At 74.6% G+C, this 112,645-nt stretch carries 95 protein-coding genes, 1 other RNA gene and 1 pseudogene (2 of these 97 only partly in view); 44 read left to right on the plus strand and 53 right to left on the minus strand.

Features of this window, described 5'->3' with window-relative positions:
* Positions 1-900: the 3' portion of a GlxA family transcriptional regulator gene (locus tag ACW14Y_RS13810; RefSeq protein WP_456986890.1), read on the plus strand. Its footprint begins 108 nt before the window's first position; only the last 900 of its 1,008 coding nucleotides appear in the window; the start codon falls outside the window, past its left edge; it ends in the stop codon at positions 898-900.
* A gap of 6 nt (positions 901-906) precedes the next feature.
* Here ACW14Y_RS13810 and ACW14Y_RS13815 read toward each other — a convergent pair whose 3' ends face one another.
* Positions 907-1,383 (minus strand): iron chaperone, encoded by a 477-nt coding sequence (locus tag ACW14Y_RS13815; RefSeq protein ID WP_380387774.1) that lies wholly within the window; start codon positions 1,381-1,383, stop codon positions 907-909.
* Positions 1,384-1,454: 71 nt separating this feature from the next.
* Positions 1,455-1,925, minus strand: coding sequence for a pyridoxamine 5'-phosphate oxidase family protein (locus ACW14Y_RS13820; RefSeq protein ID WP_380436607.1), 471 nt, complete (start codon positions 1,923-1,925; stop codon positions 1,455-1,457).
* A gap of 117 nt (positions 1,926-2,042) precedes the next feature.
* Here ACW14Y_RS13820 and ACW14Y_RS13825 point away from each other — a divergent pair, with 117 nt between their 5' ends.
* Positions 2,043-4,862 carry an ATP-binding protein gene (locus tag ACW14Y_RS13825; RefSeq protein ID WP_456986893.1) on the plus strand — a complete coding sequence of 940 codons (2,820 nt, stop codon included), beginning with the start codon at positions 2,043-2,045 and terminating at the stop codon, positions 4,860-4,862.
* Positions 4,863-4,884: 22 nt separating this feature from the next.
* On the opposite strand, the gene ACW14Y_RS13830 is transcribed toward ACW14Y_RS13825, so the two are convergent.
* Complete coding sequence (locus tag ACW14Y_RS13830) at positions 4,885-6,102, minus strand: cytochrome P450 (RefSeq protein ID WP_380302163.1); 1,218 nt, start codon at positions 6,100-6,102, stop codon at positions 4,885-4,887.
* Between the two features lie 225 nt (positions 6,103-6,327).
* On the opposite strand from ACW14Y_RS13830, the gene ACW14Y_RS13835 reads away from it, so the two are divergent.
* Entirely contained in the window at positions 6,328-6,684 is a 357-nt protein-coding gene (locus ACW14Y_RS13835; RefSeq protein ID WP_380302161.1) for an arsenate reductase family protein, read from the plus strand.
* Between the two features lie 64 nt (positions 6,685-6,748).
* Here ACW14Y_RS13835 and ACW14Y_RS13840 read toward each other — a convergent pair whose 3' ends face one another.
* A complete protein-coding gene (locus ACW14Y_RS13840) occupies positions 6,749-7,219 on the minus strand; it encodes a pyridoxamine 5'-phosphate oxidase family protein (RefSeq protein WP_456986896.1) in 471 nt (156 codons plus the stop codon).
* A 154-nt stretch (positions 7,220-7,373) separates the two neighbouring features.
* Here ACW14Y_RS13840 and ACW14Y_RS13845 point away from each other — a divergent pair, with 154 nt between their 5' ends.
* Both ACW14Y_RS13845 and ACW14Y_RS13850 read left to right on the plus strand, forming a co-directional pair.
* Positions 7,374-7,934 carry a DUF1697 domain-containing protein gene (locus tag ACW14Y_RS13845; protein WP_380302157.1) on the plus strand — a complete coding sequence of 187 codons (561 nt, stop codon included), beginning with the start codon at positions 7,374-7,376 and terminating at the stop codon, positions 7,932-7,934.
* A gap of 106 nt (positions 7,935-8,040) precedes the next feature.
* Complete coding sequence (locus tag ACW14Y_RS13850; RefSeq protein ID WP_380302155.1) at positions 8,041-8,586, plus strand: FHA domain-containing protein; 546 nt, start codon at positions 8,041-8,043, stop codon at positions 8,584-8,586.
* A gap of 104 nt (positions 8,587-8,690) precedes the next feature.
* Here the strand turns inward: ACW14Y_RS13850 and ACW14Y_RS13855 are convergent, their stop codons facing one another.
* Positions 8,691-9,653 (minus strand): DUF1152 domain-containing protein, encoded by a 963-nt coding sequence (locus tag ACW14Y_RS13855; protein WP_380302153.1) that lies wholly within the window; start codon positions 9,651-9,653, stop codon positions 8,691-8,693.
* 65 nt (positions 9,654-9,718) lie between these two features.
* Between ACW14Y_RS13855 and ACW14Y_RS13860 the strand changes: the two genes are divergently transcribed.
* Complete coding sequence (locus tag ACW14Y_RS13860; protein ID WP_380302151.1) at positions 9,719-10,321, plus strand: DUF6891 domain-containing protein; 603 nt, start codon at positions 9,719-9,721, stop codon at positions 10,319-10,321.
* Positions 10,322-10,382: 61 nt separating this feature from the next.
* Here ACW14Y_RS13860 and ACW14Y_RS13865 read toward each other — a convergent pair whose 3' ends face one another.
* The 3 genes from ACW14Y_RS13865 to ACW14Y_RS13875 all read right to left on the minus strand — a co-directional run bounded on the left by ACW14Y_RS13865 (position 10,383) and on the right by ACW14Y_RS13875 (position 12,650).
* Positions 10,383-10,835: a hypothetical protein gene (locus ACW14Y_RS13865; RefSeq protein ID WP_456986899.1), complete on the minus strand. Its 453-nt coding sequence runs from the start codon at positions 10,833-10,835 to the stop codon at positions 10,383-10,385.
* 137 nt (positions 10,836-10,972) lie between these two features.
* Positions 10,973-11,903, minus strand: a protein-coding gene (locus ACW14Y_RS13870) for an IS5 family transposase (protein WP_456986901.1) whose coding sequence is annotated in 2 segments (ribosomal slippage) — positions 10,973-11,509 and positions 11,511-11,903 — 930 coding nt in all. Because the reading frame shifts where the segments join, the coding sequence is not laid out codon by codon here.
* Positions 11,904-12,002: 99 nt separating this feature from the next.
* Entirely contained in the window at positions 12,003-12,650 is a 648-nt protein-coding gene (locus ACW14Y_RS13875) for a TetR/AcrR family transcriptional regulator C-terminal domain-containing protein (protein WP_456986903.1), read from the minus strand.
* Between the two features lie 154 nt (positions 12,651-12,804).
* On the opposite strand from ACW14Y_RS13875, the gene ACW14Y_RS13880 reads away from it, so the two are divergent.
* Complete coding sequence (locus tag ACW14Y_RS13880; protein WP_456986905.1) at positions 12,805-14,397, plus strand: FAD-dependent monooxygenase; 1,593 nt, start codon at positions 12,805-12,807, stop codon at positions 14,395-14,397.
* Positions 14,398-14,517: 120 nt separating this feature from the next.
* Here ACW14Y_RS13880 and ACW14Y_RS13885 read toward each other — a convergent pair whose 3' ends face one another.
* On the minus strand, positions 14,518-15,282 hold the full coding sequence (locus ACW14Y_RS13885; protein ID WP_380302143.1) for a hemerythrin domain-containing protein: 765 nt from the start codon (positions 15,280-15,282) through the stop codon (positions 14,518-14,520).
* A 250-nt stretch (positions 15,283-15,532) separates the two neighbouring features.
* Between ACW14Y_RS13885 and ACW14Y_RS13890 the strand changes: the two genes are divergently transcribed.
* Positions 15,533-16,066 carry a sigma-70 family RNA polymerase sigma factor gene (locus tag ACW14Y_RS13890; protein ID WP_380387797.1) on the plus strand — a complete coding sequence of 178 codons (534 nt, stop codon included), beginning with the start codon at positions 15,533-15,535 and terminating at the stop codon, positions 16,064-16,066.
* A gap of 36 nt (positions 16,067-16,102) precedes the next feature.
* Entirely contained in the window at positions 16,103-16,987 is an 885-nt protein-coding gene (locus tag ACW14Y_RS13895; RefSeq protein WP_456986908.1) for a hypothetical protein, read from the plus strand.
* A 31-nt stretch (positions 16,988-17,018) separates the two neighbouring features.
* Here ACW14Y_RS13895 and ACW14Y_RS13900 read toward each other — a convergent pair whose 3' ends face one another.
* On the minus strand, positions 17,019-18,131 hold the full coding sequence (locus ACW14Y_RS13900; protein WP_380387802.1) for an alpha/beta hydrolase: 1,113 nt from the start codon (positions 18,129-18,131) through the stop codon (positions 17,019-17,021).
* Positions 18,132-18,605: 474 nt separating this feature from the next.
* Between ACW14Y_RS13900 and ACW14Y_RS13905 the strand changes: the two genes are divergently transcribed.
* Positions 18,606-19,349 carry an SDR family oxidoreductase gene (locus ACW14Y_RS13905; RefSeq protein ID WP_380302135.1) on the plus strand — a complete coding sequence of 248 codons (744 nt, stop codon included), beginning with the start codon at positions 18,606-18,608 and terminating at the stop codon, positions 19,347-19,349.
* Positions 19,350-19,409: 60 nt separating this feature from the next.
* Here the strand turns inward: ACW14Y_RS13905 and ACW14Y_RS13910 are convergent, their stop codons facing one another.
* From ACW14Y_RS13910 to pulA, 6 genes are all read right to left on the minus strand, one after another.
* On the minus strand, positions 19,410-19,631 hold the full coding sequence (locus ACW14Y_RS13910; RefSeq protein ID WP_380387805.1) for a hypothetical protein: 222 nt from the start codon (positions 19,629-19,631) through the stop codon (positions 19,410-19,412).
* Positions 19,632-19,759: 128 nt separating this feature from the next.
* Complete coding sequence (locus tag ACW14Y_RS13915; RefSeq protein ID WP_380302131.1) at positions 19,760-21,553, minus strand: carbohydrate-binding module family 20 domain-containing protein; 1,794 nt, start codon at positions 21,551-21,553, stop codon at positions 19,760-19,762.
* A 228-nt stretch (positions 21,554-21,781) separates the two neighbouring features.
* Positions 21,782-22,120, minus strand: a complete 339-nt coding sequence (locus ACW14Y_RS13920; protein ID WP_030391571.1) for a P-II family nitrogen regulator — start codon at positions 22,118-22,120, stop codon at positions 21,782-21,784.
* On the minus strand, positions 22,117-23,511 hold the full coding sequence (locus ACW14Y_RS13925) for an ammonium transporter (protein ID WP_456986912.1): 1,395 nt from the start codon (positions 23,509-23,511) through the stop codon (positions 22,117-22,119). Before ACW14Y_RS13925 ends, ACW14Y_RS13920 begins: the two co-directional genes overlap by 4 nt.
* 318 nt (positions 23,512-23,829) lie before the next feature.
* On the minus strand, positions 23,830-26,166 hold the full coding sequence (locus tag ACW14Y_RS13930) for a M4 family metallopeptidase (RefSeq protein WP_456986914.1): 2,337 nt from the start codon (positions 26,164-26,166) through the stop codon (positions 23,830-23,832).
* Positions 26,167-26,736: 570 nt separating this feature from the next.
* The gene (pulA, locus tag ACW14Y_RS13935) at positions 26,737-32,241 is read right to left on the minus strand and encodes a pullulanase-type alpha-1,6-glucosidase (protein WP_456986916.1); all 5,505 of its coding nucleotides are present in this window, start codon (positions 32,239-32,241) and stop codon (positions 26,737-26,739) included.
* Between the two features lie 327 nt (positions 32,242-32,568).
* Between pulA and ACW14Y_RS13940 the strand changes: the two genes are divergently transcribed.
* Positions 32,569-33,477: a phosphatase PAP2 family protein gene (locus ACW14Y_RS13940; RefSeq protein WP_380302122.1), complete on the plus strand. Its 909-nt coding sequence runs from the start codon at positions 32,569-32,571 to the stop codon at positions 33,475-33,477.
* A 72-nt stretch (positions 33,478-33,549) separates the two neighbouring features.
* Here ACW14Y_RS13940 and ACW14Y_RS13945 read toward each other — a convergent pair whose 3' ends face one another.
* Positions 33,550-36,567 carry a bifunctional [glutamine synthetase] adenylyltransferase/[glutamine synthetase]-adenylyl-L-tyrosine phosphorylase gene (locus ACW14Y_RS13945; RefSeq protein ID WP_456986919.1) on the minus strand — a complete coding sequence of 1,006 codons (3,018 nt, stop codon included), beginning with the start codon at positions 36,565-36,567 and terminating at the stop codon, positions 33,550-33,552.
* Positions 36,568-36,749: 182 nt separating this feature from the next.
* Between ACW14Y_RS13945 and ACW14Y_RS13950 the strand changes: the two genes are divergently transcribed.
* Positions 36,750-37,910, plus strand: coding sequence for an acyltransferase family protein (locus tag ACW14Y_RS13950; protein ID WP_456986921.1), 1,161 nt, complete (start codon positions 36,750-36,752; stop codon positions 37,908-37,910).
* Here the strand turns inward: ACW14Y_RS13950 and ACW14Y_RS13955 are convergent.
* The gene (locus ACW14Y_RS13955; RefSeq protein WP_380302118.1) at positions 37,877-39,088 is read right to left on the minus strand and encodes a hypothetical protein; all 1,212 of its coding nucleotides are present in this window, start codon (positions 39,086-39,088) and stop codon (positions 37,877-37,879) included. The two genes, ACW14Y_RS13950 and ACW14Y_RS13955, sit on opposite strands and share 34 nt — an antisense overlap.
* 193 nt (positions 39,089-39,281) lie before the next feature.
* Complete coding sequence (locus ACW14Y_RS13960; protein ID WP_030391579.1) at positions 39,282-40,643, minus strand: glutamine synthetase family protein; 1,362 nt, start codon at positions 40,641-40,643, stop codon at positions 39,282-39,284.
* 152 nt (positions 40,644-40,795) lie between these two features.
* Between ACW14Y_RS13960 and ACW14Y_RS13965 the strand changes: the two genes are divergently transcribed.
* Entirely contained in the window at positions 40,796-42,550 is a 1,755-nt protein-coding gene (locus ACW14Y_RS13965) for an NAD+ synthase (RefSeq protein ID WP_380302115.1), read from the plus strand.
* Positions 42,551-42,706: 156 nt separating this feature from the next.
* On the opposite strand, the gene ACW14Y_RS13970 is transcribed toward ACW14Y_RS13965, so the two are convergent.
* The 3 genes from ACW14Y_RS13970 to ACW14Y_RS13980 form a co-directional block, all read right to left on the minus strand.
* A complete protein-coding gene (locus tag ACW14Y_RS13970) occupies positions 42,707-43,753 on the minus strand; it encodes an endonuclease/exonuclease/phosphatase family protein (RefSeq protein WP_456986924.1) in 1,047 nt (348 codons plus the stop codon).
* A 273-nt stretch (positions 43,754-44,026) separates the two neighbouring features.
* Positions 44,027-44,668, minus strand: a complete 642-nt coding sequence (locus ACW14Y_RS13975; protein WP_380302111.1) for a TetR/AcrR family transcriptional regulator — start codon at positions 44,666-44,668, stop codon at positions 44,027-44,029.
* 122 nt (positions 44,669-44,790) lie between these two features.
* Positions 44,791-46,437: an MFS transporter gene (locus ACW14Y_RS13980; RefSeq protein WP_456986926.1), complete on the minus strand. Its 1,647-nt coding sequence runs from the start codon at positions 46,435-46,437 to the stop codon at positions 44,791-44,793.
* A gap of 265 nt (positions 46,438-46,702) precedes the next feature.
* On the opposite strand from ACW14Y_RS13980, the gene panB reads away from it, so the two are divergent.
* The 3 genes from panB (at position 46,703) to ACW14Y_RS13995 (ending at position 49,562) form a co-directional block, all read left to right on the plus strand.
* A complete protein-coding gene (panB, locus tag ACW14Y_RS13985; protein ID WP_380436629.1) occupies positions 46,703-47,572 on the plus strand; it encodes a 3-methyl-2-oxobutanoate hydroxymethyltransferase in 870 nt (289 codons plus the stop codon).
* A gap of 149 nt (positions 47,573-47,721) precedes the next feature.
* A complete protein-coding gene (locus ACW14Y_RS13990; protein WP_266269022.1) occupies positions 47,722-48,753 on the plus strand; it encodes an ATP-binding cassette domain-containing protein in 1,032 nt (343 codons plus the stop codon).
* Positions 48,750-49,562 (plus strand): ABC transporter permease, encoded by an 813-nt coding sequence (locus tag ACW14Y_RS13995; RefSeq protein ID WP_266269023.1) that lies wholly within the window; start codon positions 48,750-48,752, stop codon positions 49,560-49,562. The genes ACW14Y_RS13990 and ACW14Y_RS13995 overlap by 4 nt, the downstream gene beginning before the upstream one ends.
* Positions 49,563-49,662: 100 nt before the next feature.
* On the opposite strand, the gene ACW14Y_RS14000 is transcribed toward ACW14Y_RS13995, so the two are convergent.
* Entirely contained in the window at positions 49,663-53,055 is a 3,393-nt protein-coding gene (locus ACW14Y_RS14000) for an AfsR/SARP family transcriptional regulator (protein ID WP_456986930.1), read from the minus strand.
* Positions 53,056-53,261: 206 nt separating this feature from the next.
* Here ACW14Y_RS14000 and ACW14Y_RS14005 point away from each other — a divergent pair, with 206 nt between their 5' ends.
* Positions 53,262-54,077 carry a site-2 protease family protein gene (locus tag ACW14Y_RS14005; protein ID WP_456986932.1) on the plus strand — a complete coding sequence of 272 codons (816 nt, stop codon included), beginning with the start codon at positions 53,262-53,264 and terminating at the stop codon, positions 54,075-54,077.
* A gap of 60 nt (positions 54,078-54,137) precedes the next feature.
* Here the strand turns inward: ACW14Y_RS14005 and ACW14Y_RS14010 are convergent, their stop codons facing one another.
* Complete coding sequence (locus ACW14Y_RS14010) at positions 54,138-54,323, minus strand: hypothetical protein (protein ID WP_266269026.1); 186 nt, start codon at positions 54,321-54,323, stop codon at positions 54,138-54,140.
* Positions 54,324-54,467: 144 nt separating this feature from the next.
* The gene (gene npdG / locus ACW14Y_RS14015) at positions 54,468-55,160 is read right to left on the minus strand and encodes an NADPH-dependent F420 reductase (RefSeq protein WP_045940430.1); all 693 of its coding nucleotides are present in this window, start codon (positions 55,158-55,160) and stop codon (positions 54,468-54,470) included.
* A 47-nt stretch (positions 55,161-55,207) separates the two neighbouring features.
* Between npdG and ACW14Y_RS14020 the strand changes: the two genes are divergently transcribed.
* Positions 55,208-55,831, plus strand: coding sequence for a hypothetical protein (locus ACW14Y_RS14020; RefSeq protein WP_380308962.1), 624 nt, complete (start codon positions 55,208-55,210; stop codon positions 55,829-55,831).
* Positions 55,832-55,972: 141 nt separating this feature from the next.
* Complete coding sequence (locus ACW14Y_RS14025) at positions 55,973-57,349, plus strand: MFS transporter (RefSeq protein ID WP_456986935.1); 1,377 nt, start codon at positions 55,973-55,975, stop codon at positions 57,347-57,349.
* Between the two features lie 16 nt (positions 57,350-57,365).
* Here the strand turns inward: ACW14Y_RS14025 and ACW14Y_RS14030 are convergent, their stop codons facing one another.
* Positions 57,366-57,599, minus strand: a complete 234-nt coding sequence (locus ACW14Y_RS14030) for a hypothetical protein (protein ID WP_456986937.1) — start codon at positions 57,597-57,599, stop codon at positions 57,366-57,368.
* 133 nt (positions 57,600-57,732) lie between these two features.
* On the opposite strand from ACW14Y_RS14030, the gene map reads away from it, so the two are divergent.
* Positions 57,733-58,578 (plus strand): type I methionyl aminopeptidase, encoded by an 846-nt coding sequence (gene map, locus ACW14Y_RS14035; protein WP_266310956.1) that lies wholly within the window; start codon positions 57,733-57,735, stop codon positions 58,576-58,578.
* A gap of 54 nt (positions 58,579-58,632) precedes the next feature.
* Here the strand turns inward: map and ACW14Y_RS14040 are convergent, their stop codons facing one another.
* The gene (locus tag ACW14Y_RS14040; protein WP_030391595.1) at positions 58,633-59,334 is read right to left on the minus strand and encodes a bifunctional DNA primase/polymerase; all 702 of its coding nucleotides are present in this window, start codon (positions 59,332-59,334) and stop codon (positions 58,633-58,635) included.
* A 468-nt stretch (positions 59,335-59,802) separates the two neighbouring features.
* Between ACW14Y_RS14040 and ACW14Y_RS14045 the strand changes: the two genes are divergently transcribed.
* Together ACW14Y_RS14045 and ACW14Y_RS14050 are read left to right on the plus strand one after the other, a co-directional pair.
* Positions 59,803-60,033, plus strand: coding sequence for a hypothetical protein (locus ACW14Y_RS14045; RefSeq protein ID WP_107452606.1), 231 nt, complete (start codon positions 59,803-59,805; stop codon positions 60,031-60,033).
* A gap of 29 nt (positions 60,034-60,062) precedes the next feature.
* Complete coding sequence (locus tag ACW14Y_RS14050) at positions 60,063-60,260, plus strand: hypothetical protein (RefSeq protein WP_159425007.1); 198 nt, start codon at positions 60,063-60,065, stop codon at positions 60,258-60,260.
* Between the two features lie 34 nt (positions 60,261-60,294).
* Here the strand turns inward: ACW14Y_RS14050 and ACW14Y_RS14055 are convergent, their stop codons facing one another.
* Positions 60,295-60,954: a PadR family transcriptional regulator gene (locus tag ACW14Y_RS14055; RefSeq protein WP_266269034.1), complete on the minus strand. Its 660-nt coding sequence runs from the start codon at positions 60,952-60,954 to the stop codon at positions 60,295-60,297.
* Between the two features lie 344 nt (positions 60,955-61,298).
* On the opposite strand from ACW14Y_RS14055, the gene ACW14Y_RS14060 reads away from it, so the two are divergent.
* Together ACW14Y_RS14060 and ACW14Y_RS14065 are read left to right on the plus strand one after the other, a co-directional pair.
* Positions 61,299-61,697: an ACT domain-containing protein gene (locus tag ACW14Y_RS14060; RefSeq protein WP_380308958.1), complete on the plus strand. Its 399-nt coding sequence runs from the start codon at positions 61,299-61,301 to the stop codon at positions 61,695-61,697.
* A gap of 112 nt (positions 61,698-61,809) precedes the next feature.
* Complete coding sequence (locus tag ACW14Y_RS14065; RefSeq protein WP_030391599.1) at positions 61,810-62,067, plus strand: hypothetical protein; 258 nt, start codon at positions 61,810-61,812, stop codon at positions 62,065-62,067.
* 75 nt (positions 62,068-62,142) lie between these two features.
* On the opposite strand, the gene rnpB is transcribed toward ACW14Y_RS14065, so the two are convergent.
* The 3 genes from rnpB to ACW14Y_RS14080 form a co-directional block, all read right to left on the minus strand.
* Positions 62,143-62,540, minus strand: an RNA gene (rnpB, locus tag ACW14Y_RS14070) — RNase P RNA component class A.
* A gap of 13 nt (positions 62,541-62,553) precedes the next feature.
* A complete protein-coding gene (locus ACW14Y_RS14075; RefSeq protein WP_380308968.1) occupies positions 62,554-64,038 on the minus strand; it encodes a DHA2 family efflux MFS transporter permease subunit in 1,485 nt (494 codons plus the stop codon).
* Between the two features lie 45 nt (positions 64,039-64,083).
* Positions 64,084-65,574 (minus strand): RNB domain-containing ribonuclease, encoded by a 1,491-nt coding sequence (locus tag ACW14Y_RS14080; protein ID WP_380391357.1) that lies wholly within the window; start codon positions 65,572-65,574, stop codon positions 64,084-64,086.
* 200 nt (positions 65,575-65,774) lie between these two features.
* Between ACW14Y_RS14080 and ACW14Y_RS14085 the strand changes: the two genes are divergently transcribed.
* Positions 65,775-66,239, plus strand: coding sequence for a DUF3995 domain-containing protein (locus ACW14Y_RS14085; protein WP_380308954.1), 465 nt, complete (start codon positions 65,775-65,777; stop codon positions 66,237-66,239).
* A gap of 41 nt (positions 66,240-66,280) precedes the next feature.
* A complete protein-coding gene (gene yaaA, locus ACW14Y_RS14090; protein ID WP_456986943.1) occupies positions 66,281-67,066 on the plus strand; it encodes a peroxide stress protein YaaA in 786 nt (261 codons plus the stop codon).
* Positions 67,067-67,178: 112 nt separating this feature from the next.
* Here yaaA and ACW14Y_RS14095 read toward each other — a convergent pair whose 3' ends face one another.
* From ACW14Y_RS14095 to ACW14Y_RS14105, 3 genes are read right to left on the minus strand one after another with little or no spacing between them, the layout of a single operon-like run.
* The gene (locus ACW14Y_RS14095) at positions 67,179-68,339 is read right to left on the minus strand and encodes a bifunctional RNase H/acid phosphatase (RefSeq protein ID WP_456986945.1); all 1,161 of its coding nucleotides are present in this window, start codon (positions 68,337-68,339) and stop codon (positions 67,179-67,181) included.
* A gap of 4 nt (positions 68,340-68,343) precedes the next feature.
* Positions 68,344-69,087, minus strand: a complete 744-nt coding sequence (locus ACW14Y_RS14100; protein ID WP_340631596.1) for a zinc ribbon domain-containing protein — start codon at positions 69,085-69,087, stop codon at positions 68,344-68,346.
* Positions 69,088-69,110: 23 nt separating this feature from the next.
* Complete coding sequence (locus ACW14Y_RS14105; protein ID WP_380308947.1) at positions 69,111-69,947, minus strand: Nif3-like dinuclear metal center hexameric protein; 837 nt, start codon at positions 69,945-69,947, stop codon at positions 69,111-69,113.
* A gap of 758 nt (positions 69,948-70,705) precedes the next feature.
* Between ACW14Y_RS14105 and lanL the strand changes: the two genes are divergently transcribed.
* Positions 70,706-74,038 (plus strand): class IV lanthionine synthetase LanL, encoded by a 3,333-nt coding sequence (gene lanL / locus ACW14Y_RS14110; RefSeq protein WP_456986948.1) that lies wholly within the window; start codon positions 70,706-70,708, stop codon positions 74,036-74,038.
* Positions 74,029-76,035 (plus strand): alpha/beta fold hydrolase, encoded by a 2,007-nt coding sequence (locus tag ACW14Y_RS14115; RefSeq protein ID WP_456986950.1) that lies wholly within the window; start codon positions 74,029-74,031, stop codon positions 76,033-76,035. Before lanL ends, ACW14Y_RS14115 begins: the two co-directional genes overlap by 10 nt.
* A gap of 150 nt (positions 76,036-76,185) precedes the next feature.
* On the opposite strand, the pseudogene ACW14Y_RS14120 reads toward ACW14Y_RS14115, so the two are convergent.
* From ACW14Y_RS14120 to ACW14Y_RS14135, 4 genes and pseudogenes are all read right to left on the minus strand, one after another.
* Positions 76,186-76,908: pseudogene (locus ACW14Y_RS14120) on the minus strand (serine/threonine-protein kinase); the annotation flags it as partial.
* A 94-nt stretch (positions 76,909-77,002) separates the two neighbouring features.
* Entirely contained in the window at positions 77,003-78,115 is a 1,113-nt protein-coding gene (locus ACW14Y_RS14125; RefSeq protein ID WP_456986952.1) for an alcohol dehydrogenase catalytic domain-containing protein, read from the minus strand.
* Between the two features lie 180 nt (positions 78,116-78,295).
* Positions 78,296-78,646 carry a winged helix-turn-helix domain-containing protein gene (locus tag ACW14Y_RS14130; RefSeq protein ID WP_380390172.1) on the minus strand — a complete coding sequence of 117 codons (351 nt, stop codon included), beginning with the start codon at positions 78,644-78,646 and terminating at the stop codon, positions 78,296-78,298.
* Complete coding sequence (locus ACW14Y_RS14135) at positions 78,643-79,401, minus strand: hypothetical protein (RefSeq protein WP_456986955.1); 759 nt, start codon at positions 79,399-79,401, stop codon at positions 78,643-78,645. The genes ACW14Y_RS14130 and ACW14Y_RS14135 overlap by 4 nt, the downstream gene beginning before the upstream one ends.
* 225 nt (positions 79,402-79,626) lie before the next feature.
* Here ACW14Y_RS14135 and ACW14Y_RS14140 point away from each other — a divergent pair, with 225 nt between their 5' ends.
* The 4 genes from ACW14Y_RS14140 (at position 79,627) to ACW14Y_RS14155 (ending at position 84,204) form a co-directional block, all read left to right on the plus strand.
* Entirely contained in the window at positions 79,627-80,283 is a 657-nt protein-coding gene (locus tag ACW14Y_RS14140) for a class I SAM-dependent methyltransferase (protein WP_380310727.1), read from the plus strand.
* Between the two features lie 305 nt (positions 80,284-80,588).
* Positions 80,589-81,887 carry a hypothetical protein gene (locus ACW14Y_RS14145; RefSeq protein ID WP_380390177.1) on the plus strand — a complete coding sequence of 433 codons (1,299 nt, stop codon included), beginning with the start codon at positions 80,589-80,591 and terminating at the stop codon, positions 81,885-81,887.
* A 7-nt stretch (positions 81,888-81,894) separates the two neighbouring features.
* Complete coding sequence (locus tag ACW14Y_RS14150) at positions 81,895-82,959, plus strand: N-acetylmuramoyl-L-alanine amidase (RefSeq protein WP_456986958.1); 1,065 nt, start codon at positions 81,895-81,897, stop codon at positions 82,957-82,959.
* A gap of 285 nt (positions 82,960-83,244) precedes the next feature.
* Positions 83,245-84,204, plus strand: a complete 960-nt coding sequence (locus ACW14Y_RS14155) for a hypothetical protein (protein ID WP_380310721.1) — start codon at positions 83,245-83,247, stop codon at positions 84,202-84,204.
* A gap of 112 nt (positions 84,205-84,316) precedes the next feature.
* Here the strand turns inward: ACW14Y_RS14155 and ACW14Y_RS14160 are convergent, their stop codons facing one another.
* The 3 genes from ACW14Y_RS14160 to ACW14Y_RS14170 all read right to left on the minus strand — a co-directional run bounded on the left by ACW14Y_RS14160 (position 84,317) and on the right by ACW14Y_RS14170 (position 87,613).
* On the minus strand, positions 84,317-85,399 hold the full coding sequence (locus tag ACW14Y_RS14160; RefSeq protein ID WP_380308716.1) for a prenyltransferase/squalene oxidase repeat-containing protein: 1,083 nt from the start codon (positions 85,397-85,399) through the stop codon (positions 84,317-84,319).
* Positions 85,396-86,157, minus strand: coding sequence for a class I SAM-dependent methyltransferase (locus ACW14Y_RS14165; protein WP_045944337.1), 762 nt, complete (start codon positions 86,155-86,157; stop codon positions 85,396-85,398). The genes ACW14Y_RS14160 and ACW14Y_RS14165 overlap by 4 nt, the downstream gene beginning before the upstream one ends.
* 145 nt (positions 86,158-86,302) lie before the next feature.
* Entirely contained in the window at positions 86,303-87,613 is a 1,311-nt protein-coding gene (locus ACW14Y_RS14170) for a glycosyltransferase family 4 protein (RefSeq protein WP_380308714.1), read from the minus strand.
* A 233-nt stretch (positions 87,614-87,846) separates the two neighbouring features.
* On the opposite strand from ACW14Y_RS14170, the gene ACW14Y_RS14175 reads away from it, so the two are divergent.
* The 6 genes from ACW14Y_RS14175 to ACW14Y_RS14200 all read left to right on the plus strand — a co-directional run bounded on the left by ACW14Y_RS14175 (position 87,847) and on the right by ACW14Y_RS14200 (position 94,749).
* The gene (locus ACW14Y_RS14175) at positions 87,847-88,542 is read left to right on the plus strand and encodes a TetR family transcriptional regulator (RefSeq protein WP_456986962.1); all 696 of its coding nucleotides are present in this window, start codon (positions 87,847-87,849) and stop codon (positions 88,540-88,542) included.
* Positions 88,543-88,882: 340 nt separating this feature from the next.
* A complete protein-coding gene (locus ACW14Y_RS14180; RefSeq protein ID WP_456986964.1) occupies positions 88,883-90,187 on the plus strand; it encodes a prenyltransferase/squalene oxidase repeat-containing protein in 1,305 nt (434 codons plus the stop codon).
* 113 nt (positions 90,188-90,300) lie between these two features.
* Positions 90,301-90,999, plus strand: coding sequence for an SCO2322 family protein (locus ACW14Y_RS14185; RefSeq protein ID WP_456988159.1), 699 nt, complete (start codon positions 90,301-90,303; stop codon positions 90,997-90,999).
* A gap of 65 nt (positions 91,000-91,064) precedes the next feature.
* Complete coding sequence (locus tag ACW14Y_RS14190) at positions 91,065-92,282, plus strand: CbiQ family ECF transporter T component (protein WP_456986966.1); 1,218 nt, start codon at positions 91,065-91,067, stop codon at positions 92,280-92,282.
* On the plus strand, positions 92,279-93,901 hold the full coding sequence (locus ACW14Y_RS14195) for an ABC transporter ATP-binding protein (protein ID WP_380308706.1): 1,623 nt from the start codon (positions 92,279-92,281) through the stop codon (positions 93,899-93,901). The genes ACW14Y_RS14190 and ACW14Y_RS14195 overlap by 4 nt, the downstream gene beginning before the upstream one ends.
* Positions 93,898-94,749 carry an ECF transporter S component gene (locus ACW14Y_RS14200; protein WP_456986968.1) on the plus strand — a complete coding sequence of 284 codons (852 nt, stop codon included), beginning with the start codon at positions 93,898-93,900 and terminating at the stop codon, positions 94,747-94,749. The genes ACW14Y_RS14195 and ACW14Y_RS14200 overlap by 4 nt, the downstream gene beginning before the upstream one ends.
* 66 nt (positions 94,750-94,815) lie before the next feature.
* Here ACW14Y_RS14200 and ACW14Y_RS14205 read toward each other — a convergent pair whose 3' ends face one another.
* Entirely contained in the window at positions 94,816-95,142 is a 327-nt protein-coding gene (locus ACW14Y_RS14205; protein WP_030391634.1) for an antibiotic biosynthesis monooxygenase family protein, read from the minus strand.
* A 44-nt stretch (positions 95,143-95,186) separates the two neighbouring features.
* Positions 95,187-95,558 (minus strand): cupin domain-containing protein, encoded by a 372-nt coding sequence (locus ACW14Y_RS14210; protein WP_456986971.1) that lies wholly within the window; start codon positions 95,556-95,558, stop codon positions 95,187-95,189.
* A gap of 63 nt (positions 95,559-95,621) precedes the next feature.
* Here ACW14Y_RS14210 and ACW14Y_RS14215 point away from each other — a divergent pair, with 63 nt between their 5' ends.
* The gene (locus tag ACW14Y_RS14215) at positions 95,622-96,110 is read left to right on the plus strand and encodes a MarR family winged helix-turn-helix transcriptional regulator (RefSeq protein ID WP_456986973.1); all 489 of its coding nucleotides are present in this window, start codon (positions 95,622-95,624) and stop codon (positions 96,108-96,110) included.
* Positions 96,111-96,150: 40 nt separating this feature from the next.
* On the opposite strand, the gene ACW14Y_RS14220 is transcribed toward ACW14Y_RS14215, so the two are convergent.
* Positions 96,151-98,247 (minus strand): DHA2 family efflux MFS transporter permease subunit, encoded by a 2,097-nt coding sequence (locus tag ACW14Y_RS14220; protein ID WP_456986975.1) that lies wholly within the window; start codon positions 98,245-98,247, stop codon positions 96,151-96,153.
* Between the two features lie 323 nt (positions 98,248-98,570).
* On the opposite strand from ACW14Y_RS14220, the gene ACW14Y_RS14225 reads away from it, so the two are divergent.
* A complete protein-coding gene (locus ACW14Y_RS14225; protein WP_380443862.1) occupies positions 98,571-99,746 on the plus strand; it encodes a peptidoglycan-binding domain-containing protein in 1,176 nt (391 codons plus the stop codon).
* A gap of 18 nt (positions 99,747-99,764) precedes the next feature.
* On the opposite strand, the gene ACW14Y_RS14230 is transcribed toward ACW14Y_RS14225, so the two are convergent.
* From ACW14Y_RS14230 to ACW14Y_RS14245, 4 genes are all read right to left on the minus strand, one after another.
* Positions 99,765-100,352 (minus strand): TMEM165/GDT1 family protein, encoded by a 588-nt coding sequence (locus ACW14Y_RS14230; protein ID WP_380308696.1) that lies wholly within the window; start codon positions 100,350-100,352, stop codon positions 99,765-99,767.
* A gap of 255 nt (positions 100,353-100,607) precedes the next feature.
* Positions 100,608-101,417 (minus strand): ABC transporter permease, encoded by an 810-nt coding sequence (locus ACW14Y_RS14235; RefSeq protein ID WP_456986978.1) that lies wholly within the window; start codon positions 101,415-101,417, stop codon positions 100,608-100,610.
* Between the two features lie 3 nt (positions 101,418-101,420).
* Positions 101,421-103,049 (minus strand): dolichyl-phosphate-mannose--protein mannosyltransferase, encoded by a 1,629-nt coding sequence (locus ACW14Y_RS14240; RefSeq protein ID WP_380443858.1) that lies wholly within the window; start codon positions 103,047-103,049, stop codon positions 101,421-101,423.
* Positions 103,050-103,222: 173 nt separating this feature from the next.
* Positions 103,223-104,560, minus strand: coding sequence for an MFS transporter (locus tag ACW14Y_RS14245; RefSeq protein ID WP_380308690.1), 1,338 nt, complete (start codon positions 104,558-104,560; stop codon positions 103,223-103,225).
* Between the two features lie 170 nt (positions 104,561-104,730).
* On the opposite strand from ACW14Y_RS14245, the gene ACW14Y_RS14250 reads away from it, so the two are divergent.
* A complete protein-coding gene (locus ACW14Y_RS14250; protein ID WP_380308688.1) occupies positions 104,731-105,291 on the plus strand; it encodes a MarR family winged helix-turn-helix transcriptional regulator in 561 nt (186 codons plus the stop codon).
* A 117-nt stretch (positions 105,292-105,408) separates the two neighbouring features.
* On the opposite strand, the gene ACW14Y_RS14255 is transcribed toward ACW14Y_RS14250, so the two are convergent.
* The 3 genes from ACW14Y_RS14255 to ACW14Y_RS14265 all read right to left on the minus strand — a co-directional run bounded on the left by ACW14Y_RS14255 (position 105,409) and on the right by ACW14Y_RS14265 (position 109,021).
* Positions 105,409-107,208 (minus strand): glycosyl hydrolase family 18 protein, encoded by a 1,800-nt coding sequence (locus ACW14Y_RS14255; RefSeq protein WP_456986981.1) that lies wholly within the window; start codon positions 107,206-107,208, stop codon positions 105,409-105,411.
* A 348-nt stretch (positions 107,209-107,556) separates the two neighbouring features.
* Positions 107,557-108,243: a hypothetical protein gene (locus tag ACW14Y_RS14260; RefSeq protein ID WP_380312056.1), complete on the minus strand. Its 687-nt coding sequence runs from the start codon at positions 108,241-108,243 to the stop codon at positions 107,557-107,559.
* A 217-nt stretch (positions 108,244-108,460) separates the two neighbouring features.
* Entirely contained in the window at positions 108,461-109,021 is a 561-nt protein-coding gene (locus tag ACW14Y_RS14265) for a DoxX family protein (RefSeq protein WP_053651565.1), read from the minus strand.
* A 181-nt stretch (positions 109,022-109,202) separates the two neighbouring features.
* Here ACW14Y_RS14265 and ACW14Y_RS14270 point away from each other — a divergent pair, with 181 nt between their 5' ends.
* Positions 109,203-109,838 carry a MarC family protein gene (locus ACW14Y_RS14270; RefSeq protein ID WP_380312054.1) on the plus strand — a complete coding sequence of 212 codons (636 nt, stop codon included), beginning with the start codon at positions 109,203-109,205 and terminating at the stop codon, positions 109,836-109,838.
* Positions 109,839-109,899: 61 nt separating this feature from the next.
* Here the strand turns inward: ACW14Y_RS14270 and ACW14Y_RS14275 are convergent, their stop codons facing one another.
* Together ACW14Y_RS14275 and ACW14Y_RS14280 are read right to left on the minus strand one after the other, a co-directional pair.
* Positions 109,900-110,442: an NADPH-dependent FMN reductase gene (locus ACW14Y_RS14275; RefSeq protein ID WP_266310999.1), complete on the minus strand. Its 543-nt coding sequence runs from the start codon at positions 110,440-110,442 to the stop codon at positions 109,900-109,902.
* A 141-nt stretch (positions 110,443-110,583) separates the two neighbouring features.
* Positions 110,584-111,018, minus strand: coding sequence for an Lrp/AsnC family transcriptional regulator (locus ACW14Y_RS14280; protein ID WP_045938564.1), 435 nt, complete (start codon positions 111,016-111,018; stop codon positions 110,584-110,586).
* Positions 111,019-111,265: 247 nt separating this feature from the next.
* Between ACW14Y_RS14280 and ACW14Y_RS14285 the strand changes: the two genes are divergently transcribed.
* Both ACW14Y_RS14285 and kynU read left to right on the plus strand, forming a co-directional pair.
* Entirely contained in the window at positions 111,266-112,096 is an 831-nt protein-coding gene (locus tag ACW14Y_RS14285; protein WP_456986985.1) for a tryptophan 2,3-dioxygenase, read from the plus strand.
* Between the two features lie 124 nt (positions 112,097-112,220).
* On the plus strand, positions 112,221-112,645 hold the start of the coding sequence (gene kynU / locus ACW14Y_RS14290; protein WP_340631565.1) for a kynureninase. Its footprint extends 802 nt past the window's final position; the window shows 425 of its 1,227 coding nt (coding positions 1-425); the start codon lies at positions 112,221-112,223; its stop codon lies off the right edge, out of view.

The following is a 112,645-nucleotide window of genomic DNA, read 5'->3' on the forward strand; positions in this document are numbered from 1 at the left end:
GACCACGGCCCGGCCGTGCCCGCCCGCTACGCCTTCGGGGTCTGCACCGAGCGCCCCGGTCCGGTCCGCGCCCGGGCCGGCTACGACCTCCTGGTCACGGCCGGACTGGAGGCGCTGGAGGACGCGGACACCGTGCTCGTGCCCGGCTGGCAGCACCCGGCCGGAACGGAGGTGCCGTCGGCGGTGGTCGACGCGGTCGCCCGGGCGCACCGGCGCGGCGCACGGGTCGTCGGCCTCTGCTCGGGCGCCTTCGTGCTCGCCGCCGCCGGGCTGCTGGACGACCGCCGGGCCGCGACGCACTGGGCCCGGGCCGGCGAGCTGGCCGCCCGGTTCCCGCAGGTCCTGGTCGACCCCGGGGTGCTCTACGTGGACCACGGCGACGTCGCCACCAGCGCCGGCGCCGCGGCCGCGGCGGACCTCTGCCTGCACCTGGTGCGCGAGGACCACGGCGCCGCGCACGCGCTGCGGATCGCCCGGCAGATGGTGATGCCGCCGCACCGCGAGGGCTGCCAGTTGCAGTACGCCGAACTGCCCGCCCCCGCGCCGGCCACCGACTCGCTGGCCCCGCTGCTGGAGTGGCTGGCCGAACGGCTGGACCGGCCGGTGAGCGTCGCCGAGATGGCCGTCCGCTCCCAGGTGTCGGCCCGGACGCTGACCCGGCGCTTCACCGAACAGGTGGGCATCAGCCCCGGACGCTGGCTGCTGGACCGGCGGATCGCCGCCACCCGGGCCCTGCTGGAGGAGACCGACCTGCCGGTGGAGAGCATCGCGCGCCGGGTCGGCCTCTCCTCCGCCGTCAACCTGCGCCGCCGCTTCCACGAGGCGCTGCGCACCACGCCCGCCGCCTACCGGCGCGCCTTCCGGGCACAGCGGACAGGGGGAGCCGGCAGCGGGAGTTGAGGGCGGTCAGGCCGTGGCCGCGGTGAGGAGGGCGGTGATGCGGGCCTCGATGGCGGGGGTGAGGGCGGTGAGGGCGAAGGTGGTGGGCCACATGGCGCCGTCGTCGAGGGTGGCCACGTCGCTGAAGCCGAGCGTCGCGTAGCGGGACTTGAACTTCTGGGCGCACTGGAAGAAGCAGAGGACCTTGCCGTCCTTGGCGTAGGCGGGCATGCCGTACCAGAGCTTGGGGGTGAGGGCCGGGGCGGCGGCCCGGACGAGGGCGTGGACGCCTTCGGCGAGGGCCCGGTCGGCCGGCTCCATCTCGGCGATCTTGGCGAGCACCTCCTGCTCGGCGTCGGCCTTGGCGGTGCGCGGGTTGCGGCGGGCCGCGGCCTTCAGCTCCTTGGCGTGCTCCTTCATGGCCGCGCGCTCGTCCTCGGTGAAGCCGTCGAAGGACTGGGCGGGGGTCTTGGACGTGGCGGTCTTCGCAGCAGTGGCGGTCATGGTGGGCTCCTCGGTGGGGCTGGTGGGGCGGGACTGTTTCATGGTGGCGCGACCGCGCCGGGGACGGCTTCTCAAGAACTGACCGTTTCGTCGAGCCAGCGGCCGTCGCGCATCAGCTCGCGGCCGGCCAGCTCGTTCTCCTCCCGCCAGGCCTGGACGCGGCGGGGCGTGACCAGGAACCAGCCGTACCGGACGGCCGAGGCCCTCGGGTCGAAGCCGGTGCGGGCGGCGAAGCGGTCCGCCCGCTCGCGCGGCAGGGCCTCGATGCCCAGGGCCTCGACCTCGCCCTCGATCAGGCCGACGTCCCGGGTGTGGCCGAGGGCCAGCCGGACGGTGCCGGCGGCGGCGAGGTTGCGGCCGGTCGGGCTGCCGACCGGGGTGGCGAGCAGCAGCGCTCCGCCGTCCCGGTCCAGGTCGAAGGAGAGCGGGACGAGGTGGGGCACGCCGTCCGACGAGGCCGTGGCCACCCAGACGTCGACGTCCTCGGCGAGGCGCCGTTCGATGTCCTGGCGGCGCTCGGCGAGGGTGCGCGGTCCGGTCATGGTCTCTCACTCCTGTGCTCGTCGGCGGCGTTGGTCACAGCCTCCCCCGGGCGGGACGGGGGCCGCATCCGTGGTGACCACGGAACGGACCACGGAGTCGCCCCGCATAATGACGCGGTGCCGACTCCTGTGATCTCGCCCCGCGAAGCCGATGTGCTCGCGCTGCTCGGCGAACACCTCAGCAATGCCGAGATCGCCGCTCGGCTGTTCATCTCCGTCCGCACGGTCGAGTCCCACACCTCGTCGCTGCTGCGCAAGTTGGCGCTGCCGGACCGGCGGGCACTGTCCCGGCGGGCGGTCGAACTCGCCCGCGCCGAGCGGCCCCGACCGGCCCCCGCGCTGCCGGCGCCGCTGACGGCGTTCGTGGGACGGGAGCGCGAACGTGCCGCGCTGGCGGCGCTGTTGGCGGACCATCGGCAGGTGACGGCGGTCGGGCCCGGCGGAGTGGGCAAGACCAGGCTGGCGCTGGCGGTGGCGGCCGGGGCGGCCGACGGGTTCACCGACGGGGTGTGGTTCGTCGACCTGGCCCCGGTCGCCGGGCCGGACCGGGTGGCGGCGGCCGTCGCGGCCGTCCTGGGAGTCGGCGAGCAGCCCGGGCAGGGACTCGACGAGGCGGTGTGCGCCGCACTGGCCGAACGCCGGGCACTGCTGGTGCTGGACAACTGCGAGCAGGTCAGGGACGGTGTCGCGCCGTTCCTGGAACGGATGTTGGCGGCCTGCCCGCAGGTGCGGGTGCTGGCGACGAGCCGGGCCCGGCTGCTGGTGCCCTTCGAACGGGCCTTCCCCGTACCGCCGTTGTCCCGGGACGGCGGCGCGACGTCGGAGGCGGTGGCGCTGTTCGTCGAACGGGCCACCGCGGCGGCCGGGGTGGCCCCCGACCCGGCGCTCCGGGACGGGATCGCGGCCGTCTGCGAGCGGCTCGACGGGATGGCGCTGGCGATCGAGCTGGCGGCCGCCCGCTGGCCGACGCTCGGACTGGACGGACTCCGGGACGGGCTGTCGGACCAGTTGCGGATCCTGGCGGGCGGCCCGCGCGCGGACGAGCGGCACCGCTCGGTGCGGGCGGTCCTGGACTGGAGCCACGAACTGCTGGATCCCGCCGACCGGGCGCTGCTGCGGCGGGTGTCGGCGTTCGTGCTGCCGTTCACGGCCGGGGCGGCGGTCTCGGTGGCGGGCTTCGCCCCGCTCGACCCGGGCTCCGTCGCCGACGGTCTCGGACGGCTCGCCGAGCAGAGCCTGCTCACCGTCGTCCCGTCCGCGCACGGCACCCGCTACCGGGCACAGGAGACGATCCGGCAGTACGGCGCCGAACTGCTCGACGGGGCCGGGGAGTCGGCGCGGACACGGGGGCGCCACCTCGACTGGTGCCTGGGCGGCGCGGACGGACTCGCGCGGGCGGCGGACGAGGAACGGCAGCTGCCGGAGGGCGGCTGGCAGGCCGGGTTCGACGCGCTGGCCGAGGAGTTGCGGGCCGCGCTGGCCTGGGCCGCCGAACGCCCCGAGCGGCGGCCCGGGGCCCGCCGTCTCGCACTCGGGCTCGCCGGGCTGGCCTTCGACCGCCATCTGCTCGGCGAGGCCCAGCAGCGGCTCGAACAGGCCGCCGCCCTTGCCACCGCCCTCACCGAGGACTCCCCCACCGACGCCGCCGACGCCACCGACGCCGTCAACGCCGTCAACGCCACCGACGCGCTGCGGGAGGCGGCCCGGGTGGCCGGGTGCCGGCGCCTCGGCGACGACATGTACCGGCTCCACCGCGCCGCCGCGGCCGCCGCGCTCGACGCCGGGGACCCGGCCGGGGCCGCCCGCGACCTGGCCGCCGCCGCCACCGTCGCCCACCGCTTCTCCAGCACGTTCACGCGCCTTCCCGCCGCCGCGGAGGTGACCGCCCTGCTGGCGCGGGCCCGGGAACTGTCCGACGGCTCCCCAGCCGCCTCGGCCGCCCTCGCCCTCGCCGAGGCGGCCGTGCTCGCGGACGCCTACGGCTCCGTCCAGGGCAGCCCGGACAACACGGCCCGGGAGACGGTCGGGTACGCCGAGCGGGCCGTCGACCTGGCCCGGCGCGCGGGCGACCCGGTCGCCGAGTCCGCCGCTCTGGACGCCCTCTCCGGTGCGCACAGCTGGGCCGGGGAGCCGTTCGCGGCCGCCGGGGCCGCCCGCCGGCGGGTCGAGCTGCTCGCCCTGGCGCCGCGCACCCCGGCCACCGCGCACGAGCAGGTGGACGCGCTCGCGATGGCCGCCGCGACGGCGATCGGCGTCGGCGAACTGGACCGGGCCAGGCAGTGGGGGCGGCAGCTCTCCGGGCATCCGCTGACGGCCGAGGTGGGGCACCACGCCACGTCCTGGCTGCTGGTCGCGGACGCGTTCGCCGGGCAGGAGGAGGACGTGCTCGCGGGTGGGGCACGGTTCCTCGACGCCTGGGAGGAGGGCGGGCGGCCGCGTTCGTTCTCGCTCGGCCCGGCGGCCGCGGCGGTCGCCATGGTCCACGGACTGCGCGGCGACGACGGCGCCCGGGCCTCCTGGCTGGCCGTCGCCGGGCGGGCGGGCACCGAGGAGGAGTACCGCCACGGCTACGGCGCGGTGTTCGACGCCACGGTGCTGCTCGACCGGGGGGAGGCGGAGGCCGCGCTGGAGCGGCTCTCGCCCGCCCCGGAGGAGGTGTGGAAGTGGGTGTCCTGGGTCTGGCTGCACTGGTACGCGGCGGTGCGGGTCGAGGCCTCGGTGCTGAGCGGCCACCCGGAGGCGCGCGAGCGGCTCGCCGGGGCCCGCGCCACGGTCGCGGGCAACCCCGTCGCCGAGGCCCAACTCGACCGGGCGCGGGCGCTCCTGGACGGCGACCCGGCCCGGGTGCGGGCCTCGGCCGCCGCCTTCGCCTCGGCCGGGAGCCGCTACCAGTCCGCCCGCAGCCTCCGGCTCGCCGACCCGGCAGGGATCAGCTGAGCCGGAGCAGCGGCCACGGGCGTCAGCGGGTGGTGACCGGAAGGGACTCGTAGCCGCGGAGGACGAGGCGGTCACGGCGGACCGGGATGCCCGCGGGAGCCAGCCGGGGGAAGCGGTCCAGCAGCGCCGGGACGGCGATGTCCGCCTCCAGCCGGGCGAGTTGGCTGCCCAGGCAGAAGTGCGACCCGCCGCCGAAGCTGAGCGGCTGGCTGTCGGTGCGGGTCGGGTCGAAGCGGTCCGGGTCGGCGTAGCGGGCCGGGTCGCGATTGGCCGCGCCCAGCATCACCAGCACCACGGTGCCGGTGGGCGTGGGCAGGCCGGCCACCGTGAGGTCGGGGGCGGTGGAGATCCGGGAGGTGAGCTGGACCGGGGAGTCGTAGCGCAGCACCTCGTCCGTGAACAGCGAGGGGTCGAGCCCGCCGGTGCGCAGGCCCTCGGCGGCGCCGGGGTGGCGGAAGAGCAGGGTGAGGCCGTTGCCGAGGAGGTTGGTGGTGGTCTCGAAGCCGGCGACCAGGAGGAGGACGAGGTTGCCCAGCAGCTCCTCGCCGGAGATCCGGTCCGGGGAGTCGGCCGCGATCCGGGCCAGGTCGCTGACCAGGTCGCCGGTCGGCCTGGCCAGTCGTTCGGCCACCAACTCCGTGAAGTAGGACTCCAGTTCCTCCGCGGCGGTGTCGGCGGCGGCCAGTTCGCCGAGGTCCTGGACGAGCTCCAGCGCGATGGTGAGGTCCGAGGCGAGGCCCCGGAAGCGGTGGCGGTCGGCGGCGGGGACGCCGAGCAGTTCGCAGATCACCTCGACCGGGAGGCGGAAGGCGAAGGCGTCCATGAAGTCGACGGGCGAGCCGTCGGCGCCGCCGTCGTCCAGTTCGCCGAGCAGCCGGGCGACCGTCTTCTCGATCGCCGGGCGCAGGGCCGCGACCCGGCGGGCGTTGAAGGCCGAGGCGACGAGCGAGCGGACCCGGCCGTGGTCGGGGGCGTTGCGCTGGAGGACCGAGTGGCCGAGCAGCACGACGGAGGGGTGGACGAGCAGGTCCGCGTTGTCGGCGGTGAGGGTCCTGGTGTCCTCCACGGCGAAGGCGGGGTTGCGCAGCACCTGGTTGGCGGCGGTGTGACCGGCCACGAGGACCGCCGCGGGGCCGGCCGGGGCGGCGGCCCCGAGCTCGTGCGCCCGCGCGTAGAGCGGGTAGGGGTCGAAGCGCCCCTCGGTGGTCATGAGACGCTCGATGATCGACGCACCGTCCATGCGGGATTCCCCTCCCGTAGATCCAACGACGGTACGGACAACTGTCGGTGGACGGACGGGAGTTCCCGCGACGGGCGGTGGGCGCCGCCGTGGGGTCCGGCGGCACGGGTCCGGGGGCGGCGAACGGCGGGCGGCGCGGGGGCGGGGCACGGTCGGACGGTGGGCGGCGAACGGCGGGCGGCGCGGGGGCGGGGCGGGGTCGGCGCCGGTCGGTAGGGTAGTGGGATGGAGATCTGGATCAACCCGCGCTGCGGGAAGTGCCGCAGCGCACTGAACGAGCTGACCGGCGCGGGCGCCGAGTTCACTGTGCGGCGCTACCTGGAGGACCCGCCGAGCGTCGCCGAGCTGGAGCAGGTGCTGGTGCGGCTGGGCCTGGAGCCGTGGGACATCGTCCGGATCGAGGAGCCCGTGGCCAAGGAACTGGGCATGAAGCAGTGGGGCCGGGAGGCCGACGACCGGGCCGGCTGGCTCGCGGCGATGGCCGAGCACCCGATCCTGATCCAGCGCCCGATCATCACCGCGGACGACGGGCACGCCGTGGTGGCGCGCACCCCGGAGGCGGTCAGGTCCGTCCTGCCGTAGGGGCGGCCGCCGGTACCGCTCGGCGTTACCGGCCCGGGGTACCGGCGGTGCCTCCGGCCGAATGTCAGCGACGCTCGAAGCTCCGCACCGGCTCGCCCGGCCGCCAGGAGCTGATCCGCACCGCGTCGCCCACGACGGTGGTGTGCACGACCTGCTCCAGCTCCAGCCGGAAGGCGTCGTACGGGCCGGGCGGCGGCTCCGGGAGCTCGGCCTCGTAGGCGGCGCGCTCCGCCTCGTCGGTGAGCTCCACGGCCCGGCCGGACAGCTTGGAGTCGCCGTCCGCCAGCGTCTCGTCGCTCGGGTTGCTGTGCAGCGCGAAGCGGGCGTCGCGGCGGAGGTCCCGCACCTTCATCGCGTCGTGCATCGAGCCGAGCACGACGTCCGCCCCGAAGAAGCCCACCTCGATCCCGCTCACCCGGGGTGAACCGTCGCTGCGCAGCGTCGCCAGGACGTGGTGCTTGTTCGCCTCGAAACGGGCCCGCATGGCAGGCGCCAGGTCCGGCGCCTCCTGCTCGAAGTCCTGCCAGGTAGCCATGCCGTCAGTGTGGCACCGGCCCCGGACGACCGCCGGGCACCGACACCGTACGGACGTCGTGCGGACGTCGCACGGAGATCGCGCGGACGTCCGCGGCCACCGCACGAGCGTCGCGCCGCCGCGCGGTGTCGGTGCCCGGTGCCACACTGGCGGGGTGACCACGACGACCACCTACATCGCCTTCCTGCGCGCCGTGAACGTGGGCGGCCGGACGGTGCGGATGGAGCGGCTGCGCGCGCTCTTCGCCGAGCTGGGCCTGGAGCGCGTCGGCTCCTACATCCAGAGCGGCAACGTGTTCTTCACCGCCGAGCCCACCGACGCGGCGGCCCGCGCCGCGCTGACCGGGCGGATCGAGCAGCACCTGGCCGAGCAGCTGGGCTTCCCGGTGCCGGTGCTGCTGCGCACGGTGGACGAGGTCCAGGCGGTGCTGGACGCCGAGCCGTTCGCGGAGGTCGAGGTGACGCCGGAGGTCCGGCTCACGCTGAACTTCCTCTCCGAGCCGCTGCCCGCGGACTTCCCGCTCCCCTACACCTCGCCGAAGGGCGACTACGAGGTGCTCGGCGCCGATCCCGGCACCGCGTTCGTCGTGGTGCACCTGAGGAACGGGAAGTGGGTCACCACCGGCGATCTCTTCGGGAAGTCCTACCCGGGGGTGGTGACCTCGCGGTTCCTGCACACCACGGTCAAGATCGTGGCGGCCGCGCGGAAGACCTGATCCGCGCCGGCGGACCGCCGGACCGGGGACCGTCGCACCCGGGGAGCGTCGGACCGGCAGTCCGGGGAATCTGGACAGGTCGGCGGGGGCAGCCGAGAATCGGTCCATGATGTCGCGTGAGAACCGGACACAGGTGGTCCGGCCGTCCGAGGCCGAGCGGGAACAGGCCCTCGACGCGTTGCGGGAGGGCGCCGGGAACGGCCGGCTGTCGCACGACACCTTTCTGGGCCGGCTGGACCTCGTCCTCCGGGCGAGCAGCCGCGCCGAACTGAAGGCCGTGATGGCCGACCTGCCGGCCGGGAACCCGGTCGGACGGTTCCTGCTGCGCGCGGTGGGCCGGGTGTCCGCCTTCGGCGTGCGTCTGGGCGGGGCCTGGCGGGCCGAGCGGCTGCCCGGGCTCAGCCTCCCCCACTCCGGGGGCGGGCAGTTGACGATCGGCCGGTTCCCCGGGTCGGGGCTGCGGCTGAACGACGCGTCGGTCTCACGGCACCACGCCGAGCTGCGCCGGGAGGGCGACGACTGGGTGCTGTACGACCTGGGCTCGACCAACGGCACCCATGTGAACGGGTACCGGATCGTCGGCGGCATCCGGGTCCGCCCCGGCGACCAGGTGCGCTTCGGCAACCTGGAGTTCCGCCTCGCCACCGGCTGACCTCCTGCCGCCCTCGGCCCGGGGCGGTCGCGAGGGCGGCCGCGCTGGGCGCTCACGAGCGGAGGCCGCGCGGGGCCGGGGTCCGGCGACCGGACCCCGGAGCGTCAGTGGGGGAACTGCCGCGGTGGCCGCTGGGCGGGCAGCGAGTCCTGGAACTCGCCGATGGCGGTGGCGACCTGGCGCATCAGGACCGTCCGTTCGAGCCGGTCCAGGTAGCGGTGCTCGGCGACCAGCGCCTCCACCGTGACCCCGAAGTAGAGCGTCATCAGCGGATTGACGAAGAGCTTGCCGCCCCTGGTGCGGTCGGTGAACCGGACGTCGCCGAACAGACCGCGCAGCGCGGCCGCCACCGAGCCCTGGACGATGCTCGGGTGTTCGGGGAACGCCGCCCGGGCGTGCTCCACCGCGTCCAGGTAGAGCATCCCCTCCCGGCTGTCGCGCGGGACGGAGAAGGCGCCGAGGTAGCCGCCGGCCCGGTCGATCGCGGCGAGGTTCTCCAGGACCAGGGAGTGGTTGACGCCGTGGTAGGCGTCGATGCCGAACCCGAGGCAGGCGACCAGCCGTTCGGGGACCTCGCCGAGCCCGGCGACGGCGGCGAGGCTGGTCATGTCCTCCTCCGGTGTGCCGAGGCCCGCCTCGTCGCCGCGCATCAGGATGTCGGTGCCGCCGTCGACCAGCAGGACGGCGTCGATGCCGAGGCGGGCGACGAGGGCCCGGTAGGCGGCGCGCAGCGGCCGCACCCCGGTCCGGGGGAACGCCCAGACCTGGTCGGGCATGCCGTGCAGCCGGAGCCAGCGGGCGAGCGTCCGCTCGGGGAAGTAGCCCTCCGGGGCCGGGGTGTCGGGCCCGATCAGGGCCAGGTCGGGCTCCTGCCAGACCTCGGCGGGCAGGGCGTGGAGCTCGCTGAAGGAGAGGTTGGCGAGGTGCACCTCCTTGCCCTCGGCCCGCAGGGCGAGGGCGAGCGGCAGGCCCGCGTAGACGTCGAAGCCGCCGCCGGCGCCGGCGATCAGGATGCGCTCGGCGGCGAGCAGACGGGTGATCAGCGGGGGCTGCAGGAGCGAGGTCACCGGGGGACGGTAGCACCGGACCGCACGCCCCGTCCGTTGTCGGAGGGGGGTGCTTGGATGCGGGTATGGACCAGGAGACCGTACAGAGCACCCTTGCCGACGAGGTACTGCGGGACGCCGAGCAGCGGGCCCGCGAGCTGATCCGGTGCGGCTTCCAGGAGCCGGACGAGATAGCCGAGTCCCTGGTCGAGGTCCTCGACGACCAGGGACTGACGATGGAGGAGGCGGAGCGGATCGTCGCTCCGCTGTGGCGGGCGCGGTTGGAGGAGCAGGCCTCCTGGCCGGGGACGACCGACGTCGACCGGCTGGAGGCCGCCTTCGACGCCCTGGAGGAGCTGGGCATCGTCGCCGCGATGGACTTCACCTGCTGTGCGAGTTGCGGTTACGCCGAGATCGGGGGCGAGGCCGAGGAGGACTCGCGCGGCTTCGTGTTCTTCCACCAGCAGGACACCGAACGGGCCGCCGACGGCGGCGCGTTGATGCTGCGGTACGGCGGGTTCCAGGTGGACGGCGAGCCGACGGAGGCCGTCGTGCGGCGGACGGCCGAGGTCGGTCGCGCGGTGGTGGCGGCGCTGACGGCGGCCGGGCTGCCCTCGGAGTGGGACGGTGCGCCGGAGACGGCGATCGCGGTCACGCCGATCACCTGGCAGAACCGCCTGCCGGAGTAGCGGCACTCCGCGGGGCTCCGCGGCGGGACTCCGCGGCGGGGCCCGCCGGGCCGGCGGGCGGTCAGCGGACGACGTGGAGTTCGGCGGTGTGCCCCTGCGCATTGGCATGGCGCAGGGTGATCTTCGCGGAGCCGACGCCGGTCTCCACGTCCTCGGTGAGGGTCTTGGTGTCCTCGCCGAGCTTGACCTCGGCCGTGGTGTCGGTGATCCGGCCCACGGTGAGGGTGAGGGTCTTGTCGCCGCCGAAGACCTCGACGGTGTGGGTGCTGTCGGCCTTCTCGGTGCGGACGGCGACATCGCAGCTGTTGTCGTCGAGGCAGAGCGAGACACCGCCCTTGCAGGCGGCGAGGCCGGTGCCGAGCAGCAGCACGGCGCCCGCCGCGAGGGCGGCCGAGCGGACGGCCGGCCTCCGGCGACGGCCGGTGGCGGGGCCGGCGGGCCGGCGGGCGGGCAGGTCGGTGGAGCGGAGTCCGGGGCGGTGCTCCGGGGGCGGGTTCGCGGGTGCACTCGTCATGGCTCCGACGGTAGGCGGGCGCCGCCGGTCGGCCATCGACCGTCGGCGGTACCCGGCCCCTGGCCCTCCCCCGACCCTCCGGACCGCCGTCACCCGGACGTCGTGCGGGGTGAATCCCCTAGGTTCCGTCCGGGCGATCATGTGCGGAGCCAGATGACGAGGGCTGCTGCGGTGACGGTGCCGAGGTAGACGTATCCGCGTTTGTCGTATCGGGTGGCGACGGCTCTGGCGTGCTTGAGCTTGTTGATGGCCCGTTCGACGGTGTTGCGTTTCCTGTACCGCTCCTCGTCGAAGCCCGGCGGTCGCCCGCCGCGTGAGCCTTTGCGCAGGCGGACGGCCCAGCTGTCGGTCTTCTCCGGGATGGTGTGCCGGATGCCGCGCCTGCGCAGGTAGTCGCGGCATGGCCCGTTGCTGTAGCCCTTGTCGGCGGCAAGGCTGTCGGGCCTCTTGCGAGGCCTGCCCGGACCGCTCCGCGGGACACGGATCTTCTCCAGCACGGGTTCGAACTGCGTGCAGTCCGCCCGCTGTCCCGCGGTGATGACCAGGGACAGCGGGCGGCAGCGGCCGTCCGCGCTCAGGTGGACCTTGGTGGTGAACCCGCCCCGCGAGCGGCCCAGGCCCTCGCCTCCGCCACCACCTCCGCCAGGCGGGCGACGAGGCTCTGCCACGGCGTCTCGACCTGGTGTTCCCCCGGCCCAGCCCCTTTGAATCAAGGGCTGGTGGCAGATCGGTACGGGCACCGGCCGCGTGCTGGTGGGCCCGGACGATGGTGGAGTCGACCGAGATGTCCCAGTCGATGTCGCCGGCCTCGTCCGCTTCCGCCTGGACCCGCTGGAGCAGACGCTCCCAGGTCCCGTCTGCCGACCACAGCCGATGGCGCTCGTAGACCGTCTTCCACGGCCCGAACCGCTCGGGCAGGTCACGCCAGTGCACACCGGTCCGTACCCGGTGCAGAATCCCGTCGATCACCTGCCGATGGTCCCGCCACCGACCGCAACGCCTGTTGCTGACCGGCAGGAACGGCCGCAGCCGTTCCCACTCGGCATCTGTGAGATCTCCCCGCCCCATGCCCGGACCAACGAGCAAGGCAGGCGATAGTCACATGATCGACCGGACAAGTCCTAGGGGACAGCGGGAGTTGCCGGTCAGAAACGGTTGGCGACAGGTTCAGGACGGGGGCTCCGGACGGAGCGAGGTCTCGATGCCGGCCACGACGATCGCCAGACCGCGCTCGAAACGCCGCTCGAAGTCCCCGAAGAGCTCCCGGCTCGCGGCCGCGGCGAGCGGGTGCCCGGGGTCGATGGCGGCGGCCCGCAGGTCCGGGTCGTAGTCGGGGGCCCGCTCCCCCGGCACCGGGTGGACGGCCTGCTCCTCGATCACGAACCCGGTGGTGAACGCGTACGCGGTGGTGAAGGCCAGGACGGCGTCGGGGAGTTCGAACCCGGCCCGGCGGAACGCGGCGAGCAGGACCTCCTGCCCCTCGGCGTGCCCGTAGTCGGTGAGCCGGGTGCCGCTGAAGACCTTGGCGCCGTCCCGGTAGCCGAGCAGCGCGGTGCGCAGGGTGCGGCAGGTGCCGGTGATCGCCTCCTGCCAGTCCCCCGGGACGTCGACCGGCCCGGCGTACATCCGGCGGAGCATCTCGGTGGCCATCTCGTCCAGCAGCGCCTGCTTGTTGGCGAAGTGCCAGTACAGCGCGGGTGCCTTGACGTCCAGCTCGGTGGCGATCCGGCGCAGGGTGAGCCCCTCCAGACCGGTCTCGTCCAGCAGGCGCAGGGCGGCGTCGACCACCTGGGCGCGGTCCAGTTTCGGCGGCATGTCGCGCCCTTCCTTCGGTGGTGGCCGGCCGCCTTCGCGGCGACGGGGCCGTCCGGTGCGGCCCTGCGGCGCGGCGTGCGGCATTGACAACTTAACACCGTTAAGCCCATGCTTCCGGACGTCAGCCACTTAACAACGTTAAGGAGAGTGTGCGATGACGCACGCCCCGACCCGGACCGAGGTCATCGTCGTCGGCGCCGGCCCGACCGGACTGACCCTCGCCTGCGACCTGGCCCGGCGCGGAGTCCCCGCGCTGCTGGTCGAGCAGGCCGGGGCGCTGTTCCCCGGCTCGCGCGGCAAGGGGCTCCAGCCCCGGACCCAGGAGGTCTTCGAGGACCTCGGCCTGCTCGCCGCCGTCCGGGCCGCCGGTCGGCCCTACCCCCGGATGCTGAACTGGGAGGACGGCGAGCGGCAGGGCGAGTGGGACCTCGTCGGGGGCCCCGGGCCGGTCGCCCCGGACCCGACGGTGCCGTTCCCCTCGGTCTGGATGCTCCCGCAGTGGCGCACCCAGGAGCTGCTGCACGAGCGGCTGCGCGAACTCGGCGGCGAGGTCGTCCTCGGTACCGCGCTGAGCGGCCTCGACCAGTACCCGGACCGGGTCGAGGCCCGGCTGACCGGCCCCGACGGCGCCGAGCGGACCGTCTCCGCCCGCTACCTGGTCGCCGCCGACGGCGGCCGCTCCACCGTCCGCCGGGCGGTGGGCATCCCGATGGCGGGCGAGCAGGTCGACCCGCGCCCGGCCCTGGTCGCCGATCTGGAGATCGACGGCCTGGACCGCGGGAACTGGCACGTCTGGCCGAAGGCTCCCGGCGGCCCGCTGCTGCTCTGCCCGCTGCCGAGCACCACCGCGTTCCAACTGTTCGCCCAGTTCGGCGCGGAGGGCGGCGCGGAGGGTGGAACGGCGGGCGGCGCGGAGCCCGACACCTCGCCGGAGGGCGTGCGACGGACCGTCGCGGCCCGCACCCACCTGCCGGAGTCGGCGCTCGGCCGGGTGCACTGGGCCTCCGGCTTCCGGCCGCGCACGGCGCTCGCCGAGCGGTTCCGGGAGGGACGGGTGTTCCTGGCGGGCGACGCCGCGCACCTGCACTCCCCGGCCGGCGGCCAGGGCCTCAACACCGGCATCCAGGACGCCTACAACCTGGGCTGGAAGCTGGGCCAGGTACTGCGGCACGGCGCCGACGAGGCCCTGCTGGACAGCTACGAGGAGGAACGGCTGCCGATCGCCGCCGAGGTGCTGGAGATCTCCACCCGGCTGCACCGCGCGGGCGGGGTCCGGGCGGGTGGACTGCGGCGCGGCCCGCGCACCGAACAGCTCGGACTCGGTTACGAGGACGGTCCGTTGACCGTCGAGGCACGCCCCGGCCTGGCCGAGGACGCGCTGCGGGCCGGGGAGCGGGCCCCGGACGCACCGCTGGACGGTACGGCGAGCGGTCCGACCGACAACACCGCGAACAGCACCGCGGACAACGGATCGGCCGGCGAATCGGACAGCGGATCGGCCGGCGGCACCGGGTCGGCGCGGCGGCTCTTCGAGCTGTTCCGCGGCCCGCACGTCACCGTGCTCGCGGTCGGCCGCGCTCTGCCCGAGCTGCCCGCCGGGGTGCACGGCCACCGGATCGACGGCGGCGTCACGGAGCGGGTCTACGGACCGGGCCTGTTCGTCGTCCGGCCGGACGGCTACCTGGGCCTGGCCACCCACGACCCGGCCGACCTCCCGGGCTACCTGGGCCGGCTCGGTCTGCGCTGAACCCACCGGGCACGACGGCCGGACGGCGACCGGACGACAGCCGCGCGGCGACCGGACGGTGGCATAGGCCCCCGGCACCTGCCACGCGCGTAGACCGAAGCGCCGCAAAAGCCCCGGGGCTCACTCGCCGGCCGCCTCCCAGGCCTCGGGCGGGCCCCACAGCGGCGCCGTGCACCGCTGGTAGGTGGCCTGCCAGTGCGGCCAGTGCCGGGCCACGAGGTCGTCGCAGTCGGCGAGCAGCCGCTCGACCAGCGCCGGCTCGACGCCGTCCAGCAGCCAGGCGAGCGCGTCCGGCGTGCCCGGGCCGTCGGCGGAGTGCATCACGTCGAGCAGCTCGGGCAGGCTGCCCACCCGCGAGTTCTCCGTGAACACCAGCTCCATCCGCGGCAGCAACTGGCGCTCCTCGACCCGCAGATGGGTCTCCAGCCGGGCGGCGAGGTCCTCGATCGCGTAGGCCACCGGCCACACCGAACCGGTGTCCCGGCTGGCGATCCGGACCAGGGTGGTGACCCGGGTGAACGAGTGGTCGAGGTTGTGGTGGTCCGACTCCAGCCAGTTCAGCAGCAGCCGCAGCTCGGGCGCGAACCGGCGGACGATCGGCCAGATCCGGGTGTCCTGCTGCTCGTGGTGGCAGGACAGCACGGCGGTGACGAAGGTCCAGTGGCGCAGCAGCGCGGCGCCCTTCTCGTCCTCGCCGGGCTGGAGCAGCCGGAGGGCGTTGGGCAGCCTGGCGAGGTCGCGGCGGAGTGCCGAGTGCACCAGCCGCAGGCCGGCGAAGCGGAAGGCCTGCGGTTCCTCGTCGGCGGTGCGGTCGTGCACGGGGCCGCCCTGGGTGGGCACGGCCGGGGACACCGGGGACGCTACGGGCAGCAGGTGGCTGGGCATGGCACTCTCTTCACGTCTCGGGCAGGGCTGGCACGACCTGGCGGAAGTGGTGGGCTGGCACTCCCACCAGGGTGATGAGAGGACATCAGAGGCGAATCAATGTCCGATTGACGTGCAGCTCAGCGGCCGTTCGACCTGTTCCGGGGGCGCGGCGGCGAACGCGGCGCAACATTCCGTCGCGCCCACCGCGTGTATCAGGACAAGGGCGCGCCGCGGCGTGCCGGGGAGCCGACGAGGGGTGCGCGACCGGATGTCACCGGAACACGAGCGGTTGTTCGACGAGTTCGTCGCGGGCCGGTACTCCGCGCTTCGCCGGACCGGATACCTGCTCTGCGGCGACTGGCACCTCGCGGAGGACCTCGTCCAGACCACGCTGGTGAAGCTGTACGCCCGCTGGTCCCGGCTGCACGCGCCGGAGGCCGCGTACGGGTACGCCCGGACGACCCTCGTCCGCACGTACCTCGACGTCAGACGGCGGCGCGGCTCGCACGAGGTGGCCGCGGCGGACCCGACCGACCTGCTGGCGGACGGCGGGGAGGACGGGCGGCGGGGCACGGCAGCGGCCGACCCGGAACGCCGACTGGCCCTGCTGGCCGCGTTGGCGCAGGTCAGTCCCGCGTACCGGGCGGTGCTGGTGCTGCGGTTCTGGGAGGACCAGTCGATCGAGTCGACGGCCGCCGCACTGCGGCAGAGCACCGGCGCGGTGAAGTCCGCGACCAATCGGGGACTGACCCAGCTGCGGGGGATCCTCGGCGACTCGGTGCACGAGATCGCCGCCGGCTGACCGGCCACCACACGGGCCACGAGGAGAGGGAGGACCATGAGCCAGGAGAACCGGGACCTCGACGCCGAGGAGGTGGGCGCGCTGTTCCGCACGCTGCTGGACCAGCCCGAGCCCGCGGTGCCGCCGGTGGGACCACAGGTGAAGCGGGCCGGCGCCCGGCTGCGGTCGCGGCGCCGGTCGACGGCGGTGCTGGCGGCGACGGTCGCGGTGGTGGCGGTCGCCACCGCCGGGATCGCGGTGACCGGGCGCTCCGGGCCCGGTGTCCCGGTCGCCGCGGCCGCCGGGGCGGCCGCCGGGTCGAGCAGCAGCACCGCGGGCGGCACCCCGACGGCACCCCCGAACGCACCGGACACCCCGGGCACCCCGAACGCACCGGGCACCCCGGACACCCCGGCCACCGGGAGCCCCGAGGACCCCGCGAGCGCCGACCGACGGCTCAACGCCGCCGGACACGCCGGCCTCCTGCGCTTCCTGCGCGACCACCCGCTGCCGGGGGTCACCCGGATCGACGAGGGCGGGTCCGCCTCCGAGTTCCTGATGCAGCGCCCCACCGGCGGGCGGGTCAGGTTCCTGCGGCAGTTCGAGGGGCCGGTCCGCGACCCCTCGCAGCGGGAATCGCCCTGCGCCCCGAAGCTGCCGACCGGCGAGCCCGCGGACCCCTTCGGCACCGACTGCCTCGCGGTGCCGCTCCCCGGCGGGGCGCTGGCCTGGGTGATGCACCCGGTGCACCGCGGGCAGCCGGACTCGGTGCGGCTGTGGCTCGTCACCGCCGAGGGCCGGCTGTTCGTCCTGGGCTTCGACTCGGCCCTGGTCGACGGCGGCTACAGCACGGTTCCGCTGGAGGCCGTACGGGAACTCGCCGCGGCGCCGGGGTTCGTCGAGGCGGTGGACCAGGGCTGGCGGGACTCGGCGATCCGCTGAGCCCCGCCGGGAGGAGGCGGCCCCGGGTGCCTCAGTCGCTCTGCGGCCCCGCGAGGTTCTTGGTGAGCCACTGCAGGGTGTCCGGGATCATCTTCTTGAAGTCGGTGGTCAGGTGCTTCCCGCCGGGCTGCTCGTAGTACTCGACGGTGAGCGGCGCCGCGGCCTTCGCGACCCACGCCTTGACCAGCTTCATCTCGTACGCGTTGGCGCCGCCGGCGGTGGCCAGCATCCTGACGTCGGCCTTGCCCTGGGCGACCAGCAGGTCGGGGCTGTTGGCCTGGCGGTCGTTCTCGTAGCCCTTCCAGAGCGGCGAGTCGGGGTTGAAGTAGCCGTCGATCGGGACGGCCGCCTTGAACTTGTCCGGGTGCTGCAGGGCCAGCTTCGCGCTGCAGAACGCGCCGGTGGAGGCGCCCATCAGGCCCCAGCCGTCGCGGCCCTTCACGGTGCGGAAGTTGGCGCGCACGAAGTCGGGGATGTCCTCGGCCATCCAGGTGCCGATCTTGGGCTGGCCCGGGATGTCGGCGCACTCCAGGGCCTTGGCCTCGTTGGAGTCGAGGTTCTGCACCGGCATGATCATGATGAAGGGGTGGGCCTTGCCCTGCTTGGCGAGGTCGGCGTCGACCTCCTGGATCGGCAGTTGGTTGTCGGTCCAGGTGTTGTAGCCGGCGCTCTGGCCGCCCGCGTAGAGGGTGAGCACCGGGAAACCGGTCTTCGCGTACTTCGGGTCGTTGTACTCCGGGGGGAGCCAGACCCAGACCTTGCCGGACACCCCGGACTTGGGGCCGGCCAGGGTGGTCATCATGATCTGGCCCGCGGCGGTGTCCCTGGCCTTGCCGAACGCGGCCTGCGGGCCGGTGGGCATCAGCACCTTGCCGGACCCGGCGGCCGGGACGGGCGTCGCGGCGGCCGAGGCCGAGGTCGAACCGGCCGCCGGGGAGCCCGGGGCGGAGGAACCCGGCGCGGACGAGGGGGCCGACGCGGAGGTGGAGCCGGCGGCCGTCGCCGCGCCCTTGCCGGCGCCCGCCTTCGCCGAGTCCCCCGTGTTCCCGCCGTCCGTACTGCCACAGGCCGCGAGCGCGGCGGCCAGGGTGAAGGCGGTGGCACCGGTCAGCACGGCGCGGAAACGGAAGGACTGCGGCTGCACGGTGAGAACTCTCCGACCGGTGTCGCGCCCGCTCCGCGGAGCCGGGCGATGGCCCCCGGGTGGGGCCGGACAGGCCCGGGGCGCGACTGTCTGCGGGACCCCCGGGAGGCTGATCGCCGCCCTGCGCGGCGGCGTGCCGTCCTGCGATCTTATGACGTGGCCCGCCCCGGGCCGGTTGCGCGGCGGCCCGCCCCGATCCAATGTTTGTTCCCGATCGAGTAAAGCCTCTGCCGGGCCCTGCCGACCGGCGGGGTGGCACCCCCGCCGGTCGGCGGGGATCCGCCGGACCACGGCCGGAGCCCTCCCCCGGGCCGCCCGCGGGACCGTCGCGGGCGCGTCCACCGACCACCGCCGGAACCGCCCGAACGAGCGAGCCGCCACCGCGCCGGCCGGGCCTTGGACACTCGTACCAGTGACGCCGGGGGCGGAGATCGGGAACTATCGGGCCAGCCGCCGTGAGCCGAGGAGTCCGCCATGCTGGAACAGATCGCCGTTGTGACCGGAGCCGGGAGCGGCGTCGGCCGGGCCGTCGCGCGGGAGCTGGCCGCCGGGGGCTGGCAACTGGTGCTCGCCGGACGGCGCGCGCAGCCGCTGCGCGAGACCGCCCGGCCGATCGCCACGGAGACCCTGGTGGCACCGACCGACGTCACCGATCCGGAGGCCGTGGACGCGCTGTTCGCGGCGGCGGTCGAGCGCTTCGGGCGGGTGGACCTGCTGTTCAACAACGCCGGGACCTTCGGCGCCCCGGCCGCGGTGGACGAGCTGGACATCGCCGAGTGGCGGGCCGTGGTGGACCTCAACCTGACCGGCGCGTTCCTGTGCGCCCGGGCGGCATTCCGGCAGATGCGGGCGCAGCGTCCGCAGGGCGGCCGGATCATCAACAACGGTTCGATCTCCGCGCACGTGCCGCGCCCGCAGTCGGTCGCCTACACCGCGACCAAGCACGCCGTGACCGGGCTGACCAAGTCGCTGTCGCTGGACGGCCGTCCGTACCGGATCGCCTGCGGGCAGATCGACATCGGCAACGCCGCCACCGACATGACGGCCGCGATGAGCCTGGGCGTCCGGCAGGCGGACGGGCGGATCGCGGTGGAGCCGACCATGGACGTCGCCGATGTGGCCCGCACCGTACGGCACATGGCGGAACTGCCGCTGGAGGCCAATGTGCAGTTCGCCACCGTGATGGCGACCACCATGCCGTACGTCGGCCGCGGCTGAACCGACGCCCGGGGCCGACGACCGGGCCCGACGACCGGGGCCGACGCCCGGGCCCGGCGGCTACTCGTCGTGGGAGTGCCGGTAGCGGCGCCCGCCGTCCTCGTCGACCAGCAGGTAGACGCTGGTGGTGGGCCAGTACTCGCCCCTCCCGGCGGCGGGCAGTTCGGTCCGCAGCGCCATCCGCAGCGAGGGCGGCGGGGCGGCGGCGTGGACGCGCTTGCGGTGGCCGTCCCAGCGGCCGCCCCAGAGTTCGAGGTCGAGGACGACGGGGGTGGTGCTCATTCCGCGATGCTGCCAGCGTTCACCCGCCGAAGCGGGTTTGCGGCCGTCGGTCCACTCGTAGGGGGGATGCCCGTCGCACCGGGCTGACGGGCGTCCCCCCTCGCGCCGACACTCCCGAAAGAGAGGGCCTACGGGCGCCAGGTGTCGTTCAGCACCACCTTGCCCGAGGCGGGCACCGTCGCGGTCCGGTTGGCCCCGGACTCCCAGGTGACCGCGCCCGAGGCATCCTTGCGCACGTACTTGTACGCGAAGGACGTCCCGGCGGGCAGCGTCACGTCGAGCTTCCACAGCGGGTAGGCGGCCGAGGAGAGCGGCAGCGCGGCGGCCGGGTTCCAGGCGCCGAGGGCGGCGTTGTCGCCGACCAGGTAGACGTTCTGCCCCCAACTGGTGGTCGCGTCGACCGTGAAGGACGCCCCGCCGGTCACCGCGGTGCCGCCGCCGGGCGCTCCGACGTACAGCGCGACCGCGTCGCCGGCGCCGACGGTGGCGGTGAACCGGCCGTCCGTGCCGACGGTGTAGGACGGGCCGGTGCACCCGCCGGCCGCCGGGTCGCCGTGCTGCACGTCGCAGTACGAGCCGGCCGGCAGCGAGGTCTGGAAGGTCCGGGTGAGCGCGCCGCTCTCCCGGTTGATCGCCACGAAGCCCTTGCCGCCGCGGCCGAAGGCGATCGCGTTGCTGCCGTCGGACCACCAGTCGGTGAGCCCGGTGCCGGCCACCGCGTTGCGGAAGCCGACCATGTTGGCCACCTGCCGCCAGGCGTGGGTGCAGTTCCAGCCGTCCTGGTAGCAGGCGTTGACGGTGCCGCCGTTCGGCGGGCCGTCGTCGTGGCCGCTGAAGGCGTAGCCGGAGTAGACGTTGGGCGAGCCGTACGGGTGGGCCAGCAGGAAGACGTTGGCCAGGGTGTAGGCGGAGCCGTCCCGGTAGGTCAGCGTGGAGCCGTTGCGCTCGGTGTCCCAGTTGTCGACGAAGGTGCGGGCCTTGTCGGTGGGCAGCAGCCCGCCGCCCCAGCCGGACAGGTCGGCGAGCCGGCCGCCCTGGAAGGCGCTCTTCAGCCAGGTGCCGGAGCGGAACTCGTCGACGTCGCCGGTGCCGGTGTACTCGGAGGGCTGGATCGGCTCGCCGGCGCCGTAGATGACCTCCTGCACCCAGTAGGCCCGCGGGTCGGCCGTCCTCGCCTTGATGGCGGCGAGGTCGGCGGCGGCGATGTGCTTGGCGGCGTCGATCCGGTAGCCGTCGACGCCCAGCGAGCCCAGGTCGTTCAGGTAGGCCGCGATCGTCCGCTGCACGTAGGCGCTGCCGGTGTCCAGGTCGGAGAGGTTCACCAGCTCGCAGTTCTGCACGTTGGAGCGGTCGCCGTAGTTGGAGATCGCGCTCCGGCAGGAGTGGAAGTCCTGGTCCTGGTAGTACCCGGGGTAGGTGTACTTGCTGTAGGCGGTGCCGCCGGTGCCGGTGCCGGAACCCGCCGACATGTGGTTGATCACCGAGTCGGCGATCACCTTGACGCCGGCGGCGTGGCAGGTGTCGACCATGTTCTTGAAGGCCGTCCGGTCGCCGAGGCGCCCGGCTATCCGGTAGCTGACGGGCTGGTAGGAGGTCCACCACTGGCTGCCCTGGATGTGCTCCTGGGGCGGCGAGACCTCGACGAAGCCGTAGCCCTTCGGGCCGAGGGTGTCGGTGCAGGCCCTGGCGACCGAGTCGAAGCGCCACTCGAAGAGGGTCGCCGTGACGTCCTTGCCGCCGCCGGGCGGGGCGGCCTGTGCGGCGGGGGCGGCGCCGAGGGCGGCGGTGAGCGAGAGGGCGAGGGCCGCCGAGGCGCCGAGCGCGCCGGCCGCGCGGGCGGGTCCGGCACGGCGGACCGGCCTGGCGCTGCGGACGGGCCCGGTTCCGCGGGCAGGCCGACGGGCGGGAACGGTGGTGACCACGTTGTCTCCTGTGGGGGTGGCTGGGGTGGGGCAGCCGGGGTACCGCTGATGAAAGCTTGCTGAAACTTTCAGGAAATGTGCTGCGCCGAATTTAGGGTCGCCACCAGGACCCGTCAAGGGGATGGGAGAAAGGTTTCCGCAGGCCCGCAGAGGTCGTGAACGAACCCACAGCGAAGGCGCCACCCCGAGGAGGGATGGCGCCTGTCCGGCCGGACGGCCGGCGGTCCGTCAGACCGCGTCCGGCCCGCGCTCGCCGGTGCGCACCCGGACGACGGTCTCCACCGGGACCGCCCACACCTTGCCGTCGCCGATCTTCCCGGTCCGGGCCGCCCGGACCACCGCCTCGATCACCAGGTCCGCGTCCTCGTCCTCGACGACGACCTCGATCCGCACCTTGGGTACCAGGTCGATCCGGTACTCGGCCCCCCGGTACACCTCGGTGTGCCCGTGCTGACGGCCGTACCCGCTGGCCTCGCTGACGGTCAGTCCGTGCACCCCGGCGGCCTGCAGCGCGCGCTTGACCTCGTCCAGCTTGAACGGCTTCACGATCGCGGTGATCAGCTTCATGCGGAGGGCGCCTTGTCGGACGGGTGCGCGAGCACGCTGGCGGTGGGGCGGGGCGGGACGCTCCCCTGCCCCAGCACGCCGTGGCCCAGGACGCCGTGATCGTACGCGGTCTCGGCGTGCACGGCGAGGTCCAGGCCGGTGAGTTCGTCCTCCTCGCCGGCCCGGAAGCCCATCAGCCGCTCGATCGCCCACCCGATGCCGTAGGTGACCGCGAAGGCGTAGACCGCGACGGCGGCGACGGCCACCAGTTGACGCCCCAGCTGCCCGAGGCCGCCGCCGTGCAGCAGGCCCGCCGCGCCGCCGGTCATGGTGGCGGTGGCGAAGAGCCCGATCAGTACGGTGCCGATCGCCCCGGCCACGAAGTGCACGCCCACCACGTCCAGCGAGTCGTCGAAGCCGAAGCGGAACTTCCAGCTCACCGCGTACGAGCAGACCACGCCCGCCGCCAGCCCGATCACCAGCGCGCCGAGCAGGTCGACGCTGCCGCAGGACGGCGTGATCGCGACCAGGCCCGCCACCGCGCCGGAGGCCGCGCCGAGGGTGGTGGCGTGGCCGTCCCGGCGCTTCTCGACCAGCAGCCAGCCGAGCAGCCCGGTGCAGCCGGCCGCCTGGGTGTTGAGCAGGGCGGAGGCGGCCAGACCGTTGGCGCCCAGCGCCGAACCGGCGTTGAAGCCGAACCAGCCGAACCAGAGCAGGCCCGCGCCGAGCAGCACCAGCGGCAGGCTGTGCGGGCGCATCGCCTCCTTGCGGAAGCCGATCCGGGGCCCGAGCAGCAGCGCCAGGGCCAGACCGCTCGCCCCGCAGTTGACCTCGACCACGGTGCCGCCGGCGAAGTCCAGCGCGCCGAGCCGGGCCAGGATCCAGCCGCCGGGCGCGAACACCCAGTGCGCGACCGGCACATAGACCAGCAGCGTCCAGACGGCGGTGAAGGCCACCCAGGCGCCGAACCTGGCCCGGTCCGCGATGGCGCCGCTGATCAGGGCGGCGGTGATGATCGCGAAGGTCAGCTGGAAGGTCGCGAACAGCACGGTGGGGACGGTGCCGGTGACCGAGGCGGGCGTGATCCCGGCCATCCCCAGGTGGTCGAGGCCGCCGATCAGCCCCCAGCCGCCGGCGTCCGGGCCGAAGGCGAGCGAGTAGCCGGCCAGCAGCCAGACCACCGTGACCACAGCGATCGAGACGAAGCTCATCATGATCATGTTGAGCACGCTCTTGGCGCGGACCATACCGCCGTAGAACAGCGCCAGCCCCGGGGTCATCAGCAGCACCAGCGCGGTGGCGGCGAGCAGCCAGGCGGTGTCGCCGGTGTCGATCCGCGACGGCGCGTCGGCGGCCAGGGAGGCGGCGCCGGGTGCGGCCGCGGACACGGCCAGGGAGGCGGCCAGGAGCATGGGAGGTCCTCCGGGAGCTGCGAAGAGGGCAGGTGCCGGAAGTGTGGCGAGAACGGATTACCGGTCGCGGACGGACACGTTTCGCCCGTGTTTCGTGTTGCCCGCCGGTTGCCCCGGGGTGACCGCACGGTTTCCGGAAGCTCACGAGCCCGGACCGCACGCCCCCGGCCACGGCACCGTACCCCTGCCGACGGCCCGCACCCGGGCACGACACAGGGCCCGGCGGTCGCACCCGGGCACGACACAGGGCCCGGCGGTCGCACCCGCCGGGCCCTGCCCTGTCTTTACCTGGTTTCCGCCGGCTTCACCGGCGCCGGGTCAGCTCGTGGCGATCGAGGTGTCGTCGATCACGAAGCTGGTCTGCAGCGAGGAGTCCTCGGTGCCGTTGAACTTCAGGGTCACCGTCTGGCCCGCGTAGGTCGACAGGTCGAAGGTCCGCAGCTGGTAGCCCGCGGCCGCGTCCACGTTGGAGTAGGTCTTCAGCGTGGTGCCGTTGACCTGGACCGTCAGCTTGTCGTACTGGGTGGTGCCGGACTCGCCGGTGTCGATGTGCAGGTAGAAGCTCAGGGTCGCCTTGCAGCCGGCCGGGATGGTGACCGTCTGCGAGAGGCTGTCGGTGTGGGTGGAGCCGTAGCCGTTCAGCCACGACTTCCAGGTGCCACCGTGCGGGGCCTGCGAGGACGAGTTGTCGACGACGCCGCTGGAGGCGGTCCACGGCGCGGCCGTGCCCGTCTCGAAGCCCGCGTTGCCGAGCAGCTGCGCCGGGGTGCAGGTGCTGCTGCCGTCGGTGACCGCCCAGGTGAAGCTGGCCGTACCGGTCTTGTTCGCCGAGTCCTTCGCCGTCACGGTGACGTTGGAGGTGCCGATGGTGGTCGGGGTGCCGGTGACCGCACCGGTGGAGGCGTTGATCGACAGGCCGGCCGGCAGGCCGGTGGCCGAGTAGGTGAGCGGGGCGGTGCCGCCGGTGGCCTTGATGGCCAGGTTGACGGCGGTGCCGACCTTGGTGCTCTGGTTGCCCGGGCTGGTGACGGTGACGCCACCCGGGTTCGGGGGCACGGTGCCGACGTTGACGCCCGCCCAGGCGGTGCCGACCGCGATCAGCTCGGCGCTGCCGTCGCCGTAGAGGGCCTTGGCGGCGTTCTCCGTGGCGGTGCGGGCCTGGGCGAAGTTGGTGGTGGAGGTCATGTACGAGGTCAGCGCCTTGTACCAGATCTGCAGCGCCTTGTCCCGGCCGATGCCGGCGACGGTGATGTTGTTGGTGGTCGGGCTGTTGTAGCTGACGCCGTTGATCACCTTGGCGCCGCTGCCCTCGGCCAGCAGGTAGAAGAAGTGGTTGGCGACACCGGACGAGTAGTGCACGTCCAGGTTGCCGACGCCCGAGTACCAGGAGTCGGCCGAGCCGCCGTCCTTGGAGGGCTTGTCCATGTAGCGCAGCGGCGTGCCGTTGCCGTTGATGTCGATGAGCTCGCCGACCAGGTAGTCCGGGTTGTCCTTCGGCAGGTTCGCGTAGAACTCGACCGCGTTGCCGAAGATGTCCGAGGTGGCCTCGTTGAGGCCGCCGGACTCGCCGGAGTAGTTGAGGTTGGCGGTGGCGGAGGTGACGCCGTGGCTCATCTCGTGGCCGGCCACGTCCAGCTCGGTCAGCGGGTGGGTGTCGCCGGACCCGTCGCCGTAGGTCATGCAGAAGCAGCCGTCGTCCCAGAAGGCGTTGACGTAGCCGGTGTCGTAGTGGACCCGGCTGAAGGCGCCGACGCCGTCGTTGCGGATGCCGTTGCGGCCGAAGGTGTTCTTGTAGAAGTCCCAGGTGGCGGCGGCACCGTACTGGGCGTCGACGGCGGCGGACTCGCGGTTGCTGGCCGAGCCGTTGCCCCAGGTGTCGCTGGACTTGCTGAACAGGGTGCCGTTGCCGGTGGTCCGGTTGCCCATGTCGGTGGTGTACTGCCCGCCGCGGGTGCCGTCCTTGAGCTGGTACGAGGACCCGCTCTGGGTGGTGGTCAGCGGCACGTTGCCGACGAAGACGCCGGTGCCGGTGCCGGTCTTGATGCCCTCGTTCTGGCTCAGCACGGCGCCGGTGGCGGCGTCGGTGACGACGTGCAGGCGGCTCGGGGTGCCGTCCGACTCCTTGCCGGAGACGACGGTCTCCCAGGCGAGCTTCGGGGTCCCGTCGGCGGCCCAGACGACCAGGCGCGGGGCGGTGTCGAGCGCGGAGCCGGCCTGGGCGGCGAGCGCCGCCTCCTGGGCCTTCGGCGCGGCGAGCTTCGGCGTGGTGTTCACGCCGCTCAGCACGGCCTCGCTGGCCTTGGTCACGCCCGTGGTGGCACCGGTGGCGTCCTGGTGGACGATCAGGTCGCCGCCGAGCACCGGCAGGCCGGCGTAGGTGCGCTCGTAGCGCAGGTGGCGGGCGCCGTTGGTGTCCTGGACGACATCCTTGGTGACCAGCTTCTCGTTCGCGGTCAGGCCCAGGGTCTGGGCGAGGCCGGCGGTCTGCTGGGTCGCGGAGGCGATCAGCTCGGCGCGGCTCGCCTGCTGCGCGGCGACGGCGGCCGGCGCGTCGGGGGTGACCGCCTGTGCGAGGGCCGGGAAACCGGTCACCAGCAGCGCGGTGGTGGCGGCCATGACAACCGCTGCCTTCCGGGCGTGGGCGTAACGGGACATGCGGACTCCTTTTCCGACCGCCGCGGGGTTCGCGGGCGGTGGACAGAACCTGGTCGCAGGGTTGCGACTCAGTGGGGGCCCCCGCCGCCGGTGCGCGGCGCGGGTGCGGTTGCGGAGCAAGGTGGTAAAGCGTTTCGGCAGGGGGATCGCGCCGTTCCTGACCTCGGACAGCTGCACCGGGGGGTGGGGCCCCCTCGTCTGCAGCCGGAGGAATCGTGGCAGCAAACGAGCCGTTAATGACAGATGCATGCCAGTGATTGGCCGATTAGCTACCGGGCCGTACATCTGTCGGAAGGTCAGGAGTGTTACGACCGTAAGAACATCCGACGATCGTTTTCATGTCCGCCAAAAGGTTTGGTCACCCCCCGCTGGCACTGACCAGCGCTCAGGGCGCGGAGCCGGCCCGCGGTACCCGCCCCGGGGTCCGGCGGGGGCGGCACCTCCCCTTTCCGGCCGTGCCAGGGGCGGTTTCCGGCCAACTCCATACATTGAATGGAACCGGAAACCCTGTGGATCAGTCCCGGGCCCCGCTCCGCGGTGACGGAACGGGGCCCGGTCGACGACGGACCGTCAGCGCTGCACGAACACCGCCACCGTGCGGCCCGGCACGGTGAAGGTTCCGGTCGCCGCGGCGAAGCCGGACCGCTTCACCACCGGGTCCGCGCCGGCGGCCTGGACCGGGTGGAGCGCCTGGGCCGTCCCGGCGAGCGCGCCGACGGTCTGGCTCCGCTCGGTGGGCGTCGCGTTGAACACCACCGTGATCCCCTTCTCCGCGCCCGGCAGCCCGGTGCCGTCCAGGTGCAGGGTGAGCACACCCGGCTCCTCGCCGGGCGTGCCCGACAGCGGATAACCGAGCCGCTGCTGCACGGCCGCCAGGGTCGGCAGCGCGAACAGCGGCGAGGAGCGCTTGATCCGCAGGAAGTCCTGGTACTGCGCGCCCGCCGCCGCGATGTCGGCGGGGCCCACGGTCAGCCGGGGATCCGCCAGCAGGGCCTTGGCGGTGGGCCACAGCTCCTTGTTGTCCGCGGCCGGCGGCAGCCCCCGGCCCCAGCCGTTGCCGTCCCGCGGGTCCCAGTGGATCGCGTTGAACCAGTCGCCGGAGTCGTAGGAGTTGGCGTCCAGCGACTTGGAACGCAGCAGGTCGCTGCCCGCCTGGACGAAGCCGGGGCCCTGCGACAGCGTGGTCAGCGCGAGCGCCAGCGCCTGTGTCCGGGCCCGGTCGGCGGGCGCGGTGCCGGCCGGCAGCTTGTACGCCAGCGCGTCGAACAGATCGGCGTTGTCGTGCGCGTCCACGTAGGCGAGCGCCTCGCCGGGCCGGGCCGCGTAGCCGGTCGGGGCGCCGTTGTAGTCGACGTCCTTGCCGGTGACGGTCCGCCCGGAGCTGTCGGTGAAGGAGTAGTCGGCCAGGTTGCCGGTCAGTCCCACCTTGAGCCGGTCCGTCTGCTGGAGCAGCCGGGCCCTCTGCTGCTCCGGGGTGCCGTTCGCGGCCGAGCCGTTCGGGTCGGTGAACAGGCCCGAGGCGAAGCCCTGCTGGGGTGCCGAGGAGAGCTGGAAGTTGCCGCCGCGCGCGGAGTCCCGGAACCGGTCGTCGAAGGTGGCGATGCCGGTGCCGGCCATGTTCCGCTGGGTGGCCTGCTCGAACCGGGCGTCGTCCGCCACCGCGCCGAAGTTCCAGCCCTCGCCGTAGAGCAGGACGTTCTTCCCGTCCACGCCGTCCGAGTCCGGCGTCATCCGGCGCAGCGCCGCCTGCACGTCCAGCATGGTGGACTTCGGGTCCAGGCCCATGAGGTCGAAGCGGAAGCCGTCCACCTTGTACTCGCGCGCCCAGGTGGTGACGGAGTCGACCACCAGGCGGTTCATCATGGCGTGCTCGGGCGCGGTGTCGGCGCAGCAACTGTCCGTGGTCACCTTGCCGTTGGCGTCCAGCCGCTGGTAGTAGCCGGGGACGACCCGGTCCAGCACCGAGTGCTCGGCCTGGCCGCTCGCGGCGGTGTGGTTGTAGACCACGTCGAGCACCACCCGCAGACCGGCCGCGTGGATCGCCTGCACCATCCGCCGGAACTGCACGGTGCGCGCGGTCCCTTCGGGGTCGGTGGCGTACGAGCCCTCCGGCACGTTGTAGTGGAGCGGGTCGTAGCCCCAGTTGTAGGCGTCCTGGGCGGCGACGGCCGCCACGCACTCCTGCTGCTTGTCGCTGTCGGCGGCCAGGGCGGCGAGGTCGCAGGCGGGCAGCTTCTGCTCGGCCCGGTTCTCCCTGATGGTGGCGATGTCGAAGGTCGGCAGCAGGTGGATCGTGGTGACCCCGGCCGCGGCGAGCTCGCGCAGGTGCTTCGCACCGGCCGCCGCGGACTCGGTGAAGGCCAGGTAGGTGCCGCGCTCGGCGGCCGGGACGGTCCCGTCGGCGACGGAGAAGTCCCGGACGTGCAGCTCCTGGATCTGCTCCCGTCCGAGCGGGACGGCCGGCGGCACGGCGTGGTTCTCCCAGCCCGGCGGCTTGAGCGCCTTCGCGGCGAGGTCGGCGACCAGGCTGCGCCGGGAGTCGGTGGAGAGGGCGACGGAGTACGGGTCGGTGACGGTGTTGACGACCAGTTGCTGGACCGTCGGCGCCCAGACCTTCACCTGGTACAGGTAGTACGTGCCGTCGAGTTCGGCCCGGTCCCGGACCAGCTCCCAGACGCCGGTCTCGTCGTCGCGCTTCAGCGGCAGGGTCCTCGGGGTGCCGCCGGTGGCGGTGTCGAAGACCTGGACGGAGACCTCCTGCGCGGTCGGCGCCCAGAGCGAGAGCGCGACCTTGCCGTTGTAGTACGCCGGTCCGAAGTCGACCCGGCCGGTGCGGCGGGCGTACAGGTCGTCGAGCACGCCGGGGATCTGCACCCCGGTGGCGGCCAGGACGGCGCCGCTCGGCAGGTGCTCGGTGAACAGCAGCTGGCCGCGCAGGGCTTCGGGCACCCGGGCGGTGTCGCGGCTGTCGACGGTGAAGGCGCGGTAGCCGGCCAGGTGCGGGAAGGCCGCCTTCTGGGCGGCGGTCAGCCCGCCGGGCGCGGGCTCCAGCCGGATCCAGCGGCCGGGCGCGCTCAGGGTGCCCTTGTCGGCCCGGATGCCGCCCGCCGGGTCGTACACCAGCTGGGCGCTGGTACCGGCGGCGAGGGCGGCGTCCCCGGCGCCGTACCCGGGCGGGACGACGACGGTGCGGGCGTCGATCCACTGGGCCTTGGCGGAGGCGGGGTCCAGCTGGGAGGAGGCGCCGCCGGACTGCGGCAGCAGGTAGCCCTCCCGGCCGCCGAGGATCCAGACCTCGCGGCCGGTGCCGGCCAGGTCGAGCGACTGGTCGGCGGGCAGGTCCTTGTCGTTGCCCTTGTGCAGGATGTAGCTGAGGCTGGTCGCGCCGGGGGCGAGCGGCACCTCGAAGACGGCGCCGAAGGCGTCCCGGCGGACGGGCCGCAGCGGGTTGCCCCAGTCGGTGGGATTCGCGGCGCCGGTCCAGTCGTGCAGGCCCCAGCCGTCGTAGTCGCCGTCGGCCCGGTGGTAGTGGATGACGGCGGTACCCGCGGGCGGGGTGCTGACCGGGCCCGGGTTCTCGGTGCGGACGGCCGGGTCGCCCTCCTTCAGCCAGACCTCGCCGGTCGCGCCGAGGTCGAGGTGCCGGTCGGCGTCGACGTCCTTGACGCCGTCCTTCTCGACGACGAAACCGAGGTCCGAGGCGCCCGGCCTGAGCTTCACATAGGCGAAGGCGCCGTAGGCGTCCCGGCCGGTGAAGCCGTGCCCGGCGGGCCACTGGGTGGCCTCCCCGTCGGCGAGGTCGCCCCAGGCGTAGAGGTTCCAGCCGTCGTAGTCGCCGTTCTTGCGCTGGTAGTGGACGACGGCGTACGGGCGGGCGGCGGCGCTGGGGACGGGCTTCGGGGCCGGGGTGCCGGTGCTGAAGCCGCCGGTCGTGGACCGCAGCCGGCCGGCGGCGTCCTGGACCACGGCCTTGTAGCGGACGGGTGTGCCGGGGGCGACACCCGTGAGGTCCTGGGTGACGGCGTACTTCCCGGTGTCGGAGCTGCCGAGCACCTGCCAGGGCCGGTCGCCGACCTGCGCGGCGAAGGTGACCCGGCCGAAGCCGCCGCCGGGCACCTGCGCGCCGACGGTGACGGTGCCGGTGGAGCCCTCGGCGGGCACCCCGAGGGTGATCGCGGGCGCGGCGGCGGTCGGCGCGAGCTTCCCGGCGGCCTTGAGGACGACCGAGGAGAGCGCGGGGACGGTGACGGTGACCCGGCGGTCGGCGCCGCTGGTGAGCCGCGCGCCCGGGGCCGGGTAGACCGGGTCGAAGCCCTGCCCGGCCGAGAAGGTGTCCAGGGTGACGGTCTTCGCCTCGGTGGCGTTGTTGACCGCGGCCAGGTACTCGACCTGCTGGGCGGCGTCGATCCGGGAGAAGGCGTAGACGCCGGGGCCGTCGGCCGCGTACCGCTCGATCTGGGCGCCGTCGGCGAGCGCCGGGTGGTCGCGGCGGAGCTTCGCCAGGGCGGCGATCTCCCGGTAGGGCCCGGCGTCCCGGCCGTAGCGGTCGGCGGGGCCGGGCGTGCCGCCGAGGACGCGGTCGGCGTTGTAGGAGGGGGTCTGCGAGGCGAAGACGTCCTGGCGGGCGTCCTTGTCGCCGCCGGCGCCGGTGAAGCCCTGCTCGTCGCCGTAGTAGACGACGGGCTGGCCGCGGGTGAGGAACATCAGCTCGTTGCCGAGCCGGTCCTTCTTCAGCAGGGTGGCCTCGTCGGCGCCGGGGTTGTCGGCGAGCAGGAAGGAGCCGAAGCGGCCCATGTCGTGGTTGCCGAGGAAGGTCGGCAGCTCGTAGGCGTCGGTGTCGGCGGTGGTGTAGCGGTGGTCCTGGCCGTAGAGCTCGGCCAGGCCGCGGGCCGGACCGCCCTGGGAGACGTAGGCGCGGGCGGCGCCCTGGAACGGGAAGTCGAGGGTGGCCTGGAGCCTCCCCTTGGTGACGTAGGGCGCGGTGACGGCCGGGTCGCCGGAGTAGACCTCGCCGAACATGAAGAACTTCTTGTTGCCCCGCTCGGCGGCGAACTCCTTGAGCGCGGGCGCCCACTGCTGCCAGAAGGCCATGTTGACGTGCTTGACGGTGTCGATCCGGAAGCCGTCGACGCCGGCCTCCTCGACCCACTGCTGGTAGACCTTCTCGAAGCCCTTGACCACCTTGGGGTTCTGGGTGTCGAGGTCGTCGAGGCCGGAGAAGTCGCCCTCGGTGGCGGACTCGCCGGCGAAGGTGGAGTCGCCCCGGTTGTGGTAGAGCGCGGGGTCGTTGAGCCAGGCCGGGGTCTTGGCGGTGGCGTCGGAGGGCCTGCGAAACACCGGGCTGTAGGGGAACGAGTCCTTGGTCAGCTTCGGCCAGGCTGCCCCAGCGTCGGCGAGCGCGGTCTCGTCGACGGGGTTGCCGTCGGCGTCCAGCACGGGGTACGCGCCGGTGCTGCGGTAGCCGGACTGCCCCTGCCGGTTGTCGACGACGTCGGCGGTGTGGTTGGTGATGACGTCGAAGAAGACCTTGATGCCCCGGGCGTGGGCCTTGGTTATCAGCTCCTTCAACTGCTCGTTGGTGCCGAAGTGCGGGTCGACCCGGGTGAAGTCGGTGATCCAGTAGCCGTGGTAGCCGGCGCTGGCGGCGTCCCCGGTGCCCTGGACCGGCTTGTTGGTGAAGATCGGCGCCATCCAGATCGCGGTGGTGCCGAGGTCCTGGATGTAGTCGAGCCGCTGGATCAGCCCGGCGAGGTCGCCGCCGTGGTAGAAGCCCTTGTCGGCCGGGTCGAGGCCGTGGTCCAGCCGGGTTCCCGTGATGCCGCCGGTGTCGTTGCCCCGGTCGCCGTTGGCGAAACGGTCCGGCAGGACGAAGTAGAACTGCTCGCGGGTGAGGTCGTGCCGCCCGGCGGTGGCGGCCAGCGCGGCGTCCGAGGGCGGGCCGGGCGGGGCGGCGGCGAGCGCGGCCGGTCCGGCGGTACCGAGGGTGGCGGCGGTGAGCGCGGCGGCGAGGAGCACCGCCGTCCGGCCGGGTCTGCGAGGGGTGCTCCGCCGACGGCGGGGCGGGACTTCGGCCACTGAAGGCTCCCTTGCGGGGGTATGGGGTCATGGGGTGGTCGGGTGGCCGAGACGCTAGCGGCCTGCAATATGTTTCAGCAAGATGCAGAAAGCGTTTCGGTCGGGGAAAATCCGCCCCGTTCCCGCGCTCCCACCCCCGATTGCGCCGCCCTGCCCATCCGGCGTGACAATGGGACGTATGCCCGTCCCACCGGTTGACCCCAGATCCCTCCGCACCGCCTCCCCCGGTGGGAGCCACCCCCTACCTCTGAAGGGGGACAGCCGGTGAAGAATCCACTTCCGGAGGATGAGCAGACGGCTACGGGACGTCTGGCAGACTTCTCGTCCATGGGGGAACCGACCGAGATCCAGCAGAACGGCGGCCGCATGCCCGACGGAGCCACCCGTGCGGCCCGCACCCGAACCGCGGCCCTGCGTGACCGCGTCCGCGAGCAGCGCCGGTCGCCCGGGCGCCCGAGACTCTGGTTCGAGCTGGCCCTGATCGGCGTCAGCTACTGGATCTACTCGCTGGTGCGCAACGCCGTCCCCGAGCAGGAGACGATCGCGCAGAAGCACGCCGGCTGGATCTGGGACCTCGAACACTCCCTCGGCATCGCCGTCGAGCGCTCGATCAACCACGCGGTCGACAGCGTCGGCTGGCTGATCACCGGGATGAACTACTACTACGCGACGCTGCACTTCGTGGTGACCATCGGCGTCCTGGTCTGGCTCTACCGGTGGCACCCCGGCCGCTACGCCGCGATCCGCACGGTGCTGTTCGTCACCACCGCGATCGCGCTGGTCGGCTTCTACTTCTTCCCGCTGGCCCCGCCCCGGCTGATGACCGACGGCGGCTTCATCGACACCGTGAAGTCGCACGGCACCTGGGGCTCGATGGCCTCCGGCCCGGCCACCCACGTCTCCAACCAGTTCGCCGCGATGCCCTCGATGCACATCGGCTGGTCGATGTGGTGCGGGCTGACCATCTTCTTCCTGGCCCGCCGGACCTGGGTCCGGGTGCTCGGCCTGCTCTACCCGGCGGCCACCCTGCTGGTGATCGTCTCCACCGCCAACCACTTCTGGATGGACGCCGTCGGCGGCGAGCTGTGCCTGCTGGTGGGCTTCCTCACCGCCCGCTGGCTCTACCACTCCTGGGTCTACCGGCTCCCGCAGGTGCCCGCCCGGGAGCTGCCGGCCGAGCCGGTCACCGTGCCCGAGCAGTGGAGCGAGCCCGCGGTGAGCAGCTCCCGCCGCTGAGGCCGAGGACGAGGACGAGAACGCGAGGAGGGGCCCCGGGCGACCGGGGCCCCTCTCGGCGTTCCCGACGTGTCAGCCGTAGAACAGCCGCTCCACCACCGACCGGGCCCGCCGGGTGGTGCGCCGGTAGTCGTCCACCAGCTCGCCGCTGTGCCCGGCCCCGTACCCCAGGTAGCGGGCCACCCCGGCCAGCTCCCGGGTGTCCGCCGGGAAGGAGTCGCCCGGCCGGCCGCGCACCAGCATCACCGCCGAGCGCACCCGGGAGGCCAGCACCCAGGCCGCGTCCAGCACCTCCGCGTCCTCCGCCCCGACCAGCCCAGCCACGGTCGCCGCCGCCAGCGCCGCCCTGGTCCGGGTGGTGCGCAGCCCCGGCAGCTCGTGCCCGTGCCGCAGCTGGAGCAGCTGCACCGTCCACTCGACGTCCGCCAGCCCGCCCCGGCCGATCTTGGTGTGGGTGGTCGGATCCGCGCCGCGCGGCAGCCGCTCCGCCTCGATCCTGGCCTTGATCCGGCGGATCTCCAGCACGTCCCGCTCGGGCACCCCCTCGCCGGGGAACCGCAGCGGGTCGATCAGCTGCCGGAACCGCTCCCCCAGCTCCGGGTCCCCGGCCACCGGTTCGGCCCGCAGCAGCGCCTGGCTCTCCCAGGCGTGCGACCAGCGCCGGTAGTACGCCGTGTACGAGGCGAGCGAGCGCACCAGCGGGCCGTTGCGCCCCTCCGGCCGCAGGTCGGCGTCCACCTCCAGCGGCGGCTCGGTGGACGGCGCGGCGAGCAGGGTGCGCAGCTCGTGGCAGACCGCCTGGGCGGCCCGGGCGGCGTCCTCCTCCAGCGAGCCGAGCAGCGGCTCGTGGACGAAGAGCACGTCCGCGTCCGAGCCGTAGCCCAGCTCGTGCCCGCCGAAGCGGCCCATCGCGATCACCGCGATCCGGGTCGGCAGCTCGCCGTTGCGGGCCTCCCAGCCGGCCACGCAGGCCCGCAGCGCGCCCTGCAGGGTGGCCGCGTTGAGCGCGGTGAGCGCCTCGCCGGCAGTGTCCAGCGCCTGTGCCGGGTCCTCGCCGAGCCGCCCGAGCACATCGGCGGCGGCGGTGCGGAACAGCTCCCGGCGGCGCACCGAGCGCACCGCCGCCACCGCGCCGGCCACCGAGTCGGCCCGGCGGACGGCGGCCAGCACCTCCTGCTCCAGCGCGGGCCGCCCGCGCGGCACCAGTCCCTGCGGGTCGCCGAGCATGGCGACCGCCTCCGGTGCCCGCAGCAGCAGGTCGGGGGCGAGCCGTCCGGCCGACAGGACCCGCGCCAGCTGCTCGGCGGCGGCGCTCTCGTCGCGCAGCAGCCGCAGGTACCAGGGGGTGCGGCCGAGCGCGTCCGAGACCTGGCGGAAGTTGAGCAGTCCGGCGTCCGGGTCGGCGGAGTCGGCGAACCAGCCGAGCAGCACCGGCAGCAGGGTGCGCTGGATCGCCGCCTTGCGGCTGACCCCGGCGGCGAGCGCGCTCAGGTGCCGCAGCGCGGCGGCCGGGTCGGCGTAGCCCAGCGCCTCCAGCCGGGCCCGGGCCGCGTCCTGGCGCAGGCCCGCCGCGCCCGGCGGCAGCTCGGCGACGGCGTCCAGCAGCGGCCGGTAGAACAGCTTCTCGTGCAGCCGGCGCACCTCGACGGCGTGCCGCTTCCACTCCCTCCGCAGCGCGGCGACCGGGTCGGCCCTGGTGTCGTCGTTGATCAGCGGCGCCAGCGAGCGGGCCAGCCGGCGCTGGTCCTCCTCGTCGGTGGGCATCAGATGGGTGCGGCGCAGCCGGTGCAGCTGGATCCGGTGCTCCATCGAGCGCAGGAACCGGTAGGCGGCGTCCAGCGAGGCGGCGTCGGCGCGGCCCACGTACCCGCCGCGGGAGAGCGCGGCCAGCGCCTCCAGGGTGTTGCCGCTGCGCAGCGCCCCGTCGGTGCGGCCGTGCACCAGCTGGAGCAGCTGGACCGAGAACTCGACGTCGCGCAGCCCGCCGGGGCCCAGCTTGAGCTGGCGGTCCAGCTCGGTGGCCGGGATCGAGTCGATCACCCGGCGGCGCATCTGCTGCACGTCGGTGACGAAGTTCTCCCGGGCGGCGGCCTGCCAGACCATCGGCGCCAGCTCGGCGACGTACGCCTCGCCGAGTTCGGCGTCGCCGGCCACCGGGCGGGCCTTGAGCAGTGCCTGGAACTCCCAGGTCTTGGCCCAGCGCCGGTAGTAGGCGACATGGCTGGCCAGGGTGCGGACCAGCGGGCCGTTGCGGCCCTCGGGGCGCAGATTGGCGTCCACCGGCCAGATGGTGCCCTCGCCGGTGGTGTCGGCGCACAGCCGGGTGAGCGCGGCGGCCAGCCGGGTGGCGGCCTTGACCGCCCGGTGCTCCTCGACGCCCTCGCGCGGCTCCGCGACGAAGATGACGTCCACGTCGGAGACGTAGTTGAGCTCGCGGCCGCCGCACTTGCCCATGCCGATGACGGCGAGCCGGCAGTCGGCGGCGGCCTCCGGGTCCTGCGCGGCGGCCAGGTCCAGGGCGGTCTGGAGGGTGGCGCCGGCCAGGTCGGCGAGTTCGGCGGCGGTCTGGGCGAGGTCGGTGGTGCCGGTGAGGTCGCGGGCGGCGACCGCCAGCAGGCAACGGCGGTAGCCGACCCGCAGGGCGTCGGCCGGGCGGCCGGTGGGGTCGGCGGCGACGGCCTCGGCGAGCGCCCGGCGGAAGTCCGCCGGACCGGGGTGCATGTCGCGCAGCTCGAAGGTGACCAGGACGTGCCAGTCGTGCGGGTGCCTGGCGAGGTGGTCGGCGAGCGCGGTGGACGCCCCGAGCACCCCGAGCAGCCGGTCGCGCAGCGGCTTGGAGGTGGTCAGGGTGTCGCGCAGGGTGTGCCGGTCGGTCTCCTCGGCGGCCTCCAGCAGCCGGGACAGGCCGAGCAGGGCGAGGTCGGGGTCGGCGGTGGCGGCGAGCGCGTCGAGCACGACCGGGTCCGCGGCCAGCCCGTCCAGGGCCGGTTCGGCGAGCAGCCGCAGCGCCTTGGCGGGGTCGGTGAACCCCCGTCGCGCCAGTCTGGTCTCCGGTCGGCTCACCCGGCTGCCGGCCCGCTGTTCCTCCACCGCTACCGCCCCTCCGTCCGTCCGCCCCCGTCCGCCCCAGCAGGCTACGCGTCCCCGGCGCGGCGCGCCCGGGCGTGACCGCCGGACGGACACCGGTGTCGCCCGTCCGTGACCCCGGGACCGCCGCGCTCGTTCACCCGGCGTCCCCGCCCGCCGCCTCTCCCACCGTCCCGGAGGGTCCGATGCCCGGCCGTCTGCCCTCGCTCACCGGGCTGCGTTTCTGGGCCGCGCTGCTGGTGGTGCTCTACCACCTGGCGCGCAAGCTCGGCGAGCTGCCGCTGCTGGGCCCGCTCTCCTGGTACGGGCGTTCGGGGGTCACCTTCTTCTTCGTCCTCTCCGGTTTCGTCCTCGCCTGGACGTACGAGGGCTCGCCGGTCGGCGCCCGGTCCTTCGCCCGGCGCCGGTTCGCCCGGATCTGGCCGCTGCACGCGCTGACCACCGCGCTGTCGCTGGGCGCGAACGCCGCTCTGGGCCTGGCGGTCCCGCTGGCGGCGGTGCTCTGGTCGCTGCCGCTGCTGCACGCCTGGGCGCCGGGCACGGTCTTCGGCGGCAACCCGGCCTCCTGGTCGCTGGGCGCCGAGGCCTGGTTCTACCTGCTGTTCCCGGCCCTGCTGCGGCTGCTGGCCCCGCGCCGGCGGAGCTGGCTGCCGCTGGCGGCGGCCTGCGCGGCGCTCGGCCCGGCGCTCTGGGCGGCGGGCGCGCTGCTGCCCGCCGATCCGGCCCTGCGCGGCTGGCTGCTGGACTACCTGCCGCTGACCCGCACGCCGCAGTTCGTGCTCGGGGTGGTCACCGGGCTGGCCGCCCGGCACGGGCTGCTCCCCCGGGTGCGGCTCGGCGCGGCCGCGGCGGCGGTGGCCGGCTGGCACGTCCTGCTGGTGCCCTGGCACGCGGCCGCCCCCGACTCCCTGTGGTGGGGCCCGTACAGCGCCTCGCAGCTGTTCCCGGCCCCGCTGTTCGCGGCGCTGCTGGTGGCCGCCGCCGGGCGGGACGCGGCGGGCACGGCGCCCCGGCTGCTCTCCGGACGGACGGCGGTGCTGCTCGGCGAGTGGTCCTACGCCTGGTACCTGGTGCACGAGATCGGCATCCGCTGCTGGCTGTGGACGGCCGGACGGCCGGACGGGACGCTCGCGCTGCTCGCCGTCGACCTGCTGCTCGTCGCGGTGACGCTGGCCGTGGCGGGCGCCCTCCACCGGTGGGTGGAGCGCCCCTGCGAGCGGCTGCTGCGCGGGGCGCCCCGGCCCGCCGGAACGCCGCTGCCGCACCACCCGGTGCGGGTGGTGCGGCAGCGGCGCCGGTCGGTGGCGGGCGGTCAGCCCTCCAGCGAGCCGTCCAGGTTCACGTAGGCGTAGAAGACACCGAGGTCGTAGCCGTCCTTGTCGGTGTCGAACTTGATGCTGATGTCGGTGTCCCCGTTGCGCAGGAACGGCGAGATGTCCCAGCGGTTGGAGTCGTAGCCGAAGTTGTTGCGGTTGTACGGGTTGCGGACGAACTGGTCCGCCGGGGTCAGCTCCTCGATGGTGGAGTTGAACGCGTCGTTGGCGGCGTGGTTGACGTCCGAGAAGACCGACAGCGGCCCGTTGGTGGACTTCATGGCCAGGGTGTCCCCGGTCCACTTCAGGTCGCCGTCGTAGACGATGAAGCCGAGCTTGCCGGCGACCGGCCCGGTGGCCGGGGTCTGCAGCCCGTCGAGGGTGAACTCGCGGGGCGGGCTGTCCGGCAGCTCCACCTGGAAGCCGTCCCAGATGTGGACGTGGCGCAGCGGCTTGCAGTCGTTCTCGTACGCCACCACGATCGACCAGCCGCCCCAGCTGTGCGGCTTCACCACCGAGTCCATGTTGGCGGCGGTGTAGGTGCCGTTGCCGGCGTTCCTCACCAGGTCGGTGATGTCGGCGGAGGCCTGGTAGCTGCTCTCCTCGGTGGTGGTGATGTAGCCGATGGACGGCTGGTCGTTGGCGATGTTGCGGTACTGGTTCTCGCCCGGGACCTTCAGGTAGATCTCGTCGATCTGGCTCTCCGGCAGGACGGTGCTGCCGATGCCGCGGGTGCCGCCCCAGTACAGCCGGGCGTACTTGACCTTGGAGCCCTCCAGCAGCCCGAGGTCGGCCGAGCTGGCCGAGTAGATCTCGTCCCCGAGCGGGCCGATGCTGCCCGGATCGATGTTGATGTACTTCATCTGGTAGTTGTTGTTGATCGGCCGGCTGCCCGCACCGGTCCGGGCGTCCACGCACGGCGGCTGCGCCGGGTCGACCGGCGGCTGGGTCTCGTCGCAGGTCATCAGGGAGTTGCTGATCCGCGTGACGGAACCGTGGAAGTCGCCCTGGAAGCGCGTCTTGAACGGCAGCGGGTTGGAGACGATGGTGTCGGCACGCTGCTGCGGGCCCTTGGGGCCCGAGCCGCGGGCGTCCGCGATCGGGGCGGTGAGCAGCTGTCCGGCGACGGCGACGACGGCCACACCGGTGATCCCGATCCGCCGGGCGAGGGTACGGACGGCGGCGGCGCGGCTGACGGTGGAGGAGGGCATGAGGTCCTCTCAGGGGGGAGGGGATTGATCACGCTTATCGGATCACAACGCAACGTCACAATCTCCTCACGTACCGCCATCAGGGAACGGGCCAACCCAAACGGCGGGCCCGCCGTCATCCATTGGAACGACGGCGGGCCCGGTGATGCTTGACGTGGCGTCAGTCCCCTGTGGCGGGGATCCCCCGAGCGCCCTACAGGACCTGGAGGTTCTTGCGCAGCTCGAAGGGGGTGACCTCGGAGCGGTACTCCTCCCACTCCTGCTTCTTGTTGCGCAGGAAGAAGTCGAAGACGTGCTCGCCCAGGGTCTCCGCGACCAGCTCGCTGCGCTGCATCAGGTCGATCGCCTCGCCCAGGTTCTGCGGCATCGGCTGGATGCCGAGGGCGCGGCGCTCGGGGTCAGTGAGGGCCCACACGTCGTCGTCGGCGCCCGGCGGGAGCTCGTAGCCCTCCTCGATGCCCTTGAGGCCGGCCGCCAGGGTGACGGCGTAGGCCAGGTAGGGGTTGCAGCCGGTGTCCAGGGAGCGGACCTCGACCCGGGTGGAGCCCTGCTTGCCCGGCTTGTACATCGGGACCCGGATCAGCGCGGAGCGGTTGTTGTGGCCCCAGCAGATGTACGACGGGGCCTCGCCGCCGGCGCCGGCGGTGCGCTGGGAGCCGCCCCAGATCCGCTTGTAGGAGTTCACCCACTGGTTGGTGACGGCGGCGGTCTCGGCGGCGTGGCGGAGCAGGCCCGCGATGAAGGAGCGGCCGACCTTGGAGAGCTGGTACTCCGCGCCCGACTCGTGGAAGGCGTTGCGGTCGCCCTCGAACAGCGAGAGGTGGGTGTGCATGCCCGAGCCGGGGTGGTCGGAGAAGGGCTTCGGCATGAAGCTGGCGTGCACGCCCTGCTCCAGCGCGACCTCCTTCATCACCAGCCGGAAGGTCATGATGTTGTCGGCCGTGGAGAGCGCGTCGGCGTAGCGCAGGTCGATCTCCTGCTGCCCCGGGGCGCCCTCGTGGTGGGAGAACTCCACCGAGATGCCCATCGACTCCAGCATGGTGATCGCCTGGCGGCGGAAGTCGTGGCCCACCCCGCGCGGGGTGTGGTCGAAGTAGCCGGAGTGGTCGGCGGGGATCGGCGCGGTGCCGTCGCCGGGCAGGTTCTTCAGCAGGAAGAACTCGATCTCGGGGTGGGTGTAGAAGGTGAAGCCCTGGGCGGAGGCCTTCTCCAGGGTGCGCTTCAGCACGAACCGCGGGTCGGCGTAGGAGGGCGAGCCGTCCGGCATCAGGATGTCGCAGAACATCCGCGCGGTGCCCGGGGTCTCCGAGCGCCACGGCAGGATCTGGAAGGTGGTCGGGTCCGGCTTCGCGATCATGTCGGACTCGTACACCCGGGCGAATCCCTCGATCGCCGAGCCGTCGAAGCCGATGCCCTCCTCGAACGCCTGCTCCAGCTCGGCCGGCGCCACCGCGACCGACTTGAGGAACCCCAGGACATCGGTGAACCACAGCCGGACGAACCGGATGTCACGCTCTTCGAGCGTCCGAAGCACGAACTCCTGCTGCTTGCCCATGGGGACAGTCTCACCTCTGCTCTTTACGTTCGTGTTACGCCCGGAAACCACCCCGGCAGCGACTGCTCCCCATCATGGCGGATCGCGGCCGCCGGAGGCAGTGGCGACCCCGGCCGAGACATTTCGTCAGATCGACGATTAGACTCGGTGGCATGCCCAATCTGCGTCTCGCCCTCTGCCAGACCGACCCCTGGGTCGGTGACATCGCGCGCAACGGTGACGAGGTGGTGCGCTGGACCGAGCAGGCCGTCGAGGCCGGTGCCCAGCTGGTCGCGTTCCCCGAGATGGCCCTGACCGGCTACCCGGTCGAGGACCTCGCGCTGCGCCGCTCCTTCGTCGAGGCGTCGCGGTCCGGGCTGGCCGAGCTGGCCGGGCGGCTCGCCGCGGCGGGGCTCGGCGAGGTGCCGGTGGTGGTGGGCTACCTCGGCCGCTCCGAGCAGGCCTCGCCGCGCTTCGGCCGGCCGGCCGGCTCCCCGCAGAACTGCGCCGCGGTGCTGTTCCGCGGCGAGGTCGCCACCCGGTTCGCCAAGCACCACCTGCCGAACTACGGCGTGTTCGACGAGTACCGCTGGTTCGTCCCCGGCGACCAGCTGCCGGTGGTGCGGGTGCACGGGGTGGACGTCGCGCTGGCGATCTGCGAGGACATCTGGCAGGACGGCGGCCGGGTGACCGCCGCCCGCGAGGCCGGGGCCGGCCTGCTGCTGGTGATCAACGGCTCGCCGTACGAGCGGAACAAGGACGACGCCCGGCTGGAGCTGGTGCGGCGCCGGGCCGCCGAGGCCGGCTGCGCGCTCGCCTACGTGAACATGGTCGGCGGCCAGGACGAGCTGGTCTTCGACGGCGACTCGATCGTGGTCGCCCCGGACGGCGAGGTGCTGGCCCGCTCGCCGCAGTTCGAGGAGCACCTGCTGGTGCTGGACCTCGACCTGCCGGCCGCCAGCAGCGACCACACCGACGGGCTGCTGCTCGCCGACGGCCTGCACCTGGTCCGCGCCGAGCTGGGCGGCGGGAGCGCCGGGGCATCCGCCGAGGCGGTACGGGCCGAGGTCGCGCCGCGGATCTCCGACGAGGCCGAGATCTGGTCCGCGCTGGTCGCCGGCACCCGGGCCTACGTGCGCAAGAACGGCTTCCGCTCGGTGCTGATCGGCCTGTCCGGCGGCATCGACTCGGCCGTGGTGGCCGCCGTCGCGGTGGACGCGATCGGCGCCGAGAACGTGCACTGCGTCTCGATGCCGAGCCGCTACTCCTCGCAGCACTCCCGGGACGACGCGGCCGAGCTGGCCCGCCGCACCGGGCTGAACTTCCGCACGGTGTCGATCGCCCCGATGTTCGACGCCTACATGGCCGCCACCGAGCTGACCGGACTGGCCGAGGAGAACCTCCAGTCCCGGCTGCGCGGCACCCTGCTGATGGCGATCTCCAACCAGGAGGGACACCTCGTGCTCGCGCCCGGCAACAAGAGCGAGCTCGCGGTCGGCTACTCGACCCTGTACGGCGACTCGGTCGGCGCCTACGGCCCGATCAAGGACGTCTACAAGTCGCTGGTCTTCCGGCTGGCCCGCTGGCGCAACGAGGAGGCCGAGCGGCTCGGCGCGGTGCCGCCGATCCCGGAGAACACCATCGTCAAGCCGCCGTCCGCCGAGCTGCGGCCCGACCAGAAGGACACCGACTCGCTGCCGGACTACGACCTGCTGGACACCGTCCTCGACCTCTACATCGAGGGCGACCAGGGCCGGGACGCGATCGTGGCGGCCGGCTTCGACCCGGCCGTGGTGGACCGGGTGGTGCGGCTGGTCGACACCGCCGAGTACAAGCGCCGGCAGTACCCGCCGGGCCCGAAGATCTCGGTCAAGGGCTTCGGCCGGGACCGCCGGCTCCCGATCACCAACCGGTGGCGCCGGGGCTGAGTGCTGCCCTTGTTGTTCGCCCTTCGCCTCCGGGGCGCTTCTGTCCGGTGCCGACGGTCGGCGCTCCGACGCCGCTCGTACCTCGCGGCGTCCTCGCGCTCTCCCTTTCGGCACCGGCGCGCCCCTTCGGCTCAGGGCTCACGGGGCTCACGGGGCTCACTTGTAGCGATAGGTGGCGGCCACCGCGAGGTGGTCGCTGCCGTCCCGCTCCAGGGTCCGCGAGTCGGTGGGCTCCAGCCCGCCCTTGCTCATGATCTGGTCGATCCGGGCCATCGGGAAGGACGCCGGCCAGCTGAAGCCGAAGCCGTCCCCCGCCGCGCCCTGGGCCGAGCGCATCTGCGAGGTGACCGGCGCCAGGCTGCGGTCGTTCATGGTGCCGTTGAGGTCGCCGAGCAGCAGCACCTTCTTCAGCGGCTCGGCCTCGACCGCGTCGCCCAGCGCCTGGGCGCTGACGTCCCGCTGGTTGACGGTGAAGCCGCCCTCGGCCTTGAGCCGGACCGACGGCAGATGGGCGACGTACACCGCGAGCGGACCCTTCGGGGTGGTCACCTCGGCCCGGAACGCCCTGGTCCAGCCCATCTTGATGTCCACCACCGAGACGTCGCCGATCGGGTACTTGGACCAGAGCCCGACCGTGCCCTCCACCGCGTGGTACGGGTAGCTCGCGGCCAGCCCGGACTCGTAGGCGCGCAGCGGCTTCCCGGCCAGCTCCTGGAGCGCGACGATCTGCGCCCCGGACTTCTCCAGCATCCGGACGGTGCCCTGCGGGTCGGTGTTGGCGGCGGCCACGTTGTGGCTGACCACGGTGAAGTCGCCGGTGCCGCCGCTCTTGTCGGTGAGCAGGCCGCCGAACATGTTGGCCCAGATCACCACCGGCACCAGCAGCGCGAGCAGCGCGGTGGCGGAGCGGCGCAGCAGCGCGGGGACGAGCAGGACCGGCACGGCCAGCCCCAGCCAGGGCAGGAAGGTCTCCAGCAGGCTGCCGAGGTTGCCGACGCTGTTCGGCACCTCGGCGTGGTAGGCCATCAGGGCACCGAGCAGCAGGGCCAGGACGGCGAGGACGAGGCCGCGCCACCAGGTGCTGCTGCCCCGGGCGTCCCGGCCCCAGCCGCGCACGCCGAGGAACCCGGCCGGGCGTCGGACGGATCCCGGGTCGCCGGCCGCTGCCGGGGACACCCGGTCCGCCCTGTCCGCCTGCGCCATCCGTGACTCCCGTCGTTCGCGCCGTCTGTCCGTCCGCGGTACGCCGCCGCCGGTGGCGGAGGGCGTGCCGGACCTGTGCCGGTTCGGTCGGATTCCGGCCCAGCCTATGTCGGGACAGACGCTCGGTCGGCCGACCCGGGTTCCGGCGTGGCCCGGTTGGTGAGCCAGGCCACTGCGGGGCCGGTCGGGCCGGAACCGTCTCCCGGCCTGCGGCGATGCCGACGGGAGGACGGGCCGGGGGCGCGGAACGGCCGCGCGGGGGTTCCCGTCCGGTCAGGCCCGGGCGGGCCGGAGGGCGGGGCCGGCGACGCCGCCGAGGAGGGCGTCGACCATCCGCTCGGCGAGCCGCGGGTCGTCGAGGTCGGAGTCGTCCCAGAGCACGCTGCGGGCGAGGATCGGGCCGATCAGCAGATCGCCGAGCAGTTCCTCGTCGAGGTCGTCGCGCAGCTCGCCGGCGGCGACACCGCGCCGGATCACCTGGCGGGCGGCCTCCCGGCGGGGTGCGATCACCCGTTCGCGGTAGGCGGCGTGCAGCTCGGGCCAGCTGTGCATCTGGCCGAGCGCCGCCTTGAGCACCCAGCGGGAGCGCTTGGCCAGGCCGCGCAGCCGCATGTACTCGATCATCGCGACGAGGTCGCCGCGGATCGACCCGGTGGTCTCGGGGAGCGGTTCCTCCAGCCTGCTGACCATGTCGATCAGCAGGGCCTCCTTGTTGGGCCAGCGGCGGTAGATGGTGGCCTTGCCGACGCCGGCGGCGGTGGCGATGCCCTCGATGGTCAGTTCCGCCAGGCTGGTGCCGGCCGCCATCAGTTCCTCGACACCGGCGAAGATCGCCTGTTCGGCGGCCTCGCTGCGGGGCCTGCCGCGGCGCGGGCCGGCGCAGGGCGGCGGCGCGGCCGTCGGGTCGGTCTTCATCTCGCATCTCCCGGTTGTGGAGCCCCGCCCGGAGAGTGGCGGGGGTCGCACGCGCTCGTGGGCCCTGTCACCGGCGGTCCTCCCGGCGACAGGGCCCCATTCTCGCTCAGCCCGGCCGCCGGTCAGGCGTCCGCGGCCGCCTTCCGGAGGGCCGAAGCGGCCCGCTCGCCGTGCTGGGCCGCGTCCGCCGCCGCGCCGGGACCGGCGGGGCCCGCGCCCGGGCCGCCGGCCGGCGCCTTGCCGGGCAGCAGGAACCAGGCCAGCAGGGCGCCGGCCGCGGTGATCCCGGCGGAGAGCCCGGCCACCACGTGCATCGCGTGGATGAAGGAGTCGTTGGCCGGGCCGATCAGGTCCTTGCCCCGCTCCCCGAGCCGCGCGGCGACGGCCATGGTGGCCTCCAGCGACTCGCCGGCCTTCTCCCGGAGCTCCGGGGTGGGCAGCTGGGCGAGCCTGTCGGACATCCCGTCGCGGTAGACGGTGGAGAGCACGGCGCCGAGCACCGCGACCCCGAGCGAGCCGCCGACCTGGCGGAAGGTGTTGTTGACGGCCGAGCCGGCGCCGGCCTTCTCGCGCGGCAGCGAGCCCATGATCGCGACCGTGATCGGCGGCATGACGTGCGCCATGCCGGTGCCCATCAGCAGGCCGAGCACGACCAGCACCCAGATCGGGGTGGTGGCGCCCAGCGTCAGGTAGCCGAGGAAGCCGGCCGCGATGAACGCCATGCCGGCGGCGCAGGTGGCCCGGACGCCGAAGCGGTCGACCACCAGCCGGGCGCGCGGGGCGAAGACCAGCTGGGCGACGGCCAGCGGCAGCATCAGCACACCGGCCTCCAGGGCGCTGTAGCCGCGCACGCTCTGGGTGTAGAAGACGCCGAAGAACGAGACGCCCATCAGTGCGAAGAACACCACCCCGATCACCACGACCGAGGCGCTGAACACCTTGTTGCGGAACCAGTTGACGTCCAGCGCGGGGTGCGCGGTGCGGCGCTCGAAGAGCACGAAGGCGGTCAGCGCCACCAGGCCGAGCAGCACCGGCCCCCAGGCCGCGACGGCGGTGAAGTCGGCCAGCTCGCCGCCCTTGATGATGCCGTAGATCAGCGCCACCAGGCCGACGATGGAGAGCAGCACGCCGACCGGGTCCATCCGGCCCGGGTTCGGGTCCTTGGACTCCGGGACGAGCAGGGCCATCGCGATCACCGCGACGATCACGATCGGCACGTTGACCAGGAAGACCGAGCCCCACCAGAAGTGCTCTATCAGCAGACCGCCGGTGATCGGGCCGATCGCGATCGCGAGTCCGACCGCGCCGGCCCAGATGCCGATCGCCTTGGGCTGCTCGGCACGCTCGAAGACGTTCATGATGATGGCGAGCGTGGCCGGCATGGCCAGCGCCCCGCCGACGCCCATCAGGGCGCGGTAGCCGATCAGTTCGCCCGGCGTGGAGGCGAGCGCGGAGAGCAGCGAGGCGATGCCGAAGACGACCATGCCGGCCAGCAGGGCGCGCTTGCGGCCGAACCGGTCGCCCAGCAGTCCGGAGGTGAACAGCAGTCCGGCGAAGACCAGGGTGTACGAGTTGATCGACCATTCCAGGTCGCTCTGGCTGGCGCCGATACCGGTGGGCGCCGGGGAGGCGATGGTCTTCATCGCGACGTTGAGGATCGAGTTGTCGAGGACGACGACGAGCAGGGCGAGCACCAGGGTGCCCAGGATCGCCCAGCGGCGGCGGTGGATGGCTTCCGGCACCCGGGGTGGCGCGGCGGCGGTGGTCATGGCTTCTTCCCGTCCGTGGTACGGCGTGGCACTGGCGGGCAAATTCGAGCCGCGATCGTCTCGTAAACCCCCCGCAGTGAGCGTAGCGCTCATTTCGATACGAGACGGCTCCGTTTCGTAAAACCCTGGCAAAGATCCGCCGGACCGTTCCCGCACCCGGCGCGGCCTCGCCCCTTTTGCACCCGCGCCGGGCCGTGCAAGCATGGAGGGGATCCGGGGACGCCGCACGGCGCCACGAGACGACAACCCTTCAGGAGCCTGTTCGATGAACGCTTCTTCGCCTTCGCCTGCCCAGAACCAGGCGTCGACCACCACCCTCTACGGTGGGGTCACCACCCGCCGCGTCACCGTCCGCGACCTCGCCGCAGCCAAGCAGCGCGGTGAGAAGTGGTCGATGCTGACCGCCTACGACGCCCTCACCGCCGGCGTCTTCGACGAGGCCGGCACGCCCGTCCTGCTGGTCGGCGACTCCGCCGGCAACTGCCACCTCGGCTACGAGACCACCGTGCCGGTGACCATGGACCAGATGGTCATGCTGGCCGGCGCCGTCGTCCGGGGCACCAAGCGGGCCATGATCGTCGCCGACCTGCCGTTCGGCTCCTACCAGGAGTCCCCGGCCCAGGCGATGCACAACGCGGTCCGGCTGATGAAGGACGCCGGGGTCGGCGCGGTCAAGCTGGAGGGCGGCGAGCGCAGCGCCCGCTCGATCGAGCTGCTGGTCGAGGCCGGCATCCCGGTGATGGCGCACATCGGCCTCACCCCGCAGTCCGTGCACGCGCTGGGCGGCTACCCCGTCCAGGGCCGCGGCGACGAGGCCGCGCACCAGCTGCTGCGCGACGCCAAGGCGGTGCAGCAGGCCGGCGCCTTCGCGGTCGTCCTGGAGGCGGTGCCCGCCGAGCTGGCCAAGCAGGTCACCGAGCAGCTCACCGTCCCCACCGTCGGCATCGGCGCCGGGGTCGACTGCGACGCCCAGGTGCTGGTCTGGACCGACTTCGCCGGCATGACGGCGGGCCGGGTGCCCAAGTTCGTCAAGCAGTACGCCAACCTGCGGGCCGTCCTCGGCGACGCCGCCCGCGCGTTCGCCGAGGACGTCCGCGGCGACGCCTTCCCCGCCGCGGAGCACACCTTCCACTGACGCGCTCCCCGTCACCGGGGCCCTGCCACGGCCGGGCCGGGCCCCGGTGACAGCCGCCTGACAGCGGGCCGACAGCGGCTCGCCGGCGGGCCGCCCGCCCGTCACCCCGCTGACAGCGGGCTGACAGCCGGGCCGGACAGTCTTACCGCATGACACGAATCTCCACCGCCCCGAACGACCGGGGGCCCGCCGCGGGGAACGCCGTCGAGGTCCGCGGCATCGTCAAGCACTTCGGCAGCACCAAGGCGCTCGACGGCGTCGACCTCACGGTGCGCGAGGGCACCGTCCTCGGCGTGCTCGGCCCCAACGGCGCCGGCAAGACCACCCTGGTCCGCGTCCTCTCCACCCTCATCAAGCCCGACGCCGGCACCGCCTTCGTCGGCGGCTACGACGTGCTGCGCCAGCCCAAGCAGCTGCGCCGCACCATCGGCCTCACCGGCCAGTACGCCTCCGTCGACGAGCTGCTCTCCGGCTACGAGAACCTCTACCTGATCGGCCGGCTGCTGGACCTCTCCAGCAAGGACGCCAAGGCGCGCGCCACCGAGCTGCTGGAGCGGTTCTCGCTCACCGAGGCCGCCAAGCGCGTCGCCAAGACCTACTCCGGCGGCATGCGCCGCCGCCTCGACCTGGCCGCCTCCATGATCGGCCGGCCCCGGGTCCTCTACTTGGACGAGCCCACCACCGGCCTGGACCCGCGCACCCGCAACGAGGTCTGGGACGAGGTGCAGCGGATGGTCGCCGAGGGCGCCACCGTGCTGCTCACCACCCAGTACATGGAGGAGGCGGAGCAGCTCGCCAACGAGCTGACCGTCATCGACCGGGGCCGGGTGATCGCGGCCGGCGGCATCGCCGACCTCAAGGCCCAGGTCGGCGGCCGCACCCTCCAGGTCCGGCCCAACCACCCGGCCGAGCTGCCGGAGATGGCCCGCTGCCTGCACGACACCGGCATCGCCACCGCCACCTTCTCCGCCGACACCGGCCTGCTGTCGGTGCCGCTCACCTCCGAGGAGCAGCTGACCGCCGTGATCGGCGTCCTCGGCACCCGGGGCTTCGGCATCGCCGACATCGACACCAAGCTGCCCAGCCTGGACGAGGTCTTCCTCGCCATCACCGGCAAGCCCTCGGACCGCCCGGCGGCCGAGGACGCCGCCCCCAGCCTCGCCAAGGAGCCCGTCGCATGACCACCGCCACGCTCGCCCCCGCCCGGGCCGAGGAGGGCCGGATCGGCCTGCCCGGCCATCTGCGGCACGTCGGCGCGCTGACCCGCCGCAACCTGATGCGGATCAAGGCCGACCCGGAGTCGATGTTCGACGCCGTCCTGATGCCGGTCATCTTCACCGTGCTCTTCGTCTACGTCTTCGGCGGCGCCATCTCCGGCGGCCAGGACGCCTACAAGCAGTACATGATCCCCGGCCTGCTCGGGCAGACCGGCATCACCCTGGCGATGGCCGTCGGCACCGGCCTCAACAGCGACTTCCAGACCGGGGTGATGGACCGGTTCCGGACCCTGCCGATCGGCCGGTCCTCGGTCCTGCTCTCCAAGATCGCCGCCGAGACCTGCCGCGCCCTGCTCTCCTTCACGATCCTGATCGTCTTCGCGCTGATCCTCGGCTTCGAGCTGAAGGGCGGCTTCCTGGAGCTGCTGGCCGCGGTCGGGCTCTCGCTGCTCTTCGGCATGTCCATCGTGTGGATCTCGATGCTGCTGGGCATGGCGCTGCGCAGCGCCCAGGCCGTCCAGGGAGTCGCCATGCTGGTCCTGATGCCGATGCAGTTCGGCAGCTCGATCTTCGCCCCGACCGACACCATGCCGGGCTGGCTCCAGGCCTTCACCAAGGTCAACCCGCTGTCGGCGCTGGCCGACGCCTGCCGGGCCCTGATGAACGGCCAGGGCGCGGTGGCGCACCCGGTGCTGATCGTGCTGGCCTGGTCGGTCGGCATCACCGCGGTCTTCGCCCCGCTCGCCGTCGCCCGGTTCCGCAAGCGGACCTGAGCCCCGGCCGGACCGGCCCGCGGCCGGCCCCGGACGCGCGAGGGGAGCGCCCGGTGCCGGCTGCCCGACCCCGGGCGGCCCGGTCCCGGGCGGCCCGGGGTCAGCGCACCAGCTCGTCGAGCATCGCGTTGGTCTCCGCCATGGACATCGTCCGCCCCTCGGCGGACGCCGCCTCGAACTCCGCGTCACCGAGCATCCCGCGCAGGATGTCCTCGGCCCGCTCGCGCTCGACCCGGTCGAGGTAGCCGCCCTTCGGCCCGTTCATCCCGGCGTGCGCGCCGAACAGCACCGCGGCCAGCCGGGCCTGCGCCAGGTCGCCGTCCCGTCGGGCGAAGGCCTCCAGCAGCCCGACCACCGGCGGCAGCAGCATCACCGACATCTGCTCCACGAAGCCGCTCGCCGCGGCCGGCACCGAGCGCATCAGCTGCCGGCCCTCGCGGACCAGCTCCCGCCCGAGGTCGGGATCCCCGGCCCGGGCGGTGATCCAGCCCCGGGTGACGGTCAGCATCCCGCCCACCACGTCCGGGGCGAACGCGCCGATCCGGGTCCACTGGAGCACGTCCAGCTCGGCCAGGGCCCGCTCGTAGTCCTCGCGCTGCACATTGATGCCGCAGAGCATCAGATGGCCGAACAGCAGCGCGCCGTTGGTCGCCTGGTTCTCCCCCGGCTCGATCCCGTCCAGCGCCGCCCGGATCTGCCGCTCCCCCGCCGCGAGGTCGCCGTCCAGCATCGCCGAGCCCAGGTGCACCTGGAGCATCGGCACCTCCTGCGGCGCGCCCAGCTCCTCGGCCAGCTCGATCGCCCGGCGGTACGCCTCGACCGCCTCCGCCGAGCGGCCCTGGTTGGCCAGCGACTCGCCGCGCGCGGACAGCGCCTGGGACATCCCCCAGCGGTCGCCGGCCCGGCGGTACAGCTCCAGCGACTCCTCGCCGTCCAGGGTGCTCTGCTCCGCCCCGCCCGGCCAGTCGTTCATCATCTTGGCCCGGATCTGCAGGATGAACGCCAGGTCGCTCGCGCTGCCGTGCTCCCGGCAGCCCACCACCGCGTCGTCCAGCAAGTCGCGCATGGTGTCCAGCTGGCCGATCAGGAAGGCGCCGAAGACCCGCATCAGCCCGGGGAAGCGGTAGGACTGCGGCAGGTCGCGGCCGTATGCCTCGGTGACCTTGCGGGCGGTCGCGACCGCCTCCTCGTCGGCCAGGACGTCGAGGTTGCCCTCGAACATGCTGATCAGCCGGTAGATGACGATCGCCCGGCGGGCCTCCCCCAGCGCCTCCGGCGGCATCGGCACCGGGTACTCCAGCACGTGCCGGTCCAGCGGCACCGGAGGGGCCGCGGCGTCGAACGGGTCGGGACCGATCGACAGCACCGCGTCGTACCAGCGGCGGGCCTCCTGGCTGTAGCCGCGCAGCGACCAGTACCAGCTCATGCCCAGCGCCAGGACCAGCGCCTCGCCCTCGTCCCGGCGGCAGACGGCGCGGCGCAGCGCCGCCCGGATGTTGTCGTGCTCGCGCTCCAGCACCGCCAGCCAGTGCAGCTGCTCGGGCCCGTGGATGTCGAGGTCGGCGCCGCGGACCAGCTCGCGGAAGTACCCGACGTGCCGGCCCCCGGTGTCGGCGGTCTCCTCGGCCTCGGCCAGCCGCTCGTCGGTGTACTCGTGGATGGTCTCCAGCATCCGGTAGCGCGGCGGCCCCTCCCCGTCCAGGTCGGCCACCAGGAGGGACTTGTCGACCAGCGAGAGCAGCAGGTCGGCGACCTCCTCGCGGGGCACCTCGGTCCCGTCCGAGCAGACCGACTCGGCCGCCTCCAGGGTCCAGCCGCCCGCGAACACCGCCAGCCGGCGCAGCACCGCGCGCTCCTGCTTGCCGAGCAGGTCCCAGCTCCAGTCGACCACCGCGCGCAACGTCTGCTGACGCGGCAGCAGGGTCCGGCTGCCCGCGGTGAGCAGCGCGAAGCGGCTGTCCAGCCGGTCGGCGATCTGCCGGGCCGTCATCACCCGGAGCCGGGCGGCGGCCAGTTCGATGGCGAGCGGCAGCCCGTCCAGCCGGCGGCAGATCTCCGCGCAGGCCTCCGGGTCGCTCCGCGGGTCGAAGCCCGGACGGGCGGCGGCGGCCCGCTCGGTCAGCAGCCGCAGCGCCACCGCGTCCGGCAGCGGCTCGACCGGCAGCACGGTCTCGCCCGGCACCCCCAGCGGCTCCCGGCTGGTGGCGAGCACGGTCAGGCCCGGGCACTCGGTGAGCAGGGTGTCCGCGAGGTCGGCGGCGGACTGGATCAGGTGCTCGCAGTTGTCCAGGACGAGCAGCATCCGGCGGCGCCCGCAGTGCTCGATCAGCCGGCGCACCGGGTCGTCGGTGCGGCCCTCGATCACCTCGGCGACCATGCTGGCGCCGGTGTGCAGGACGGTCGCGCGCAGGCCGAGCGCCGACACCACCGCGCCCGGCACCGCGTCCGGGCGCTCCACCGGGGCGAGCTCGGCCACCCAGACGCCGTCCGGCCAGTGCCCGGCGCCCTGCTCCAGGCGGCCGGCCTCGACCGACAGCCGGGTCTTGCCGGAGCCGCCGGGGCCGGTCAGGGTGACCAGCCGGCTGGTGGCGAGGACGGAGCGCAGTGCGGCGAGGTCGTTCTCCCGGCCGACGAAGCTGGTCAGCCGTCCGCGCAGATTGCCGGGCGCGCGGGCGGGCGGCGCCGGTGCGGGTGCCGGTGCGGGCGGCGCGGGCTCCGCGGTGGCCGCGCCGGGGACCGGAGCGCTCCCCGCGGCCGGAGCGGCCGAAGCAGCCGGAGCGGCCGGGCTCAGCAGCTCGGCGTACAGCGACTGGAGCCGGCGCCCGGGATCGACGCCCAGCTCGTCCGCCAGGGCGCGCCTGGTGCGCTCGTAGTGGCGCAGCGCCTCGGCCGTCCGGCCGGACTCGTGCAGCGCCCGGACCATCAGGTACTGCAGCGGCTCGTCCAGCGGCCGGCCCTCGCACAGCTCGGCGAGCTCGGCCACCAGCTCGGCCGCCCGGCCGAGGCCGAGCTCGGCGGTGATCCGGTGCCGGCGGACCTCCTCGCGCTGCGCCTCCAGCCTGGTCGCCGGGCCGCCCCGGTCCGGCAGGTCGGCGAGCGCCGGGCCGCGCCACAGCGAGAGCGCGGCGCGCAGCCGCTCGGCGGCCGACACGTCGTCGCCCTGCTCCAGCGCCCGGCGGCCCTCCCCGGCCAGCCGCTGGAACTCGGCGAGGTCGGTGGCGGGCTCGGTCAGCCAGTACCCGGCCGGGCCGGAGCCGACCCGGTCGCGGCCGATGGTCCGGCGCAGCCGGCCGACCAGGGTCTGGAGCGCGGCCGACGCGTCCTGCGGCGGCTCGGCGTCCCACACCTCGTCGACCAGCAGGTCGGCCGGCACCGGCCGCCCCTGGCGCAGGGCCAGCGCGGCGAGCAGGGCGCGCAGCCGGGCTCCGCCGAGCGGGACCGGGGTGCCGTCGTCGTGGTGGGCCGTGGTGGTGCCGAGGATGCCGTAGTGCACCGCACCATTCTGGTGGATCGACCCCGTCCCCCACGCACATTTGTCCAGCCCTCGACCCTGACTGCACCCTGACTCCGGGAGGCCGGGCCAGGAACCCGGTGCCGGGCGCCGTACGTTCACCCTGGACGGCTTGTCCGGCGCGGGCCCGCCCGGCATGATCGGCCTCTGCCCCGCCCTCATCCCCCGACCACCGGAGCACCCACACCATGACCTTCGCCGCCACGCAGCGCTCACGCAGCGAGGACCGCCGGATCAGCCCGGTGTTCTGGGTCCTGCTCGCGATCTTCGCCACCTCCGCCGTGGCGGTGTTCCAGGGCTACGGCAACGACCGGTTCGGGATCTTCCTTTTCGTGGTGGCCGGCTGGATGGTCTCGCTCTGCCTGCACGAGTACGCGCACGCGCGCACCGCACTGCACGGCGGCGACATCAGCGTCGGCGCCAAGGGCTACCTGACCCTCAACCCGTTCAAGTACGCGAACGCCCTGCTCAGCTTCGTGCTGCCGATCGTCTTCGTGCTGCTGGGCGGCATCGGCCTGCCCGGCGGCGCGGTCTGGATCGAGCGGCACCGGGTGAAGGGGCGGCTCAAGCACAGCCTGATCTCGGCCGCCGGTCCGCTGGTGAACCTGCTCGCCGCGGTGCTGCTGCTGGTCCCGGTCGGCGCGGGCTGGCTGGACGACTCCTCGGTGCACGCGGTCTGGAACGGCTACGAGCTGGACGTCTCGCCGCTGGCGCTCGCGCTGGGCTTCCTCGGCATGCTCCAGCTGAGCGCGACCCTGCTCAACCTGCTGCCGGTGCCCGGCCTGGACGGCTACGGGATCGTGGAGCCGTGGCTGTCGGCGAAGACCCGGCGGGCGATCGAGCCGTTCGCGCCCTACGGCATGCTGGCCGTCTTCGCGCTGCTCTGGCAGCCGGAGATCAACCACTTCTTCTTCGAAGGCGTCTACGGGGCGATGGACCTGGTGGGCGTCGACCGGGTGTACGCGCAGGTGGGCCACGAGCTGTTCATGTTCTGGAAGGACTGACCGGGTCGGGACCGACCGGACCAGGACCGACCGGCCGGGGCGTGTCCTCCGGGGCGGGCCTCAGGCGCGCTCGGCCGCCGCGCGGGCCAGCTTCTCCCGGCGCAGGTTCATCCAGAGCACATTGCTGGCGATGCCGGCCATCGGCAGCCAGACCAGGCCGAGCCACCAGCCCTGCACCAGCGAGACCACGGCGGCGGCCAGCGCGAGAACGACGACGAGCGAGGCGAGGACGGACGTGCGGGGCATGGCGGGGTACTCCTGCGGCCGGGGGTGAGGTCGGCCCCCATTGTCGCCGACCTCACCCCCGGACCGGGTCCAGGGGTGAGGTCGGCGATCCGGTCCGGTCGTCGGACGACCGGACCGGACCGGGCAGTCGGCGGACGCCGGTGCTCAGACGTCCGTGATGCGCAGACCCGCGTGCGCCTTGTAGCGGCGGTTGACCGAGATCAGGTTCGCCACCAGCGACTCCACCTGGTGCGCGTTGCGCAGGCGCCCCGCGAAGATGCCCCGCATGCCGGGGATCCGGCCGGCCAGCGCCTGCACGATGTCGGTGGCGGCCCGCTCCTCGCCGAGCACCATCACATCGGTGTCGATCCGCTCGATCGACTCGTCCTGGAGCAGCACCGCCGACAGGTGGTGGAAGGCCGCGGTCACCCGGGAGTCCGGCAGCAGGGCGGCGGCCTGCTGGGCGGCGCTGCCCTCCTCCGGGACGAGCGCGAAGGCGCCCTGCTTGTCGAAGCCGAGCGGGTTGACGCAGTCCACCACGATCTTGCCGGCCAGCTCCTCGCGGAGGGCGGTGAGGGTGGCGGCGTGCCCGTCCCAGGGCACCGCCACGATGACGATGTCGCTCTCACGGGCGGTGGCGGCGTTGTCCGCGCCGCGCACCCCGAGGCCGATCGCGTCCGCCGAGGCCTGCGCGCGGGCCGCGTCGCGCGAACCGATGATCACCTGCTGGCCGGCCTTGGCCAGCCGCAGGGCCAGCCCCCGCCCCTGGTCGCCGGTGCCGCCGAGGACACCGACCACCAGCTGCGAGACGTCCGGCAGCTCATGGGCCGGGTTTGTCGCTGAATCGAGGGAAGTCATGGGCCGATCCTGCCAAACGAGCGGCCCGTCGCGACATCCTGAGCGCCATGGACGCGGTGAGAGTTTCGGCACTGAGGGACCGTCTGGCCGGAACCGGTTGGCTGGAAGCCGTCGGCGGCTTCGCCGGGGAGCTCCGGCACGCGGTCACCCGGCGCGGCGCGGGCGAGCTGCTGCTCGTCGGCACCACCGGGTACGAGCCCTGGCACCTGGCCGCCCACCTGGAGGACGAGGCCGCCTGGTCGGACGTCCCCCGGCTGGCGCCGACCCTGCTGCGGCACCGGGTCCCGGCCGCCGCCCCGGCCCATCTGGCGCACGGTCTGGGGCGGCTGACCGGGGCCGGGCGCGGGGCGACCGTCCTGGTGGTCGCCCCGACCTCGGCCGGGGAACCGCTGCTGGAGCGGGTGCACGACGCCCGCCGGCACGGGGCGACGGTGCTGGCGCTGGAGGGCGCGGCGCCCGGCACCCCGGACGGGTCCGCCGACCCGGGCGAGCTGGCCGGGCTGGCGCACCGTCGGCTCGCCGTCGGCACGGCCGAGGACGAGCCCTTCGACCTCGCCCAGCACCTGGTCAGCGCCGCCGCCGGGCAGCCGCCCGGGCAGCGCTCGGCGCTGGGACGGCTGGCCGCGCTCGCCGAGCGGCTCACCGCGGGGCCGACGATCAGCCGCTGGTGACGGCGGGCCGGGCGACGGGCGGGGGCGGGACAGCAGGCGGCCAGGACGGCGGGCGGCGACGGCGGCCGGGGCGGCAGCACGTGGGCGGCGGCCGGAAAATCCGTTGCGGCCGGGCCCCGCCCCCGCAGAGGATGGTCGCTCGTGAACGAAGCCGCCACGCCCCCGAGCGGTCGGGTGAAGTCCCTGCTGCGCACGGTCGCCCCCGACCTGACCCCCTGGCGCTCCTCCCGGGAGTTCCGCCTGCTGTGGCTCTCCGGCTGTGTCACCGGCTTCGGCAGCTTCCTCACCTACGTCGCCGTGCCGATGCAGATCAAGGAGTTGACCGACTCCTCGGTCGCGGTCGGCCTGGTCGGCGCCTTCGAGCTGGTCCCGCTGATCGTCTTCGGCCTCTGGGGCGGCGCCCTCGCCGACGCGCTGGACCGCCGCCGCCTGGTGCTGTTCGCCGAGGCGGGGCTCGGCCTGCTCTCCGTCCTGCTGCTGGTCAACGCGCTGCTGCCGACCCCCGTGCTGTGGCCGATCTACCTGGTGGCCGCGCTGGTCGCCGCCGCCGACGGCCTGCAGCGCCCGGCCCTGGACTCGCTCACCCCGCGGATCGTCCCGCACGACCAGCTGACCGCCGCCTTCGCGCTCAACTCCCTCTACCGCAACGCCGCCTCGGTGGCCGGCCCGACCCTGGCCGGCATCGTGGTCACCTTCGCCGGGGTGCAGACCGCGTTCGCCCTGGACGTGGTCACCTTCGGCGCCTCGCTGCTGCTGCTCTCCCGGATCCGGGCGGTGCCGCCGCCCACCGGCGCCGAGAAGCCCTCGGTGCGGGCGGTGCTCACCGGTGTCCGCTACGCGTGGAGCCGCAAGGACCTGCTCGGCACCTACGCGATCGACCTGTGCGCGATGCTGTTCGCCTTCCCGGTGGCGATCTTCCCGTTCCTGGCCGCCGAGCTGGACGCCGGCTGGGCGCTCGGCCCGATGTACGCCGCCTCGGCGGTCGGCGCCCTGCTGGTCTCGGTGACCGGCGGCTGGACGTCCCGGATCCACCGGCACGGCCGGCTGCTGCTGGCCGCGGCGCTCGGCTGGGGCGTGGCGATCGCCCTGGCCGGCCTGTCCGGCTCGGTCTGGCTGGTGCTGCTCTGCCTGGCGCTGGCCGGCGGCGCCGACCAGATCAGCGGGATCGCCCGCTCCACGCTGTGGAACCAGTCGATCCCGGACGCGGTGCGCGGCCGGATGGCCGGGGTCGAACTGCTCAGCTACTCGGTCGGGCCGCAGCTCGGCCAGGTCCGGGCGGGCGGCATGGCCGGGCTGGTCGGCGTCCGGGCCTCGGTGTGGGTCGGCGGCGTGGCCTGCGTGGTGGGCGTGCTCGCGCTGGCCACCGCGCTGCCCCGGCTGCTGTCCTACGACGACCGCACCGACCCGCACGCGGCCGCCGTCCGGGCCGAGCACGAGCGCGTGGCGGCGGAACGGGCGGCGGCGGAACGCGCGGCGGGGCTCTCCCCGACCGAGGAGAGCCCCGCCACCGCCGGCTAGTCCACCAGGCCCGGGGCTACTCCCCCTCGCCGTCCTGCGGCCGGTCGTTCCACTGCGGGTCGTTCTTCCACTCGCGGTTGCGCAGCTCCGCGGTCTCCAGCGCGTGCGCCGCCTCCTGCTGGGTGGAGTACGGGCCCAGGCGGTCCTTGGCCGGGCACTCCGGCCCCTCCTCGACCTTGGCGTGCTTGATGCAGTAGAACCATTCGCCGGGCCGGCCGGTCGGCTTGTTCCGCCGGAATCCCAGGGCCATGGTGGTCACCTCCGTAGCGGCGGTCGTGTCCCCGCCTTGCGTCGCGTCGTCCCGATCATTCCCCGCCCCGGCGCCGGCCGCACACCCGGTGCCCGCCCCCGGGCCGGAGGGCCCCGCAATTAGAATCGGCGCCATGGCACTCGTACCCGGCATCCAGTCCCCCATCCGCAAGGTCCCGGCGCACATCCCGCGCCCCGAGTACGTCGGGAAGCCCGCGCCGACGCCGTACACCGGGCCCGAGGTGCAGACCGCCGAGACGATCGAGAAGATGCGGATCGCCGGCGGGATCGCCGCCCGGGCGATGGCCGAGGCGGCGAAGCTGATCGCCCCCGGTGTCACCACGGACGCGCTGGACGCCGTCGCGCACGCGTACATGTGCGACCACGGGGCCTACCCGTCCGACCTCGGCTACCGGGGCTTCCCCAAGTCGGTCTGCACCTCGATCAACGAGGTCATCTGCCACGGCATCCCCGACTCGACCGTCCTCCAGGACGGCGACATCGTCAACATCGACGCCACCGCGTACATCCACGGGGTGCACGGCGACCTCAACGCCACCTACCTGGTCGGCGACGTGGACGAGGAGTCCCGGCTGCTGGTCGAGCGGACCAGGGAGTCGCTGGACCGGGCGATCAAGGCGGTCAAGCCGGGCCGTCTCATCAATGTGATCGGACGGGTCATCGAGTCCTACGCCAAGCGCTTCGACTACGGCGTGGTCCGGGACTTCACCGGACACGGCATCAACACGTCGTTCCACTCCGGCCTGATCGTCCCGCACTACGACAGCGAGCGGGCCACCGAGGTCATCAAGCCGGGCATGACCTTCACCATCGAGCCGATGCTCACGCTGGGCACCTACGACTACGAGATCTGGGCGGACGGCTGGACCGTCGTCACCAAGGACCGCAAGCGCACCGCCCAGTTCGAGCACACCCTGGTGGTCACGGCGGACGGCGCCGAGGTCCTCACCCTCCCGTAGCGCCGGACGACGCGGGCCGGCCCGGCGGGCCGGTCCACGTCGGCGGACGGCCCGTCAGCCGATCAGCCACTGCTCCTCGGCCACCGCGCCCACCTCGGTGCAGGCGTCGGTCAGCACGTCCAGGACCCGCAGCGGGTCCGGCAGCGGCTGCTCCGGCCCGCGCAGCCAGCGCACCTCGGAGCCGTCCGGCAGCGCGGCCGGCGGCAGCAGGGTGTACGAGCCCCGGCAGTGCCAGCGCAGGCCGGGGTGCTCGGACATGGTGTCGGGCGTGGAGTCCAGGGCGCTCGGCCACCACTCGTCCTCGTCCACCGGGGTGCCCCTGGTGGCGGTGAAGAACAGGTAGCGGTCCTCGCCGACCGCGGCCACCGGGCCCTCGACGCCGAGCGCGGTCAGCCGCTCCAGGGCGAGCCGGCCGGCCTCGGCCGGGACGTCCAGTACGTCGTGGGCGCGGCCGGTGGCGGTGACGAAGTTGGCCAGCGGGTCGCGGGAGAGCCAGCGGGCGAGCTGCTCCGGGTCGGTGGTGGCCTGCGTCTGCCAGGCGAAGGAGACCGGGTGCTGGGCCGGAGCCGGACAGGCCACCCGGTCGCAGGAACAGCGGTACCCGGCCGGATGCGCGGCGGGAGCGAGCGGGAAGCCGGCGCGCACCGCGCCGAGCAGTTGGTCCAGTCTGGCGGCGGGGGTGTCGGGTGCCGCCGACCGGGCCCGCTCACGATCCCGCTTCTGCCACCAGGCCGTCCACCTGCCGCCGGATTCCATCGGGCCCCTTCCGCGCATTGCCGTGCCTGGTGTGACACAGCGTTCGACGTACCACTCCGACGCAACGCACGGCGCCCCCCGCTGCTTCCCCGGGTGGTGCTCGGCACTGCGGTCCCGCGCCCCGCCGGCCGGAGCCGGTGTTGCCGGACGGTCGACGCCCGGGGGTCACGGTACGGAGTCAAGGCGGCACGACGGCTGCGGCTCGGCGGCCCGGCGGGCACGATGAGATGCGCCTCGCCCGGCCCGTACGGGCCCGCTGACCCGGGTGGACCCCGAGGGCGTAACAGGAAGGATAAGGGTGCGCGGGCCCTTCGGATGACCGGGGGCGGTGCCTCTCCGGTCACACTCCCGGCACCCGGCCCTCACACCGCCTCCGCCGGGGCACCCGCGGTGACCGGGTCCGCGCCCGTCCGCCCGCCCCCGCGCCCGGCCCGCCGCGGACCCCCGCCGGGGTGAGACCCTGGTGGGGTGAAGAGCGCGGACACCGAATTCGTCGGCGGCCCCCTGGACGGCCGGATCCTCCCCATCCCGCTGGGCCCGATGTACGGGGTGCCCAAGAAGTACACCGTGCCGGTCCCTTCGCACGGGGACACTCCGGCGCGCACACTGGTGTACGTCCGGGCCAAGCAGCAGCGGGGCACCCGCTGGTTCTGGCGCTACGAGTACGACGAGGCGGCCACCGCCCGCGCTTCCGGGTGACGACCGCCTCCCCTCGCGGGAGGACGGCGATGGCGAGAACCGAACGGCACCCGAGGAACCGCTCCCGGTCGGTGTCGCTGCACAACCGGCAGGTGGCCGGGGTCACGGCCGGCCTGCTGGTGGCGGTCAGCGTCTACAGCGCGGTGCTCGGCTCCAACGGCTGGCTCTGGTTCGGCTGGACGGTGCTGCTGCTCGCGTGCGTGGCGCTGTTCGCCGTCCGCAGCTGAGCAGCAGCACCTCCGGCATCCGTACCGGGACCGGTCAGGCGTCCTCGGCCAGGATCAGGTACAGCTTCTTGCGGGCCTCGTTGAGCACCTCCAGGCCCTTGGCGCGCTGCGCCTCGGTGCCCGTCGCCATGACCTGGCGGACGGCCTGCTCCACCGCGCCCAGCGCCTGGCCGACCTCCTGGACCGCGGCCCAGTCGACCTCCTGGCCGGCCTCGGCCCACGGCTCGTCCGGTCCGGCCTCGGCCTCGGTCCGGCCCGCCTCGGTGAGCTGGACCAGCCGCTTGCCGCCGACCTCCTCCGCCGTGACCAGGCCCTCCTCCTCCAGCAGCTGGAGGGTGGGGTAGACCGAACCGGGACTGGGCCGCCAGGCCCCGCCCGAGCGCTCGGCGATCTCGGCGATCATCTCGTAGCCGTGCATCGGCCGCTCCTTGAGCAGCGCCAGCAGCGAGGCACGCACGTCCCCGCGCCTGGCCCGCCCGCCGCGCCGACCGCGCACCCACGGCGGCGGCCCGCCGAAACCGCCCCGGGCCCACGGCGGACCCGGGCGTCCGCCCGGCCCGCCGCCGCCGAAGGGCGGCCCGAAGGGACCGAACGCCCCCCGGCCCTCGTACCTCTCACCGGGCGTGCCGGCGAACTCCGGCCCCGGGCGGCAACCGCCGGGACCGCCTTCTCCACGGAATCGTCCTGGGCGCATGGCACCCACCTCCAGTTCGGACCGCTCGGACGCGGCCCCGTCGCGACGATCGTCAGACGATCGTTCGGGACAGTCGAGTTACTGTCTCGATAACTCGACGATATATCGCTGACTGTCGGCCGTCAACGGTCAGCGATACACCTTCCGACACGGTCGGCCCCTAGGTCCTCTCTTTCGGATCCCGTCGGACGAGTGGGCGTTGTTGGAGTGCGTGCCTCGGCGGTGCGGAGGAGGGAGTCCATGCGGAGCATCGGCGACCGACGACAAGCCGGCGAGGTGCGTGCTCCGGCGGCGACCGCCCGGCGTGATCCGAAAGAGAGGACCTAAGCCGCTACGGTGCGTCCATGGCCGGAGAACGAGACCTCGCAACGCTGCTGCGCGACCTGCGCCCCGTGCTCAACCCGGGGCGGTACGTCTACTGCACGCTCCCCACCAAGGTGCCCGCCGGGCTGCGGCCGGTCGTCACCGTCGCCGAACCCGAGGGGGTGACCGTGGTGGTGGCCCAGGAGGAGGCGGACGCGCTGGGCCTGCGCTACGAGTACGTGGCCGCCTGGATCACCCTGCGGATCCACTCCGCCCTGGAGGCCGTCGGGCTGACCGCCGCCGTCGCGACCCGGCTCGCCGAGGAGGGGCTCAGCTGCAACGTGGTGGCCGGCTTCCACCACGACCACCTCTTCGTCGCCGCCGACGACGCCGAACGCGTCCTCGGCGCCCTGGAGAAGCTCTCCACCCGCCCCGCCTGACCGGGTGGCTCCACCGGGTGGCCGCCCGCCGAGGGCGCTCGGACACTGGAAGGGCCGGGCAGCCGCCCGGCCCCGCCGTCCGTCCCACCCGCCCGGAAGGAAGTGCGCCGCCATGGCCACCTGCGTCACCTGCGGCAACGACTACTGGCTCGCCTTCGAGATCAAGACCGTCACCGGCGACGTCTACACCTTCGACAGCTTCGAGTGCGCCATGGAGAAGCTCGCCCCGCGCTGCGAGCAGTGCAGCGTCCGGATCGTCGGCCACGGCGTCGAGGTCGCCGGGATGTTCTTCTGCTGCGCCCACTGCGCCCGCGTCAACGGCGGTCTCGGCGACCAGATCCGCGACGCCGTCGGCACCCACCCGGGCTGACCCCCGGGCCCCGGGCCCCGGAACCGCCGAAGGCCCCCCGACCGTGGGTCGGGGGGCCTTCGCGGACGTCAGGGGCGGAAGAGTCGGCCTGTACGCCGGGTTCTGTCTCCCGGGCCGCTCGCGCGGGCCGGGGAGGCGGTCATCCATCTAGGACTGCCGTTGCCGACAGCCTCGTGCGGTCTACCCGCGGACTCGGGCGAGCAGCCCTCAAGCATCCGCGCACAGCGCCCTGGGGCGCCGATCTTGACCTTGCTCCAGGTGGGGTTTACCTAGCCGGCCGGGTCACCCCGGTCGCTGGTGGTCTCTTACACCACCGTTTCACCCTTACCCGTCGCCGAAGCGGCGGGCGGTCTGTTTTCTGTGGCACTGTCCCGCGGGTCACCCCGGGTGGGCGTTACCCACCACCCTGCTCTGTGGAGCCCGGACGTTCCTCGGCGGGTCCTGGGACCCGTCGCGACCGCCCGGCCGGCTCTTCCGCCGTAGGGGTCATGGTAGCCGCTCGGGCGGGGCCTCCCGTACTCCGGGGCGGGCCGGCGGCGGCTCCGCGCCGAGGTGGGCGGCCACCCGGGCCGCGGTGGCGGTGCCCCAGGCGGAGGTGGTGACCAGGCCGAGCAGCAGGATCGTCGCGCCGAGCCCGACCATGATCCACCAGCCGGCGTGGCTCGCCGGGGCGAAGCCGGTGAGCACCGGGCCGACCACGGCCGAGGCGACCACGGTGCCGATCACCGCGACGCCGAGCGACTGGCCGACCTGCCGGCTGGTCGAGGCGACGGCCGCCGCCACCCCGGCCTGGGCCCGCGGCATGCCGGAGACGGCGGAGTTGGTGATCGGCGCGTTGACGAAGCCGAAGCCGAAGCCGAACAGCCCGTACGCGGCCAGCAGCAGCGCCGGCGGGGAGTCCGCCGCCAGCCGGGTCAGCAGCAGACCGCTGGCGACCAGGCCGAGACCGGCCAGCACCAGCGGCAGCCGGGGGCCCCTGGCGCCGACGATCCGGCCCGACAGCGGCGCGCAGACCAGCATCATCACGGCCATCGGCAGCGTCCACAGACCGGCCTCCATCGGGCTGTACCGACGGACGTCCTGCAGGTAGATGGTGTTGAGGAAGAGGAACCCGCCGAGCGAGGCGAAGGCGCAGACGGCGGTCAGGGTGGCCCCGGTGAACGGCGCGCTGCGGAAGAACCTCGGGTCCACCAGCGGCTCGGCGACCCGCCGCTCCCAGAGCGGGAAGGCCACCAGCGCGGCGAGCGCGGCCACGGCCAGGCCGAGGATCAGCGGGGAGGTCCAGCCGTGGTCCGGGCCCTCGATGATCGCGGCGGTGCCGCAGCCGAGCAGCACCACCATCAGCAGCTGTCCCACCGGGTCGAGCCGGCGGGCCCGCGGCGCGCGCGACTCGGGCACGTAACGGGCGGTCAGCAGACAGGCCAGCAGCCCGACCGGGACATTGATCAGGAAGATCGCCGGCCAGCCGGCGGCGTGCACCAGGAAGCCGCCGAGCAGCGGCCCGAGCGCCATCGAGATGCCGACCACCCCGCCCCAGACGCCGATCGCCCGCGCCCGCTCCCGGGGTTCGGTGAAGGTGTTGGTGATGATCGACATCGCCACCGGGTTGAGCATCGAACCGCCCACCGCCTGCACCGCCCGGAACAGCACCAGCCACCCCAGGCTCGGCGCCAGGCTGCAGAGCAGCGAGCCGAGCACGAAGACCACCAGGCCGGTCTGGAACACCCGGCGGCGGCCGAAGCGGTCGGCGAGCGAGCCGAACAGCATCAGCAGCGAGGCCAGCACCAGGGTGTAGGCGTCGATGATCCACTGCAGGCCGGAGGCGGGGGCGTCCAGGTCCTTCTGGATCTCCGGGAGGGCGATGTTCACGACGGTGTTGTCGAGCCCGACGATGAACAGGCTCATGCAGCAGATCGCCAGGACGAGCTGTCGGCGGCGCCGGCCGGGGTCGGCGACGGGCGGCGGACTCATGAAGGTCGCATCGGGCACGGGTCGATCCTCCCACCAGGACCCGGCTCAGACGGCGGCGAAGCGGACCGTCCGGGTGGCGGGGTCCGCGACGGTGAGCCGGGCGGCGATCCGGCCGCCGAGCGGCAGGGCGGTGCCGGGTGACTCCCCGTCGGCCCCCGCGCCCGGTCCCGGCGCCGCCCGGTCGCAGCGGGCCCGGACGGCCGGCTCGCGGAGCTGGACGGTGCCCCGGCCCGGCCGCTCGGCGTCCACGTCGACGACCACCGCCGGGAAGTCCTCGCCCACCCGGCCGGAGAGCACCTCCGCCTCCACCAGGTCCACGCAGGCCCGTTCGACCTCGCCCGCGCGGCGGTCCCCCGCCGTCATCAGCGCGGCCACGTCCTCCAGCGCCTCGCGCGCCCAGTCCGGCGGCTCCTCCCCCGCCGCGACCGCCGCGCAGACCTCCTGGGCGAACCGGTCGCCCAGTCGGCGCAGCGGCGCGGTGCAGTGCGCGTACGGCGCGGCCAGCGCGGCGTGCCCGGGGTCGGCGGGCGCGGGCCGGCCCCGGGCGGTGTCGAAGGCCCGGTAGCCGGCGCCGCGCAGCAGGCCGGTGCACTCGTTCAGGAAGGCGGCGTGCAGCGGGCGGTCCGGGTCCAACGAACGGACCAGCTCCGGGTACGGCAGGCCGTCGGGCCAGTCGATCTCCAGCGCGCGGGCGGTGCGGCGCAGCCGCTCGAACGCGGCGGGCGGCGCGGCGGGCAGGGTGCGGAGCAGGCCGACCCCGGCGTCCAGCATCAGCTCGGCCGCGGCCATGCCGGTGAGCAGCGAGATCTGGGCGTTCCAGCCGTCGGCGGGGGTGGGCGCGCGGTAGCCGAGGACGTAGCCGCGCGGGGTCTCCTCGATCTCCTGCTCGGGCACCGGGAGGCTGATCCCGCCGCGCTCGCGCTCCCGCTCCTCGCGCAGCCGGCCGACGGTGGCGAGCAGCACGAGCTGCTCGTCGGCGCCGCCGGCGTCCACGGCGCGCTGGACGGCCGCGTAGTCGAGCCGGCGGTGCGAGCGGACCACGGCGCGCCGCAGGTCGGCGAGGACGACGGCGCCGTCCTCGTCCAGGTCGATCTGCCAGAGCAGCGCGGGGCGGGGCTCGCCGGGCAGCAGGCTGGCCGCGTCCTCGGAGAGCCGGGTGGGGTGCAGCGCCACCGGCCGGTCGGGGAAGTAGAGGGTCTGCACCCGGCGGCGGGCCTCCTCGTCGATCGCCCCGCCGGGGCGGACGAAGGCGGCGACGTCGGCGATGGCGTAGTGCACCCGGTAGCCGCCGCCGGGGCGGTGGGCGAGGTGCATCGCCTGGTCGAGGTCGCGGGAGCCGGGCGGGTCGACGGTGAACAGCGGCAGCTCGGTGGCGTCGTGGTCGGGCAGCCGGGGTGCCCCGGCGGCCCGCTCGGCCTCCGCCAGCGCCGCCTCGGGCCATTCGGTGCGGATCTCCAGAGCGGCCCGCAGCTCGGCCAGTTCGGCATTGATCCGGGCGGAGTCGGCGGCCTTGACGCGCAGTTTTCGGCGGGGCATGGGGGCAGCGTAGGGCCGGGCGGGTGGTTCCGGCCGGAGGTCGGCGGCGGGCGGCGCGCCGATGTCCCGGCGGGGCGCGAGCGGGGCGGGCACGCGGGGCGCGAGCAGGGGCGGGCGCGCGGGACGGGCCCGCGGGCGCGCGGCGTAAGGAGTCGTAGCGTGGGAGGCGCTGATGATCGACGGCGAAGGGGGAACGGACGATGCGAGCGGTACGGGTCGTGGGGACGGCGGTGGCCGGGGCGCTGGCGGGGACGGGGGCGCTGCACGCGCTGTGGACGGTGACGCCGTGGCCGCTGCGGACCCCGGAGGAGTTCGCGGACACCGTGGTCGGCACCGGCGACGGGGTGCCCCCGGCGGCGGCGTGCGCGGCGGTGGCGGGGCTGCTCGGCGCGGCCGCCTACCTGGTGGCCGCCGAGGCCGGGGCGGTGCCGGCGGTCGGGCCGGCGCGGCTGCGCCGGGCGGGCGTGTGGACGGTGTCGGCGACGCTGCTGACCCGCGGCGCGGGCGGGTTGACGCTGGTCGGCGGCGAGCGGGCCCTGCGCTCCGAGCGGTTCCGCCGCCTCGACGCCCGGTACTACTCGCCGCTCTGCCTGGCGCTCGGCACCGGCGCGGCGGTGGTCGCGGCGGCGGGCGCGGGTTACCGGGAGCCGGGGCCGGTTGCGTAGGGTGGCCGGGTCCGTCGCCACAAAGTGTTGAGGAGTCCGCCGTGCTGGTCCTGTTGCCGCCCTCGGAGGGGAAGGCCGCGTCCGGGGACGGCGTGCCGGTGGCGCTCGACGGACTGTCGCTGCCCGGGCTGACGGCGGCCCGGACCCGGGTGCTGGAGACGCTGGTCGGGCTCTGCCGGGGCGACGAGGACGCCGCCGCCGAGGTGCTGGGGCTGAGCCCCGGGCTGCGCGGCGAGGTGGCGCGCAACGCGGGCCTGCCGACCGCGGGGGCGTTCCCGGCCGGGGAGGTCTACACCGGGGTGCTCTTCGACAACCTCGGGCTGGCGACGCTCGACGAAGCGGCGTACGACCGGGCCGTGCGGACGCTGCTGGTGTTCTCCGGGCTCTGGGGCGCCGTGCGGATCGACGACCGGATCCCGCCCTACCGCTGCTCGATGGGCGTGAAACTCCCCGGCCTGGGGGCGCTCGGAGCGTACTGGCGGAGCGCGACGGCGACCGTGCTGCCGGAGGTCGCCGACGGGCTGGTGCTGGACCTGCGCTCCTCCGCGTACGCGGCCGCCTGGAAGCCCGCCGGCGAGCTCGTCGCCCGGACGGCGACCGTGCGGGTGCTGCAGGAGCGCGACGGCCGGCGCACGGTGGTGAGCCACTTCAACAAGGCCACCAAGGGACGTCTGGTCCGTGACCTGCTGGTCGCGGGCGCCGAGCCCAAGACGCCCGGCGAGCTGCTGGACGCGCTGCTGGGCCTCGGCCACCGGGTGGAGGTCGCCGCCGAGGGCACCGCGCGCAAGCCGTGGCAGCTGGACGTGGTGGTCACCGAGGTGCACTGAGCGCCCCCGGACGCGTTCCCGGACACGTTCCCCGGAGGCGTCCCCGGACGCCTTCCCGGCCGGAGGCGCGCCGGGGCCCGGTCGGACGCGGTCCGACCGGCCCCGGCGTCCGTCAGCGCAGGTGCCCGGTGTCGTTGAGCAGCCGCAGCGAGGCGTTGCCGTCCGCGTAGTACTGGACGGCGCAGATCGAGGCGGCGGACAGCTCCATCCGGTACAGCGAGTCCGGCGGGGCGCCGAGCGCCAGCCGGACCAGTGTCTTGATCGGGCTGACGTGCGAGACCACCAGCACGGTCTTCCCGGGGTAGCGGGCGAGGACCTTGTCCCGGGCCACCCCGACCCGGTGGGTGAGGGTGGTGAAGCTCTCGCCCCCGCCGGTCGGCCTGGCCCTGGCGGAGCCGAGCCAGGCGGCGAGGTCCTCCGGGTGCCGCTCCTGGACCTCGCCGAAGGTCAGCCCCTCCCAGGCCCCGAAGTCGACCTCGCGCAGCCCCTCCTCGTACCGGACCTCCAGGCCCAGCCGGGCGGCCACGGTCTCGGCGGTCTGCCGGGTGCGTCGCATCGGCGAGGCCACCACGGCCTGGACCGAACCGCGCGCGGCGAGCGCCTCGGCGGCCCGCTCGGCCTGCCAGCGGCCCTTCTCCGACAGCTCCGGGTCGGTGCCGCCGCTGCCGGAGAACCGCTTCTCCGGGGTGAGGTGGGTCTCGCCGTGCCGGAGCAGGACGAAGGTGGTCGGGGTGCCGAGGTCGGCGGGCGCCGCCCAGCCGGCCTTGGGGGCGGCGGTCTCCAGCGGCGGTCCGGGTTCGTCGGCGCCAGTGGCGGCGGCGGTGACGGCCTTGGGAGCCCTGGGCTCCCACTGGCGGCCCGCCTTGCCCGCGTCCATCGCCTCGTTGGCCAGCCGGTCGGCGTCCTTGTTCTTCTCCCGCGGGATCCAGCTGTACGCCACCTGCCCGCGCGGGAAGACCTCGCGCGCCTCGGCCGCGAGCGGCTGCATGTCCGGGTGCTTGATCTTCCACCGGCCGGACATCTGCTCGACGACCAGCTTGGAGTCCATCCGGACGTCCACCGAGGCGGCCGGGTCGATCGCCCGGGCCGCCCTCAGACCGGCGATCAGGCCCTTGTACTCGGCGACGTTGTTGGTCGCGTGGCCGATGAACTCCGCAGCCTCGGCGATGATCTGTCCGGTGTCGCCGTCCCGGACCACCGCGCCGTAGCCGGCCGGCCCCGGGTTGCCCCGGGACCCGCCGTCCGCCTCGACGACGAACCTGCGCCCGGCCACCGGGTCAGACGCCCGAATCGGCGGTGCGGACCAGGATCCGGCCGCAGTTCTCGCAGCGGACGACCTTGTCGGCCGGCTCGGCCTTGATGGAGTTCAGCTCGGTGATCGAGAACTCGGTGCGGCAGCCCTCGCAGCGGCGCTGGAACAGGCGGGCCGCGCCGACGCCGCCCTGCGTCTCGCGCAGCTTGGCGTAGACCTTCATGAGGTCGGCCGGGACGACGGCGGCGACGGCCTCGCGCTCGCGGCGGACCTTCTCCACCTCGGCGTCGATCTCGGCGAACGCGGCGTCCCGGCGGCCCTCGGCCTCGGTCAGCACGACGGTGGAGTGCTCCAGGCGCGCGGTCAGCTCGGTGACCCGGGTCTGGGCGGACTCCAGCCGCTCCATGATCTCCAGCACGACGTCCTCGAGGTCGCCCTGGCGCTTGGCCAGCGAGCCGATCTCGTGCTGGAGGTTCTCCAGGTCCTTCGGCGAGGTGATCGCGCCGGAGTCCAGGCGCTGCTGGTTGCGGGCGGCCCGGGAGCGCACCTGCTCCACGTCCTGCTCGGCCTTGGTCAGCTCACGGGTGGTGTCGCCGTGCTGGGCCTGGGCGGCGATCACCAGGTCCTTCAGGGCGGTGTGGTCGGCGTTGACCTTGTCGATCTCGGCGTGCTCCGGCAGGCTGCGCCGCCGGTGGGCCAGCTGGTCGAGCTTGGAGTCGAAGGCCTGGAGGTCGAGCAGGCGGATCTGGTCGGCGGGCGCGGCGTTCAAGCGGAGAGCTCCTGTGAATCGGGTCAGGCGGGGAAGGACATGGGGGCGTGCGCGGTCCACGGGTCGGTGACCGTACGGGAGACCCTGGTCTCCACGGTCCACCCGCGCTTCTCGGCGGCACCGAGCAGCGCCCGCTCGGCCAGCGGCAGCCAGGGCCACTCGGTGGCCCAGTGCGCGGCGTCGACCAGGGCGACCGGCGCCGCCTCGGCGGCCTCGGAGGCCGGGTGGTGGCGCAGGTCGGCGGTCAGGTAGGCGTCGACGCCCGCCGCGCGCACCTCGGCGAACAGGCTGTCGCCCGAGCCGCCGCACACCGCGACCCGGCTGATCAGCCGGTTCGGGTCGCCGGAGACCCGGACGCCGGCGGCGGTGGCCGGCAGGCCGGCGGCGACCCGCGCGGCGAACGCGGCCAGCGGCAGCGGGGGCTCCAGCAGGCCGACCCGCCCGGTGCCGCGCCGGCCCAGCGGGTCGGTCGGGTCCGGGACCAGCGGGCCGGTCACGGTCACTCCGACCGCCTCGGCGAGCGCGTCCGAGACGCCCGGGTCGGCGTGGTCGGCGTTGGTGTGGGCCACGTGCAGGGCGATCCCGGCGCGGATCAGGGTGTGCACGACCCGGCCCTTGAAGGTGGTGGCGGCCACGGTGGTGGTGCCGCGCAGGTACAGCGGGTGGTGGGTGACCACCAGGTCCGCCCCCCACTCGACGGCCTCGTCGACGACCGCCTGCACGGGGTCGACGGCGAACAGCACGCGGCGGACCTCGGCCTGAGGGTCTCCGCAGACCAGGCCGACGGCGTCCCAGGACTCCGCCCACTGCGGCGGGTACAGCTCTTCGAGGGCGGTGATGACGTCGGACAGTTTCGGCACCTGTCGAGACTACCGTGCGCACGGGGGGAGCCGTCCGCCCGCCCGGCCGCCCGCCCGACGGCCCGGGCGCCCGGCCACGCGCCCGGCCACACGCCCGGCGGAGCAGCCGGCCGAGCCGCCGCCGGGCGGGTCCGGGCCGGCCCGGACCCGCACCGGACCCGGCGGGCGGCCCCGCCGGGGGCGCACGGGCGCACGTCAACCCGTGGCGCGGGCGCCCCCGGGCGGACGGCGCCCCCGTTCGACCGGCGCCCGGGCCCGGTTCACGCCGGGTGACCGGGCGATCGTCGCGCACACCCCTCGGCTCGCACGAATTCGAAATGGCGCCCGGATCACCCTTACGAGTGAAGTGACCGGCTTCGGATTGAGCATCCCTCGCTACCGAAAGTAACTTCACTCCTGCCAACGGGAGTTGCCGCGGCAGCGGGAGTCGCCCCGGCCGGGGCACCGGGAGGACGGTCGGCCGGAGAGACCGTCCCGGGCGCGCAGAACGGGCCGGACGCGGCCGGGGCGGTGCGGACCGCCGCCGGGGCGGCGGACCCGGACCTTCCGAGGAACCGATTTCAGGCCGTGGCCGCGCGCCCGGTGCCCGAGCAGTGGGCACCGGGACGGGCGCGTCGGCACCCGACGAAGGGATGTGGTGGCGGATGCGGGCGGACACATCGCTGCGGACGGCCGGTGGCACGGACCCTGCGGGCGACGGGCCGACGGGCGACGAACCCGCGGGCGACGGGACGGACCCGGACGGCCGGTGGCCCGGGATGACGCGGACCGCCCTCGCCGCCGGGGGCCCGCCGGTCGACGGGCCGGGCGGACAGGACGGACAGGACGGGCAGGACGACGAGAAGGGCGACGGGCAGGACGCCCGGCGGCACCGGCGGACCGGCTGGCGGGTGGACGTCGAGGGCTTCTGGTCCACGGCCAGACCGACCCCGGGCGAACTCCCCGACGAGGGCTGGAAGCTCCACGTCAGCGCCGCCTCCACGGTCGGCGGCGCGGTGCTCGCGGCCGTCACCGAAGTCCTCGCCGAGGACCCGTGCGCGTTCCGCTTCGCGACCGGACCGGCCCAGCTGCACGAGCTCAACTCGCGCCACAGCGAACAGGGTTCGGCCGGCAAGTTCATCACCGTCTACCCGGTCGGCGAACCGCAGTTCCGCCGGCTGGCCGCCGCGCTGCACCGCGCCACCGACGGTCTGCCCGGGCCCGCGGTGCTCTCCGACCGTCCCTACCGACCCGGAAGTCTCGTCCACTACCGGTACGGCGCCATCGCGGCCCGGGCCGAGCTGGGCAACGACGGCGGGTACCGGTCGATGCTGCGCGGGCCGGACGGCGAGCGGGTCGAGGACGTCCGCGGGGCCGCGTACCGGATCCCGCCGTGGACCCGGGATCCGCTGGCCGCGGACGGACAGCGGGCGTTCGACGGGCCGCGGGCCTCCTCCGGCCCGGCCCCGCTCGGCCCGACCCCGCCCGGTGCCGCCGGTCCCCCCGGGCCCGGGTACCGGCCGGGCATCGGCCGGCCCGCGCCCCGGCGGCGCGGCAGCGGCGGGGTCCTGCTGGCCGGACGCTACGTGGTCACCGGGGCGATCCGGCACGGCGCCAAGGGCGGCGTCTTCCTCGGCCGCGACACCGACGGCGGCGCCGAGGTCGTGGTCAAGCAGGCCCGCGCGCACATCGAGATGGACCCGGCCGGCACGGACGCGCGGGCCGCCCTGCGGCACGAGGCCGCGCTGCTCGCCCGACTGGAGGGCCTGGGCCTGGCCCCGGGACCGGTCGAACTCGTCGAACAGGACGACTCGCTCTTCCTGGTGCAGGAACGGATCGCCGGACAGCCGCTCGGCAGCTGGGTCGCGGCCAGACTGCGCCGGGACGGCAGCCCCGACGTCGACTGGGCCGAGGCCGGACCGATGGCCCACGTCCTGCTGGACCTCGTCGAGCGGGTGCACGAGCAGGGGCTGGTGCTGCGCGACCTCTCCCCCGGCCATGTGCTCGTCCAGCCGGACGGCTCGCTGCGGCTGGTGGACCTGGAGCTGGCCGCCGAGGCCGGCAGCCCCGCCGGCCCGGCCGGCGTGCCCGGCTACCGCGCTCCCGAGCAGGGGCCGGGGCGGCTCGCCCTGGTCACCGCCGCCGGGGCCCCGCCTGCGCCGCGGCGCGGCGGCGGGTTCGCCGGACTGACGGCGGGACGTGGCGGCGACGGCACCCGCACCGCCGAGCCGGAGGCGGACCTCTACGCACTGGGCGGGCTGTTCTTCCTGCTCGCCACCGGCCACGACCCGCTGCTGCCCGAGGACCTTCCGCACGCCCGCCCGGTCACCGACCGGCTCGGCCGCTGGCTCGCCCTCGCCGCCCGCTGCGGCACCACCGCGCGCCGGCTGGCCCCGGCCGTCCTCGGCCTGCGCGCCGAGGACCCGCGTCGGCGCTGGCACCCGGCCCTGGTCCGGGAGTTCCTCGCGACCGACGGGCACACCCCCTTCCGCGTCGAGCACCCGTCCGGCCCGGACCGCCCCGCGCCGCTCCGCGAGCCCGAGCACCCCGACGAGCCCGGGCGCCCCGACAGACCCGGGCGCCCCGCCGGTCCCGTGCCGTCCGGGACCGGACAGTCCGGGCTCGGCGGCCGCACCGACCGCACCGACCGCGGCGGCGAGTTCTGGCACACCGAACCGGCCGCCACACCGGACCGGCCCGGGCCCGCCCCGGCCACCGCCACCCGCGGCGACGGCCACAGCCGCACCCGCAGCCGCGCCCACAGCGACACCTCGGTCCTCGACCGGGTCCTGCACGACGGCCTGCGCCACATCGCCGCCACCGCCACACCCTCGCGCCGGGACCGGCTGTGGCCCGTGGTGCCGGCCGGCGAACGGGCGGACCCCTGCAACGTCCAGCACGGCGCGGCCGGCGTGCTCGCCGTCCTCGCCCGGGCGGCCGCGACCGCCGGGCTGCCGGAGGACGTCCGGGCCACCGCCCGCGCCACCGCCCGGACCGCCGCCGACTGGGTCGAACGCCGCTGCGCCGCCGAACCGGTGGTCCTGCCCGGACTGCACTTCGGGCGCTCCGGCGCCGCCTGGGCACTGCTGGACGCCGCCCGCGCCCTGGAGGACCGGGCCCTCGGCCGGCGGGCGGCCGAGCTGGCCGCCCGGATCACCGTCGAGTGGCCGAACCCGGACGTCTGCCACGGCGCGGCCGGCGCCGGCTTCCTACAACTCCGCTGCGCCGCCGACGAGTTCGCCGGATCCCCGGCCGCCGACCGGACGGCCGGGGCGGCGGAGTTCCTCGCCCGGGCCTCGCGGTGCGGCCACGGTCTGCTCGCCGCCGCCGGACAGTCGCCCCACGGCCCGGTGTGGCCGGTGCCGCAGGACTTCGACTCCGCGCTCGCCGGGATCACCCACCTCGGGTTCGCGCACGGGGTCGCGGGCGTCGGCACCTTCCTGCTGGCGGCGGCCGGAGCCACCGGGGACGGCGCGCTGCTCGCCGGCGCCGTCGGGGCCGGCCGCACCCTCGCCGCCACCGCCCGCCTCGACCCGTCGGCCGCCCCGGGCCCGGGCGGCGACGGCGCCTCGCCCGCCGCCCGGTGGCCGCGGAGCGCCGACGACCCCGCGCACGTCCGTCTGACCCACTGGTGCAACGGCTCCTCCGGGGCCGGCACCTTCCTGCTGCGGCTCTGGCTCGCCACCGGCGACGCCGACGCGCACCGGCTGGCCCTGGCCGCCGGCCGGGCGGTGACCGCGGGACGCTGGCACAGCGGGGTCTGCGCCTGCCACGGCCTGGCCGGGGACGGGGAGTTCCTGCTCGACCTCGCCGAGGCCACCGGCGACCCGGGCTTCCGCGCCGCCGCCGTCGAGTCCGGCCTGCTGATCGCCGCCCGCGCGGCCCTGCGGGACGGGCTGCTGGCGCTGCCGGACGAGACCGGAACCGGGTGCGCGCCCGCGTACGGCACCGGGACGGCGGGGGCGCTGGCCTTCCTGCTGCGGCTGCGGCACGGCGGTCCGCGGCTCTGGGTGGACCCGGTCCCGGGCGGCACACCGCCCGGCACACCGTCCGGGCCGACCGGTCCGGGCACGCCGTCCGATCCGGCCGGGCAGGTGGATGCGTGGACGTGACCACCCGGGCCGGGACCCAGGCCCTGCGCCGGCTCGGCTTCACCTTCGCCGCCGACGGCAGCCACGCCGCCTGCCTGGCCTCCGCCGCCGACGGCGGCTGGTACGCCGAGAGCTGGCACCTCCCCGCCCGGGGCCCGGCCCGACCGACCGGCCTCCCCCTGCCCGGCCACCGCTCCGAGGACCTCCGCTCACAGCTGGTCGCGCTGCCGGACGGCTCGGTGCTGGTCCGCCGTGCCGACGGCGACCGGCACGACCTGGTGACGCTCTCCGCCGCCACCGACCAGTACGGCCGGGCCGTCACCGCCGAACGGCCGCTGACCACCCTGCGGATGCCCGGCCTGCGGCTCCTGCCGCTCCCGGCGGGCGCCGCGTCCGGCCCCCGCGCCCCGGTCGCCCTCGCCCTGGGCAGCGACACCCGGCCGGGCACCACGGTCTGGCTGGTCCGGGCCGACGGCTCGCCGCCGCACCAGGTCGCCGAGATCCCCGGTCTGCACGGCGGTGGCGTCTGGCTGGACCACGCCGGGGCGCTGCTGGCCCTCGACCGGGTGGGCGACGGCCTGGTCCGCACCGTGGTGCTCGACCTGCGCACCGGTGCCGTGACCCCAATGCTGGAGATCGGCGAGCGCAGCAACGACCGGCTGCTGCTGTTCGACCCGGACAGCCGGTTCGCGATGGTGCGCAGTGACGCGCCCGGCACCGACCGGATCGGCTGGGGCGTGCCGGACGGCGGCGCGCCGCTGCGGTTCCCCGAAGTCCTGCACGTCGCGGGCATGTTCCTGCGGCCGGTCGCGCTGCGGCCGGCCACCGACGGACCCCGGGTCGCCGTGCAGATCGACCACGGCGCGGGCTGCTCGCTCGCCCTGTGGCGGCCCGCCCTCGGCCGGCTGGACCCGCTGCCGGTCCCGCCCGGACGCCTCGGCGCGGTCGGCCACTGGTCGGCGGACGGGCTGCGGCTGCCGTACTCGGCGCCGGACCACCCGGCCGCGCTCGCCACCCTCGACGTGGACGCGCTGCTGACCCAGGGCCCGGTCGCCAGCACCTCGGGCCCGGTGCCGTTGCCGCTCCAACTGGCGCCGCTGGGCTCGGGGTTGCCGGGCCCGTGGCGGGACACCGTGCTGCCCTGGCAGCCCGGCACCACCAGGAGCCGGCCCGGCACGACACCGCGCGGCTGGCGGCTGGACGGTTCCGCCGAGCCGGGCGACGGCGGCCGCTGGCACCCGGCGCAGAGCCTCGAACTCTCCGGTCCGGCGGGCCCGTTGGAGGCCGTGGTCTACGGCGGGGACGCCTGGCTGAGCAGTCCGCACCTGGTGCTCGCCCTGCACGGCGGCCCGGCGGACGCCTGGCGGCTGGAGTTCGACCCGGCGCTGCAGCGGATGGCGGGCGAGGGCCTGGCCGTGCTCGCCCCGAACCAGCGCGGCTCCACGGGCTACGGCGTGGCGCACGCGCTGGCGATCCGGGGGGCCTGGGGCGGGCCCGATCTCGACGACGTCCTGCACCTGCTGGAGGGCATCGCCGGCCAGCGGGCCGCGCTCGGGCTGGAGCCGCCGGCCCTGTTCGGGGTCAGCTACGGCGCCTTCCTCGCACTGCTGGCGGCGGCCCACGCGCCGGCCGAGCAGGTGTCGCGCTGCGCGGTGGTCGCGCCGTTCCTGTCCGGCGCCCGGCTGCTCGCCGAAGCCTCCGACCCGGTCCGGGCGCTGACCACCCGACTGGGCGGCGGGGAGCCGATCGCGGACGCCCGCGGACCGCGCGACGTGCTCCAGCTCGCGCACCGGATCGGCGCGCCGCTGCTGGTCGTGCACGGCGACCGGGACGAGGTGGTACCGGTGAGCCAGTCCCGTTCGCTGCGGCACGAGTTGCTGCGGATCGGGCGCACCGAGGGGGCGGACTTCCGCTACGTCGAGGCGGCGGGGGCCGGGCACGAGGTCCTGGCCGAGGAGGGCGGCGCGGTCCTGCACGAGCTGCTCGCCGGCTTCCTGCGCACCGGCCGCCCGGCCTAGCCAGCGACCGGGGTGGTGCTGCTCGACCATCGTCCGGACCGGCGGCGGCAGCCAGTCGTCGTTCCCGGTCCGGTCGCCGGAGAGCTGCCGCAGGACGTCGTGGGCGGTGGGCCGGCGCCCGGGGTCGGGGTCCAGGCAGCGGGCGACGACCGCCGCCAGGTGGGCGGGAAGCAGGCCCAGGGCGGATTCCAGCGGCACACCCGGGGCGAACGGGGCCGCGCCACCGGCGTGGCCCAGCACCATGCCGAACGCGTACAGGTCGACGGCGGGGGTCACCGGCGCGCCGGAGAGCTGTTCCGGGGCGACGAAGCCGGCCGTGCCGACGACGAATCCGGCGGAGGTGAGCCGGGTGTCGTCGGCGACCTGGGCGATGCCGAAGTCGATCAGCCGCGGGCCGGTGCCGGAGACGATGACGTTGCCCGGCTTGAGGTCGCGGTGGATCACACCGCAGCGGTGGATCTCGTCCAGCGCCTCGGCGATCCCGGCCGCGAGCGCGTGCAGCGTGCGCGCCGGTACCGGGCCGTGCCGGCGGAGGACCTCCTGCAGCGACGGGCCGGGGATGTACTCGGTGGCCGGCCAGGGCGGACAGGCGAGGTGCACGAACCGTCGGGCCCCACCGGGCAGGGCGGTCCCGGTACACCCCCGCCCGTCCCGCCGGTTAGGGTGGCGGCCGCGCCCCGGCCGGGTCCAGCAGTACCGGCCGGAGGCCGGACGACCCGCACCCTCGCACGGAAGCACGGACAGACGATCTTGATCTCCGACACCCTCACCGACACCGACGAGACCACGGCCGAGGACACCGCGGCGGCCGGTCGCCACCGCGGCCGCTCCGCCGCCGACGACACCCCCGAGGCGGACCCGCACGGCCGCCACCGCGCGGGCTCGGCCGACCCGGCCTGACCCGGTCGCGGTGGGTCCGGCCCGGCGTGTGCGCGACCGGCCGGACCCACCGCCCGCCGTCGAGCCGTCAGCCGTCGGCGCACGGCCCTCGGCCCGGCAGCACGACCGTCCGCAGCCCCTCGCCGCCGCGCATCCACGCCAGCGCCTCGTTGACCTCGGCCAGCGCGACCCGGTGCGTGACCATCCCCGCCAGGTCGATCCGCCCGGCCCGCCACAGCTCCACCACCAGCGCGACGGTGTCCGACAGCGGGGCGCCGCCGTACAGCGAGGGCAGCAGCCGCTTCTCGTTGAAGAACAGCTCCCCCATGCTGAACCGCACCGGGTCGTCCTGCGCCCCGGCGCCGATCACCACGACAGCGCCGCCGCGCCGGGCCGCGTCGTACGCCGCCCGGACGGTGGCCGAGCGGCCCACTGCCTCGAAGACGTAGTCGAAGCCGCCGCCCGGCAGGCCCTTCGCCGCCGCCCTGAGCTCCTCGGGGGCGAGTGCCTCGGTCGCGCCGAAGGCGAGCGCCCGCTCGCGGCGGGACACCACCGGGTCGACCACCGCGATCCGGCCCGCGCCGCAGACCCGGGCGCCCTGGACCGCCGCGACGCCCACGCCGCCGGCACCGATCACCGCGACCGAGGCACCGGGCTCGACCCGGGCGGTGTGCACGGCCGCGCCGAGGCCGGTGGCCACACCGCAGCCGATCAGCGCCGCCAGTTCGTACGGGAGGTCGGCGGGCACCGGGACGACCGCGTCGCGGTCCACCACCACCTCCTCGGCGAAGGTGCCGGTGCCGTAGAAGCCGGACGCCTCCCCCGCGCCGTCGCCGTCCCCGCCGTAGCGGAAGCCCGGGGCGCCGAGCCGCCGCAGGGAGGCCACGCAGAGGTGGGAGCGCCCGCGTTCGCAGTGCGCGCAGCGGCCGCACGGCGCGATCCAGCTGAGCACCACCCGGTCGCCGACGGCGATCCCGGTCACCCCCTCGCCGACCTCGACCACGTCGCCGGCGCCCTCGTGGCCGGGGACGAACGGCGCGGGCTGGGGCAGGACGCCGCTCATCGCCGACAGGTCGGAGTGGCAGAGGCCGGCGGCCCGCAGCCGGATCCTCACTCTGCCCGGTCCGAAGCCGACCGCCTCGACGTCGTCGCGGACGTCGAGCGTGTCCTGACCGGTCGTGTGCAGGATGGCGGCGCGCATGGGCTGCTCCCGGGTCCTTCGCGGTTTCGCGGATCGTCGGTCGGGCCGATTCTGGCACGCCGCGCCCGGGCCGAGTAGAACACGTTCCACTCGGTCCGGGCGGTCCGCACGGACGGCGGCCCGCACCCCCGTGGCGGGCCGTCGCCCCTTGCGCGGCCCCGGGGGAGGGACGGCGGGACCCTACGGCGAGCCCTGTCCCTCCGGGGCCGGACCGCCCTGTTCGATCAGGTGGATGAGCCGCTTGAGCTGGGTGACCTCGTCCCGGAGGGCGCGGCCCCCGGCGGGGGTGAGGGAGAGCCAGGTGCGGGCGCGCCTGCCCTCGTAGCCCTTCTCGACGGCGACCAGTCCGGCCTTCTCCAGGACGGTCAGGTGCTGACTGAGGTTTCCGGCGGTCAGGCCGAGTGCCGTGCGGAGGAAGCCGAACTCGACGCGGCGCGCCTCGTGGGCGACGGTGAGGATCCCGAGGCGGACGCGCTGGTGGACGACGTCGTCGAGACCGTTGACGGGGTGCTGATCGTGCTCCTCGGTCATGACGCGTCGCGCCGCCGGGGCAGCTGGACCAGGGCGAAGCCGAGGGCGCCCAGCAGCAGGAACACCCCGGGGACGATCAGGCGGGGCAGACCCGACCAGGGCGAGGCGGCGCCGATCCCCGCCCAACCCGTGGAGAGCGGCACCAGTTCGACGACCAGGTAGACCAGCGCGAAGAGCAGCAGGGCGCGGCTGCGCTCGACCCAGGACAGCACCAGCAGCGGCAGCCCGACGGCCGCCGCCTCTCCGGTGAGCCGTTCGAGGAACCGCGTCGTCCCGGCCCCGGGGTCGAGGTGCAGGCCCCAGAAGTCGAGCGGGGCGCCGGGCTGCGGCACGCCGTTCCGGCCGACCCAGAACATGGTCGCCGCCACCACGGCGACGAGGGCGACGCCGGTGAGGACGTAGGGCCGGACCGGGCTCCCGACGCCCCGTGCGCGGGAGCGGCGGACGTAGAAGACCGAGGTCGCGGCGTAGACGAGGGCGATCCCGACGGTCCAGTAGAGCGGCGACCCGTGCCTGGCGGCGGTGCAGCTCGCGAGGACCACGTCGGCCCCCGAGGGGCCGGGCGGGCAGGGGGTGACGGTCTCGACGGTGAACGTGAGGCGGTCGACCAGGATCCCGCCGAGGGTGAGCACGCCGAACAGGAGGAGGGGGAACCAGGTGGCGCGCTGGGCGGCGCGGACCCTGCGGGTCAGATCACCGAGACTGGCGAGCACTTCTTGGGGGGCGCCCGACGACGGCACCGATGCGTCTGTCATGCCGTCAGCTTTGCATCACAAACCAGTTCTGGCAAGAAACCGAACTGGATCGCAGACCGAACGACGCGCACGGACCGGGCGGCGCGTTCGACGCCCGCGGCGCCGGGACACCGCCGCGGGGTCGGAGTCGCGCCGTACCGTCCAGTAGGGTCCGACGGCGGGCCGGAAACCGGACCGCGCCACCGCCCACCACCCCCGCCCACACCCCCGCCGAGGAGCAGCACCATGTCCGACCTCCTGGAGACCGCGCGGCCCCGGCCCGAGGTGCTGGCCGCGTTCGAGGACGCGACCGGGTTCATGCCCGCCGACGAGGGCCTCGCCCTGTACGCCGCCGCCGTGACCGCCGCCCGCCGCACCGGCCTCCCCGTGCTGGAGATCGGCACCTACTGCGGCCGCTCGGCGATCCTGCTGGCCGAGGCGGCCCGGGAGACCGGCACCGTGGCGCTGACCGTCGACCACCACCGCGGCTCCGAGGAGCAGCAGCCCGGCTGGGAGTACCACGACCCGACCCTGGTCGACCCGGAGGTCGGCCGGATGGACACCCTCCCCCGGTTCCGCCGCACCCTGCACGCGGCCGGCCTGGAGGAGCACGTGGTGGCCCTGGTCGGCCGCTCCCCGCAGATCGCGGCGGTCTGGGGCAGCCCGCTCGCCCTGGTCTTCGTCGACGGCGGCCACACCGACGAGCACGCCACCGCCGACTACGAGGGCTGGGCGCCGCACCTGGCGCCCGAGGGCCTGCTGGTCGTCCACGACGTCTTCCCCGACCCGGCCGACGGCGGCCAGGCGCCCTACCGCGTGTACCTGCGGGCGCTGGCGGAGGGCTTCGAGGAGGTCTCGGTGACCGGTTCGCTGCGCGTGCTGCGCCGCGCCGCCGCCGGCTGACCCGCAGGTCGGGCCCACCGCAGGGCCCACCACAGGCCCTGCCGCAGGGCCCGCCGCGGAACCCGCCGGCCCCGGCGGCCCGCGGACGCCGCCGTCCGGCCGCCGCGCGGGGTGTCCGGAATCGGCCGCCCCGCCCCACGGGCGATCACGGATGCTCTAACGTCGTGCCGGGGCTGCCGGTCGGGGGGCGCGAACGGTACGGTGTCCGCGCGGTCGCGGGCGCCCGCGACCGCGGCGCGGCCGCACGACACCAGCAGAGCACCCGGGCGGAGCAGGCCCGGGCAGACCGTGGGGGCCAGGGACAGATGACGGACCAGCAGAACACCGCTCCGGCGGTCTGGGACCCGACCGCCCGCGGCGGCGCGGGCGGCTGGGTGCGCGGTCCCCAGCAGCCCGCCACCCCGGGCGCGCCGCCGACCGCCCCGCCGGCCGCCCCCGGACCGCCCCCGGGCTCCCCCGCCGGACCGCCGCAGTCGGCCGGACCGTACGACGAGGACGCCCCGACCGCCTACATCCCGCAGCCGGTGCCGCCGCGCCCCGACGCGCCCGGTGCCTTCCCGCCCCGGAGCGCGCCGCAGCAGCAGGCGCCCTACGGCCCGCCCCGGCCCGCCCAGCAGCCGCCGTACCCGCCGCAGGCCCAGCCGCGGCCCGGGTACGGCCAGCCGGCCCCGTACGGCCAGGCCCCGTACGGAGCGCCCGGCCGGCCGCCGTACGACGCCGCCCAGCCCGGTCACGCCCAGCCGGAGCACCCCGGGCACGGGTACGGCGGGGACGGGTACGGCGGGAACGAGTACCCCCAGCAGGAGTACCCCCGGCACGAGTACGCCGGGCCCGACTACCCGACCGGCTACGAGGACGCCGACGAGGACGAGCGCCCCGGCAACCGGCGCGCGCCGCTGCTGATCGCCTTCGCGCTGCTGTTCGTGCTGGCCCTCGGCGGCGGCATCCTCTGGGCGGTCAAGGACAAGGGCACCGGCACCGACCAGGCCGGCACCGCGACCCCCTCCGCCACCGCCACCGGCGACACCTCCGGGTCCGGGAACCCCCAGCCCGCCCCGGCCCCCACCGGCGCCGCGCCGAGCCCGACCGCCCCCGACCCCGCGACGAGCACCGGCCCGTCCGCCTCCCCGACCGGCGCCGGCGCCAACGCGCCGACCCAGGCCAAGGCCCTGGACGAGCTGCTCACCCAGGGCGAGAGCGCCAAGGCCCCGATCGGCAACGCGGTCGCCAAGGTGAACAGCTGCCCGACCAAGCCCGACATCGAGTCAGCCGCCCAGGTGTTCGACAGCGGCGCCAAGCAGCGCGACCAGCTGCTGGCCAAGCTCGCCCAGCTCAGCGTCACCGACCTGCCCGGCGGCCCGGACGCGGTGCAGTCGCTGAAGTCCGCCTGGCAGCTGTCGGCCGACATCGACCGGGCCTACGCGACCTGGGCCCGGACGGTCGCCTCCCAGGGCTGCTCGGGCAGCGCCCCGAACACCGCCGACAAGAAGCGCGCCGACGAGCTGAACCCGCAGGCCACCCAGGCGAAGAAGGACTTCGTCACGAAGTGGAAGGCGATCGCCGACCAGTTCGGACTCACCCCCCGCACCCAGGACCGGATCTGAACCACCCGTGACTCGCACCACCCGGCGACCGGCCGGCCCCACCGCCCCCGACCGCGCCGCTCCCGACGGCACCGGCCCCGACAGCCCCGGCAGCGCCGGTGCGGCACCCGGCCCGGACCGGCGCCCGCGCCGCTCGAAGCTGCTGCGCACCGTGACCGTGATCGCCGTACTGGCGCCGCTCGGCCTGGCCGGCTGGCTCGGCTGGCGGACCGTCGGCAGCCCGGACCGGAGCGTCCCCGCCGTCGCGGCCGTCGGCCCCGGCACCCCCGCCGCCGCACCGCCCGACGGGGCGGACCCCACCGCCGCCTTCACCGCCGCCCCCACCGGGGCCCCGACGCCCGGCACCGCTCCCGGCGGCACCGCCGACCCCGCCTTCCCGCTCCCGGCCCCCTCCTCCACCGCCCTGGCCGGCCGCACCGTCCTGCTCGACCCCGGCCACAACACCGGGAACTCCGCCCACACCGCCGAGATCAACCGCAAGGTCGACATCGGCAACGCCCGCAAGGAGTGCGACACCACCGGCACCAGCACCAACAGCGGCTACAGCGAGGCCGAGTACTCCCTCGACGTGGTCCACCGCGCCCGCGCGATCCTCGCCGCCCGCGGCGCCACCGTGGTGCTGGTCCACGACGGCGACCGCCCGTGGGGGCCGTGCATCGACGAGCGCGCCCGGATCGGCAACGCCGCCCGCGCCGACGCCGCGGTCTCGGTGCACGGCGACGGCGGACCGGCGAACGGCAGCGGGTTCCACGTGATCATGCCCGCCAAGGTGGTCGCCGGGAAGGCCGACACCGCGGCGATCGTCGACCCCTCGCACCGGCTGGGCCTGCTGCTGCGCGACAGCTTCCACGCGGCGACCGGCGAGCCCTACGCCGACTACGTCGCGAGCAAGGGCCTGGACACCCGTTCGGACCTGGGCGGACTCAACCTCTCGACCGTCCCCAAGGTGTTCATCGAGTGCGGTAACATGCGCAACCCGGCGGACGCCCACCGGATGACGGACCCTCAGTGGCGCCAGCAGGCCGCCCAGGGGATCGCCGACGCGCTGACCTCGTTCCTGACCACCCGGTAGGAACCCGCTCCGTCGGCCCCGCCACCGGCCCGGTTGACGGGGCGGCGGACCGGGCACTGGAACGATGGACGGGCCGGCGGACGGGTCGGGGCCGGAAGCGCACGATGTGCAACGACTTCACCCCGTTCCCGAGCCCGCTGTGCACCCGCGAGGCCGTTGGCCCTAGGCTTCTGGTCCGTTCGGGGTTTTCCGGCCGGTCAGCCGACCGGACGGGCGCCGGAACCACATCGGCCGAGCGCCGAACCGAAAACCGCCGACCACGACACACCAACGAGGGGAACGTTAGTGAATCTGCGCGCTCTCACCAAGGGAGACGCCGCCGTCGCAGGTGCGGCCGTCCTGCTCTTCATCGCCTCCTTCCTGCCGTACTGGACCGTCGAGTGCAAGGGCAAGTACTGCGGCGACACCTCGACGAACGCCTGGGACAGTGTCCTGTTCCCCGTGCTGCCCTCGGTCTTCCTGCTCGGCATCCTCGCCGCCGCCCTGATCCTGGTGCAGCGTTTCCAGGGCCAGGCGGCCGCGAACCGTCAGATCCTCGGCCTGCGCCTGGACCAGTGGGGCATCGCCTTCTCGGTGGCCGCGCTCTGGACCTCGGTGTGGGCGCTCGGCGGCGGCCTGGAGGGCATCGGCCACGGCATCGGCGCCTGGCTCGCGGTCATCGCGCTGATCGTGCTGACCGGCGCCTCCGCCGGCGGCCAGCTGATCCCGGTGCTCAAGACCCCGCTGGTCACCGACCGGCCGGCCGCCCCGGCCGCCTTCCCGGCCGGCGGCTACCCCGCCCCGGGCCAGCCCGGACAGCCCGGCCAGTACGGCTACCCGGGCCCGGGCCAGGACCCGAGCCAGGCGCAGTCCCCGGCCTTCGGCGGCCAGCCCGGCGGCTACGGCTACCCGTCCCCGCAGGCCGGCCAGCCCGGTCAGCCGGTCGCGGGCCAGCCGCACGACTTCGCCGCCCAGCAGGCCCCGGCCGCGCACGCCGCCGAGGCCGAGGCCGCCCGTCAGGCCTCCGTCCAGCAGGCCGCCCAGCCGCAGCCCGCCCCGGCGGCGGACTTCGCGCCGTTCTGGTTCGCCGTCCCGGCGCCGCGTCAGCTGGCCCCGAAGGACAACCCGGCCGGCGGCCCGGTCGGTGAACTGGTCCCCGGCACCTGGTACCTGGCGGTCGAGCAGCGCGGCGCCGCACTGGTCGCCCAGCTCCAAGACGGCACCCAGGGCGTGCTGGCCGACACCTCGGGCATCCAGCGCGGCTGACCCCGCCGACACCCGTACGGCGAAGGGGCGGGACCGGATCTCTCCGGTCCCGCCCCTTCGCCGTGCCGCGAGGACCGCGAACCTCGCGGGCGCCGCGGCCCGCGCCGCCCGCTCAGCAGCAGTCCTGGACCACCAGCCCGGCCGGCAGCTCCTCGCCGCCGAACACCGCCACCGTCGCCGGGTCGCCGCCGAGCGCCGCGACCGCCAGCAGCAGCGCACCCGCCGTCCAGGTGGTGCGCTCCTCCGGCCAGATCGCGTCGTCCTCGAACACGTACCCGGTCCAGTACGAGCCGTCGGGGTGCCGCAGGTGCTTCTGGATCCAGCGCAGGATGTCCACCGCGCGGTCGGACTCGCCGATCGCCCACAGCGCCATCGCCAGCTCGGCGCTCTCGCCGCCGGTGACCCAGGGACGGTCGCTGACGCAGCGCACGCCCTCCCCGGGGACGACGAACCGGTCCCAGTCCCGGGCGATCCGGGCCTGCGCCGCCGGGCCGCGCAGCGCGGTGCCGAGCACCGGGTAGTACCAGTCCATCGAGTAGCGGTCCTTGTCGAGGAACCGCTCGGGGTGGTGGGCGACGGCGTGCCGCAGCCGCCCGGCCGCGAGCTCCCAGTCGGGCTGCGGCTCCTCCAGGTAGTCCGCGACGGCCAGTCCGCAGCGCAGCGCGTGCAGGATGCTGGAGGAGCCGGTGAGCAGCGCCTCGTCGGTGGCCCGGCCGTCCTCGTCGACCCGCCAGGCGATCGGGCCGCCGGGCAGCCGCTGGGCGACGATGAAGTCCAGCGCGCGCCGGACGGTCGGCCAGATCCACTCCAGGAAGGTGTCGTCACCGGTGGAGAGGTGGTGGTGCCAGACGCCGACCGCCACGTAGGCGCAGAAGTTGGTCTCCTTGGCCGGGTCGCAGACCTCGCCGTCGGCGTGGTCCGGCTTGCCGTAGGCGTAGCCGGCGTACCAGGAGCCGTCCGGGTTCTGGCGCTCCGCCAGCCAGCGGTAGGCGGCCTCGGCGGCGGCGTGCTCGCCGGCCGTGTCCAGCGCCATCGCCGCCTCGGTGTGGTCCCACGGGTCGAGGTGGTGGCCACGGAACCACGGTATGGCCCCGTCGGGCTGCTGCTCGGCGAGGATGCTGCGGACGGTGCCGGCGGCCTGCTCGGCGTCGAGCACCCCGTCCAGCAGCAGGACCTCGGGGACGGCGGCGGTCACTCCGCCCCGCCCGCGCCCTCGGCCCCGCGCCCGGCCCGGTGGGGCTTGGTGGCGTAGGCGACGAAGCTCTTGCCGATGACCGGGTTGAGCGCCCGCTCGGCGGCCTTGGTGAGGGTGCTGATCACCGGGGTGCCGACGATGTCCCAGACCAGCAGCTGGTGGTAGGCCTTGACCGGCAGCGACTTGTCGTTGTCGACGCCGACCGCGCACTTGATCCACCAGTACGGGGAGTGCAGCGCGTGGGCGTGGTGGGTGCCGTAGGGCTCCAGGCCGGCGTCCTTGAGCTTGTCGAGCAGCTCGTCGCCCCGGTAGATCCGGATGTGGCCGCCCTCGACCTCGTGGTACTCGTCGGAGAGCGCCCAGCAGATCTTCTCGGGCAGCCAGCGCGGCACGGTGACGGCGAGCAGGCCGCCGGGCTTGAGCACCCGGAACATCTCGTTGAGCACGCCCTTGTCGTCCGGGATGTGCTCCATCACCTCGGAGATGATGATCCGGTCGAAGTGCTCGTCCTCGAACGGCAGCGCGAGCGCGTTGCCCTCCATGGCGACCGCGGACGCGCCCTCGGGCGCCTCGCCGGCCTGCTCCATGGCGGCGAACCACTTCCTGACCTCGGCGATCTCCTCGGCGTTCTGGTCGAGGGCGACCACGTCGGCCCCGCGCCGGTAGCACTCGAACGCGTGCCGTCCCCCGCCGCAGCCCAGGTCGAGCACCCGGTCGCCGGGGGCGAGCGGGAAGCGCGAGAAATCAACGGTCAGCACTGCGGACTCCCATTCCTTCGGTACCAAAGGGTTCCTGACGCCGAGTCAGAGAAATCGCGGGGACGGGTGGGCGGACGGCCGCACCGGCCGGCGCGGCCGGGGGTGCGGGCGCCGGTCGTCCGCCGCGCCCGCTCGGCGGACGCCGTCAGGCCACGTAGCGCCAGCCCGGGCCGGAGCGGGCCCGGCGGCCGGCGCCGGTGGCGATCGCGGCCCGGTAGCCCTCGACGGTCAGCTCGGCGGCACGCTCCCAGGTGAACCGGGCGAGCACCCGCTCCCGGCCCGCCGCGCCGAGCGCCGCGCGCAGCTCCGGGTCGTCCAGCAGTCGGCCGAGCGCCGTCGCGAGCGCGTCCGCGTCGCCCGGGGGCACCGCCAGGCAGCTCTCGCCGTCCGGACCTGCCACCTCGGGGATCGCGCCGCCGGTGGTGGCGACCAGCGGGGTCGCGGTGGCCATCGCCTCGGCGGCCGGCAGCGAGAAGCCCTCGTAGAGCGACGGCACGCAGGCCACCTCGGCCGAGCGGTAGAGGTCGACCAGCTCCCGGTCGGTCAGGCCGTGCCGGAACTCGATGTGCGGCTCCAGTCCGAAGGCGCGCACGGCGCGGGCGATCGGGCCGTCCTCCTTCTGCGGCTTGCCGACCACGACCAGGTGCGCGTCCCGTTCGGTGCGGACCTTCGCCAGCGCCTCGACCAGGTGCACCAGGCCCTTGAGCGGGACGTCGGCGCTGGAGGTGGTGACGATCCGTCCGGGCACCCGGGCGACCTCGTCCGACGGGGACCACAGCCGGGTGTCGGCGCCGATCGGCACCACCGAGACGGCGTCCGGGGCGGCGCCCAGGTGCTCGGCGATCTCGCGCTTGGAGCTGCCGGAGACGGTGATGATGTGTTCCAGCCGGGCGGCGACCCGGCGCTGCATCCGGGTGAAGGCGTACCAGCGGCGCAGCGACAGCCGCTTCAGCCGACCGGGGGCGGCGTCCAGTTCGACCTGCCGGTCCACCGTGATCGGGTGGTGGATCGTGGTGACCAGCGGGAAGCCGTGCCGGGCCAGGCCGAGCAGGCCGTAGCCGAGCGTCTGGTTGTCGTGCACCACGTCGTAGCGGCCCCGGTGCCGGGCCAGGTACTGGCGGGCGCGCAGCGAGAAGGTCAGCGGCTCGGGGAAGCCGCCGGTGCGCATGGTGGCGTACTCCAGGACGTCCACCGCCCCCCGGTACTCCTCGCGCGCCGGGGTGCGGAAGGGGTCGTCGGCGCGGTAGAGGTCCAGACTGGGCAGCTCGACCAGCCGGACCGAACCCGGTCCCTCGACCTCGTCCAGGACGGGGTACGGCTGGGCGCCGATCACGTCCACGTGGTGGCCGAGCCGGGCCAGCTCACGGGAGAGGTGCCGTACGTAGACGCCCTGACCGCCGCAGAACGGGTCGCCGCGGTAGGAGAGCAGGGCAATCCGCAGCGGCTGCGCGGTCATCGTCGGCCCTCATCTCTGCTGCTGTCTGTGCTGCCGGTCGGTAAAGTAGATCAGGTTTCAGTGTGGTGTGGAGTTCACCGGTGACCCTGTGAACAATGAGAGACCTCGAAGATACCGGCCCGTAGCTTCCGCTCAGGATCCAGGGCTGGTGATTCGCGCCACGCCCGGGCGCCACGCCCGGCCGACCGTGCCCGTCCGGAGCAGCCCCACCACTCTCGCGCCCGGGAGCGTCCTTGCCGTCACCGTCCTCACCCCCGCCCGCAGCGCCCGCGCCGCCGACGTCCACCCCCTCCGACCCCCCCTCCGCCGCCCTCCCGCCCGGCGCCGCCCCGGCGCCGCTGCCGGACGCCCCGACGGCCCCGCCGCTGACCGCCCGGCAGGCCGAACGGCGGCGCCGGATCCTGCGGACCGCGACCGCGCTGGCGGCCCGCGGCGGCTACGACGCGGTCCAGATGCGGGAGGTGGCGGAGGGCGCGCAGGTGGCCCTGGGCACCCTCTACCGGTACTTCCCGTCGAAGGTCCACCTGCTGGTCGCGGTCATGCTGGAGCAGCTGCGCGGCCTCCAGGAGCAGGTCCGGCGGCACCCGCCGACCGAGCGCGAACCGGCGCCGCGGGTCGCCGAGACGCTGACCCGGGCGTTCCACGCGCTGCAGCGCGAACCGCTGCTGGCCGAGGCGATGGTCCGCGCGCTCTCCTTCGCCGACCGCTCGGTGGGCGCCGAGGTGGACCAGGTCTCCGCCGCCACCGGGCAGCTCATCCTGGACGCCATCGGGCAGTCCGGGCCGCCGACCGGGAGCCAGCGTGCCGCCGTCCGGGTGATCGAGCACACCTGGCACGCGGCACTGGTCGCCTGGCTCTCCGGCCGCGCCTCGATCGCCGAGGTCAGGGCCGACCTGCACACCGCCGCCCGGCTGCTGGACCTGCCCTGAGACCGGCCCGACGGGCGACCCCGGGACCGGCCCGCCGCCGGCCCGGCGGGCGGGCGGCGAACTGGAACCTGTTCTCACCCCGGTCGGACCGGGACGCCCGGACCGGCGGCTAGAGTCGACGGGCAGGACAACTCCATCCCGCTTCTCCAATTCCGGGGAAAGCCGGTGCGAATCCGGCGCTGACCCCGCAACCGTGAGCCCGGCGCCCGTCCGCCGGCGAGCCGGAGCACCCGGGGAGAGGCGAGCGGCCCATGCCGGGCGGACCACCGCCGGGCACCGTCGAGGTCCACGGAACGCCGGCCCCGGCCGGCACCGCTCATCGAAAGGCACAACTCCGATCATGCTGACCGCCGCCCGCGCGGGCGCCGCCGCCCTGGCCGCCGCGCTGCTCGCCGGCACCGCCGCCGCCACCCCGGCGTTCGCCGACATCCCGAGCCCCACCGCGAGCCTCGGCACCGCACCGCTCCCCGAGGGCCTGTACGGCAAGGGCGACCCCACCTACGACGCGGTGTGGCGGCAGTCCCTCGCCCTGACCGCGCTGACCGCCGCCAAGGTGACCCCGGCCGACTCGGCCGTGTCCTGGCTGACCGGACAGCAGTGCGCCGACGGCGGCTGGCCCTCGTACCGCGCCGACACCGCGACCGCCTGCGACCCGACGTTCGAGGACAGCAACGCGACCGCGCTCGCGATCCAGGCGCTGACCACCCTCGGCGGGCACCAGGACGCCGTGGACAAGGGCGTCCAGTGGCTCAAGGCCAACCAGAACGCGGACGGCAGCTGGGCCTACAACCCGGGCAACCCGGGCGACGCCAACTCCACCGGCCTCGCCGTCAACGCCCTGATCGCGACCAGGAACGACCCCGCGGGCGTCGCCAAGGCCGGCCGCAGCGCCTTCGACGGGCTCGCCGTCTTCCAGCTCGGCTGCGCCGCCCCCGCCGACCAGCGCGGTGCCTTCGTCTACCAGACCGCCCCGGCCGGCGCCCCCGCCGCCGAGCCCAACGCCCTCGCCAGCGGCCAGGCCTCGCTCGCCGCGGCCGGCGGGAAGCTGCCGGTCGCCAACGGCAACCGGACCGACGCCGCCCCCAAGGCCCTGGCCTGCGCCGACGGCGGCGCCACCGCCACCGCCGTCCCCCGGGCCGACTCCGGCGAGGCGGCGGGCGCCTACCTCACCGCCCAGCTCGCTGCGGGCGGCCAGCACCTGACCCTCACCCTGCCCGGCGCCGCGCCCACCCCCGACTACACCGCCACCGCCTGGGCGGCGCTCGGCCTGGTCCAGGGCGGGCACCCGCAGCAGGCCGCGGGCGCCGTCGACTGGCTGGCCCAGGAGGGCGGCAACTGGACCAAGGGCGGCACCGACGCCGCCGCCACCGCCACCCTGGTGCTGGTGGCGCAGGCCGCGCAGCGCGACCCGGCCGCCTTCGGCGGGGCCGACCTGGTCAAGCAGCTGACCGCGCTCGGCCCGGCGCCCAAGGCCGTCGGCACCGCGTCCGCCGGTGCCTCCGCCTCCGCCTCGGCCTCGACCTCGACCGAGAAGGACAAGGACGGCGGCATCGGCAAGTTCTGGCTGCTCGGCGTCGGCCTGCTGATCGGCATCGGCGGCGGGCTGGTGCTCAGCCTGCAGCGCAAGCGCGGCGCGAAGCTGTGACCCCTCCCGGCCGGGACCGGGAACCGCGTCCGACCACGGCCCCGGTCCCGGCCGCTGCCACCCCCGACACCGTCGCCACCGCCGCCGGGGACCGGGCGGCGGCCCGGCGGCGGGTGGTGCGGGCGGCCCTGCGCTTCCTCGCCGGGGCGGTCGCCGGACTGCTGATCGTGCTCCTGCTCGGCGCCGCGCAGGCGCAGGCCGCCGGCTACCGGTACTGGTCGTTCTGGCGCTGGTCCGACGGCGGCTGGGTGTACCAGCAGCAGGGCCCCGCCGTGCACGTCCCGGCGGACGGCGAGGTCGAGGGCTGGCGGTTCGCCGTCAGCCCCGACGGCGGCCAACAGGCCGCCCGGCCCGGTCCGGTCGGGGACTTCGCCGCCCTCTGCGCCAGCACGCCCGCCGAGGCCGGGCGCAAACGGGTCGCCGTGGTGCTGGACTTCGGCGGCCCCGCCGACGCCCCCGCCCGCGAGACCCCGCCGGAGCCCCGGACCGCCTGCGCCGTCGTGCCGACCCGGGCCAGCTCGGCGGAGGTCCTGGCCACCGTCGCCCCGCCGCTGCGGTACGACACCAACGGGCTGCTCTGCGCCATCGCGGGCTATCCGCGCACGGGCTGCGGCGAGCAGCTGGGCGGCGCGGACCGGCCGGCCGGCACCGCCGCCCCCTCGACCGGTGCCGGTCCCGCCGACGCCACCGGCGCGACCGCGGCCGGGGCCTCCCCCGGTGCCTCCGGACCCGCTCTCGGGGTCGGCGCCGGTCTGGCCCTCGTGCTCGCCGTGGCCGCGGGCGCCCGTTGGCAGTCGCGCCGCCGCCGATGAGGCCGGCCACCACCCGGCCCCGCCCGCCCGCCGCCCCGCTCCGGACCGATCCCCTGGACCCCACCGTGCCCACTCCCCGCGCCGCCCGCCGCCGACCGGCCGCCGGACCTCGCCAACTGCACCCCGGTGCCTGGTGGTTGTGGGCGCTCGGCCTGGGCGCGGCCGCCACCCGCACCACCAACCCCCTGGTCCTGCTGCTGCTGGCCGCCGTCGCCGGGTACGTCGTCGCCGCCCGGCGCGGCGACGCGCCCTGGTCGCGCTCCTACGGCGCGTTCCTGCGGCTCGGCCTCCTGGTGCTCGGCATCCGGCTGCTGTTCGCCGTCCTCCTCGGCTCGCCGGTCCCCGGCACCCACGTCCTGCTCACCCTCCCCGAAGTCCCCCTGCCCGCCTGGGCGCAGGGCGTCCGGATCGGCGGCCGGGTGACCGCCGAGGGGCTGCTCGCCGCGCTGTACGACGGGCTGCGGCTGGCCACCCTGCTGGTGTGCGTGGGCGCCGCCAACGCCCTCGCCAGCCCGGCCCGGCTGCTGCGCACCCTCCCCGGCGCGCTCTACGAGGCGGGCGTGGCCGTGGTGGTCGCGATGACCTTCGCGCCCAACCTGGTGGCCGACGTGCAGCGGCTGCGCGCCGCCCGCCGCCTGCGCGGCCGCAGCGACCGGGGCGTGGCCGCCGTGCTCAGCGTCGGACTGCCCGTCCTGGAGGGCGCGTTGGAGCGCTCGGTGGCGCTGGCGGCGGCGATGGACACCCGCGGCTTCGGGCGCACCGCCGCGGTGCCGCGCCGGATCGCGGCGCTCACCGCCGGGCTGACCCTGGCCGGACTGCTCGGCGTCTGCCTGGCCGCGTACGGGCTGCTGACGGCCGACGGCGCCGGCTGGGCGGTGCCGGTGCTGGTGATCGGCCTGGCCGCCGCCTTCGCCGGACTGCTGCTGGGCGGGCGGCGTTCGGTCCGGACCCGCCACCGGCCCGACCCCTGGGCGCTGCCGGAGTGGCTCACCGCCGGGTCCGGGGTCGCGGTGGCGGCGGCGACGGCCTGGCTGGCCGCGCTGGACCCGCTCGCCTTCGCCCCCACCGTCGTACCGCCGACCGCGCCGGTGCTGCCGCTCGCCGCGGCGGCGGCCGTCCTGTTCGGGCTGCTGCCCGCCTTCGTCACCCCGGTGCCGCCGGACACCACCGGTGCCTCCGCCGGAAGCACCGCCGGCACCACCACAGCCACCACCACCGCAGGCACCGCCGCCAAGGCCGCCACCACCGCCAGGACCCCGTCCGGGCCCGGGAGGACTCCGTGATCACCTTCGAACAGGTCGGCGTCCAGTACGCCGACGCCGAGGCGCCCACCGTCGAGGGCGTCGACCTGACCGTCCCCGAGGGCGAACTCTGCCTGCTCGTCGGCCCGTCGGGCTCCGGCAAGTCGACCCTGCTGGGCACCGTGAGCGGCCTCGTCCCGCACTTCACCGGCGGCGTGCTGCACGGCCGGGTCACCGTCGGCGGGCGCGACACCCGGGACCACCGCCCGCGCGAACTCGCCGACCTGGTCGGCACGGTGGGCCAGGACCCGAGGGCGCACTTCGTCACCGACACGGTCGAGGACGAACTCGCCTACGGCATGGAGTCCCTGGGCCTGCCGACGGACGTGATGCGGCGCCGGGTCGAGGAGACCCTCGACCTCCTCGGCCTGGCCGAGCTGCGGCAGCGGGCGCTCGGCTCGCTCTCCGGCGGCCAGCAGCAGCGGGTCGCCATCGGCTCGGTGCTCACCGTCCACCCGAAGGTGCTGGTCCTGGACGAGCCGACCTCCGCGCTCGACCCGGGCGCCGCCGAGGAGGTACTGGCGGTGCTCCAGCGCCTGGTGCACGACCTCGGCACCACCGTACTGATGGCCGAGCACCGGCTGGAGCGCGTGGTCCAGTACGCCGACCGGGTCCTGCTGCTGACCCCCGGCACGCCGCCCGTCCTGGGCGATCCCGCCGAGGTCATGGCCCACTCACCGGTCCACCCGCCGGTGGTCGGGCTCGGCCGGCTGGCCGGCTGGCACCCGCTGCCGCTCACCGTCCGCGACGCCCGCCGCCGGGCGGCCGGCCTGCGCGCCCGGCTCGACGGCCACCGCCCGCCCGCCGCGCCCGCCGCCACGGACCCCGGCACCCCGCTCGCCACCGCCTCCCGGCTGGTGGTCCGACGCGGCCCGGTCCCGGCCCTGCGCGGCGTCGACCTCACCCTGCACGCCGGGACGATCACCGCCCTGATGGGCCGCAACGGCGCCGGCAAGTCCACCCTGCTCGGCGCCCTGGTCGGCCTGCACGCGCCGGCCTCCGGCTCGGTCGACGTCGGCGGCCGCACCCCGCACCGCACCCGGCCCGCCGAACTCGTCCGCCACGTCGGCCTCGTCCCGCAGGACCCGCGCGACCTGCTGTACGGCGAGAGCGTCACCGCCGAGTGCGCCTCCGCCGACCACGACGCGGGCGCCGAACCCGGCACCTGCCGCGCCCTGGTGGAGCGGCTGCTGCCCGGCCTGCCCGACGCCGTCCACCCGCGCGACCTCTCCGAGGGCCAGCGGCTCAGCCTGGCCCTGGCGGTGGTACTGACCGCCCGCCCGCCGCTGATCCTGCTCGACGAGCCCACCCGGGGCCTCGACTACGCGGCCAAGGCCCGGCTGGTCGAGATCCTGCGCGGCCTCGCCGCCGAGGGCCACGGCGTCCTGCTCGCCACCCACGACGTCGAACTGGCCGCCGAACTCTCCGACCGCACGGCCGTCCTGGCCGACGGCGAGATCGTCGCGGACGGACCGACCCCCGAGGTGGTGCTCGGCTCGCCGGCCTTCGCCCCGCAGGTCGCCAAGATCCTCGCCCCCGGCCCCTGGCTCACCGTCCGCCAGGTCGCCGAGGCCCTCGACCGGATCGGGCCCGCCGCATGACCCCGCCGTCCTCGCTCGCCCGCCCGGTCCCGCTCGGCCGCCGCTCGGTCCTCGCCCTGGCCCTGACCTCCCTGGTCGGCGTGGCCGGCTTCGGCTGGCCGCTGCTCGCCTCCGCCCGGTCCGCCCTGGTCGGCCACTCCGCCGACGCCCCCTGGCTGTTCGCCCTGCTGCTCCCGCTGCTCCTCGCCGTCGTCGTCGCCCAGATCTCCGAGGGCCGGACGGCGGGCGGCGGGGCCCCCGGACTCGACGCCAAGTCCGTCGCGCTCCTCGGCGTGCTCGCGGCCGCCGGCGCCGCCCTGCGCCCGCTCGGCGCGGGCACGGCCGGACTGGAGCCGATGTTCTTCCTGATGGTGCTGTCCGGCCGGGTACTCGGACCGGGCTTCGGCTTCGTGCTCGGCGCGCTGTCGATGTTCGCCTCCGCGCTGCTCACCGGCGGCGTCGGACCCTGGCTGCCGTTCCAGATGCTCGCCATGGGCTGGGTGTGCCTCGGCGCCGGCCTCCTCCCCGGCCCGGCCCGGCTGCGCGGCCGCGGCGAACTCGCCCTGCTCGCCGGCTACGGGGCCGTCGCCTCGCTGCTCTACGGCGTGATCATGAACCTCCAGGGCTGGCCCTACATCGCCGGCCTCGCGAGCTCGATCTCCTTCGTCCCCGGCGATCCGCTGTCCGAGAACCTGGTCCGCTTCGCCGCCTACTGCCTCACCACGTCCCTCGGCTGGGACCTCCCCCGCGCCGCCCTCACCGTGGTGCTCTGCCTCACCCTCGGCACGCCGGTCCTGCGCGCCCTGCGCCGCGCCACCCGCCGCGCCGCCTTCGCCGCCCCGGTCGCCTTCCGGCCCCCGACCGACTGAGCGACCGACGGCGGCGCGCCCCGGACGCCGTCGCGTCCGGGGCGCGCCGTTCCGCGAATGCGGATCTCAGCCCTTCGGGCCGGCCGACTGCACCACGTCGAAGGACCACAGGGTGGAGCCGGCGGCGGCGGGCCGCTGCGGCGCCTCGCCGTCCTTGGCCGCCGGCCGGTGCGCGGCCTGCATCGGGCCCGCGAGCCAGGCCTGGAAGGACTCCTCGTCCCGCCAGCGGGTGTACACCAGGTACTGGTCGGTCCCCTCGACCGGGCGGAGCAGCTCGAAGTACTCGAAGCCGTCCGAGTTCTCCACCGCACCGGCCCGGGCGCCGAAGCGCTGCTCCAGCACCTCCCGCTGCTCAGCCGGAACGGTCAGCACATTGATCTTGACGACGGACACGCCGTACCTCCTCAGGGTTGTTCCGGGAGGCAGTCTGCTACACCTCACACGATCCACGGCGGGGCGACCCGGTCGCCGGTGTCCAGGTTGACGGCCATGGAGGGCGCCGGGGAGGCGACGACGGCGGTGAAGCCGTCCTCGGAGCGCATCACGCGGGGCAGGTCGGCGGGCAGGACGAGGGTGTCACCGGCGGCGAGGGCGAGCTCCTCGCCGTCCAGGTCGACCACCGCGGTGCCGGTGAGGAAGGTCCACACCTGCTCGGTGTCCATGGTGTGGCGCGGGCCCGAGCGGGCCGCCTGCATCTCGACCCGCCACAGCGCGAGGCCGGTGCCGCCCTGGGTGGGCGAGGCGTAGGTGGTCATCACGGCGTTGGGGGTCTCGGTACGGCGGGCGTCGGTGCTGCGGATGACGGACAAGAGCGGGTGTCTCCCTTACAATGGACAACCAAGTTGTCTATATGGTCAATGAGGTTGTCTATCGTGTCAAGGGAATCCGGGGAAGACGTCACGCCGGGCTACGAGCTGCCGCTGCGGCTGCTGTTCGCGTTCCGGACCGTCATCGACGAGCTGCACGAGCGGATCGCCCGCGAGGGCCACCCCGACCTCCGCCCGACGCACGGGTTCGTGTTCCAGGCGATCGGCCCGCACGGCACCACCGCCGTCGAGCTGGGGAAGCGGCTCGGGGTGTCCAAGCAGGCGGCCGGCAAGACCGTCGAGCAGCTGGAACGGCTCGGCTACGTCGAGCGCGGCAGCGACCCGGCGGACGCCCGCCGCAAGGTGGTCCGACTGACGGCGCGCGGGGTGGACTGCCTGGTCCGGTCGGCCCGGATCTTCGAGGAGCTGCGCGAGGAGTGGGTCGCACAACTGGGCGGCGAGGAGCGGCTGCGGGAACTGGAGGACGCGCTGCGGACGCTCGCGCCCGGGGACCCGTTCCGCCTGGACACCCCGAGGTGGTTCGGGGGCCCGTGACGCAGGCGTCCGAACGAGCGGCCCTCGGCAGGAACGACCGTCAGAACGAGCGGCCTTCACCGTGGTACGGGTGCTCCTCCACGACCCGGTCGGGCCGGTCCCGCTCGTCGGCGCAGAGCGTGGAGGCCAGCCGGGTGAGCAGTGCGGCCAGGTCGTCGAACTGCTTCTCGTCCCAGTCGCCGAGCAGTTCGGCGAGCTGCTTCCGCCGGGCCGCGACCAGTTGGACGGCCGCCGCCTCGCCCGGCTCGGTGAGCCGCAGCGGGAGCCCGCCGGAGCGGGCCGCCAGCCCCCGGCCCTCGACCTCGCGCACCGCCTCCTCCACCACCGAGAAGGGCACGATCCGGCGCTCCGCCAGTTCGGCGGGCTCCACCGAGCCGTGGTGGTACATCTGCAGCAGCAGCCAGCTGGAGGCCGGCTTGAGGTCGAGCCCCGCCGTCGCGGTGATCCGTTTGAACAGGTCGCGCCGCGCCTCCCGGGTACCGAGGACGGACAGCGCCCGGCTGATCTCGTCCAGCGAGGAGCGCTCGACCGGATTGAGGCCGATGGACTCGGAGAGGTCGGGGGCGGTCACGGTGGTGCGCAGCTTCTGCTCGCGCAGGAACAGCGAGAGCACGAAGGCGACCACCGCCACCGGCACCGCGTAGAGGAAGACCCGGGTGATCGACTCGGCGTAGGCGTGGTAGACCGCGGCCTGGGTCGCGGCGGGCAGCTGCTCGACGACGCGCGGGTCGGAGGTGATCGCCCCGGGGCCGAAGCCGGGCGGCAGCGGGACGCCGGCCAGGGCGGCGCCCAGCCGGTCGTTCAGCCCGGAGGCGAAGATCGTGCCGAACACGGACACCCCGAAGGAGGCGCCGATGGAGCGGAAGAAGGTCGCTCCGGCGGTGGCGACACCGAGGTCCTGGTAGCCGACGGAGTTCTGCACGATCAGCACCAGCACCTGCATCACCAGGCCGAGGCCGAGGCCGAAGACCAGGAAGTAGCAGCTCATCTCGAAGGTGCTGCTGTGCTCGTCGAGCAGGGAGAGCAGGAACAGGCCGACGACCGTGATCGCGGTGCCGGCGATCGGGAAGACCCGGTAGTGGCCGGTCCTGGCGACGATCTGCCCGGAGCCGATCGAGGTGACCAGCATGCCGATCACCATCGGCAGCATGTGGATGCCGGACATCGTCGGCGAGACCTTCATGACCACCTGGAGGAAGGTGGGCAGATAGGTGAGCGCGCCGAACATCGCGAAGCCCACCACGAAGGAGATGACCGCCACCAGGCTGAAGGTCCGGGAGCGGAACAGCCGCAGCGGCAGGACGGGCTCCTCCGCGGTCCGCTCCACCTGGACGAAGGCGACCAGCAGGACCAGGCCGAGCACGCCCAGGCCGACGATCTGCCAGGAGCTCCACCCCCAGGTCGTCCCGCCGAGCGAGGTCATCAGCACCAGGCAGGTGGCCACCGAGGCGATCAGCACCGTGCCGGGGTAGTCGATCCGGTGCCGGCGCCGGACCTCCGACCCGTGCAGCACGGCGGCGATCACCACCAGGGCGACCACGCCGATCGGCAGGTTGATGTAGAACACCCAGCGCCAGCTGAGGTTGTCGACGAACAGGCCGCCGAGCAGCGGGCCGAGCACGCTGGTGACCCCGAAGACGGCACCGAAGACGCCCTGGTACTTGCCCCGGTCCCGGGGCGGCACGAGGTCCCCGACGATGGCCTGCGAGAGCACGATCAGACCGCCGCCGCCCAGGCCCTGGACGGCGCGGAAGGCGATCAGCTCACCCATGTTCTGGGCGATGCCGCACAGCACCGAGCCCAGCAGGAAGATCACGATGGAGGCCTGGAAGAAGACCTTCCGGCCGTACATGTCGCCGAGCTTGCCCCACAGCGGGGTGGCCGCGGTCGAGGCGAGCATGTAGGCGGTGACCACCCAGGACAGGTGCTCCAGGCCGCCGAGGTCGCTGACGATGGTGGGCAGCGCCGTGGAGACGATCGTCTGGTCGAGCGCGGCGAGCAGCATCGCCAGCAGCAGGGCCCCGATCGGCACCCACAGACTGCCCGCGGTGACCGGGGGCTGTGCGGGAACCCCCGGGGACCCCGGTCCCGGCCCCCCGTCCGGGCTCCGGTCGGACGCGGCGATCGGATCCGTCATGGCGTCTCCGTATCCCTCACAGGTCGACAGATGATCACTCCAGGCCACCATGCTGTCAGATATGCACCGTTTTGCTCCGTTCAGTTGAGCCGAACGTAAGCACGGACGTCAGCCGGACCTTCACATCCGCACACCCACCGTTCATCGACGACCAACCCCCACCAACCGGCACAAGGTCCCCACACCGGGCCGGACGCCCCTGTCCCCCCTCAGGGACGTCCTGCATAATCAGGCCCGTCCATCGCCTGAACACGAGTCCGACCGACCGCGCGTCCGGGACCGCGAACGACCGCGAACGACCGAGAACCGAGGAGGGCCGGCCGATGCCGGACCAGCGCTGCCCGACGTGCGGCTCCGCACGATCCACCGGGTGCGGCTGCCTCCCGCCGGACCACGGCCTCGACGACACCGCCGTCCTGCCGCACCTGGAGGGCCCGCCGCTGGTCCGCCCGTACGTGCCGCAGGCCGTCGGCCAGGTGGCGGAACCGGTCTTCCCGGCGACCCTCGAAGCTCCCCCGGCGCCGGAGCCGCCGACGGCCGACCCGTTCGGCACCACCGTGCTGCCCGCGGTCGCTCCCGCGCCCGCCACTCCCCCGCTGGGACCGGACGCCGACGCCTACGCGACCACCGTGCTGCCCCCGGTCGCCACCGCCCCGCAGTTCCCCCCGTCTCCGGCCGGCGCCCCGCCCCGGGCGTACGGCGCCCCCGCCGAGGACGAACTCGGCGTCTTCCCGGTCGCCCCCGACGCCGCGGCACCCACCGGCGGCCGGGCCGCGCGACGGGCCGCCGAGCAGGAGAACGGTGGCGGGCCCGGCCGCCGCAAGGGGCTGCTGATCGCGGCCGGCGCCGGCCTGCTGGCGCTCACCGTCGGCCTGGCCTACGCGGTCACCCCGTCCGCCGACCCGGACGACCGGACCGCACCCCCGCCCAGCACGACGATCGCCCCCGCCCCGGTGGCCCCGACCACCCCGGCCGCGCCGAGCCCGAGCTCACCGCCGCCCACCAGCGACACCCCGACGCCCACGCCGAGCCGCACCAGCGCCAAGCCCTCGCCGACCCGGTCGACCGCGAGCACCCCGCCCCCGGCCGCCCCGAGCACCACGGCGGCCGCCGCCCCGCCGGCCCCGGCCCCCGCGCCGACCTCCGCCCCGGCCACCCAGCCGCCGGCGCCGTCGGGCCCCGCCCCGAGCCCCTCGGCGACGCCGACCCCGACGCCCACCGCGAGCCCCAGCGCCACGCCCACGCCGACACCGACGCCGACCCCCACGAACCGGGTGCTGCAGTACGGCATGCAGGGCACCGACGTGCAGGCCATGCAGCAGAAGCTCGCCGTGGTGATGTGCTGGATGGCGCCGGACATCCCCGTGAACGGCTACTTCGACGGGGACACCGAGTACTTCGTGTCGTACTTCCAGAGCATGCAGGGCGTCCGCGGCGACAAGAAGGGCGTCTACGGGGCCAACACCCGGGCCGCGCTGGAGAAGCGCACCGGCTGCTGACCCCGTGCCCCGGGGCCGTCAGCCCGTGATCGCCTTGAAGATGCTGAACACGGCCATCAGCACCATGATGCCCGCCGCCACCCGGATGATGATCTTCATCGGCACGTGCTTCAGCAGCTTCTGCCCGCCCAGGATCGCGATCCCCGCGACGGCGCACAGCGCCAGCCAGGCGCCCAGGCCCACGGCCAGCGGGTCGGCGTACTTGGCGGCCAGGTTGGCGGTCATGATCTGCGTCAGGTCGCCGAACTCGGCGATCGCCACGACCACGAAGCTGGCCCCGGCGACCTTCCAGAAGCTGTTCGCGGACGGCTCCTTGGCGGCGTGACCGTCCTCCTCGTCGCCCCCGCCGTGGAACAGCAGCATCGCCGCGCCGGCCAGGAACAGCACGCCGGTGACACCCTCGACCCAGCGCTGCGGCAGCAGCGACAGCAGGTGCCCGGCGACCAGGGCGATACCCACCTGGAGGGCGAAGGCGGCGGCGATGCCTGCGAAGACGTAGCTCGCCCGGTACTTGGCGCCGAGCATCAGGCTGGCCAGGGCGGTCTTGTCGGGCAGTTCGGCCAGGAAGACGATGCCGAAGGTGATCGCGGCGACAGTCAGGCTCATCGGGGGTGGTGTCCCTCGGGTTCGGGCTGCCGGACCGCGGGCAGCTCCGTCAGGGGTCGCTCCGGCCCGACAGCGCTGGTGGGAAGACACGTGGGACGCACGGACGCGCCCACGTTCACAGCACTGCGGCCGAAGGTCTCGCCGGCACCCGTCGGACGAAGATCCGCGGTGCCCCGGGCGCCGGGCCCCGAGGGGCCAGTATGTCGACGGTCCGGTGGAGGGCTACTCCCCTTCAACTCGGCCAAGCCTACCCGATCACCGCTCCCGGCCGCCCGGCGCGGACGCGGCGGGGCCACCGACCCGGACCAGCCCCCGGCCGACCAGCTCCAGCACCACCACGACCGCCGTCGACTCCACCGCCAGCAGCGCCACCAGCACGAACAGCTGCACCGTGCCCGCCTGGACCGGCGAGGCCCCGCCGAGCAGCATGCCCACGAACGCCCCCGGCAGCGTGACCAGGCCCACCGTCCGGGTCTGGTCCAGCGCCGGGACGAGCGAGGTGGCGGCCGCCGTCCGGCAGATCTCCATCCGGGCGTCCCGCTCCTCGAAGCCCAGCGCCAGCGCCGCCTCGACCTCGCCGTGCCGCTGGCGCAGCTCGTCCAGGGCCCGCCGCCCGGACAGCGAGGTCGCGGTGAGCGCGCCGCCGATCAGGATGCCGGCGACCGGGATGACCGACAGGCCCTTCGCCGGCAGCAGTCCGCTGCCGAGCAGCAGCACCAGCACCGGCAGCACCCCGGCGCCGATCGGCGCGGCCGCCCACAGCCAGGCCCGCCCCCGGTCCGGGACCATCCGCCGCCCGGCGGTCCGCACCGCGACCGTGAACATCAGCAGCACGAACAGCGCCGACCACCACAGCGAGTCGACCACCCAGGCGATCACCAGGGCGACGGCGGCGAGCTGGACCACCGCGCGCAGCCCGGCCCGCAGCACGGCGTGCCCGTGCCCGAGCCGGCCCCACCCCGCGACCGCGACGGCGGCCAGCAGCAGCACCGCGGTGACCGCGCCCAGCGCCGGGGTCACCGGCAGCAGTTGTCCCCCGCCGGCGGCCGACGGGACACCCGGCACCGGTCAGATCCAGGTGGTGAACCACATCCGGTCCTGCCAGGACGTCATCGGGATCACCTCCGCCGTGTACAGCGGGTAGAAGAAGGCGAAGCAGGCCATGATCGCCAGCACGACGAGTCCGGCACCGGCGGCGCCGATCCGCCGCCGTTCGGGCGAGCAGCCCTCCGGGCCGAGCATCGCGCCCAGCATCTGCGCGACGGCCAGGCAGAGGAAGGGGACGAGCACCACCATGTAGAAGGAGAAGACCGTGCGCTCCTGGTACTGGAACCACGGCAGGTAGACGCCGGCCACCGCGCACAGCACCGCGCCGGAGCGCCAGTCCCGGCGGAAGGCCCACCGCCAGAGCAGGTAGACCAGGGCGAAGCAGGCCGTCCACCAGAGCAGCGGGGTGCCGAGGCCGAGGATCTGCGCCGCGCAGCCGCCGGAGGCGGTGCAGCCGTGCTGGCCGGCCGGCACCTGCTCCCAGTACATCGAGACCGGCCGGCCCTGGACCAGCCAGCTGAACGGGTTGGACTGGTAGGTGTGCGGGCTGCTGAGGCCGGTGTTGAAGTCGTACATCTGCGCGTGGTAGTGCCAGAGGCTGCGCAGCGGCGCGGGCACCCAGTCCATCGGGAGCTGCGGCAGCGGGACGCCGAGGAAGCTGTCCGGGGACAGCCCGGCCCGGTCGTCGGCCCAGTGCCGGTCGAAGCCGCCGCCGGTCGCGCCCTTGCCGCCGCCGGTGAACAGCCAGCCGGCCCAGCCGCCGAGGTAGACCACGAACGCGGTGCCGACCGTGGCGAGGAAGGCGGGCCCGGCGTCCCGGCGGAGCATCGAGCGCCAGGGGCGGCGGGCGCCGGCCCAACGGCGGCCCGACTGGTCCCACAGCACGGTGAGCACGCCGAAGGCGGCCAGCACCATGACGCCGTTCCACTTGACGCCGGCGGCGGCGCCCAGGCAGGCGCCGGCGGCGATCCGCCAGGGCCGCCACCCCAGCCGGACGGTGTCCCCGCCGCGGTCGGGGAGGACGGCGGCGAGCCGGGCCCGGGCGTGGTCTCGGTCGATCAGCAGCGCGCCGAAGGCGGCCAGGACGAAGAACATCTGCACGCCGTCGAGCAGGCCGACCCGGCTCATCACCAGCTGCAGTCCGTCCACGGCCATCAGCAGGGCGGCGGTGCAGCCGATCAGGGTGGAGCCGAAGAGCCGGCGGCCGATCCGGGCCAGCATCAGCACGGTGACGGTGCCGAGCAGCGCGGTCATGAACCGCCAGCCGAAGGGGTGCAGGCCGAAGCCCCACTCGCCGAGCGAGATCACCCACTTGCCGAGCGGCGGGTGGGCGATGAACTCGGGTGCCGAGGTGAGCGGGATCTGCTGCGGGACGCCGAGGATCTGCTCGTTCGCGTGGTCCGGCCAGGTGCCCTCGTAGCCCTGCCGCAGCAGGGACCAGGCGTCCTTGGGGTAGTAGGTCTCGTCGAAGACGAAGGCGTTGGGGTGGCCGAGGTTCCAGAACCGCAGCAGACCGGCGAAGAGCGCCACCGCGATCGGCCCGAGCCAGTCCCAGCGGGCCGCGGCCAGGCGCTTCGGCCCTCGCCGCTCCGGTGCCGGGCCGGCGGGCTCCGTGGCGGCCGGTGGGTGGGTGAGCGCCGCTTGGGTCATGGTCTCGGTAGCCTCGCCGCTTCGCCGTTCTCGCCGGGTGCCGGCCCCGAGCGGGGTCGGGCCGGACGGTCAACAGCCACCGACACTATGTGCCGGTGGGCGCGAAACCAAGCGCGACGGGCGCCGGACAGGTGACCTGTCGGGCGCCCGTCGCGGGGCGGTCGGGCAGCGGGTCAGGCGGCTGCCTGGAGCTCCCGGACCGGCCGGGCCGGGGTGCGGACCGGGGTGGCGGGGGCCTGCTCGTCCCCCGCCGAGGGGGCCGCGTTGTCCTGGGCCGCGGTGAGGTGCGGCCGCAGGCGCAGGGCCTGGACCACGATCAGCACGGTGCAGCCGGCCATCGCCGCCAGGTAGACCGGCCAGGTGCCGGAGCCGACCAGCAGCACGCCCACGGCGGGGCCGACGGCGATCGCGATCTGCTTCACCAGGGCGTACCCGGCGTTGTAGGTACCGAGCAGCCGGGCCGGGGCGAGGTCCGCGACCATCGGGCCCATGGTCGGGGCCAGCAGCGACTCGCCGACGCCGAACAGGGCGTAGATCGAGACGATCGCGACCGTGGCGGCCATCGCCTCGGTCCGGATCAGACCGGCCACCAGGGCCATCGCCCAGGCGCCGAGCCAGACCACGCCGGCGGCGGCCATCGCGGTGGTGCGGCGGCGGCGGGCGGTGATCCGCACCATGAACATCTGCAGCACCACGATGGTCAGCGCGTTGGCGCCGATGGCGATGCCCAGGGTGGACGGGGCGGTGCCGACGGTGTCGGTGGCGAAGGCCGCGACACCGGACTCGAACTGGCCGTAGCAGGTGAAGAAGATCAGCCCGGCGAGCACGCAGAGCCGCAGCATCGCCTTGTCGGCGACCAGGGCGCGCAGGCCCCGCGGGGCGTCGGCGCCGTCCTGGACCAGCACCGGCGCGGCCTTCGGGATCCGCGCGCTGCCGGTCACCAGGGCGAGGCCGAGGAAGGTGACGGCCTCGATGGTGAACAGCCGGGTCAGGCTGGCCGGGTCGGCGACGTCCACGATCTGCCCGCCGACCAGCGCGCCGATGCCCATGCCCAGGTTGATCAGGGTGAACTGGAGCGCGAAGGCGTGCGAGCGGGTCGCGGCGGTCGAGCAGCGGACGATCATGGTGGCCAGCGCCGGCTGGCAGGTGGTGACACCCGCGCCGAACAGGAACGAGGAGACCAGCAGGGCCGGGGTGCCGGTGGCGTGCCCGAAGGCGAACGCGCCGGTCGCGGCCAGCGCGGCGCCGGCCAGCAGCACCGGACGCGGGCCGTAGCGGTCGATGCCCCGGCCGGTGAACGGCAGGACGGCGAGCGCGGCCAGCGCGAAGACGGTGAACACCATCCCGGCGGCCAGCGCGCCCAGCCCGCGCACCTGGTCCACGTACACGAACATGTACGGCATCGTGAACCCGCTGCCGAACGCGCTGAGCGCGTTCCCGATCTGGACGCGGCGCAGCGGGCCGCCCGCCCCACGTCGCTGCTGCCTCTGCTGCTTCACCGTGCCGGTCACCGTGCACACCCCTTCCTGTGGACTCCGCCCGTCAGGGCTTCGTCGGTTTTCACTGGACACTCTTAAGCCCGGAAGACTTAAGAGCTAAAGTTTGACTCTAAAGTATTAGCACCGGAAGAGTGCGGAGTCAAAGTCTTAAGGAGTGCACCCCGCATGCGACACTGGTCCGCATGACTGCAGAGAAGCCCGCGCCGGCCACCGCCCGCGAGCTGGGCATCGCCGAGCAGGTGGCGCTCTACCAGCGGGAGTTCCCCACCGTGGACCCCCAGGTCGAGACCATCGTGCAGACCCTCTCCCGGGTCGCCCGGCGGATGACCGTCGCCTACGACCGGCAGCTCACTGTGCTGGGAATCACCGCCGCGGAGTGGGAGGTGCTCAAGGCGCTGGTGGTGTCCGGCAGCCCGTACCGGCTCGGACCGGGCGAGCTGGCCAAGCGGCTCGGACTGACGCCCGCCGCGATGACCCACCGGGTCGACCGGATGGTGGCCGAGGGCCTGGCCACCCGGGAGCGGGACGAGGCCAACCGGGTCCGGGTGATCATCGAGCTGACCGACCTCGGCCGGGACAAGTGGCTGGAGTCGATGCGGATGGCCGCCGTCTTCGAGGAGGAGCTGCTCCAGGACGTCGTCGGCGAGGACCGCGCGGCGCTCGCCGGGATGCTGGCGCGGATGCTGCGGCGGATCGAGGAGAGCCGGCCGGACACCCCGGGGCCCGCCGCCGACCAGGGCTGACGGGCCCGGGAACGCGAAAGACGTCCGGCCCGCCGGGGGGTGTCCCCCGGCGGGCCGGACGCTCGGTGCGACGGGTGCGAGGGTCCGTCAGGTCCTCACCCGGTCGGTACTACGGGGTCAGCAGGGACCGTTGTCGGTCCAGACGCCCCAGGCGCCGCTGGCGGTCGGGTCGTCGCCCTTGGTCCACCACTTGTTGGTGTAGTAGTGACCCTTCCAGGAGACCTTGGTCGAGGTCGCGTAGGTGGCGGCCGCGTCCCAGCTCGGGGCGCCCGCGCAACCGGCCGGGGTGGTCGGCGGCGTGGTCGGCGGAGTCGTGGGCGGCGTGGTCGGCGGGGTCGTGGGCGGGGTGGTCGGCGGGGTCGTCGGCGGGGTGGTCACCGGCGGCGCCGGGCAGCCCGCGGCGGAGCCGTTGGTGGCCTCGACCATCTTGTCGAACAGACCGGTCCTGGTGCCCAGGTCGTACAGCGAGAAGGCGAAGGAACCGCCGAGGCCGTTGCAGTGCGCGTAGTCCAGCTTGGCCTGGATCGAGCGGGAGTCCTCACCGGACCAGAAGGTGCTGCCGTCGTAGAAGTAGGTCGTCTTGGCGTCCTCGTCCCAGTACGTCTTCGCCGGGTTGTCGACGAAGCCGGCCAGCTCCTTGTACATCTGGATGCCCGCGACGTTGCCCGACATGGCGGCACCCGCGGCGGGGCCGGTGGCGGGCTGGAAGAGACCGTTCTTGCCGTTGTTCTGGACGCCGGTCCAGCCCCGGTAGTAGAACGGCACACCCACGTTGATCTTGTTCGCGGGGAAGCCGCCCGGGATGCCGTACTGCGGGTCACCGGCGGTGTAGGCCTTGACGGCCGAGTCGACCGAGTACTTGCCGGTACCGCCCGGGACCGGGGTCATCGGGTCGTTCGGGCCGGCGTAGATCGGGGCCTGGTGGTTGGTCGGGCCCTTGGCCTCCCAACCACCGTGCATGTCGTACGTCATGATGTCGAGGAACGACAGGTACTGACCGATCTTGTCGGTCTCGACGTTCTTGATCTTGTCCTGGCCGGCACCCACCGCGGCCGCGGTGTAGTAGGTCTTGCCGTCGGCCTTGCCCTGCGCGTCGAGCTGCTCGCGCAGCTCCTTCAGCAGCAGGGTGAAGTTCTGCTTGTCGTTCGGGCTCGACAGGTTGCCGGTGTGACCGCCGCCGCCCGGGTACTCCCAGTCGATGTCGATGCCGTCGAAGATGCCGGCCGCCGTGCCCGGGCCGCCGTAACCGGCCTCGACCGGCAGGTTGCCCTTGATGAACATGTCGATGCAGGACGAGACCAGCTTCTTGCGCGAGGCGTCCGTGGCGGCCGCCGGCGAGAAGTACTTGGAGTAGGTCCAGCCGCCCAGCGAGATCAGGATCTTGAGCTTGGGGTTCTTCGCCTTCAGCTTCTTCAGCTGGTTGAAGTTGCCGACGATCGGCTGGCCCCAGACGTCGCCGACGCCGTCGACCGAGATGTCCGGGCCGAAGCTCTTCTGGTAGTCGGCGAAGGAGTCGCCCGCGCCGTCACCGGCGTTGGGGTTGTTCTCGTCCGGGCTCGCGGCCTTGTTGGCCTCGAAACAGCCGAGCGTGGTGGGGTTGATGTTGGCGAACGAGTAGATCAGGTAGTCCAGCTTCCCGGCCACGCCGGTGTCCTGGATGGTCTTCGGGTAGTACCCGTTCGCGTAGATCGACCACTGGTCGAAGTAGGCCACCTTGATGCCGCCGCTGGTGGCGGGCGCGCCGGTGGAGTTGGTGACGGCGGCGTTGGCCGTGGCGCCACCGGTGAGCGCGAGACCCGCGCCGAGCAGCAGGGACGCAGTGGTACCGGCGGCGATCGCGGTCAGGCTCTTGGACCGCTTGCGACGGCCGCCCTCCTGAACCGGGGCCCCGGCCCTTTCGATGCGTGAACGGAGCATGGGTGCGTGACTCCTGGTGTGGGGGATTCCGCCGGGTCCGGGAACGCGCGCACGGGGTGGGGCCGTACGACCAGGACATGACAGAACAGGATGGGGGAATCGAACGGAACATGCCTTGACGGACGCCGGGATATGCCGAACCGGCGCCAGCGGCGAACCGCTGACGCCGGCTCAGGGGCTCCCTGCACCTGGGCACTAAAATGGACTAGACCAACTACCCCGTCAAGGGGTGATGTTGAGCCTTGAGTCGCCGTTAAGGTTCCCCCGGAACCCGTCCGCCCCCGCTGACCTGCGGGTCAGCGGGGGCGGACGGGTTCGGACGGCCGGCCCGGAGTCGGCCCGGTCCGCTCAGTAGCGGACGGCATTGGCGACCACGGCCTTCACCGAGCCCGAGAGGTCCCGGTTGCTGACCGCCTTCACGTCGGTGCTCTTCCCCGCCTCGACGTCCGGCACGGTCACCGCGGTCGCGTCCAGCACATTGCCGCTGTCGTCGGTGAAGTTGACCTGGACCACGTACCGGGCGCTGCCCTGCGACTCGTGGTTGGTGACGGTCAGCGTCGTCTGGGCCTTGCCGTCCGTGAAGGACACCGCCCCCGCCGAGACGTCCGCCTTGGCGTCCAGGCCGCCCTTGACCCCGGCGAGCGCCGAGGAGGCCGCGGCCTGGGCGGAGGAGGCCGCGGAGGCCAGCGACGAGGAGAGCCCGCCGGCCGCCGAGGCGAGCGCCGAACTCGCGGCCGAGGCAGCGGCGGAGGCCGCGCCCGCGATGCCCGACCCCACCTGCCCGGCGGCCGAGGAGACCGCGCTGCCCGCGCTGCTGCTCGACGAGCAGCCCGCCAGCGCGGCGCCGCCGAGCAGGGCGGCGCCCACGACCGCGGCCACCGCGCGACCCGGCCGGCGGACGGCGGGGGCGTGCGGGTCCCCGGCGGTCGGCCTCGGGGAGGTGGTGGCGGAGGTGGCAGGAGTGGCGGCAGTCGCGGTGGTGGCGGCGGTCCGGCGGGGCGGAGCCGCGGTGCGGCGGAGCGGCTGGCGGTCCATCGGGGTCCTCGATTCTGGCCGGCGCCGGGGGCCCGGCGCGCCTCCCCGCCCACGTTCCGGGGGCCGGGAGACGCTCGCCAACAGGGGGTGGTGCGTTCGGGTGAGCCCGGCCGGACGGTCCCGGACGGGGGCATTCGGGTGCTGTTCCGGTGCGCTTCGGGTGCGTTCCGGGGTGCGCTTCGGGTGCGTTCCGGGTCCGTTCCGGGGGCGGGCGGCCTCAGGAGAGCCCGGCGCCGTCCTGGGTGTCCGCCTCCACCGCCGCGCGCTCCTCCGCCAGCCGGACGGCGTGCCGGCGACGGGCCACCACGCCGTACGCGGAGGCCGCGCTCGCCACGAAGGCCAGGGCGCCGACCCACGGCTGGTCGAAGGCGTGCCCGGTCAGATGGTCGATCGAGTACCGGCCGGGACCGGCCAGCCCCAGCGCCAGCCCGGTCGCGCCCAGGAACGCCGGGTACTCGTAGCCGCCGGACATCACGAAGAAGCCGGCCGGGGCGTGCACCGCGACCGCGCCGGCCATGGTGCCGGCCACCACCGCGCCCGCCGCCGGGGTGGCCAGCCCGACCAGCAGCATCGCGCCGCCGCCCGCCTCGCCGAGACCGGCCGCCAGGGCGCTCTGGCGCGCCGGATGGAAGCCCATCGCCTCCATCGCCTTGGCGGTGCCGTCCAGGCCGCCACCGCCGAACCAGCCGAACAGCTTCTGGGTGCCGTGGGCGATCAGCACGCCGCCGACGGCGCCGCGCAGGGCCAGCAGACCCAGGTCCTTACGGTTCAGAGCCATGTCGAAGTCCCCTTCGGGAGCCCTCCGCCGAATGGTGGGGAGGTCCGGCTTCCATGGCACCGGAAACGGCGGCACCACTCGACTCGGAGCGGCCGTTCGGGCGAATGACGGCGTCTGCGGGAATAACCGCCCGGGGGCGTGGCGGCCGGGCGTCGGTGATCGTCGCGGCCATGCTTGGCCCATGTTCGTCTTCAACCTGAGCAGCGCCTTCATCGCCTTCTTCGCCGTGGTCGGCCCGCCCAAGGTCCTGCTGTCCTTCGCCCGGCTGGCCACCACCCGCACCACCGGGGAACTGCGGCGCCTCGCGGCGTGGAGCACCGTCGTCTCCGCGTCGGTCGGCGCGCTGATGGCCTTCAGCGCGGACTTCGTGACCACGCTGTTCCACATCAGCGACCAGTCGCTGCAGCTCGCCGGCGGGCTGATCTTCTTCGTCTACGCGGTCGCCCTGGTCTTCGGGGTCCACCTGGGCTGGGGCACCGACGAGGCGGACGAGCACCTGATGAGCCCGCTGGTGGACGGCATCCGCGAACTGCTGCTGCCCTACCTGGCCAGCCCGCTCGCGGTCACCGCCGTGCTGGTCGCCTCGCTCGTCAAGGACGACTGGGGCTGGCGCACCACCGTGGCCGGCGCGTACATCGCCGTGGTGCTGATCAACTACGTCTGCGTCGCCCTGCTCGCCCCGCTGATGCGGCACAGCCACCGCACCTCGCTGGAGGTGCTCTCCCGACTGCTCGGACTGCTGCTGGCGGCGGTCGGCGTCGAGCTGTTCCTGAACGGGCTGGCCGGACTCGGCCTGCACCTGCCCGACGGGCACTGAGCCGCCCCTGGCGGCCCCGAGCCGCCCGCCGGTACAGGTCCGGCCCCGCGGGCCCGGCCGCTCAGACCGCCGCGGCCAGGCGGACCAGCGCCTCCGCGATCCGGTCGCGCACCAACGGGTCGGCCACCAGCCCGTCCGCGCCGACGTCCCCGCGCGCCAGCGGCAGCCGCACACAGGCCGCCTCCACCACGGCCGCCCCGGTGTACCCGAGCACCGTGCGCAGCGACTCCTCCGCGCCCAGCCCCCGCCCGGGCCCGGCGGCGTTGATCCAGGCCGCCGGCTTGTCCACGATCTCCATCCCGCCGACCGTCCAGTCCAGCAGGTTCTTGAAGCTGCCCGGCAGGGTCCCGGCGTACTCGGGCGCGCAGATCAGCAGCGCGTCGGCGGCCTCCACGGCCTCGCGCAGCGCGACGACCGGCTCCGGCAGCGGATCGGTGTCGAGGTCGGGGTTGAAGTGCGGCAGTCCGGCCAGCCCGGTGAAGTAGGTGGTCGCGACGCCCTCGGTGGCCAGCGCCACGACGGCGGCGGTGCGCAGCACCGTCTCGTTGACGGACCCGGTGCGCAGGCTGCCCGGGAGCAGCAGGATGTGACGGTCGTTGGGCATGGGCAGGAACCTATAGCCCCCGGCACCCCGTCCGCGCCGGTTGTCCACCGGCCACCGCACGACCACCGGCCACCGCACGACCACCGGCCACGGCACGACCGCCGGTCACGGCAGCACCACCGGTCACCGCACGACCGCCGGTCACGGCACGACCACCGGCCGCCAGGGCACCGGGCTGGAGAGGATCATCGAGCTGGCCGGCTGGCCGTAGGCGCCGAGGCGGTCGATCAGGGCCTCGAAATCGGCCATCGCGGGGACGGCGACCAGCAGGGCGCAGCAGGCACCGCCGGTCACCCGGTGCAGCTGGAGCACCTCCGGCCACCGGGCCACCTCCGGATCGCGCAGCACGCAGCGCGGGCCGTAGCACTGGATCTGCACCAGCGCGGTGATCGGCAGGCCGGCCCGGGTGAGGTCGATGTGGGCGTGGTAGCCGGCGATCACCCCATCGGCCTCCAGCCGCCGGACCCGTTCGGCCACGGCGGGTGCGGAGAGGCTCACCCGGCGCGAGAGTTCGTTGTAGGAGAGGCGCGCATCGGCCTGCAGCTCGGCCAGCAGACGGCGGTCGACGGTGTCCACGGCGGGCTCCCGAGGGTGTGGTGCGGGTGTCCTCCGGTTGGCCGGATCCCACCGCTTTGCGATCGTGAAGAGGATCAGGAAAACACCTCTTGTACGACAGGCGCGACCGAGGTTGCCGTGCCCGCCGCCCATTCAAATGCGGGACCGGGCCACCGCACAATGGGGCCCCGGCGAGGACCGGGGCGACGGGACCGGATCCCGGGCCCGTCCGGTGGTCCCGCCGCCGGTGACTTCTGGAGGGATCGGTATGGGGCACGACACGGTGGAGAAGCCCAACCTGTCGTTCGACCGGGCCGGGGAGCCGGTTCGGGGCACCCCGTACGCGCGCTACGCCCGGCTGGACGAACTGCACAGCCTGCAGCACCCGCTCAGCGAGGCCCCGGCCGAGCTGTCGTTCATCGTCACCACCCAGGTGATGGAGCTGCTGTTCGGCCTGCTGCGGCACGAGTGGACGCTCGCCCAGCGGGCGCTGCGCGCGGACGACCTGCCGGGCGCGCTGGCCGCGCTGCGCCGGGGCACCCACGTCCAGGACGTGCTGACGGAGTCCTGGGACCTGCTGGCCACGATGACGCCGCAGGAGTTCAACTCCTTCCGCTCGGTGTTCGGCGAGGCCTCGGGCTTCCAGTCCTCGGCCTTCCTGCACCTGGAGTTCCTGCTCGGCAACAAGAACGCCGCGCTGCTGCGGATGTACGACGACAGCCCGGCGGCGCTCGCCGAGCTCACCGAGGTGCTGCGCTCCCCCGGCCTGTACGACGACGCGATAGCCCTGCTGGGCCGGCACGGCCTGAAGGTGCCGGACACCGTCTCCGAGCGGCGCCACCAGAGCGACGAGGCCGTCGCCGCGGCCTGGCGGCGGGTCTACACCGAGGACGGGTACGCCGGGCTGCGGCCGCTGGCCGAGGCCCTCCTGGACGTCGCCGAGCGGGTGACCCGCTGGCGCCACCGCCACCTGATGGCGGTCAAGCGGGCGATGGGCGCCAAGCCCGGCTCCGGCGGCTCCAGCGGCCTGAGCTGGCTGCGCCGCTCCGCCGAGCAGGACGTCTTCCCCGAGCTGTGGGAGATCCGGGACGGGATGTGACCGGCCCCGGCCGGGCAGGAACCCGTGGCCGGCACCGGACGGGCCCCGGGCCCGGACCGGCGCCGGGCACCGCGCCGCGGGCACGGAGCCGCGGACACGAACGAGGAACGGGAAAGGGCAGGTCATGATCACGCGCGAGGAGTGCGCGGCGCTGGACGCCGCCGACCCGCTGGCGGCGTTCCGCGGGGAGTTCTCCCTGCCGCCGGGGGTGATCTACCTGGACGGCAACTCGCTCGGCGCGCTGCCGGTCCGCACGCCCGAGCGGGTGCGGGCGGTGGTCGAGGAGGAGTGGGGCCGCGAGCTGATCCGCAGCTGGAACGACGCGGGCTGGTTCGAGCAGCCGTACCGGCTGGGCCGGCGGATCGCCCCGCTGGTCGGCGCCGCGCCGGAGGAGCTGGTGGTCTGCGACACCACCTCGGTGAACCTCTTCAAGGTGCTGACGGCGGCGCTGCGGCTGCGGCCGGGCCGCTCCACCGTGCTCGGCGACGGGGCGGCGTTCCCGACCGACCTCTACATCGCCGAGGGCGTGACCGGGCTGGTCCCCGGCGC

Source organism: Kitasatospora sp. cg17-2 (assembly GCF_054031055.1).

What these genes read in the sequence shown, in the direction of transcription:
- ACW14Y_RS14060 (WP_380308958.1), top strand. Translation starts at nt 61,299, where the DNA reads ATGGCCGGAGAACGAGACCTCGCAACGCTGCTGCGCGACCTGCGCCCC.
- ACW14Y_RS13920 (WP_030391571.1), bottom strand. Translation starts at nt 22,120, where the DNA reads ATGAAGCTGATCACCGCGATCGTGAAGCCGTTCAAGCTGGACGAGGTC.
- ACW14Y_RS14240 (WP_380443858.1), bottom strand. Translation starts at nt 103,049, where the DNA reads ATGACCCAAGCGGCGCTCACCCACCCACCGGCCGCCACGGAGCCCGCC.
- ACW14Y_RS14030 (WP_456986937.1), bottom strand. Translation starts at nt 57,599, where the DNA reads ATGGCCCTGGGATTCCGGCGGAACAAGCCGACCGGCCGGCCCGGCGAA.
- lanL (WP_456986948.1), top strand. Translation starts at nt 70,706, where the DNA reads ATGACGCGGACCGCCCTCGCCGCCGGGGGCCCGCCGGTCGACGGGCCG.
- ACW14Y_RS13880 (WP_456986905.1), top strand. Translation starts at nt 12,805, where the DNA reads ATGACGCACGCCCCGACCCGGACCGAGGTCATCGTCGTCGGCGCCGGC.
- ACW14Y_RS14020 (WP_380308962.1), top strand. Translation starts at nt 55,208, where the DNA reads ATGGACGCGGTGAGAGTTTCGGCACTGAGGGACCGTCTGGCCGGAACC.
- ACW14Y_RS14270 (WP_380312054.1), top strand. Translation starts at nt 109,203, where the DNA reads ATGTTCGTCTTCAACCTGAGCAGCGCCTTCATCGCCTTCTTCGCCGTG.
- ACW14Y_RS14075 (WP_380308968.1), bottom strand. Translation starts at nt 64,038, where the DNA reads ATGAGTCCGCCGCCCGTCGCCGACCCCGGCCGGCGCCGCCGACAGCTC.
- ACW14Y_RS13830 (WP_380302163.1), bottom strand. Translation starts at nt 6,102, where the DNA reads ATGGACGGTGCGTCGATCATCGAGCGTCTCATGACCACCGAGGGGCGC.
- ACW14Y_RS14225 (WP_380443862.1), top strand. Translation starts at nt 98,571, where the DNA reads ATGCCGGACCAGCGCTGCCCGACGTGCGGCTCCGCACGATCCACCGGG.
- ACW14Y_RS13910 (WP_380387805.1), bottom strand. Translation starts at nt 19,631, where the DNA reads ATGAGCACCACCCCCGTCGTCCTCGACCTCGAACTCTGGGGCGGCCGC.
- ACW14Y_RS13885 (WP_380302143.1), bottom strand. Translation starts at nt 15,282, where the DNA reads ATGCCCAGCCACCTGCTGCCCGTAGCGTCCCCGGTGTCCCCGGCCGTG.
- ACW14Y_RS13995 (WP_266269023.1), top strand. Translation starts at nt 48,750, where the DNA reads ATGACCACCGCCACGCTCGCCCCCGCCCGGGCCGAGGAGGGCCGGATC.
- ACW14Y_RS14055 (WP_266269034.1), bottom strand. Translation starts at nt 60,954, where the DNA reads ATGCGCCCAGGACGATTCCGTGGAGAAGGCGGTCCCGGCGGTTGCCGC.
- ACW14Y_RS14255 (WP_456986981.1), bottom strand. Translation starts at nt 107,208, where the DNA reads ATGCTCCGTTCACGCATCGAAAGGGCCGGGGCCCCGGTTCAGGAGGGC.
- ACW14Y_RS14170 (WP_380308714.1), bottom strand. Translation starts at nt 87,613, where the DNA reads ATGACCGCGCAGCCGCTGCGGATTGCCCTGCTCTCCTACCGCGGCGAC.
- ACW14Y_RS14050 (WP_159425007.1), top strand. Translation starts at nt 60,063, where the DNA reads ATGGCGAGAACCGAACGGCACCCGAGGAACCGCTCCCGGTCGGTGTCG.
- ACW14Y_RS14085 (WP_380308954.1), top strand. Translation starts at nt 65,775, where the DNA reads ATGCGAGCGGTACGGGTCGTGGGGACGGCGGTGGCCGGGGCGCTGGCG.
- ACW14Y_RS13815 (WP_380387774.1), bottom strand. Translation starts at nt 1,383, where the DNA reads ATGACCGCCACTGCTGCGAAGACCGCCACGTCCAAGACCCCCGCCCAG.
- ACW14Y_RS13930 (WP_456986914.1), bottom strand. Translation starts at nt 26,166, where the DNA reads ATGTCCCGTTACGCCCACGCCCGGAAGGCAGCGGTTGTCATGGCCGCC.
- ACW14Y_RS14065 (WP_030391599.1), top strand. Translation starts at nt 61,810, where the DNA reads ATGGCCACCTGCGTCACCTGCGGCAACGACTACTGGCTCGCCTTCGAG.
- ACW14Y_RS13835 (WP_380302161.1), top strand. Translation starts at nt 6,328, where the DNA reads ATGGAGATCTGGATCAACCCGCGCTGCGGGAAGTGCCGCAGCGCACTG.
- ACW14Y_RS14135 (WP_456986955.1), bottom strand. Translation starts at nt 79,401, where the DNA reads ATGACAGACGCATCGGTGCCGTCGTCGGGCGCCCCCCAAGAAGTGCTC.
- ACW14Y_RS13970 (WP_456986924.1), bottom strand. Translation starts at nt 43,753, where the DNA reads ATGGCGCAGGCGGACAGGGCGGACCGGGTGTCCCCGGCAGCGGCCGGC.
- ACW14Y_RS14230 (WP_380308696.1), bottom strand. Translation starts at nt 100,352, where the DNA reads ATGAGCCTGACTGTCGCCGCGATCACCTTCGGCATCGTCTTCCTGGCC.
- ACW14Y_RS13965 (WP_380302115.1), top strand. Translation starts at nt 40,796, where the DNA reads ATGCCCAATCTGCGTCTCGCCCTCTGCCAGACCGACCCCTGGGTCGGT.
- ACW14Y_RS14220 (WP_456986975.1), bottom strand. Translation starts at nt 98,247, where the DNA reads ATGACGGATCCGATCGCCGCGTCCGACCGGAGCCCGGACGGGGGGCCG.
- npdG (WP_045940430.1), bottom strand. Translation starts at nt 55,160, where the DNA reads ATGACTTCCCTCGATTCAGCGACAAACCCGGCCCATGAGCTGCCGGAC.
- ACW14Y_RS13890 (WP_380387797.1), top strand. Translation starts at nt 15,533, where the DNA reads ATGTCACCGGAACACGAGCGGTTGTTCGACGAGTTCGTCGCGGGCCGG.
- ACW14Y_RS14265 (WP_053651565.1), bottom strand. Translation starts at nt 109,021, where the DNA reads ATGGCTCTGAACCGTAAGGACCTGGGTCTGCTGGCCCTGCGCGGCGCC.
- ACW14Y_RS14080 (WP_380391357.1), bottom strand. Translation starts at nt 65,574, where the DNA reads ATGCCCCGCCGAAAACTGCGCGTCAAGGCCGCCGACTCCGCCCGGATC.
- ACW14Y_RS14260 (WP_380312056.1), bottom strand. Translation starts at nt 108,243, where the DNA reads ATGGACCGCCAGCCGCTCCGCCGCACCGCGGCTCCGCCCCGCCGGACC.
- ACW14Y_RS13940 (WP_380302122.1), top strand. Translation starts at nt 32,569, where the DNA reads ATGGGGGAACCGACCGAGATCCAGCAGAACGGCGGCCGCATGCCCGAC.
- ACW14Y_RS13865 (WP_456986899.1), bottom strand. Translation starts at nt 10,835, where the DNA reads ATGACGAGTGCACCCGCGAACCCGCCCCCGGAGCACCGCCCCGGACTC.
- ACW14Y_RS14200 (WP_456986968.1), top strand. Translation starts at nt 93,898, where the DNA reads ATGACCCCGCCGTCCTCGCTCGCCCGCCCGGTCCCGCTCGGCCGCCGC.
- ACW14Y_RS14125 (WP_456986952.1), bottom strand. Translation starts at nt 78,115, where the DNA reads ATGCGCGCCGCCATCCTGCACACGACCGGTCAGGACACGCTCGACGTC.
- ACW14Y_RS13960 (WP_030391579.1), bottom strand. Translation starts at nt 40,643, where the DNA reads ATGGGCAAGCAGCAGGAGTTCGTGCTTCGGACGCTCGAAGAGCGTGAC.
- map (WP_266310956.1), top strand. Translation starts at nt 57,733, where the DNA reads ATGGCACTCGTACCCGGCATCCAGTCCCCCATCCGCAAGGTCCCGGCG.
- ACW14Y_RS13905 (WP_380302135.1), top strand. Translation starts at nt 18,606, where the DNA reads ATGCTGGAACAGATCGCCGTTGTGACCGGAGCCGGGAGCGGCGTCGGC.
- ACW14Y_RS14010 (WP_266269026.1), bottom strand. Translation starts at nt 54,323, where the DNA reads ATGCCCCGCACGTCCGTCCTCGCCTCGCTCGTCGTCGTTCTCGCGCTG.
- ACW14Y_RS14005 (WP_456986932.1), top strand. Translation starts at nt 53,262, where the DNA reads ATGACCTTCGCCGCCACGCAGCGCTCACGCAGCGAGGACCGCCGGATC.
- ACW14Y_RS13925 (WP_456986912.1), bottom strand. Translation starts at nt 23,511, where the DNA reads ATGCTCCTGGCCGCCTCCCTGGCCGTGTCCGCGGCCGCACCCGGCGCC.
- panB (WP_380436629.1), top strand. Translation starts at nt 46,703, where the DNA reads ATGAACGCTTCTTCGCCTTCGCCTGCCCAGAACCAGGCGTCGACCACC.
- ACW14Y_RS14275 (WP_266310999.1), bottom strand. Translation starts at nt 110,442, where the DNA reads ATGCCCAACGACCGTCACATCCTGCTGCTCCCGGGCAGCCTGCGCACC.
- ACW14Y_RS13860 (WP_380302151.1), top strand. Translation starts at nt 9,719, where the DNA reads ATGGACCAGGAGACCGTACAGAGCACCCTTGCCGACGAGGTACTGCGG.
- ACW14Y_RS13840 (WP_456986896.1), bottom strand. Translation starts at nt 7,219, where the DNA reads ATGGCTACCTGGCAGGACTTCGAGCAGGAGGCGCCGGACCTGGCGCCT.
- ACW14Y_RS13895 (WP_456986908.1), top strand. Translation starts at nt 16,103, where the DNA reads ATGAGCCAGGAGAACCGGGACCTCGACGCCGAGGAGGTGGGCGCGCTG.
- ACW14Y_RS14145 (WP_380390177.1), top strand. Translation starts at nt 80,589, where the DNA reads ATGACGGACCAGCAGAACACCGCTCCGGCGGTCTGGGACCCGACCGCC.
- ACW14Y_RS14140 (WP_380310727.1), top strand. Translation starts at nt 79,627, where the DNA reads ATGTCCGACCTCCTGGAGACCGCGCGGCCCCGGCCCGAGGTGCTGGCC.
- ACW14Y_RS14285 (WP_456986985.1), top strand. Translation starts at nt 111,266, where the DNA reads ATGGGGCACGACACGGTGGAGAAGCCCAACCTGTCGTTCGACCGGGCC.
- ACW14Y_RS13990 (WP_266269022.1), top strand. Translation starts at nt 47,722, where the DNA reads ATGACACGAATCTCCACCGCCCCGAACGACCGGGGGCCCGCCGCGGGG.
- ACW14Y_RS13955 (WP_380302118.1), bottom strand. Translation starts at nt 39,088, where the DNA reads ATGCCCTCCTCCACCGTCAGCCGCGCCGCCGCCGTCCGTACCCTCGCC.
- ACW14Y_RS13850 (WP_380302155.1), top strand. Translation starts at nt 8,041, where the DNA reads ATGATGTCGCGTGAGAACCGGACACAGGTGGTCCGGCCGTCCGAGGCC.
- ACW14Y_RS14180 (WP_456986964.1), top strand. Translation starts at nt 88,883, where the DNA reads ATGCTGACCGCCGCCCGCGCGGGCGCCGCCGCCCTGGCCGCCGCGCTG.
- ACW14Y_RS13820 (WP_380436607.1), bottom strand. Translation starts at nt 1,925, where the DNA reads ATGACCGGACCGCGCACCCTCGCCGAGCGCCGCCAGGACATCGAACGG.
- ACW14Y_RS13950 (WP_456986921.1), top strand. Translation starts at nt 36,750, where the DNA reads ATGCCCGGCCGTCTGCCCTCGCTCACCGGGCTGCGTTTCTGGGCCGCG.
- ACW14Y_RS13980 (WP_456986926.1), bottom strand. Translation starts at nt 46,437, where the DNA reads ATGACCACCGCCGCCGCGCCACCCCGGGTGCCGGAAGCCATCCACCGC.
- ACW14Y_RS13975 (WP_380302111.1), bottom strand. Translation starts at nt 44,668, where the DNA reads ATGAAGACCGACCCGACGGCCGCGCCGCCGCCCTGCGCCGGCCCGCGC.
- ACW14Y_RS13875 (WP_456986903.1), bottom strand. Translation starts at nt 12,650, where the DNA reads ATGCCGCCGAAACTGGACCGCGCCCAGGTGGTCGACGCCGCCCTGCGC.
- ACW14Y_RS14250 (WP_380308688.1), top strand. Translation starts at nt 104,731, where the DNA reads ATGACTGCAGAGAAGCCCGCGCCGGCCACCGCCCGCGAGCTGGGCATC.
- ACW14Y_RS14040 (WP_030391595.1), bottom strand. Translation starts at nt 59,334, where the DNA reads ATGGAATCCGGCGGCAGGTGGACGGCCTGGTGGCAGAAGCGGGATCGT.
- ACW14Y_RS14130 (WP_380390172.1), bottom strand. Translation starts at nt 78,646, where the DNA reads ATGACCGAGGAGCACGATCAGCACCCCGTCAACGGTCTCGACGACGTC.